Source organism: Peribacillus frigoritolerans (assembly GCF_004358755.1).
Lineage (GTDB): Bacteria > Bacillota > Bacilli > Bacillales > Bacillaceae > Bacillus_P.
In genome coordinates this window covers 798,962-914,304 of record NZ_SMZY01000001.1, presented here as the reverse complement: position 1 = coordinate 914,304, position 115,343 = coordinate 798,962, and the positions used below count along the sequence as shown (strand labels likewise).

The following is a 115,343-nucleotide window of genomic DNA, read 5'->3' as shown; positions in this document are numbered from 1 at the left end:
TGAAAAATCTGCATTCCCTCGAATTCCTTGCTGCTCAAATGCCAAATGAGCTTTTTGAATTTGTTTAAGCGTCTCACCAGTCGCAATATAAACACGCCATGGTTGTTAATTTGTCCATGAAGGTGTCATTTGAGCATCTTTAACTCATTAATGTTTCTTAATCAATTTGTTTATCCATAAGTAACGGATCTCCTACTCTTTTATTGCGATTGCTGAAAGTTACTTTCCCTTATAGAACATATAAATAGGCGCTCGATTACGTTAATGCTGGAAATAGAGGGACTACTTCTTCTGCTAATTCTTGTATTACCTCTTCCGCAGGACGACGACTATATTTGTTATTTATAAACACATGGTTAACTCCCGCTTCTTGTAATGCGTATAGAAATTCGATTAAGAATTTATGGCCACTTCTGAACCCTAAGTGAATAGATGTTGGCCCTTCATTCGGATTCTCAGTTAAATCAATATATAGCGATTGGGCAAATGGTTTAAATCCATCTGTTAATGAACGATAATCTCTAATGAGTCTCTCTTGTTGAACTGGATTACGTGGATAACCAAGTATTCCATCACTATTTTCCGCAATCCATTCCATCGATTGCCCAGAAAACCCTGTTACAAATACTGGGATATCACCTAAAACTGGTTTTGGCAGAAGATCTGTTCCTCCAGTCAGACTTACTCTACTAGAATTAATCGTTGGGAATGATTTTGCCCAAACTTCCTTCATCACATAAAAAGCTTCTTGATATAATTCAGTTCTTTTTTCTCGGTCAACGCCATAAGCTTTAAATTCAATCGGACGATCTCCCGTTGCAAGACCAAATAAAAGTCTTTCCCCTGAGATTTTGTCCAAGGATGCTGCTGACTTAGCAAGATTTAATGGATGTTGAAATGACGTTATCGCACTTGCTGTTCCTAAGGCAATTTTCTTTGTATGCGCTGCTATATGGCTAAGGAATACCCACGGATCATACATTTGTCCTACATCTCCGAATGACGGATCATTTAATGGAACATCTCGTACAAATAGAGAAGCAAAATTGGCTTTTTCAGCAACAGTTGCTAATTTTATTTGTTGTTCCAAATCCATTTCTGGAATGTTGCCTTGGTAGGCTTCAAGTGGAAAAAGCAAACCTAAAGTTAGTTTATTTTCTTGAAATGTTCTCGAATATCCATTATGTTTTTCAAATTTGTTCATGTTAATTATCTCCCTATTCATCTCTTAGAATTTCAGTATTTTATTAAACAACGGATTGTATTGGATCAATAGGAAACATAAGCGAATACTTCATCCTTATTCTTATGGACACCATTTCTAAATTCGTCTAAATTTCCTTACTATAATTATTAAATCAGCTCCTTAAATAAAGCTGAACTCATAGAAGCGTATATAATAAATTAATATATCGCGAATTAACGATTTATTTTAACAAAAAATATATATGACCTGACATATTTACATATTTTGAAATCTAGATATATAGTAATTAATTAAAGTGAATTGCTTCAAGCAATTCACTTTAATCCTCAAATCTCTTTCGCAATGTAATTGCTTATTTCCTTAATAACTTCTTCATTACGCTTATAGTATGTCCACTTCCCCTTACGCGTTGCTTCGAGTAGCCCAGCCCGATGTAACATAGTAAGATATTGAGAAACCGTTGATTGTGTGACATTTAACTTCTGATGCAGCTGTGATACGCATACACCCTCTTTCTCAAAGCTAACCCCTTCAGAAACAGGGAGGGTAAAATAGTTTTCAGGCTCTTTTAACCACTTCAAAATCTGCAAACGTTTTTCATTAGACAATGCTTTAAAGATTTCTATGATATCCATATGTTTATAATATCATCAATTTCCGATATGTCAATTTGTATTCCCGCTATAAGGATATCAATCGAAGTTAATACCTACTACCAAGCATGCCAGTTATCTAAATATAGTCAGAATACTATTTACGGACCCAATCAATCTGAACATAATTAGAGCCTCCTTATACAGCGTTTGTCATTATCATCCCGATTATGCCAAAGCATTCGCAGCAGTGAAAAATGCGGCAGATCAATAATCACTTTCTTGTTCAAATTTATTGATCTTCCACAATCGAGGCATTGTTTACAGTATGAAAAAAAGCCCAATTTCTCAATTTAATGACAAGGAGTGAAGTTATGAAACTTCTGCTCACATCTGCAGGCATCAATAACAAAAGCATACACGATACTCTGGTTGACATGCTGGGCAAGCCGATCGCCGACTCCAACGCCCTGTGCATCCCCACCGCGCAGTACGGACACCCCTGGGTCGGCCCCGGCGTCAAAGCCTGGCAGTTCATCAGCGGGAATTCCGAGAATCCCATGGTCGACCTGGGCTGGAAGTCCAAGTCCCTTTTCTCTTTTTAACCATTCACATTAAACAAAAACTAACTAAATAGGGTTTTGATGCGAGAACAATTCGATAAGGATATTAAATTTCCCCGATAAAAAACCTGTATGGAATACATTCCACACAGGTTTTTTGAAATTCCTATTAGATTGTCAGCAACTCCAACAAGAGTCCTTTTTTAAAGTGAGTTTTCAAATAATATCCAATGGCATTTTCCTAGTAGGTTTAGGAAACACTTGATCAAGTCTATTGAGATCTTCTTCAGTAAACTCAATTGTTGCCGCTTCAGCATTTGCTAAAACATGTTCTTCTTGAACCGCTTTTGGAATGGCGATGACGTTTTTCAAACGGATGGTCCAAGCAAGAGCAATTTGTAATGGTTGGACACTGTATTTGTCAGCAATATCATGAATAGTTGGATCATTTAAGAGCTGTTTTCTTAAAGAGCCTCCTTGGGCAAGGGGACTGTAGGCCATAATTGGCATGTTATGTTTACTCTGCCATGGTAAGAGATCGAAGTCAATTCCTCTTGATCCTAAGTGGTATAGTACTTGATTCGTCACGCTATTTTTTCCATTCTTAGTGTTCCATAGCTCTTCCATATCAGCTGTGTCAAAATTAGAGACGCCCCATCTTAAAATTTTCCCTTCTTTACGCAGTTTTTCCATTCCTTCAATTGTTTCCGCTAAAGGAACACGCCCTCTCCAGTGGAGAAGGTATAAATCTAAGTGGTCTGTTTCGAGTCGTTTTAAGCTGTTTTCACATGCTTTTGAAATCATATCTAAACCTGCATGATGGGGATACACTTTTGAGACTAAAAAGACTTCATTTCTGCGTCCTTTAATGGCCTCGCCAACTAAACGTTCAGAATCGCCATTTCCGTACATTTCAGCGGTGTCAATAAGTGTCATGCCCAATTCTATACCGAGCTGCAAGGCTTTTATTTCTTTGTCTCTCACTTGGGGATTTTCCCCCATGTACCATGTTCCTTGTCCTAAACTAGGTAAAGAAGTGCCGTCAGGTAGGGTTACCACGTGTTTGGCTAATGCATTTTTAATTTCCGCTCTTTTCATTTCATCCATTAGGCTCGACCCTTTCTTTTATGTATTTGGGTATCATAGAAGTTGAATATTAACGTCTCTTCGTATTAAGTACGCATATATTTAGAATTCCCGTAACCAACAAACCCATTCTTTATTGCATGATAATGGCCATTTCTGCTTCCGTCTGTGCAAAAAAACAAAGAAAGTGAGAATGACCTATAAGTGTCTGACACTTTGAGTTATCCTCACCCCTTCTATTCTAAATCAATTTATCAATCGACTTTGATATCAATGGATTAGATCAGATGAGCTCCTCCATCGATAAGAACCGATGTGCCAGTTGTAAACCCATTTTTCGCTAGGTAAACATAGGTTTCAGCTATATCTTGAGGTTGAGCAACACGTCCGACAGGTAATTGCTCAGCAATCCCATGGTACATATCTTGTCTTTGATCTTCTGGCATTCCGCCGTAAAGAGGAGTGTCAACGATACCAGGTGATACCACGTTTACTCTGATAGGTGCCAGGTCTACTGAAAGTCCTCGTACTAATCCATCGATTGCTGAATTAATGGAAGCTAGTGTCGTTGCACCTTGAGGAGGACGCACACCATATACACCAGAAGTTAATGTTATAGAACTTTCATGATTCAAGTATGGAAGAGCAGCACGAACCGAAATATACTGCCCCCAGAACTTACTATCAAAAGCCTCTCTTACGGTTGCAACAGGAAGTTCGCTAAAGTGACCCATTGCGCCTTCACCTGCAGTAACCACTAGGTGATCAAATTTTCCAACCTTCTTGAAAAAGTCAGCAACTTTTTCCTCGCTGCGAAAGTCGATTTCATAGCCCTCTACGTTACCGCCAAACTTCACTTTTGCGTCAGATAATTTTGAAGCAGAACGGCTGGCAATAATGACTTGAGCGGATTCATCGATAAACGCCTTAGCTGCGGCTAAACCAATACCAGATGTACCTCCTAAAACAACCACTCTTTTTCCTTTTAATGACAACGTCATAACCTCCCTTATTCATATATTTGTTTAACCAACTTGCGGATTCTGATTAAAGAATCCGCAAGTTAGAAATATTTAAGTTTTTACATCACCATTGTTATTTAGCTAAAAGTTTTAGTGATTCACGATTGAATGCTGGAATATCTTTTGGTTCTCGACTTGTTACAATATTTTTGCTGATGACAACTTCTTCGTCTTTATAATTTGCACCAGCATTTTTCAAATCGTTGCGAATGGATTTAAAGCCAGTGATGTCGACACCTTTTAAAAGGTCTGTATCGATTAACACTTGTGGTCCATGACAAATGGCAAAAACGGGTTTTTCATCTTGGATAAATGCTTTTGCAAATTCCCCAAAACGATCTTCTTCACGCAATAAATCGGGAGAGAATCCACCAGGGATAAACAGCGCATCAAAGTCTGCAGGATGAACTTCATCTATGGATTTATCAATTTTTACGGATGTGCCTTTTTTACCAGTTACTTCGTTACCTGATTGTTTGTCAATCGTGATAACTTCATGACCAGCTTCTTTAAAGGCTTGTACTGGTTCTGTGTACTCCACATCTTCAAATAGGTTTGTTATAAGTGTAGCGATTTTTTTGCTCATGTTCATTTACCTCCTTAAAATCATAGATCGAAGTAAAAATATTCATTTCCGTCCCATGTTCTGATTATCTTCATTAGAAGTTGATTTTATTCCCGTTATAAGCCGCAATATAGATTTTTTTCATATCCTCTACTGATACTTCTCTTGGATTCGATGGAGTACATGGATCTTCAACAGCTCCTGCTGCCATCTCGTTCAGATGTTTTTCGAATTCTGTTTTTTCAACACCAAATTCCTTTAGTGTTAATGGCAGATTCAAAGATTTATTTAAACCACGGAGGAGGTCTGTTAACGAATCAATCAATTCGTCATCTGTCGTTCCGTTTAAACCAAGCATCCTTGCGATATCAGCATATCTTGAGCTTTCAGCCTTTCTATTATAGTCAATAACATACGGCAGATAGAGGGCATTTGCTGTCCCGTGCGGAATTTTGAAGATCGCTCCGCTCTTATGAGCTAAGCTATGGACAATACCTAAAAATCCGTTTGAAAAGGCCATCCCGGCAATGGCCTGGGCATAATGCATTTCTGCTCTTGCGTTTTTATCACCCCCTGCTGATTTTTCAATATTGTTTACCACTTGATTGATGGACTGCATCGCCAGCGGATCGGTAAAAGAGTTGTGCATGGTGGACACATAAGCTTCAATACCATGTGTCAAGGCATCCATCCCCGTATAACCTACAATCGAAGCTGGCATAGAATACGCTAGCTCCGGATCAATAATCGCGATATCTGGCGTGATTTCATATCCAAAAACGGGATACTTTACTCCCTTATTATAGTCAGTAATAACGGAAAATGGTGATACATCTGTACCCGTACCGCTAGTAGTCGAAATGGCGATAAAGCGTGCTTTTTTCCTTAATGTTGGCAGCGCATTGGGAGCCTTGATTTGGTGAAACGGCAGATCCGGATTTTCATAAAAGATCCACATTAGCTTAGCTGCATCAATCGGAGATCCGCCGCCGGCAGAAATAATCCAATCGGGCTGAAATTCTTCCATTTTCTTGCCGCCGTTTTGAGCAGTTGTAATGGATGGATCGTTTTCAACGCCTTCGATTAGCTGAGTTTCAATACCAGCCTCATGTAAATAAGATTGGATTTTATCGAGATAACCTGATTTTTTAATTGATTGACCGCCAATAACGATGGTCGCTTTTTTCCCTTCAAGGGTTTTCAAAAATTCTAGGGATCCTTCCCCAAAATAAATATCTCTCGGAATCGTAAATCGGTTCATGTGTGTCAATTCTCCTTTTCTTCAGTTGTTTAGGGAAACCTCAACAACTTTAAGGCATGCATGGCCGTCATCATCAAAAGTTGCAGCATATGATTCTGGAACATATCCCGGATGGCTCCAGCTTGATCATAAGCCGTTTGGGCATGATATGGCTTCCGCCCAAGAATCCTTATGGAATAATCGGCACATAGCCAATGTACAAATAACGGCTAGTGAAACGGTTGGAGTAGAAGACAGAGCCGGCTATAACTCCCGTTCACGCCTCTGAACCAATGTAAGCAGTTCTTGATATCCCTCCACATTCGTTACATCTAATTGGCTGTAACGAAACGCTTCGATAAATTCTTTTAATTTAGCTTTATCTTCGATAAAACGTCTAGAAAATGTTCTTAATGAATGTTCTACATTTGTTTGAAATGTACCATCCGATAGTTCTCTCCTGCCTAAACCAATAATCGAAAATGACTTGGGCATCTTTTGATCTAAAAACAAATTAAAAAGGGCCGGATAAATTTTTCTTTTTGCTAAATCACCCGTTGCTCCAAACAAAACAAAGGTCATAGAATCCACTTTTCATTCCTCCATTCTTCAAAACATTTTTCAATAGAAAAATGTAGGTATCCACACTAATAATGGATAATTGTTGGTTATGAAAACCAAATAAGGCACATCGAATTTTTTGCGAATTAAATTATTGTAGACTTTCACTATCCTATATTTGCTTTATAAACTTAATTTTTTCTCCCAGCTTGCACCATGAAAATGAATTTTCGGAAATGGTCATAGCCACATTGAGGACATTTATCATTTGTAGTGATCGTTAAACATCTTTCGCAAACTTTTCGATGTTTTGCTTTTGTTCCTAACATAATCGTTTCATTCCTTTCTTTATTTATTAATTGACGATCTATATTAAATAAGGATCTATACCTTCCACCTAAAAACTGTATTTAATATTATTACAGTTTAGATAAAAAATTAGATTTATCTTAAATCCAATTTTATTTTCAAAATCCAAAGGAGAATCATTCATTTCCCCTCTTAACAGGTCTTATGGTATATGTGCCTTTTCATCTTAACAATTATCACTTCCAGAAAGATTGTTAGCGGCATGGATGTAAGTATAATATCTACAACAAATAATTAAAAGTACGAACTTTTTTATTACATAATGAAAAAAACTATACTTAGTATGCTTTTTTACACTATTGGCAGATATGAGATTTTCAATTAAAGGATTTAAACAAAAAGATCACCGTTCATTTACGAGGATCTTTAAAATTGCTTAGGAGTCATTATTTAATTAATAGTTTTATCGACTCATGATAAATAAAGGAACATCTTTGGGTTCAAGACTTGTTGTGATATTTTTTCTTAATGCCGACTCTTTGCCCCTGTCGTTTACACAGACATTTATCAAACCTTTGTGAATTGGTTTATAATTGGTAATATACACACTTTCTATTCTCTAGTATCAAACAGGATGCTAAATAATGTAAGTAACTATTACGATTTATTGTTAGAAGGGTTGGCTTTCGGAAATATAAGCGACCTATCTATACCAGATGTTTCACAAACATAGGATGCCTCCATAATAGCTGATGGATCTGCTGATAAAACGACACTTTTTAATTTGGAAAAAATAAACCTGTTCGTAATACAATAAATAACCTTCTTTTTTTCCCCTAAAAAACCGCCTTCTCCATATAAAAATGTGATGCTGATATTTAAATAATTGATAATACTATCTCCGACTTCATCCGGTTTTTCTGAAATGATCATGACTGATTTCCCACGATTTAATCCATCTAAAACATAATTAATCATTTTCGTCACTATATAAAAAACCGCCAGAGATAGCATGGCTTGTTCCAATGAATAGATAAACGCTGCAATCGTAAATATGAAAGCATTCACTGATAATAAAAATGAGGCAATCGGAAATCGATAGTGTTGGTTAAACCAAATTGCCAGCATTTCAGTGCCATCTATTGCACCGCCAAACTTTACAACAATACCAATCCCAACTCCTAAGATTACTCCACCGTATAAAACAATTAATACTTCAGATTGAGTAATAGGAGGAATCGATTTAAATAGTACTAAACCAACGGTAGTAATGATATTTGCATATAGAGTTCTAATGACAAAGGTTTTACCCACTTCTTTAGCTGTAAAAATTAAGATAGGTATATTTAAGCCCAAAAATACTACATAAATTGGAATTCCCCATAAAGCATTGGCCATAATCGATAAAGCTGTTACACCACCATCTACTAGCCCGTTTGGTGCTAACATCGTTTCTAATCCAATAGCAACGATTGACGCCCCCAAAGTTAAAAAAACATACTCTACAAACTTTTTCATCATCTCACCTTTAAATATGTCTTATTATTGATTCCTTGCTATAAAACAGTTCAGCTAAAATCCTTTACAACACAGGAATATTATTTACCTTTTTCCAGATTGTACTCCTTTATTTCCTTGATGCACTGGATCATTGCAAATAAAAAGACCACAAGTCTTAACCTATTAAAAGTCTACTTGTGGCGGTTACAGCAGGCTACACGTAATATGCAGACGACTCAATATTTAGCAGAAATCATAAAAGAGCTTTATCATTCATCTGACTTAATCGCTGATGAAGAAGCTGGAAAACTCGTCACCTGGAATAATTGAATCGAAAAAGGTTTTTGTCGCCGGTGCAAGAAGATCAGGATTCATGGCCATGCGGATGCAGGAATTGATTCTAATGTAGTCGGTGAAACGGTAACTCCCAACTTTGAAAAAGAGGATATCTTAATCATCGGATCCGGAGAAACAAAAAGCTTAGTCTCCATGGCTGAAAAAGCAAAAAGTATTGGTGCTGCTTTGAATTAAAGTTTGTTCGAAAATACCTTACAGGCCAGTATTCTACAAAAATAAGAAGAATCCATTTTGAAAAAAGATTGATCAGACACATTGATTTTCTTATGTATTTTCAACAATCCGTATTACAGAGTTTTACTACGAAACTTAACAACATACCAAATATTCTTTGCCATTTTCATTCTTCCCAAATGTATTTCTTTTTTAGGGAGTGATAATCGTAAGTTGGTAATACATCCTTAATTAAAAACCGACCTTTTCTCGTACGAAGGTCGGTTAATCTACATGATTAATTTTTGGAATTATCTATTTTAGTTTGATTGAGAGTTTGCATTTACAATGTGTGTAAGTGCCTCATTGATTGGAGTAACTGGGCGACCAAGAACTTTTTCAAAATCATTGCTTTCAATTTCAAGTGAACCATTTCGAATGCTTTCTTGAATTCCTACTACAATCGGAATGACAAATTCAGGTAAACCTAAGCCTTTCATTATTTCGGCATATTCTTCGTCACCAACTTGTTGTACAGGTATTTCTTTGCCTAATACAGCACCAATAGCCTTCACTAATTCTTCTTGAGTTAAAAGAGGGCCAGAAAGTTCATAAACTGTATTTTCGTTCCCTTCACCTAAAAGAACTGCTGCCGCCGCATCTGCATAATCTTGTTGTAGTGCCCAGCCAACTTTACCAGCTCCAGCAGAAGTTACCCATGGAGCTCCTGCCATAGCACCTTGAATGCTGCCAATTTCGTTTTCCAAATACCAATTATTACGCAAGAAAGAATATGGGATACCCGTCTTCATGATGGCTGCTTCTGTCGCAACATGAGGAGGAGCCATTAAATTTTTGCTTTCTGTTGCATTTGCGATACTCGTGTATGCAATAAATTTTATCCCTGCACGTTCAGCTGCTTGCACTGCATTTGTATGTTGACGAATTCTTGTATCATTATCACCATCTGCAGAAATAATTAATAAACGATCAATCCCTTTAAAAGCATCATCTAATGTTTCTGGATGGTCAAAATCACCTTTTCGAACCTCTACTCCATGAGCTCGAAGTCCTTCTGCTTTCTCAGGATCTCGAACACTCACTGCCAGCTCACCCGCAGGTATGGATGTTAATAATGACTCCACAACCTTAGATCCTAATTTTCCAGTTGCTCCTGTAACTAATATTTTCATTTATATTCCTCCAGTTTGGTTCCGCTTGTAACAAATTTGATTACATGTATTTATTTTAGTTACATGTAATCGTTTTGTCAACAGGTAAGATCCCATCTATTATTTTGTTCGAAATTTGGTATAATAAACTTGTAATCAAATTAATTACACTTATAAATTAGTAAACAGATTTGTTTCCAAGGTGGTGACTGAACATGTCCATCAGCAGCAGATTCGCTGTCGGCATTCATATATTAGCTTTAATTGAATTAAATAAAGAAGGGAAAACGTCTTCTGAATTTTTAGCATCCAGTGTGAACACAAACTCAGCAGTGATCAGAAAACTCATGGGAATGTTAAAAAATGCTGGTTTAATAGAGGTAAAACCAGGTGTTGCAGGGGCTAAACTCTCAAAAGAATTATATGATATTACACTGTTTGACGTTTATAAAGCAGTGAATGTAGTACAGGAAAAAGAGCTATTTAGCATCCATGAAAACCCAAATCCAAAATGTCCTGTAGGCAGGAACATCCAGAATACAATCGAACCATTGTTCACATCGGCTCAGTTAGCTATGGAGAAGATGTTGAGAAGCGTAACACTAGAGGATGTTGTGAAGGATATTGCTACGAATGAGAATAACTAGTAAAAAGGCATTCCAAAAATGGGATGTCTTTTTTAGCCGAGAGTTTGACCTGGATTTGAGCAAGAATACCTGAAATATTCCCCGCATCCACCAAGCCAAGTATCCATGTATCACTCTTTGATATATGATAAACTTCAACTAATACTTATTTTAGTACAATATAAAGCCCCACAAATAGCAGTGAAAAAACCGCCAGAAATTGATCCCTGACGGCCTTCGATGTGAAAACTTAATTTGTTTTTACAGGCAATTTTTCCAGATTAATCCACTGACCTTTTTCAGCTGATTCAAGAATCGCATCACTAATAACCGCAATTTGATATCCATCGTCAAAGTTAGGAGAAACTGTTGTGTCTTCCACAATAGATTTAATAAAGTCATACGCTTCAATAATTTTTGTTTCACCATATCCAATTCCTAATGCAGGAATTGGCCATAAGCCCTCACCGTATGGATGAGCTGGTCCAGTGTAAACGGTTCTGAAGCCTTTTGCATCTCCTGGATCATCTGAGAAGCATACTTGAAGCTCATCACGACGCTCATAGTTAAAATAGATTGAGCCCTTATCTCCGTGAATTTCAAATGTCAGGAAGTTATTGCGTCCCCATGCATTACGTGATGCTTCTATGCTTCCAACTGCACCATTTTCAAATTTGACTAATGTTGTGATTTCATCATCTACGTCTACTTTACCTTTAGGAACATCTCCTGCACTTTTTACAGTTCCTAATTTGTCTGCGCCTCCTGATTGAACTGGTCTTTCTGGAATCCACGTTTTTGATACGGCATTGACATCTGTGATTTCTCCAACTAAGTAGCGGGCAAAATCAATAACATGTGTACCAATGTCACCTAATGCACCTGATCCGGCAATTTCCTTTTGGAAGCGCCATGATAATGGTGAGTTAGGATCTGCAGACCAATCTTGAAGATAAGTTCCACGGAAGTTTAAAATATTTCCGATTCTACCTTCTTCAATATATTTTTTCGCAAGTGCAACAGCTGGTGTTCTTCTGTAGTTAAAAGCGACCATATGCTTTACACCTGCCGCTTCTACTGCATCCAACATTGTTTTTGTTTCGGCAGCATCTCTAGCTAAAGGTTTTTCACAGATTACATGTTTACCAGCTTTTGCTGCAGCAATGGCAATTTCAGCATGTGAATTATTTGGTGTCACTATATCAATAATATCAATATCCGGGTTTTCCACTACTTCTCTCCAGTTAGATGAGTAGTTTTCAAAACCTAATTTTGCTGCCGCTTCTTTTGCAATTTCATCTGTCACGTCAACAAGCGTGTGACGATGTGGTACAGCAGGTGCCGGCCAAAAAAACATTGGCATACCTGCGTAAGCAAGAGCATGTGCCTTTCCCATAAATCCTCCGCCAATCATTCCTACATTTAATTTTTTCATATTAATTCCCTCCAATTATTTTGTTTTCTATTATTTTATTTTGCAGCTTCTTGGATCGTATCGGGAGCTTCTTTTGAATAAACAAGTTTCCAAGAATCTAATACATTATCAGGTGTTACTTTTAATGCTGGAACTGCTACATATGCAGGTGCTTCTTTTCCAAGCAAACCATATCCAGCTAAGATCGCTTCTGAGATTCCTTGATCATATGGAAGCTGTGCGCCTAATCCTTTAATCATTCCATCTGATGCAATATCAATGGCAACTGTTGTTCCTAAGTCAATTGTTGTGATTACTAGGTCATTTCTTCCAGCTGTACGTGCTGAAGCTAATGCCCCTTCAGCAGGAACATCCCAAACGACAAACATACCATCAAGATTTGGGTTCTTTGTCAACATACCTGATGCGACTTTTTCTCCATCATTAGGTGCCACAATCCCCCCACGTTCTACGATTTTAATGTCTGGATATTTTTCAGTTATTGTTTTCTCAAATGCTTCAACACGTTGTTTTGTTACAAAGTAATCTGCATCATGATAAATAACCCCAATGTTACCCTTTCCGCCTAATTCTTCTGCCATTATTTCGGCTGCTTGTACCCCATTACCATAGTTATCAGCGGATACAACGCTTACATAATCCTTACCAGCATCTAAATTATTTGGCTTATTATCCATAAATACGATTTTTACTCCCGCATCTGCTGCTTTCTTAAATGCCGATGCTGTAGACACAGGGTCAACAGGGATTCCAACAATGATATCTGGATCTTTAGCTAATACTGTTTCAATATCAGATACTTGTTTTTCTGCTTTGAATTGCGCGTCTGTTACTGCTACTACCTCAATTCCCATTTTGGCAAATGTAGCTTTCAATCCTTCAATTTGTGCTGTAGCCCAGTCATTACCAGCATAGTGCATGACAATGGCTGCTTTAAAATTACCTTCTATAATCTTTTGAACTTCCTCTTCTGTTAATTCCAATGTTTTTGCCGACACAGCCGCCTCTCCATCAGGACCTTTACTTAAGATTTCTTGATCAGGAATTTCCTGGTTAATAACAATAGGACCAGATGCTTCAGTTGCGACTTCTACTGTTGAACCTTGATCTTGATCACTTGTTTTTGAGGTAGTAGAACTTCCTTGGCTGCATCCTGCAAGACCTAGCATTGTTGCTAACGAAACCATTGTTAAAATAGAAAATAACTTTTTCATAATGCCCCCCCTTTTTTGGACAACACTTAAATTGATTTAATAGATTCAAATTTTGTAAGGTACTTACGGCTAATTTCTGCTCCAGCTTTAGGATCATGGTAACTATCAAGCTCAACTGTTAACCAACCATCATATTGAGCTTCTTCTAACACTCTTACCATTTCATCAAATTCTTGGGTTCCTTCACCTAATGGTAAAAACTCTCCATTTTGATAATCTTTAAAATGAACATATTGAATACGATCAATATATTTTTTAATGACGCCTACCGGATCACCCCCACCTGCTTCAATGTGTGCAGTGTCAGGACACAAGTTAATGACAGTTAATGGCATTAATTTATCTAATTGTTCAGGTGACTGAACACAAGTACCTAAGTGTGGATGGTAGCTTGCAATAAGGCCATATTTTTCAGCAATATGACTGACCTTATTTAATGCTTCACCTAAATCTCTGTAATCGCTCTCTAAAATACCTTTAGCTCTAACGGCTCCTCCACCAACAACTAGGTGTTCTGCTCCTAGAGTAGATGCTAGAGCAGCAACTTCCTCAATTTTCACTAATTCATCTTCTAAAATGTCCGGAAAGATAAAGTTCCCACCAGTATAAACTCCGATAAAGTCTAGTGAATATTCATTCATTAATCTCTTAAATTCTTCTTCTCTTCCTTCATATTGCATCAAATTACCATCAAAAAGTTCAAAACCCTTGTAACCTGCTGCAGCAATATCTTTCAATGCTGCCTCCGTTGATCCATTTGCAAGATAGTATGAATCTTTTACTGACGTTACACCTGCAGGATGGCCAACTACGCCTCCCCAAGTGTTCGTTTGGTAGCCAAATTTCATCATTTTCCCTCAACTTTCTTATTATTTTTATTGATTCATCATTGAATTAATACAGAATCGACGCCTCGAACAACTCTGCCTGCAACTGTTCATATAAAAACTTGTCAACCTTGCTTACAAATCCTTTAAAATGGAACGTTTCTTCATGTATCTGAATAGCAGTTTGATCCTTCCACTGCTCTACAAAAACAAACGTATTTGGCTGTTCTGGATTTACATAGTACTATCCACCTCCCGAATTTCTACTTTTTATCTCCTGGGAAAAAACGGCCCTCATTGACATTGTTGTTCACCTCCATTGTTGAATTGTTTGCTTTAATTAAGCCCACCACATTTCAGTTAGCTCTTCTTTAAACATGGCTCTTTTTAATAGAGAGATTGCTTTTTTTAGACCTTCATCAGTCGAAGCCAGCATATCTTCATGCTCAATTGAGATCACGTAATCATAACCAACTGCTCGCAATGTACTAATCATGTCTTTCCATAATTTCTCATCATGTCCATATCCAACTGATCGGAATGTCCATGATCGATCTAAAATCTCACTGTAGTGCTTCGTATCTAATACACCGTTTACTTTTATGTTTTCTTTATCCAAATAGGTGTCCTTTGCATGGAAATGAAAGATCGCATTTTCTCGTCCAAGCTTTTTAATCGCTGCAATTGGATCGATTCCTTGCCAAACTAAATGACTTGGATCAAAATTTGCTCCGATGTTATCCCCTGCATGTTCTCGTAACTTTAGCAATGTTTCAGGGTTATAAACGACAAATCCAGGATGCATTTCAAAAGCAACTTGAATACCACGTGATCTGGCAAACTTCGCTTCTTCCTTCCAGTAAGGAATCACCACTTCATCCCACTGCCAGTTTAAAACCTCTGTAAATTCGGGCGGCCACGAGCATGTTACCCAGTTTGGATTTTTTGCTTCATTATGATCTCCAGGACATCCGGAAAATCCATTTACAACAGGTATTTCTAATTTTTCAGCTAGAAGAACTGTTTTTCTCCACACCTCATGAGAATCATTGGCTAACTTCTTATTAGGGTGCAAAGGATTCCCATGGAAACTAAGTCCACTAATGGATAATCCTCTGCTTTCAATCGCTCTCATGAACGACTTTGCTTTTTCAGGTGATTGAAGTAATTCATCTGGATCACAGTGATGGTTACCAGGATAATTTCCTGTTCCAAGCTCAACTGTTTCTAATCCCATTTCCTTCACTTTATCTAGCATCTTTTCAAACGGGAGGTTTTGATAAAGTGGTGTAAAAACACCTAGTTTCACGAGTAGACCTCCTTTTCTTGCTTGACCTTCACCCATTTCTGCTGTTGGTGACTTTCTAAGATAGCATCAGTAATACACATTGATAAGTGACCATCTTGAAATGTGGCAAAGTTAGGCTTATCTGTTTTAAGACTATTTTCTTCTCTAATAAACGTATAGAAGTTTAGCATCATATTTTTTAATGCATCAGGCCAGCCTTCATTATGTCCACCCGGATGATGAATGGCCGATTTTGCTTCTGCCGAGAATAAGCTCGGATCTGCTAATAGAATTTCGTTTGGTTTATCGCGGTGGCCAATCCACAATTTTTCCGGTTCCTCTTGATTCCAAAATACTGAACTCTTACTACCATCTATTTCAAAACTCAGTCTATTTTTTCTTCCCGCACTTACTTGTGAAACGGTGAAAACACCTCTTGAGCCATCCTCAAAACGAACAAGTACTGATGCATAATCCTCTGTATTGATGGCAACATCCTCATACTCCTGCTCCTCATGATTGACTGTGCTGAAAGTATTACTGCCAGACGTTGCTTTCTTTCTTACAGGGATAACCGTGGCAAGGTCAGCAAAAACTTCTACGATTTTTTTCCCTGTTACATATTGAACAGTGTCACACCAATGTGAGCCGATATCTGCAATAGCGCGGGATTCCCCCCCTACCTCTGGTGCTAGTCTCCAGTTAAAATCCGTTTCATATAATAACCAATCTTGTAGATAGCTTCCGTGCACCAAGTTGACTTTTCCTAGATCTCCGTTTGAAATCATCGCACGTAAATTTTGGACACTTGCATGCTGTCTATAATTGAAATTCACTCCATGAACAACATCTTTTGTTTTAGCTAGTGCCAACAATTCAGCTGACTCTTCGCTGTTCATTGCTAACGGCTTTTCAGATATCACATGTTTACCGGCTAAAATGATGTCCTTATTTATCGCAAAGTGAACATGATTTGGCGTACAATTATGCACAACATGGATCTCATCATTTTTAAGCATTACGCGGTAATCTCCATAAGCAAGTGGAATACCAAGTTCAGCAGCTTTTGTTTCCGCTTGCTCCTGGCTTGTTTCTGCTAAAGCTACCACTTCTACAAATCCAAGTCTTCTAATTGCTTCGATATGAGTTGGCCCAATAAAACCTGTACCAATAATCCCGACCTTTATTTTTTCCATGTTTCATCCTCCTGTTCTGTCATTTCTTCTTGATGATTTCTTTTCTCTATTTATCTCTTAATTGCTTTTTTACCGAAAGCTACAGCTAAAATGATGATGATTCCTTTTATAATCATTTGCTGACTAACATCCAGCCCCATAATGATAAGTCCATTATTAATTGTCCCAATCATTAAGGATCCTATGAGTGTTCCAATAATTGTCCCGACTCCACCAAAAAGACTTGTTCCCCCTAAAATGACAGCAGCAATAACAGAAAGCTCATCTCCTTCACCGAATGAAAATCTTCCTGCGTTCATACGGCCTGCATAAAGTAATCCAGCTAAACCAGCCATTGCACCTGTTCCTAAGAAAACGAGCAACTTAATTTTCATCGTCTTTACACCTGAGAAACGTGCAGCGCTTTCATTACCGCCAGTTGCTAATACTTGTCTTCCAAAAGACGTCTTACGCAGTAAAACATGAGCAATGATTGTAAAGACAACAGTCCATAAAAGTAATACCGGAATTGGCCCAATATCACCAGAACCAAAGATAAAGTTGAAGTTTGAGTTAACAATTGGAACTGGAGCTGTATCTGTTACCCACATCGCAACACCTTTTATCGCTCCCATTGTCCCTAGTGTTACTAGGAAGGATGGAATTGCTACTTTTGTAACGAGTAAACCGTTAATTAGGCCAACAACAATACCTGTACCAACACCACCGATTAATCCGCCAATGATACCGTAGCCTGCCTGTAGCGCTAATGCCCCAACTAATGAAGATAAAGCGGCTATCGAACCAACGGAAAGATCAATTTCACCTGTACTGATAACAAATGTCATTGCAAGTGCTATTAAAGAAATGGTTGCTGTTTGTCTCACAATGTTTAATAGATTGCTTGAAGATAAAAACCCTTCATCATATAAATTGATAGAAAAGTAGATTAACACTCCTACGAAGGCAAAATAGACGATATAGTTACGCCATTCAAATTTCTTAAACATAGGTATTGCTGGTTTTTCTACTTTAGAAACCTTGGATTGCATATTGTAAATCCTCCTCCGATTTAATCTCAGTTCGTTGTAGTTCCTTTTTTATCTTGCCTTGATGCATCACAAGAACACGATCACTCATAGCAAGAAGTTCAGGGATTTCTGATGAAATGACAAGTATGGCCTTGCCGCTAATAGCTAATTCTCTAATAATGTCGATAATTTCTGTTTTTGCTCCAATGTCTACACCAATTGTTGGTTCATCAAGCAATAAAACGGTTGGGTTATTTGCTAACCATTTTGCAAGAACAATTTTTTGCTGATTTCCACCTGACAATAGGCCAGATTTTTTAAAGATATCATCCGTTTTAACATTTAACTTTTTGACAAGTTGATTGCTTATTTCATTTGCTTTTTTGTTATCAATAAACAATCCTTTGTTCACTTTAGATAAGATTGGTAGAATCATATTGTCTTTCACACTATGTTCTAGAACCAATCCTTGCACACGTCGATCCTCGGGAATTAATGCAATCCCTGAGTCTATTGCATCCTTAGCCGAATTAATTGAACGTTTTTGACCATCAACGTAAATTTCACCACTGTCTATTGAGTCAATTCCAAATAAGCAACGAACTAATTCCGTTCGGCCACTACCCATCAATCCAGCAATTCCTACTATTTCTCCAGGTTGTATTTTAAGATTAATATTTTGAACCTTATCTCCAGCGCTTACATTTTTCACCTCAAAAATCGGCGGTGCATCTTTCGAGTATTCCCTCTCCTGATATTCAAAGGCTTGGTCAAATTCTTGTCCTACAATATGCTGAATAACTGTATCAAGATCAGTTTCACTGCAATCCTCGGTTGTAATATATTGACCATCACGCAAGATCGTGATGCGATCACAAATTTCGAAAATCTCATCCATTCTGTGAGAAATATAAATAATCGCATAACCCTTTGCTTTTAATTGATTGATGAATTTGAATAATACTTCCGTTTCCGTTTGAGTTAACGAAGAGGTCGGCTCATCCATAATCAATATTTTCGCTTCCTGAGATAGAGCTTTTGCAATCTCAGTCATTTGCCAATAGCCAACTCCTAGATTTTGAACAACATCAGATGGTCTGATATCAACCCCAAGTTCCTTTAATAGAACCTCTGTTTTCTTTTCACATTCCTTATCATTTAAAAGCCCAAGTGATGTCTTATCTTCTCTCGTTAAAAAGATATTTTGGGCAACTGTAAGGGTTGGTACTAAGCTAAACTCTTGGAAGATCATTGAGATCTTATTTGCCTTTGCGTCATCAAAGCTTTTAATGCTTACAGGTTTTCCTTCAATTAAAATGTCTCCACTATCTGCTGTATAAACGCCAGTAAGGATTTTCATTAATGTTGATTTTCCTGCACCATTCCCACCCATTAAGGCATGTACTTCTCCTTTTTTCACTGAAAAGTTGACCTGGTTTAGGACCGTAATACCATTAAACGCTTTATTTATATTCTTCATTTCAAGAATAGGTTGATCCATTGTTTGTTCACCTTCCTTTGGTTATAGAGGCTATAAGAAATTGATAGTCTCTATACACTTGTTACTAATCTGTTATTTCCATGCATCTTGCACTGAAGAAGGAGCTTCCGCTCCATAAATTAATTTCCAGGCATCAAGAACATTTTCTTTTGTTACTTCGATAGCAGGAGAAGCAACATAAGGCGGAGCTTCTTTACTTAATAGGGCATATCCTGAAAGAATGGCTTGTGCTACACCTTGATCATAAGGTAATTGAGCACCTAGTCCAGAACGATTCCATCAGATGCGATTGAAATCGCTACATTTGTACCTAAATCAACTGTTGTCACAACTAAGTCATCTCTTCCTGCTGTACGAGCCGCTGCCATAACACCCTCAGCTGGTATATCCCAAGGAGCGAAAATACCGTCGATGTCTGGGTTTCTTGTCAGCATCGTTGAAGCAACTTCTTCTCCTTTATTCGGGTCCGTTATTCCACCTTGTGCCACGATTTCAATGTCAGGGTATTTCTCTTTGATTGTTGCTTCAAATGCATCTGATCGATTTTTGGTTACAAAGAAGTTAACATCGTGATAAACGATACCAACTTTCCCTTTACCACCAATTTTTTCTGCCATAATGTCCGCTGCTAGAGCACCGTTTCCATAGTTGTCACCTGAAACAATACTGATGTAATCCTTCTCTGCTTCAAGACCTTCTGCTGCTCCATCCATGAAAACTAGCTTAACGGCTTGTTCTACTGCTTTTTTATAAGCTGGTGCAGTTGATACTGCATCAACAGGAACAGAAATCATGATATCTGGATCTTTCGCTAAAACTGTTTCAATATCGTTTACTTGTTTCTCAGCCTTAAATTGTGCATCTGTTACAGCTACAACTTCAATTCCCATCTTTTCAAATGTATCTTGCATCGCTCCAACTGCCGCATTCATATAATCTGTACCTGAATAGTGCATAACAATGGCTGCTTTATAATTACCATCCTTAATTTTTTGAAGCTCTTCTTCGGTTAACTGCAAAGACTTTGCAGAAACGGCTTGTTCTCCATTTGGTCCTTTATCTAGAACTTCTATATCTGGAATCTCAGGATTTATTGTTAGTGGACCTGATTCAGAGAGGTAGTTTTCATTTTTTTCTGTGCTTTCTTCCGTTGTCTGCGCTTCTTCCTTATTTCCACATCCGATTATCACGCTAAAAACTAGTAGCAATAATACGGAAAGTAATAAATTCTTTTTCATTTCATTAACCCCAAATTTTTCATGCAGTTTAATCTTTTGTATGGTACAACTAACGTTTTTTTACAACCACCTCCTTTAAAGTTCTTTTGGCAGAAGTTTGTAATCGTTTACAAATAAACCGCAATTCGAAGCTATATTTTAGCGCTTCTTAACTTATAGAGAAAATGAATGAAATCTAATTTTTTTCTTAATTTTGTAATCCATTACATTTTCTTTATAAAAACAGACTTTTCATCCCTTTTTACTGAGTTTAAAAGTTATGAGTGAACTGGTATTTGTAATCGATTACATTAAGGGTGTAAGGATTTATTGATCTTTGAGCACGATTCTCTTATGACAAGACTGTCATCTAAAATATATTGATTTTTCTCGATTTTCATTTTATCCATTAGCATGATTAATAGTTCCATCGCTTTAGAACCTATTTCAAAAGCTGGTTGTGAGATTGTGGTCAAAGCAGGCTCGAAAATAGACGAAAAATGAATATCATCGAATCCAATAACCGAGATGTCCTCAGGTACTCTAAGGTTCATTGTTCTTATGGCTCTAATGGCACCCAAAGCCATTTCATCATTCGCTGCAAATACTCCGGTTGGCATTCTATTGAGCGCTACAAACTTCTTCATTAAATTAAATCCGCTTTCATAATTAAAATGACCTTCTTGTACTAGTACTGGATCTATTGATAAGCTATGCCTTGCCATCGCCTGGTAAAAACCCTTTAATCGATCTTGTCCTAATACACTATCAAGCGGCCCAGAAATAGTTCCTATTCTTCGGTGTCCTAACTGAATTAAATAGTCTGTTGCCTTTCTTGCACTGCTGACATTGTCAATTGAAATGGTTGGAATAGAAGAGCCTTCAATATATTCACAGGCAAGTACTACAGGAAATTCATTTGCCATTTCTTCGACAATCTCTGCTTTCATCTTTGCTGTTAATAAGATCATACCGTCTGCTTTTTTCTGACGGAGCATATCTAAATACCGACTTTCCTGTTCACTATCATTCCCAGCATCACCAAGTAAAACTTGATATCCATTAGCTGATGCAAGATTTTCTATTCCTCGAAGAACCTTTGAAAAGAAAGGATTAGATATATCTGGAATCACTACAATCACTGTTTTTGTTTCTGATGTCCTTAGCTGACGAGCTAAAACATTTGGATGGTAGTTTAATTCTTTTATGGCTCTTAATACCTTGTTAATTGTTTCCTCTCTTACAGTATCCGGCTTACTTATGACTCTAGAGACTGTAGCAGTAGAAACATTTGCCTTCTTTGCAACATCTACGATTCTAACCATCTAAGACTCTCTTTTCTATTAACTTATTAATGTGAAATTGTAAACGCAATCATTTTTGTATTGAAGACAAGTATTGCTTGTTTACTTCTTAGTTATATCTTACCGGTTATTGAAAATTGAAAATACATGGTTAAATTAATTTTTCACCATGCATTTTTAGTGTAGTGTTTAACTTTCTCGGTTGGAAATGATAGGTTTGAAACAACAAAAACCCCTCAGAGATCTGAGGGTCAAGGAAATATTTTAGTTATCTCAACAAATTATTTACAGCTTCATCAGCCTTCGTTAAAGCTTCTTCAACTGACATTTCCCCAAGTTGGGCATCGTGTAAATAACCGGTTACAACACTCTCCCATTGTTCTTCCTGCGGGAAAAATGGACGGGCTTTTGCCGTCTTCATTGCTTCATTTACTGCTTCATATCGGCGAAATTTCTTAACATCAGTACCCGCAACTTCCACTTGCTTAAGAGTTGGAACTAAATAGGAAGAGAATCGGACTGGATCTCCCCCACCCATCTGAGCTTGTCTGACATCATTTTGTTTACTTTCTAACCAAACCATAAATTTAAACGCTTCTTCTGGATACTTTGACGTTCTAGGAATAACAATTGACCAGCCAGCAAGATGTGGAACAGATGCTTTCATTGCAGGCGTTTGGACAAATTCCCATTGGCCAACAGTACTAGAATAGGCACGATCGTCTACCTTGTAAGCTGCCCAAGACCAGTGAATAGCCATTGCAACGTTTCCTTCAGAAGCATCAGCTGATACTTCTGAAAAGGTATAATCATTTATACCTGGAGGAGAGAATTGCAGCAGGTCAATCCACGTTTTTGTCGCCTCTATAACTTCTGGAGTTGTTAATGATGAGGTCATCTTATTCCAATCAATGACATCTCCTCCGTTAGAATAGACAAATGTTAACCATGTATGCACATTGCCGAACCCTTCACTAGCTTGTCCAGCCCAGCCATAAATCTTTTTCCCGTTCACCATTTTTCCATTAAAAAATTTAGCCATATCACGAAATTGCTGCATTTTTTTGGGTGGAGATAAGTCATACCCATATATCTCTTTAAACTCTGATTTCAGTTTTTCATCCTCAAATAAATCGGATCGGTACCAAAGGATATGAGGGTGTATCGTCTGTGGCAATCCATAGATATTGCCGCCCTCACCATATCCACCGTTTTCTCCATTCCATTGTGTAAGAGCTAGTGCTCTTGGCAAAAAATCTTCCGTATCTACTTTGTTTTTTTCTATATATGTTTCTAAGGGCAGTAAGCTATTTGTAGAGACTAGTTCCGGCACCCAGTTGTAATCAACATTAAAAAGGTCATAATTAGCATGACCAGCGATCGAAAGAGCTAATTTTTGAAAAATCATGTCACGCCCAACTAACTCGATATTGACAGAAACTCCTGTTTCGTTCTCATATTCTTCCGCTAACTTTTGAGTTACCTCTCCCCATGTCGTATTAAGAAAAACACCATTTAAGGATATCTGTTCTTTCACTTCGACTTCTTTATTTTCTTCTATAGCCTCTTCTTGCTTTCTTAATTGTTGACTGCAAGCGGTTAAAATAATAGAATTCACAATAATAAAAATCAAGAGAGTATAATGCTTAGTCAAGTATCTCCCCCCTTTGCTTCCTCATGTACTGGATGCCGCACGATCACTCTAAAGCCTCCATGATGCTCTTCATCAACTTTTATTCCATACTCAGTTCCAAAATGTAGTGATAGTCGTTTATGAACATTTACTAATCCAATTCCATGATGCACATGATTTGAATTTTTTTTGTCCGATTTGTTACTATCCAATCCTGGTCCATTATCTTCAATCATAAAGATGATGTCCTGTTCAATGCGTTTAACTGTTAACAGAATTTTCCCCTTACCTTCTGGCAAGTTACTAATTCCATGCTTAATACAATTTTCTACAATTGGCTGAAGGATTAACTTAATTACTTTTAATTTTAAAATCGTTGGATCTACCTGAACAAATACCTTAAATGAACGATTACTTCTTAGCTTTACAATGTCTAAATAATTCTTAGCATGTTCAATTTCTCTTTCAACCGTTGTCCACTCGTTATTATTATTTAAACTGAATCGAAGTAAGTTAGCTAATTTCGTTACCATTAGTGCAATATTTTTTTCATCTGCCTTTTCTGCTCTCCACTTAATTGCATCTAATGTATTATAGAAAAAATGTGGATTTATTTGATGATGTAATGTTTGAAGCTCAAAATTCCGCTTATCTGATTCCATCTTTTTTGTTTGTACAATAAGTTCAGACATTCCAGTAATCATTTGGTTAAACCCGCCTACAAGCTGACCAATCTCATCTTTTCTGGACCTTTCCATTTTGAAATGCTTCAATACTCCACTTCGTACTTTTTCCATATGTGAAACGAGATCCTTAATGGGTAATGTAAAATTACGAACAATAATAACAAGATAGGTCGAAATAATGAATATACTGATCATTACAATCCACAAAGTAAAGTTTTTTATTTGTTCAATATTTCCAGTAATCTCTTTGTTTGGCAGGGCAGTGATTAGTTTCCATCCCTGTTTATTTAATTGAGTTTCAGCTGTATTCCAATCCTCTTCTGGTACAAATTTTTCATTATAAAGCATTGAGTTTTCATTTGAAATAATGTTATTATCTTGATCAACAATTAATGTTTTATAGTTTTTAAAAGAAGAAGGGAAGGTTAATTCCTCTCGAACAAATGAATCAGGAATTTTTAAAACAATCACACCAAGTGGTTCGTAATAATAGGATGAACGAACCGCTCTTATATAAGTAAGAACTGGCTTCTTTGAAGATTCATCCCAATAATGGTACCAAACCCCTTTTTCTTTCAAATCAAAGGCTTTTAACATCAATTCCGTACTTGGCTTAAAATCATTTCCATTTATTAGCTCCAAATAATTTGGATAATACTTCATTTGTTTTGGTAAGACATATACTCCGTACGTCCCTTTTAACTGGGCAATAAGTTGACTGATCCGATCGATAAAAACTTTTTCTTCTTCATAAGATCTTGGCGGATGACTTTGCAATAGCTTCTGTAACTGGATAGATGTCACCATTTTTTCTGATTCAACTTCTGCATCCTTTAATAAACGATTAACCTGTTTTTTATTTAATTCTATATTGTCTTGGAGAAGCTTAGAGGTAACCGTTTCTAATTGAGACTTAGATCGATCATATGATAAATAACCTAACATTGCTAACGGAATAATGATGGATAAGGCAATAAAGACAAACATTTTGTTAAATAAATTATCTTCTATTTTCACCCTTCTAAATTTCATTTTCCGTACCTATACTCTTTGGGTGTTTGACTTGTTCTTTTTTTAAAAATAGTACCGAAATGCTGTAGATTATGATAGCCTACAGATTCCGCAATCTCATATACTTTCATACTTGTTTCTCTTAGGAGTGTTTTCGCTTTGTTAATCCTCGTCTCTGTTAAAAAATCCATATATGTTTGTCCCGTTTCTTTTTTAAACAACTGACTTAGCCAAACTGGATGTAAGGATAGCTTGTCTGCGATTATTTGCAAGCTCAAATCCTCCATGTAACTAGCATGAATCATTTGAATGGCTCTTTCAATGATTGAATTGGCAGCATGTGTTGAAACCTCATGACCCACACTCGTTAAATACTCAGATAAAACCTCTTCATATTCTTCTAATGTGGAACATTCATCAACCTTTTCCCAAACACTCATTGGAATATCTTTAAGCTCCTTTGAGGTTTGTTCACTTATACTTGCAAGGATTTGTGACAAGTAATTTAATGTTTTTCGTGTGATATCGTCTCTTGATGAAAGACCATCAAGTAATATGACCTGTTGAAAGAAAACCTTTAACACTTGGCGAATGCTATCTTCATCCCTATTTATTACTAATGATGCTAAATGGCTGGCAGCGGTAAGATCTGTAGACATCAGATGATCAGTTTTTGCAAAGTCCTTTCGATTCGTTAAAGAGCTTATTTGAAATTCTTTTAGTGTAGAGCTGTAAGCTGCATGCATCTCCTCAAATGACGATACTTTTGTGCTAATGCCTATTGCTAACACGATATTTTGATATTCCTTTACCGTTTTGTGAATGGACCTAGCTATTTTCTCAGGATCTTCAATACTTGTTAATAATACCCATCTATTTTTAGGGTCTTTAAAAAGGAGTGAGTGCATGTGATCTCGGATAACATCTTGCATAATATTTCCTATCACAAAAGTATTTAAGTGATTTTCTTCTGTAAAAGGTTTCCCGTCAGGATAGCCCTTTACATCAAAAATAAGGAGTGAGAAGGATTTATTCGCTATCCAATCAAGATTCCATAAACACAGTCTATGGTAGAGATGTTCCTCAAGAGGTGTTCTTTTTAAACAAAATTCCACTAAATAGCTATCCCTCATAGAACGTGTTCCCATCTCTTCAAATGACTTCTGCTGCTCAGTATACTGAAGGTGTTCTTTTTCCTCTTTTATCATTGAAAGAGTCCTGTTTACTTTTTCTGTAAACTCCTTAGTGCTATATGGTTTTAATAAATAATCAACAGCACCGAACCGTATACTTCTCCGTGCATAATCAAAATCATCGAAACCGCTTACAATTATGACCTTTGGCTGGTAGTCACTATTTACAACCTCTTCAACTAAATCAAGACCAGATATACCAGGAAGCATAATATCAGTAATAATTAGTTCAGGATAATGTTTAAAAATCACCTCTCTTGCATCTTCCGCATTATTTGAAGTATGCAATTCTACTTCAACATTTTGAGAATCAATAGCCTTTTTCATTCCCATTAAGGAATCTGGCTCATCTTCAATTAATAACAGCCTCAATCTTTTACCCCTCCATTCAGTGGGAAATTACATATATATTAACTAGAACCATTTTAGTGGTCAATTAAAATAAAATCATGTTCTAGAATTGATGAATTTATGTGGAAATTTGGATGAAGCAATTCACTGATTTAAATGTGAAAAACACTGGGGTTTAGTCCTTATTAGAGAAGAACCAAGGCTTATTTATAAAGCCTTGGATTCCTACAGAATACTATTCCATTGTGGATCATTTTTAAGAAATGACCGCTGCCTGCTTCTCCAGCATTTAATACCCATTTTACCTGCCCCGATGAATCCCGCTTGCATCTTTTTTCCTCATTGAGTTTAACTTTGCAGAAAGGTCGATAAACCAGTCCTCATCACCAGTTGATAATGCCAAATCAATCAGAAAGAGAATTTGTTCCTTGTTTACCACTTTAGAAATCGACAATCTCTTAACATGTTTACTTGAAATGGATATTTTTTTACCAATTGTTTCAACAGCTTCACTTTTAATGACAGTTACCTTTACTGTTCCATTCTTTAAATCCAGTGCTTCGATATAACCAATGATTATTTCTCCATCCTGTAAATTTCCTTTAATCCAATCACCTGTTTTAAATATGGAATGATTATTTAATGACATGTTTTTTAACCTTCTTACATGATTTTAGATTTTTAAATATGAACATCCATCTCTTTTATAGATAAAGTATAAGAAGATAGATCAGTCGTATATAACTGTAATTATTTTTATTACATTTATATCAAAAAAAAAGAAGTCTGCGAAGATTAATCCTTTGCAGCCACTTATGATTCTTGATTAATTAGGTCCACAACTTCTTTTATCGTATAAGCCTTCAAAAACGTACCAAAATGTTCTTCTGCACCTGTAAAAATTGTAAAAAGGACATGTTGCATGTTTTTGCCGACAATACATTTCTTATTTGATTCAGGACATTTAGGCTGAAGGGCACCTTCAGAAGTAATCTTATATATATCCCAAAGATTCACTTCACTTACATCTAGTGCAAAAATAAACCCGCCGCCTGTTCCTTCTTTTGAATGAATAAATCCATGTTTTTTTAACAAGCTTAGCACTTTACGAATACGAACCGGGTGGACACCAGCACTATCAGAAATAGCATCACTTGTTGACATTCGGTCATGCTGTAAAGCAAGAAATGTTAAACTATGAACGGCAAGAGTAAAATCACTATTCATGGCCTGCCTCCTTGTAATTAGTCCTTGTATTAATTTTAAATGATGAATTAACGCACTGTAATACTAAATGTTACAGATAAAATTGTCAAGATTGATTAAAATGCCTACATACATTTCCTGTTGAGTTTGTGGTTCTACTCTCTTCTTCATGAAACCATTCTCTTTAATTAGATGTAGTTTTATTTATAGGTGTATCCATCACATTATCCATATCGTTTTTACCCCTTCAATACATGGAATCGATTACTGTTTCAGCTCACCAAATCGCTGCATTCCCTCTTTTCCTAAGTGTCACAACTTCAGTATTTTCCATTTACCGCCAATAACATAAAGGGTTAATTCATTTTCACAGTTAAACATTTTGTCCTGCATACGTGACATTTGTTTCATCTCCACTTCTATATTGAATAACAAATAGTATACTATTTAACACTATGTAAAAATAAAGTGCGTACTTATATAATTTTAATATACATACTATACTAACACTGTACCATTGTTAACAAGAGCATTGGTTACAGTTGCCATGTGAAATGAAAGTGAGCAATGGGCATTATTACTACTGTGCAACAAACTAAAAAATTGAGGAGTGAAACATAGATGGAGTTACAATTAGCATTAGATTTAGTCAACATTCCAGAAGCAATCGAATTGGTAAAAGAAGTAGAGGAGCATATTGATATAGTAGAAATCGGAACACCGGTTGTGATCAACGAAGGTCTTCATGCTGTAAAGGCAGTAAAAGAAGCATTCCCTAACTTAAAAGTATTAGCAGACCTGAAAATTATGGATGCTGCTGGATATGAAGTGATGAAAGCTTCCGAAGCAGGTGCTGATATCATCACTATTCTTGGAACGGCGGAAGATATGTCGATTAAAGGTGCTGTAGAAGAAGCGAAAAAACAAGGTAAAAAAATCCTTGTCGATATGATAGCGGTAAAAGACCTTGCTGGACGTGCTAAAGAAGTGGATGCTATGGGCGTGGATTATATTTGTGTTCACACGGGCTACGATCTTCAAGCAGTCGGAAAAAATTCTTTTGAAGATCTACAAACCATCAAAAGTGTGGTTAAAAACGCTAAAACGGCCATCGCTGGCGGCATTAAACTAGAAACACTTCCAGAAGTCATTAAAGTAAATCCAGACCTTGTCATTGTAGGAGGCGGGATTACTGGACAAGCAGATATAAAAGCTGCTGCTGCCAAAATGCAACAAATGATCAAAGAACAAACGGTTACAGCAGGTTAATCCTAAGATGTAGACGACACAATATTTAGTAGAAAACTTAAAAGAGCTTAATCATTCAGCTGACTTAATCGCAAATGAAGAAGCTGAAAAACTCGTCAACGGGATACTTGAATCGAAAAAGCTTTTTGTCGCCGGTGCAGGCAGATCAGGATTCATGGGCAAATCCTTCTCCATGCGGATGATGCATATGGGAATTGATTCTTATGTAATTGGTGAAACGGTAACTCCCAACTTTGAAAAAGAGGATATCTTAATCATCGGATCCGGGGAAACAAAAGCTTAGTCTCCATGGCTGAAAAAGCAAAAAGCATTGGTGGTAAAATTGCAACTGTCACGATATTCTCTGATTCCACTATTGGACAGTTAGCAGATGTCACCATTAATAAGTTGCCTGGATCACCGAAAGACCAATCAGAGGGCGATTATAAAACCATCCAGCCAATGGGCTCACTATTTGAGCAGACCCTATTACTTTTTTATGATGCCGTCATCTTGAGATTCATGGAGAAAAAGGAATTAGATACCAATAAGATGTATGGCAGACATGCCAATCTTGAATAAAAGATTTTCCTAAGAATGTAATAACCAAAAGACCGCAGAGATTCTAAAGAAACTTTGCGGTCTTTTGGTTAGTCTTTAAAACATCATTTTGTTATTATTAACTATTAATCTTATCCTTTAGTATAAAACATAAAGGCTTTGAGCCACCCGTCCCTCTCTCATTAAAAGACTCGCTGATCTTCCACTTTTTCACCCATACTTTTAATTGGCTTGAGTGAAGCATACTCAGTTTGTCTGAAACAGCCTGATAGATTTCCGAACTATTTACATACTCTAATACTGCTTTAACCTTAAATTCCTCTGGATATGCTCGAAATTTTTGTCCTTTTTTTGCCATGAAAAATCCCCTCCGTGTAAAAAAACCATTGAATGAATGAGGTGCTACACTATATGACATCTAGTAATCAGTTAAGTCCATCTCTATTCTTTGTAGTCCCGGTAAATTTCTCTTGAACCATTTTTTAACAGCTGTACTCAGAAAGTAATATAATTTGTCGGTCTAAATTTTGGTCATCTGTCGAAACTCGAATATAACCGATTATCATAATGAAAATTTTATAATCTAATTGTACAAGAGGCTTCATTTTGTTTTTTGGTAAAACTTTTGGTAACCTGTAAAATTTGTAATATCAAGCATCAGTCTCATAAACGTTGTTACAAAAAATATGGTTTTTGGTAACAATCTTTATATTAATACAAAACCAATCAGATATAATTATTTTGATAAACGCTCCATGAGAGTAGCTTTTTCAACTTCAAAACCAGGTTTGTCAAGTAAAGCAAACATATTCTTTTTGTATGCTTCTACTCCTGGCTGGTCAAATGGGTTAACTCCTAATAGATGGCCGCTAATTCCACATGCCTTCTCAAAAAAGTAAACCAACTCACCGTAAGTGTATTCATTCATTTCATCCAGTTCAATCACGAGATTAGGTACTTCTCCATCTATATGGGCAATAAGGGTACCCTGAAATGCCCTTTTGTTGACTTCATCCATCGTCTTACCAGCCAGGAAGTTTAATCCATCAATATTTTCTGGATCCTCCTGAATAGTCACTTCAATTCGAGGGTTCTTAATCTGTAAAACCGTTTCTAAAAGGTTTCGCCGACCTTCTTGTACATATTGTCCCATGGAATGCAAATCCGTTGAAAAATCGACGGACGCAGGGAAAAGCCCCTTTTGATCTTTTCCTTCACTTTCCCCAAACAGCTGCTTCCACCATTCCGATACGTAGTGAAGGGAGGGCTCATAGTTAACAAGCACTTCAATTGCTTTTCCCTTATTGTAAAGTACATTTCGGACCGCAGCATACTGATAGCTCTCATTTGTCAATAAATCAGGATTGTTGTATTTATGGGCTGCTGCTGCTGCCCCTTCCATCATACGATCAATATCAAGTCCTGCTACGGCAATTGGTAAGAGACCAACTGCTGTTAGCACAGAATACCTTCCACCTACATCATCTGGAATGACAAACGTTTCATATCCTTCTTTGTCTGCGAGCTTTTTTAATACGCCTTTTTCCTGATCTGTAGTGGCAAAAATACGTTTTCTCGCCTCTTCTTTTCCGTATTTTTTCTCCATATAGTCACGAAAAATACGGAAAGCAAGGGCTGGCTCTGTCGTTGTTCCTGATTTGGAAATGACGTTAACAGAGATATCTTTCCCCTCTAATAGTTCAAATAAATGAGATATATAAGTAGAACTGATATTGTGACCGGCAAAATACACTTTTGTCCTATCATTCATTTGGTTATGAAAGCTATGGGACAAAGCTTCTATAGCTGATCTTGCACCCAAATACGAACCGCCGATGCCAATCACAATCAAAGCATCTGATTGATTTTGAATTTTCTTTGCAGCTTGCTTAATGCGCACGAATTCATCTTTATCATAGTTTAAAGGTAAATCAACCCACCCAAGATAATTCGATCCGGGACCTTTCTTTTCATGAAGATAACCATGAGAAACTCGTACAAATTCACCTAAATGATTTACCTCACTCTCTTTCATGAAAGATAATGCGTTCGAAAAGTCAAATGAAATGGTCATATAAATTTCTCCTTTATATATGCTTCTATTCTTATTTTTTTTCCACAGCATGTCCACCAAATTCGTTTCGCAAAGCAGCAACCACTTTACCTGTAAAGGTATCATTGTCTAAGGAACGATAACGCATTAATAAAGACATAGCAATAACAGGGGTAGCAGCTTGAAGATCCAATGCTGTTTCTACTGTCCATTTCCCTTCACCAGATGAATGCATAATGCCTTTAATTTCATCTAATTTTGCATCTTTAGAAAACGCGTGTTCTGTTAAATCCATGAGCCAAGAACGAATAACCGAACCATTATTCCAAACTTTTGCTACCTTTTCATAATCAAAATCGAATTCACTTTTTTCTAATACTTCAAATCCTTCTCCAATCGCAGCCATCATTCCGTATTCAATTCCATTGTGAATCATTTTTAGGAAGTGACCACTGCCTGCTTTTCCAGCATATAAATACCCATTCTCTACAGCTGTATCTCTAAAAATCGGCTCGACAATGCTCCACGCTTCAGGATCTCCACCAATCATATAACAAGCACCATAGCGGGCACCTTCCATTCCCCCAGAAGTACCTGCATCCATATAGCTCACTCCAACTTTCTTCAACTGTTCGTAACGACGAATGGATTCCTTATAATGTGAATTACCAGCTTCAATGACGACATCTCCCTCACTTAGAAATGGCGTGATTTCGCTAATAACGGAATCAACGACGGAGTGTGGGACCATTATCCAAACAACTCGTGGCTTTTCTATGGATTGAACAAGATCTTGTAAGCTAGATGTACCTTCAGCCCCGTATTTCTTAATTTCTTCAACAGCATTTGTATTTAGATCAAATGCTACTACATCATGTTTATGGTCAATTAAGTTCTTTCCTAAGTTTAGACCCATTTTTCCTAATCCAATTAATCCGACCTTCATCATTACTCCTCCTTGAGTATTTCTATATTTTTTGAATTTTTCATCTATAGCGTAATGGATTCAAAGTATAATCATAATTCTTTTACCACCATCTATAACCATCCTCTTCCAATAATCGATGAGCAGCTTCTGGTCCCATCGAGCCAGATTGATATGAATGAAGTGGAACACTATTTTCCTCAAATGTCTCTAAAATAGGCTGAACCCATTTCCAAGATAATTTCACTTCGTTCCAATGAGCAAAGAAGGTAGAATCTCCACGCAGAGCATCAAATATTAAGAGTTCATATGCTTCGGGCACGTCTTTTTTATTCGCTGAAAAATCAACAACAATAGGTTCTAATTTTCCATTTATCGGGTTTTTACTATTTAACTGCAACGAAACACCTTCATTTGGACTTACATTAATAACCAATAGATTGGGTTCAGCATTTTGGATTTCATTGGTATACAAATTCTTTAATGGGTTTTTGAATTCAATCACAATCCGCGTTAATTTTTCCGTCATTCTTTTTCCTGTCCGGATATAGAATGGTACCCCGTCCCAAAAGGAATTATCAATCCATAGACGAGCAGCAATGAATGTATCGTTTTTAGAAGAAGCAGCAACGCCAGGTTCTTCTAAGTATCTGACTACTGGTGTACCGTTTATTTCACCTGATTCATATTGGCCACGAATGACGTGAATACCTACAGTATTTTTCTGTAATGGTCTCAGAGATTCCATAACTTTTCTTTTCTCATGAAGGATATCTTTTGCACTAATCTGTTTTGGGAGATGCATGGCTGTCATCATCAACAGCTGTAGCATATGATTTTGAACCATATCACGAATAGCGCCTGCTTGGTCATAATAACCTGCTCTCTCCTCTACACCAACCGTTTCACTAGCCGTAATTTGCACATTGGCAATAAACCGATTGTTCCAAAGTGATTGCAGTACAGGATTGGCAAATTCCAAGGCTTCAAGGTTTTGCACCATTGGTTTTCCGAGATAATGGTCAATCCGAAAAATTTCGTCTTCTTCAAAAGCTTTGCTTAATTTTCCGTTTAAATCTTCAGCAGATTTTAAGTCATATCCAAATGGTTTTTCGATAATCAATCGTTTCCATCCCTTTGTCGAACTTAAGCCACTCTTCTTTATGTTTAAAGCAATTACATCAAAGAATTCAGGAGCAACAGAAAGATAAAACATTCGATTCTCTTCAATACTCTGGTCTTTTTCATTTTGCTGAACGACATCAACTAACTTCTTATACCCTTCAGCATTCATGAAATCTAACTGACAATAACGAAATGCCTTTACAAACTCTTGTTTTTCGGATTTATCATTTATCAAGTGTCTAGAAAAAGTGTAAAGCGAGTCTGTTACATGGTTTTGAAAATCAACATCAGATATTTCGCCTATTCCTACACCAATGATCAAAAAAGAATCTGGTAATTTTTGATTCAAATATAAATTAAACAAGGCAGGGTAGATTTTTCGCTTAGCTAAATCCCCAGTTGCCCCAAATAGGACAAACGTCATAGAATCCACTTTTCATTCCTCCCCTTTTTCAAAGCATTATTAAATAGAAAAATGTCTGATTTTCTTCGTATTCTCTACAAAACAACAAGGATTTTCGCTATTGCGTTATCCTGCTTTTGGATGTAAGATTCGTTTATTTCTCCCAGCTTGTCCGGTAATAATGATCTCTCTTAATTGAGATTGTCCACATTTTGGACAGGTTTCATTATTTATGGTGATGGTTAGACATCTTTCACAAACTTTTCGCTGCTTATTTTTGAACTTTCCCATGCGGATCTCTCCTTTGGTAAAAAGCAACAACATGTATAAATTATTTAATGAAGTTTCACTTCATCTCACCATACTTGTAGTATTATTCTCTTAAGGTTTGGTAGTATTCTTTAAGCTCGCTATTACTTGAGCAAAATCAGTATATTACGTATGTTATCCTTTTGAAAGTACGCACTTTATTAACATATAGGTACATTGGTATAACATAGTGTTAAAAATAACACTATAAACTTGAATCCAATATCAAGAGTAAAAAGCCAAGGACAGCGACTATAGAAAATTCGCTGCCCTTGGCTTTTTAGTAACTGATTCTTTTATTAAATGTTGTGTTTTCAACCTTATAAATGCGTGGAGATAAAAAAACCACGGACAGTATCTTTATTAAGATAGCTAACCGTGGTTTGTTCAAACCCCTAGGAGACAGTCTTTTTTTTACTAAAAAGGCGATTTGTTTTCTGTTTCTTTTTCCAATACATTCTCAATATAACCTTTACCCCAGTCATACATAGCTTCTAGAATAGGCATCAGACTTTTTCCATACTCAGTGAGTGAATATTCAACTTTTGGCGGAACGACAGGATAGACTTCACGATGAACAATCAAATGGTCTTCAAGTTCACGCAATTGATTAACAAGCATTCTTTGAGTGATACCAGGCATGAGGGTCTTTAGTTCACCAAAACGTTTGGTTCCTTCTTTTCCCAGATGCCACAATACCAACATTTTCCATTTTCCGCCAATAATCGAAAGAGTCAATTCTTTTTCACAATTAAACACTTTTCCCCCAAGATTCGGCATTCATTTCACCTCCAATTCTTATTTTTCCCCGTAGTATACTTTTTGATACTATATGAAAAAAAAGTGCATACTTTTAATTTAGTAACTTAATCAGTATACTGAGTATCTTACCGTTAGTAAATAGCTATTAATTGTAAATACTAACACTGTACAAAAGAAAACTTACAGTACATTTATACTATTATTTAAGGAGCGAGTGATAAATGAAATTACAATTAGCATTAGATCTTGTAGATATTCCAGGAGCTATTGAATTAGTGAAAGAAGTGGAAAATCATATAGATGTTGTAGAAATCGGCACGCCGGTTGTGATTAATGAAGGCCTTAAAGCAGTAAAGGAAGTTAAAGCTGCCTTCCCTAACTTAACTGTGTTAGCTGATCTTAAAATCATGGATGCGGCTGGATATGAAGTTAGCCAAGCATCTGCAGCAGGCGCTGACATCATCACCATTCTTGGTACAGCTGAAGACGAGTCCATTAAAGGTGCTGTAGAAGAAGCAAAAAAACAAGGTAAACAAATCCTTGCTGATATGATCGCAGTTAAAGACATTAAAGGTCGTGCGAAAGAACTGGATGAACTAGGAGTAGATTATATCTGCGTTCACACAGGTTATGACCTTCAAGCTGTAGGAAAAAATTCTTTCGAAGACCTTGCAACCATTAAGAGCGTTGTAAAAAATGCGAAAACGGCTATTGCAGGCGGAATCAAATTAGAAACACTTCCAGATGTGATTAAAGTACAACCAGATCTTGTCATCGTAGGTGGCGGTATCACAAGCAAAGAAGATAAAAAAGCAGTTGCAGCTAAAATGCAAGAATTGATTAAACAAGGTTAATTATAGCTATGAAAACTACTCAATATTTAGCTGAAGTCGTTCAAGAATTAAGTCGGACCGTCGACTTAATCTCTGACGAAAAAGCAGAGAAGTTGGTTAATAAGATTATGGAATCCAAAAAAATCTTTGTTGCAGGTGCGGGCAGATCTGGATTTATGGGCAAATCTTTCGTGATGAGAATGATGCACATGGGGATCGATGCTTATGTAATCGGTGAAACTGTAACAGCAAATTTAGAAAAAGATGATTTGTTGATCATCGGTTCAGGTTCAGGTGAAACGAAAACCTTGGTTTCTATCGCTGAAAAAGCAAAAAGTTTAGGTGGGACGGTCGCAGCTGTAACGATTTCCCCTGACTCCACGATTGGAAAATTAGCTGATATTATCATTAAATTGCCTGGATCACCGAAAGATCAATCTGAAAGTGACTATAAGACCATACAACCAATGGGGTCCCTTTTTGAGCAAACGATGTTATTATTTTATGATGCATTGATCTTGCGTTTCATGGAAAAAAAAGGATTAGACTCTGCTAAAATGTATGGCAAACATGCCAATCTCGAATAGAGTACACTTTTAAAAATATGGAAACAACGTAAAGACCGCATTCATTTCTTTTATGAATTGCGGTCTTTACTGCATATTACAAATAACACAGTCCATACAAGTTCCTTTTTTACTATAATTACTTCATTTATTGCCAAAAATCGTTCTTGTTTTTGCAGGCAACAACCTTATTTATCGATATTATCTAACCATAAAATCCTTCTCCGCTTTTACCACACCATTCACTATAATCGACAGCGTATGTATTCCTTGATAATGCTTTCTTGTTGTTAAGTCCTTAAAATGATGAGTTTTTGAGATGATGTGGTTTTCTCCCTGCTTCAGGATGGCTGTTTTCAGCATAAAAACCTTTCTGTTACGCTGTCCTCTGGCTTTCACATAATCAATTGCGTATTCAACTCTCACAGAAATCGTGCTTTCCGATGAAAGTTCAAATGTCATTTGAATGCTGTCTCCAATCTGGATTGCATCAGGATGGAGAGTTAGGCAATCAATTGTTATTCGACTGTCATCGGCATATCCAAATAAGGCAAGGGCTTCTCGGTTTCCTTTTTTCATTAATGAGCGGCAGGCATGTTTGATGATCCAATCCGTCTTTTTATTCTTTCCGCTCCATTCTTTCGCAATTTTTAATACAATGTGAGCGTGGGTATAAGATATATCATTTAAATGATTGGCAACACTTTTGCGGACATACAGCGACTCATCATTTTTCAGGTTTTCTAAAATCGGCAATGTTTGCTGCGGATCTTCTTTTATTGAAGGAACCGCTGTTCCCCAAGGAAGTCTTGGTCTGCTCCCTTCGCTCGCAAGTCTTCTTATGTGCTCATTTGAATGAGTGGACCACGTCAGCATTTGGTCAAGCATGCGATTTGGATCTTTTAGTAAAAAGGGGCGGACTGCAAATTCTGATGTAGAAAATTCTGTGAAGTAAGCTAGCGCATGCATGGATTTTTCCCAATTCTGCAGACCATATTGTTCAACGTAATCGGGGAAAATGATGCCTCCAAGGCCGCTAAACTGCGGTGCAATTTTATATAATATCCGGAGAGCTTCTTCATAGTCATCAGGCAGAGAATGTTTCAAGACCACTGTAATCTTTCTCATCCGCTGCTTTAAAGCTAAATCCTCCCAGCCATCTTCAAAAAAAAGGACCCGGAACTGTTCGGAATCAAATAAAGGGTATTCCTGTTCTATAGCAAAAATTAACCTTTCAATAAAAGCTTCATTATAAATATTTTTAAGTGCTTCAGCCATCATTTCAACCTTCTTTTATGGGGAGTATTATCTAAATCCACTATACACGAACGTATATTCGTTTTCAATGTTTCTCTGTCATTTCTTGTTTCCTTTTCAAAGTGAAAAACGCTCGTGTATTTAGTGATTTTAATTCTTTCCCGGTTTTTGAGGTATCATTCCTCTCTCATGGAAACTGGATTTCAGTAACCCAACACCGGTCACATGGTTTTTATTCCTAAAATAAAAAGACAGGAAGACCCTGTCTTTTATCAATCATGAAAATTAGTTCCATCTGTTACAGCTTTTACTACTCCCGCTCGAACGACAAAGTCTCCGAAGTGCTCTTTTTCAGTCCGTTCTTTTGCGTAGCGTGTTAGAAGGACGCGAAGTTCACTTAAAATCTCTTCTTCCCCGATGTTTTCACGGTACATTTTGCTCAGGCGGCTGCCGTCAAAAGCTGCACCTAAATACATATTGTATTTTCCTGGCGCTTTGCCGATAAAACCAATCTCACCAAGAGCATGGCGTGCACAGCCGTTTGGACAGCCGGTCATGCGAATCGTGATTTCTTCGTTTCTGAGGCCGTTTTCATCGACAATTGCTTCAATTTTATCGATCAGCACCGGCAAGTAGCGTTCTGCTTCGGCCATTGCAAGACCGCATGTCGGCAGGGCTACACATGCAAGCGAGCTTCTGCGCAGGGCAGAGTAATGCTTTCCGTCAGTAAGACCATATCGATCAATCAAATCGCTGATCTTTTTCTTTTGATGGCTTGAAACATTGGAGATGATTAAGTTTTGATTGGCAGTCAGGCGGATATCACCTTTATGCACTTTTGCAATTTCACGAAGACCGGTCATCAGCTGGTAGCCATCAAAATCTGCTACACGTCCGCCTTCTACAAAAAGAGTAAAGTGCCATTTGCCATCCATTCCTTTTACCCAGCCATATCTGTCCCCGTTATTGTCAAAATGATAGCTCTTTGCTTCTTCAAGATTCCATCCCAGGCGGTTTTCAAGTTCTGCTTTCACCGCATCCAGCCCCAGGCGGTCAACTGTGTACTTGAAACGGGCATTTTTGCGTACAGAACGATTTCCATAATCCCGTTGAATGGTGATGATTTTTTCAGCAACATCAACGATTTGATGAGGTGAGCAGAAACCAATCACCTTTGCAAGCTGCGGATATGTTGCTTTGTCTCCGTGGGACATTCCCATCCCCCCGCCGATTGCTACATTGAAGCCTGTGAGCCTTCCTTCTTCAACGATCGCAATGAAGCCAAGGTCCTGTGAAAAGACATCGATGTCATTTGAAGGCGGGACTGCAATCCCGATTTTAAATTTCCGCGGCAAGTACAGCGCGCCATACATTGGCTCAACTTCTTCTGTGTCAGGGGTTCCTGCTACTTTTTCTTCATCAAGCCAAATTTCGTGATACGCTCTCGTGCGCGGAAGCAGATCATCACTCAATTTTTTGGACCATTCATACACCTCAGAATGAATGTGTGATTGATATGGAATCGAATTGCACATCACGTTCCGATTTACATCGCCGCAAGCCGCAATGGTATCGAGCATCGAAGCATGAATTTCCTGAATCGTCTGCTTCATGTTCCATTTTAAGATGCCATGCATCTGAAAGGTCTGGCGTGTAGTCAGCTTTAACGTGCCATTTCCGTATTTTTGGGCAAGATCGTCCATGACAAGCCATTGTTCAGGCTTTGCCACACCGCCCGCCATGCGGACGCGGAGCATAAATTGATAAGCAGGCTCAAGCTTTTGCTTTTGACGCTCATTTCGAAGATCACGGTCATCCTGCAAATAGCTGCCATGATGTTTCATCAGCCGGTTATCGTCATCAGGAATTCCGGCACTGATCCGGTCCTGCATGACCTCCTTCAGTGTGCCGCGCAAATAATTGCTTCTTTCCTTAATATCTTCTACATCACTAGGCGGGCCATCCGGCGCTGTTAATAGTTTGTTCACCATGCTGAAATACCCCTTTCCATCTAAAACTCAGTATACATCACGCTGATAGCGTTTTTGCTGCTGCATATCTGCAAGATACTCTTCTGCTTTTTCGCGGCTCATGCCGCCTTCATTTTCAATAATCTCAAGCAGAGTGTTATGGACATCATGCGCCATGTTTTTCTCATCGCCGCAAATGTAAACAACCGCTCCCTCTTGGATCCATTTAAACAATTCTTTGCTCTGTTCAAGCATACGGTGCTGCACATAAACTTTTTCATTCGTGTCGCGGGAAAACGCAACATCCATTCTTGTCAGTACTTCGTTTTCAAGCCATTTTTGCCATTCTGTCTGGTAAAGGAAGTCTGTTACGAAATGCTGATCACCAAAGAACAGCCACGATTTTCCGTCTGCCCCTGTTTCTTCTCTTTCCTGAATGAAAGAACGGAAAGGCGCGATCCCAGTTCCGGGTCCAACCATGATGATCGGTGTATCCGGATTTTGAGGGAGCTTAAAATTTTGGTTCCGCTGGATGTAAACCGGAAGGGTATCTCCTGGCTGAAGCCGCTCTGCACATAAAATCGAGCAGACGCCGCTTCGCTTACGCCCATGTGTTTCATAGCGAACTGCGCCAATTGTCAAATGGACTTCATCGGGATTTGCCGATAAGCTGCTTGCAATCGAATAAAGACGTGCCGGCATTTTTCTTAGAATTGAAACGAATTCTTCTGCGGATGCATTCCATGGTCCAAAATCTCTGACTAAATCAAGCAAATCGCGTCCTTCAATGTATGCTTTCATTTTTTCTTTTTGTTCAGGCAATGTCAGCTCTTGTAATTCCGCATTGGAAGTAAACTTGGCTGCCTGCTCAAGTAAAGGTTTTGTTAAAACCGTGAGTTCATAATGAGATATAAGTGCTTTTTTAAGCGGAAGGACATCCCCACTTTTATTTACGGTTATCTCTTGATCAGCATCCCAGTTCATTACCTGAATCAGCAAGTCTGCCAGTGCAGGATCATTTTCCGGAAATACGCCGAGACTGTCACCAGGCTCATATGAAAGACCGGATCCTTCAAGCGAGAGCTCCAAGTGGCGGGTTTCTTTATTTGAACCGCGTCCGTTTAAATTAAGATTCTCAAGCACTTCTGCATGAAACGGGTTTGTTCTGGAGTATACGGATTCTGTAACCTGTAAAGATGATGACTGTACAGATGATTCCAGACTTCCCCCCTGCTCAATCTTTAAGCTGTCAAGAACTCCCTGAAGCCATTCTGCCGCTTGTTCATCATAATCAAGATCACAGTCTGAGCGCGGATGAATCCGTGTGCCTCCAAGATCTTCAAACTTCTGATCAAAGTCCTTGCCTGTCTGGCAGAAAAACTCATACGAGCTGTCGCCAAGAGACAGAACGGAAAAGCTGAGGTCATCAAGCTTAGGCGCGCGTCTGCCATGCAGGAATTCGTGAAACGAAAGCGCATTATCCGGCGGTGTGCCTTCTCCATGTGTGCTTACTACGATAAGCAGGTTTTTAACCTTCTTCAGTTGATTCGGCTTAAAATCATTCATCGACGAGATCGTCACTTTCAAACCATGCTCTGAAAGGGTTTTGCCTGCATTCTCAGCAAGAGCTTGAGCATTGCCTGTTTGTGAACCGTATAAAATGGTCACTTCTTTAGAGACGGCTGCCTCACTGCTTTGTGCTGATGATTGAGCCTCGGGTGCTGTCTGAAGCGACTGCGACTGAGACTGGACTGCTGTCATATACCCTGTCAGCCAGATCTTCTGTGTTTCTGACAGCGTTGGCAGAAGGCGGTTAAGGAGCTCTGCCTGCTCCTGACTGAACGGACTGTTCGTTACCTGAAGTTGCAACGTTTCCCACCTCACAAAGAAATTTAACACTTTTTCCACATCATTTTTAAGTAAACATCCAGTTTTTTTTAGAAAGAATGAATCATTTCGATTATCCCTATAAATTAAGTTGGTTTTTAGGGTAAAATGATTCAGAACGATTTACCTTTTTCTCCAATAAAAAAATACTATTTCTACTTTACCCGAAAACAGAAAATTAGTAAAATACATTTAATTTATTGTTATCATTAAGATTACTAATCATAAGGTGGGCTTCTCTTGTATTATGACGCGTTAAAAACATTTGTGACCCTAGCAGAGATCAAGAACTTTACAAAGACGGCCGAAAATCTCCGCATGTCGCAGCCAAGCGTTAGCTTGCATATTAAAAATCTCGAAAAAGAATTTCAGACAACGTTATTTTTGCGTTCGCCAAAATTCCTGCAGATTACTCCGACAGGCGAGATTTTATATGATCGCGCAAAACGGATGATTACCCTTTACGAACAAACGAGACAGGATATTCTCGAGCATCAGAATTCAATAAAAGGAGAACTGAAAATTGGCGCGAGTTTTACCATCGGCGAGTATATCCTGCCTTCTTTACTCCTTGATCTTCAGACTGCATACCCGGAGCTCGAACTGCAGGTTCTCATTGGAAACACAGAAGAAATCATACAATCTGTCCGGATGCACCAAGTAGATATTGGGCTGATAGAAGGACAGACAAATGAGAAAGAGCTCTCTGTGCATCCGTTTATGCAGGATGAGCTATTTATCGTTTCCTCCAAAAATCATGAGCTCGCTTCAAAAGATGAGGTGACATTCGCTGATCTCCAAAATCAGCCTTGGGTCACAAGAGAGGTAGGTTCAGGCACACGCGAATTCCTCAACCATGTGATCCGGACTAACGGATTAAAAGTTAAATCGCTTCTCACAATAAGCAGCAATCAAGGAATCAAGGAAACTCTCATCAATGGCATGGGTCTCTCTTTTCTATCCCGAAGTGTCATTGAAAGAGACGTACAAAATCAAAACCTTTCTATTATAAAAATGAAAAACCAGAGCTTCACACGAACATTGTCCTATATTTATTCACCAGTCATTGAAGATAAAAAGATTGTTAAAACCTTTATAAATGCCCTGCAGCAAAAATGGCCAAATGAAAAGCAAAAAGGAATTAAATAAGAGCATGCGGTGCAGTGATTGATGAAAAACTCAGTTCTACGCGTATGAAATGAAGTATGCTTCTCTTTTTATTGACACGTTCAAAAGAGAAGCATGTTTCATGTTCAGTTAAGCAGGACAATCTCACTGGCGTCTACTGATCTGCTCTCCTTGCTCTTGCTTATTTTTTTCCGGTCGGCCAAAACAACTTTAATATCTAATCCTGTCGTGAAATGGCGGGCCTTCAGCTTCTTGCCATGATTGTCGGTAAAAATCGTTTGATCTGTCAGCTTGACTGTACATGGGTACCCCGCTGATTCCGCGTTCTTTTCATCCTTCAGCACCTCTTTAGAGCAATCCACTTCAAAATATCCCTTTTTAATATCACTGATACGTCCTTCAAAAGATTTTGTAGAGGAACAACTAACTAAGAAGATACTGATGGATGTCATAAGAAGAATCATTTTTCTCATTATGAAGCCCCCTTTGTTCAATCTATTAAGTTGTATAGTTCTCGATTTTACAGATAAATTCCTTTTGGATGCCATATTATTATCGAATTCAAGTAAACAGACACTTCTGCGAATGAAAGAAGTGCCTGTTCTATTTCCATATTTAATTTGTCTCTTTTTTCTTCACAAATAAAGCTGTGATCAAACTTGATACAGAACTGAGCATTAAAGTAAGTGTAATATAAAGTGTTAATAGAACAGTTTCTAACTCACGATCACTGCCGTTCATCCATTCAAGAATATATGGTGCAAGAAACACAGCAGCAGCAAGGATGGCGAGTGCAACTGGAGGAATCAGCCTTCTTGTGTAAGACATTTTCATTGTCCATAATATGGATGCTGCGATGACGATAATCGGCACGCCAATACGGATTATATTTGTAAGCAGTATGGAATCCAAAGGTTTTCCCTCCTTTTCAATTCAATTCGGTTCCACATGAACATGTACATTGTACACGTCATGTTTATTTATTAAAATGTTTTCAACTTTTGTTGAAATATCATGTGCATCCCTTATATCCAAATTGGAATTGACGAGGATGACAATGTCTACGACTGTATTGTTTCCATAGTTTCTTGCTTTAATTTCTTTTACACCTTTTACTCCGTAGAGCGAGAGAGTCGTTTCTTTAAACGCCTGAATTTCCTGCTCATCAAATCCGTCTGTTAAATGATGAGAGGCTTCTCTGAAAATATCCCAGGCTGTTTTACAGATCAGAAATCCTACAACTGCAGCAGCGAGAGGATCGAGCCAAGGAAGTGAAAATTGCGATCCAATTATGCCGACTGCGATCCCAATGCTGACCCATGCGTCTGAAAGGTTATCTTTTGCAGCCGCAATGACTGCCTGGCTTTTGATTTTCTCTCCGAGTTTTTTATTATAGCGGTATACGAAATACATAATGACTGCAGAGAAAACTCCTGTCCAAGCTGAAATGAGATCAGGAGATTCCTGTTTCCCTTCAAAAACAGACATGGCCGCACCATACAGAACTTGAAGCCCTACTGCCATCATAATGAATGAGGCCAGGAGAGAAGCCACCGTTTCCGCTTTCCAATGCCCATATGGATGATCCTGATCGGCCGGCTTTTGAGATAGTCTTAGACCTATTAAGACGGCGATTGAAGCAACGATATCTGTCGCATTATTTAATCCATCAGCCTTTAAGGCTTCTGAATCGGCTGTATATCCAATCATGAGTTTTAAAGCAGATAAACACAGGTATGCGATGATGCTTATGATGGCGCCGCGCTCTCCCAGTTTTAAATCCGCGTATTTTTGTTGTTCCATCCAAAAATCCTCCACTTTTTCATTCCTTGAACATCTTACCAAGTAAGGACTGAGTGGGTCTACAGCAACCTTTTTTCACAATTCAACAATAGTAACGGCAGTGAAAAAAAGTTTACTCCAGCTAAAACTTCTTCCTTCAGAAAACCTTTTATTTCGTGAGACGAAAGAACTTCTATTAACTAGGAAAATAGAATGGCAGAGATAAGAAACTTAAGAATCATGTAGAACTAATGCGTCATTTTTGTCACTATACAAAGGATTGGCGGATTTTTTGCAGAAAATTCTGATTGTAGTACAACTAATATGAATGAGGTGACTGGATTGAAAAAGAGTGCATTAACGAAGATTTTAGGTACCGCTGTTTTAGCTTCAGTTCTTGTCTTCCCGCAGGCAGGAAATATGGAAGCAGCCAAACCATCTGCAGGCGAAACACTTTCAACACAGGGGTTTATTGATTATGCGGAGCTTAAGAAAAGGCTGACTCAAATTGAGCAGAGCAGCAGCGGAAGAGTTTCAGTAGATGTGGCAGGCTATACAAATCAGGGTCGTGAAATCTACACGGCCAGAGTCGGTGAGGGAGATAAGGTACTCCTCGTTCAAAGTGAAATTCATGGAAATGAAAAGACAGGAACCGTTGCATTATTGAATACTCTCCAAAACATCGGTTCAAGCAATTCGGCTGAAGCTAAGAAAATCCGCGAAGAGATGACGATCGTCGCCATTCCAATGATGAATGCGGATGCATCTGAATTAGACAGAAGAGGGAATGATTTGAGCTGGTCAGAGGTCGTGGAAAGATACCCGCAATTAAGTTCAGCCACGCCTTCATGGAACTATTATACGAGACTGCTTCAAGGCGATGACTATGCGTCTAACCCTGGATTTGATGTCAACCGTGATTTTCACCCTGACTTAAACTACGTGCCAAATGCAGCTGATTTCCCTGGCGCTTCCAACAAACCGGGCTGGTACATAACACCTGAAGCTCAAACAGTTAGAAACGTGTATAAAGATCTGCAGGCAGAGTTCGGTAAAGTCGATGTATTCATGGATCTTCATCATCAAGGATTTCCATATGTAGGCGACACTGGTGAAATCGCAACAATGTCCATCTCTGCCCAGTTTGTTCCAGACCCAAGCTCGGCTGAAGGAGCAAAATATGCTCAATATGCAAATGACTACAACTATGATTTCTCAAGACAGCTGAATGTTGCCGCCTATGAAGCCCTTCAAGCCAAGGGAGATTCTGTCTTCACGAATATCTCACTGTACCAGCAAGGTCTTGATCTGCCGGGAACAGCTTTAGGCTCATTTGCTTTAAACGGAAGCGGAACTGTCCTATTTGAAGTAAAAGGACAAACCCAGAACTTTGGGCAAAAACAAAAAGGCATGCTTGTTAAAACAGTGGAAACTGGTTTAATGGGTATTATTGGCGGTGTAAGTGATGAAACTGTTTATACGCTTGATCCTGAAAAGTATGAAGCGATTCCAGAATCAACTTATTAATCGATTTGAATTAGCGAATTAGCGGGGTTTTGGAATTAATTAGCGGGGTTTTGGAATTAATTCGTGGGGTTTCGGAATTAATTCGTGGGGTTTCGGAATTAATTCATGGGGTTTCAAAATTAATTGGAGCTCTTTCCGATTTCATTGAGGCTATACCTAAACAATTCACCGTAATTGAGAAAAAAATGGTCCCTCCTCCATTTGGAAGGGACCATTTTTTTATACAGACAGCGCTTCATTTTCTTCAAAATCAAATTCTACTTCAAATCCTAAATCCTTCAGCATTTCATGGTCGCTTGTGCTTTCCTGGCCTTTAGTCGTTAAATAGTCTCCCACGAAAATCGAGTTCGCAGCATAAAGCCCAAGAGGCTGCAGGGATCGAAGGTTCACTTCACGTCCCCCTGAAATGCGGATTTCTTTTGTCGGATTAATAAAACGGAAGAGAGCAAGTACCTTCAGGCAATAACGCGGATCAAGGTCGTCCGTCCCCTCAAGCGGTGTGCCGTCAATCGCATGAAGGAAGTTGACAGGTATCGAGTCAGCATCTAATGCTTTTAAGCTGTAAGCCATATTGACGACATCTTTTTTCGTTTCTCTCATGCCGATAATGACACCTGAACATGGTGAGATGCCTGAAGCCTTGACGGCTTCGATCGTATCAACGCGGTTATCATATGTATGGGATGTAGTGATTGATTCGTGATGCTCTTTTGATGTGTTGATATTGTGATTGTAGCGGTCGACCCCCGCTTCTTTTAAGCGTGTTGCCTGATTGGGCTTTAATAGACCAAGGCAAGCACATACTTTAAGTCCAAATTGGTCTTTTATGTCTTTTACTGCAGATACAACTGTATCCAGTTCTTTTTCAGATGGTCCCCTTCCGCTTGCTACGATGCAGTATGTGCCAACCTTCAAATTATAAGCTCTCTCTGCACCTGCAAGAATGCTTTCTCTGTCCATCATGCGGTACTTTTCAATCGGCGCTGTTGAAATACTTGACTGTGAACAGTACCCGCAATTTTCCGGACAAAGACCTGACTTCGTATTGATGATCATATTCAGCTTTACTTTTTTCCCGTAATAATGCTTGCGGATCGTAAATGCACCTTGAAGCAAACTTAATAGTTCATCATCATCAGAGTTTAAGATTTTCAGTGCTTCTTCTTCAGTTAATTCTTCCCCATTCACTACGTCGTTTGCAAGTGTTTTCCAGTCCATGGTAATCCCTCCATCATTTCCTTCTCTTTAATGGTAAAGAATGCGGGGGATTTATGTCAACTTATTTTTATTTAAGTTAACAATGAATGTGAGTGAATGAATGCTTTACATAGAAGAAAGAGGAAAAACATCCCCTCTTTTCTTAGCTTTCCAGTGTATTTTTGATATCGTATTCCTCTTTTTTCTCCTGTAGCCAGGCTGTGTACGCCGTTTGCATCTTTTGATCAAATAATGTTTCTTTAATCTCTTCTTTCTTATCTTCAAACACTGCATCTGCGGCAGCTTTCTTATCTGCAAATTTGATTATGTGATAGCCGAATTCCGTTTTTACAGGCTCGCTGATTTCTCCTTCTTTCATCGCGAATGCGACTTCTTCAAATTCAGCAACCATTTCACCCTTTGCAAAGTAGCCCAAGTCACCGCCGTTTTCACTGTTGGACGTATCTGTTGAATACTCTTTTGCGAGCTCTATAAAGTCTGCTCCGCCATCAAGCTTTTCTTTCACTTCTTTCGCCTTGGCCTCGTCTTCTACTAAAATATGACTTGCTTTTACTTGCTCCGGCTCTGCAAAACTCTCTTTATTTCCATCAAAATAGGTCTTCATTTCGTCCTCTGAAATCTTAATTTCCGGCTCGAGAAGCTTTTCGATTTTCAAATTGGTTTCCAGATCTTTTTTTACATCTTGGGCGGTGCCGCCGCTTGTCTCAAGCTGCTGTATAAAAGCCTCTTCTCCTCCATAGGACGCAATCACCGTCTGATATTCTTCTTCTACAGCATCGTTTGAAATCGTAATGTCTTGTTTATCTGACTCCTGCTCAATAATTTTTTCAGTTATTAAGTAATCGACAAGCTGCCTCCCGCCCTGATCGATTAAGAGACTATATACCTCATCCTTGCTGATTTTTTCACCATTCACACTTGCGACTTCCTTCTCAGTGGCATAGGGAATGCCCCACCCGATTCCCACTCCTAAAAAGCCGGTCATCAGAAAAGCGTAAGTTAGCCTATTCTTCAAAACATTTTTCATGAACAAATCTCCTTTTAACCTAAAATTTCTCTTTTGCTGAACATGCTCCATGATATCGTCCAAATATGAATAAACTATGAACAAACCGAGAAGAAGCTATTAAATCAGGCTGGTTTTTCACTTTTATTTAGAACAAAGCGTTTTGTTTTTTAATGAAATAGTTTGTACGGTACATCCTCTTCTTCTCTGTTTATGTACCGTTCAATCCGTTCCCTAAGCGCCTGCACACTCTCTTTTTTGCCATCTTCCGGCTGATCTGTTTTTGGTTGCTGCAGCTGTTCTTTAAGCCAGTCTGGAACAGGTTCTTTCCGGATCATTTTCGGATGATTTTTGATGCCAGTCCTTTGCTGCTCTCTTACGTCATCGAATGTTTTTATGTTTTTAAGCTTCCAGTCTGACAAAACTTTCACTGCATATCTCCAGCTGGTCGCATTATAGGCTTTTGCTGTCTTTAAGGCCTCGATAATCATGCTGTCATCAAAATCGCTTTGCCACTTCAGCAAACTTTCAGCGATTTCCGGTTTACATTCTCCAAATCCATTCTCTTCAAAGAATTCAATGATCTTTTTCTCTTTTTCTTTTAAAATCTTTAAATTCTCTTTAAAGAAAGAGGTGCTCATTTTGTCATTTTCTTGTGCTCTTTTTGTTTCAATCAGCTGCTCATTTTGTTCACTGGAGGTGCTCATTTTGTCTTCATGTGTTCGTTTTGCTTCGACCAGCTGCTCATTTTGTTTACTGCAGGTGCTCATTTTGTCTTCTTCTGCTCTTTTCGTTTCAATCAGCTGCTCATTTTGTTCATTAATCAATTTGTTCAGTTCATCATACTGAATGGTATATTGTTTTGCCTTTGCTCCGCACCCATTTCCGCTTACATTCAGCAGCTTTAGATTTTCGAGTTTTTGAAGTGTTCGTCTGATTGTAATCAGCGATAAGAAAGGAAATTCTTTTTGCAGCTCTTCATATGTTTTGGTAAACCAGGCAGTACCATCGATTTTCTCCTCTGATCTGAGCAGCCAAAAATGAAACTGCTGCAGCAGGATACTTTCTTTTAATCCAAGTTGACAGGCTAAACTTGGCTGAATCATCAATACCTGATCATTTACTAGTAAAGTTGAACTCATACTGTCACCCCAAATGCAAAATTCTGCCTATTTCTTTATATAACTGAAATCAGTTTAAGTAGCATAAAAAAACTTATTCTTTAAAAGTAACGGGTTCCGTTTGAGGGGAAAAACAACAAAATGCAGGAGAAAACGGGCTTAAAAGCAGTCTTGTATACTATTTAGGAGTGCAAATTGCAAGGTGTTTTGCAGAGGTGGAAAAATTTTATATTCACTCTGCTAAATGTGCTGAAAAATGTTATGCAAATAACCTTGAAAATTTATCCCAGAGCAAATGCTTGAAAAACAAAAAGGGCTCAGAGTTAGTACTCCGAGCCAATAATAATAAATATCGAGCGCAATCCAATACTTTAGAATTGCGCCCTATAGCGGAATATACAAATTATTCCCGCTCCTTAGGCCAAGATCCTTGTTGTTTGCGAATTAATACAATTTGCCCTATATGGTATACGTTGTGCAAAATTTGGCGAGCCAGCATCCCAACATGATGCTCTTTCAACTGTCTGTCATTAATTCGCGCTAGTGATTTCCGCAAGTTTTCACATATTAGGCGAGTTTCTGCCAGGACTTCCTTCCATTTTTCAGAATCTGCCGGGTCCCCGCTATCTCCAAATGTATTCTCTGCCAAGATTGCCTTCCATTTAGAATCTGCTGGTTCCCCGATATCTCCAAATGTGGCCTTGTTATTAGATCCCTTTTTTCTAGGCGTTGTGTCATTGATTTGTCTAACAAGCAGGGCGTTGTAATAATTCAGATGGTTCATAGTTTGCCAAATTGTATTCCCTCCCCCGGGGGGCTGCCAGCTTGCATCTGTGGAATTTAAACCCTCAAGAGCAGATTCTAAGGGTAAAAACCAGGTCTCAGTATCCCAACTAAAGTCAAATTCCATGCGAAAAATATCCATCAGTTCTAGGTTCATTTGCATTCTCCCCTCACTTCAAAATATTAATATTCAGATATTGGAACTCACAGTCCCGGTCAGTTTCTAAAAATTCTCTATTCCTCCTTGTATTTTTTTATCTCTATTTAATATAATGATTGCAATAAAAAAGTATTAATAATAGTGTGTTCTTAATAACTACTAGTTTCATATCTATAAAATCTTATATTAATTTTTAACTAAAGGGGACGATTACTATTTGCAGCAATCGCCCCAAATTGTGATATAGGATTTTGAATCCAATTGTTCATTAATAGACAGAAAATATTTGAAGGGCTGCGGTGTTAGAAAAAGAAAATTTCACTTTATAATTGGTGGTTGAACTCCATTCACCCAATCTAAAATAAATGGAGATTGGTGCGGGTTTAAATTTTCAGGTAGTTCGTTCTGATGCAGAAAACTTAACTTTTTACTTTCATTGTTGGTTTTTAAAATTCCAGTATAGTCTGTTGTATAAAAGATGATCTGATCACTGAAAACTTGATCACCATTAGAGTATCTAGAAAACCCCTCTGATCCGGAATACAAACCAAAAAGCTTTAATTTATTCAGTGACAGTCCTGTTTCTTCGAAAACTTCTCTTAAAACAGCTTCTTCAAATGTTACTCCGAGTTCGAGTAATCCTCCGGGGATTCCCCAAATTCCATAATCTGTTCTTTGCTGCAACAGAATTCTTCCGAGTTCATCTTCAATGATGGCCCGCATCCTACAGTGAGTAAGGTTTCTTTACCAATAAATTTTCTCATTGTCTTTACGTAATCGTTCATAATTGCCCTCGTTGAAAGTTAGAATTTAGTTTTGTCTGGATTAAAGCCCTTTTCAAGATTAATTAAACAAATAGAGCGTCAATCCTTCATAGATTTATTGTCTGCAACTGATCCTTCATAGGTTTGAATGGTTTACGTTATAATCTTCATCAGGGTACTTTTGCCAGCGCCGTTTTTTCCAATCAGACCCACGATTTCTTCTTGATTTAAATCTAAAGAGAGATCTTTTAAAACTACAAAGCCACTATATATCTTAGTAATTGAAGCATTTCCCGTTCCTCCCGTTTTGTTCTTTAGTTTAAAAAATCTTTTTTATATCGGACAGCCAGATAGATTCCTGAAGCAAGGAATGCAAGAGAATATTTGAATAAGAAGAAAATTTGCCACATATATTCTTTCGGGAAAATCATGTCGCACAAAATTACTGCCCATAACATTATGAGGGCACTTTTTAAATATATGTGGATAGTTCTTTCGTCAGCTTTACCCATTTTCCTTTGAAATACGTAGGTTAGAATCCCCCCGACTAAAAGCAATACAAAACCGCTGCCAATGAGGATATTCCAATTTCCCGGAGAGTGTTCAGCCCAGGACCTTAAAGAATGAAAAATTGAGTCATGAATATCTGAGATAAAATTAATTTTCATTTTGATCATTTCCTTTCATATAAGTAAAAATATCGTTTACATCAACATTAAAAAATTCGGCAATTCGAAAAGCTAACAGCAGAGACGGAACATAATTTCCTTTTTCCATTACGAAAATGGTTTGTTTGGAAACCCCCACTTTCTCTGCTAATTCTTGCTGAGACATTCTGGCAAGTACACGATATTCATAAACCTTATTTGATATTGAATCACCAAAATCTTTCTTCACGACCATCACCTCTTGAATCAAATTATAAACTAATTTTTTACAAATATCAAAGTAAACTTATACAAAATTATAAAACAACTTTATTTTTGCTTAGATTAATTTGATTTAATAAGAGCCAGAATGCAGAAAGAACCTGACGAAATTCATGATTCCGTCAGGTTCACATATCAATCTGATGTAATTTATGGTTTTTGGTGGTGCATTTTATTTTTAGTTGAATATCTTATTTCCAAATTGTTGAACTTGTTTGAAGCTGCTTACTTTCAACCATATAAATAATTTTTGAAAGTTCTGATGAGAATTTTACTATTTCTATATCATTGATAAATCATTGATAGAGAGAATACCACTAACAGAATTTGCGAATAAAAGTAACCACGCCATTGATCATCTCCAAAAAAAGTCTCCATTGTAAATCTCAGTTAGATTATAAACATCTAATCCAATTTCCTCTTTTACTTCCCGTTTAGCAAATTTTGAAGACGTTTCACCTAATTCTTGTTTTCCGCCCGGGAAATTCTAAACATCCGCTTTGTCTTGAACAACTAAAATTTTATTACTTTTGTCTTTAATTAAATTAATACACAGAAAAAAATTCCCTGCAGAATCCATTCCCCTAATATAGCAATAGTTGATTAATTATTCTGTCCTTTACCTATATTAGACGAGGCGACACTTTGTTACGCAATCGCCCCGCTTGTTGAAGATCATTTATGTTGTATTGTGGAAGAATAGCGCCTTATTGTTGAAAATCGTCATTATATAGGCTCTAGTTTATTTAAAATGCTGGTGGAGTCACCGAAAATAGTATCACAGCATTTTCATCGAAGTTATTTTCCCATTTATGCTTCATATGAGATGGTATTTTAACACTATCACCAGTTTCTAATATATATTCTTCCTCATTTAAGAACACTTTAATTTTCCCCTCTAATATAAAAGCTACTTCTTCTCCTTTGTGTTCCAAAAGTTTATCAGAAGAGGAAGTATTCGGTGGAACAGTCAAAATAGCCGTTGCCAGCGTTCCAGTAAAATCAGGCGACAGTAACTCATATGATAGGTTTTCAACAACCATTTTTTTGCGGTTCTTTGATTTGACAACTAATTCTTCGGTATTTGTTTCCTCTAGTAATAAACTAAAGGTAGGAACATCAAGGGCTTTAGCTAAAACCTTTAGAGTCTGAATTGAAGGATTTGCCAAACCTCGTTCAATCTGACTTAACATTGAAGGTGTTATTTCAGCCATTTTTGCTAATTCTCTGCTACTATAACCTTTAGCTGTTCTATATCTTTCAATTTTTTTACCAATATCTATATTTTCCATTGTGCATACTCCTTAATAATAAAATTAAAAATAATTAAATTTAATTAAATTACACTTAACAATTAATCGAGTTTGTGTTAAATTTTACTTAACACTTGTTAAATTATATTTTACCAGGTGTTAGGTTAAAAGTCAGTGAGGAGTGAAGAAAGTGAATGATTTCTTTACATTTTTAGTCCTTTCATTATTTGTTGTAATGAGTCCAGGTATCGACACAGCACTTATAACAAAAAGAACCATTTCAGGCGGAAGAAATGATGGATATAAAATGGCAGCAGGATTATCAACTGGATCTTTGGTTCATACATTTGCTGCTGCTTTTGGGATATCAGCTATTTTAATGCAGTCTGCTGTTGCTTTTGAAATATGTTGGCGCAATCTACTTGATATATTTAGGATTATCTTCTTTCATCACGAAGAAAGAAAAGGAAGTTACTATTGAAGAACAGGAAAATCAATCTGAAATAAAGGATTCTGCTTTTAAACAAGGTCTACTCTCAAATGTATTAAATCCCAAAGTGGCAATGTTTTTCTTAACATTTTTACCCCAATTTGTGAAAACTGGAGAAAACGCTACGGGGCAACTTATTTTGATGGGTGTAATATATACAGTGCTATCTATTACTTGGTTCTTTATTTATGTGTTTTTAATTAACTATTTGCGTAAATGGCTTATGTCTGCAAAAGTGCAAAGGATAATGGATAAAACAACAGGACTTGTTCTAATTGGATTTGGAATAAAGTTAGCCTTAGATAAGCAATAATAAGAAAAAACATTGGGATTACAACCCAATGTTTTTCTTATTATTAGTTGAATCTACTACGTTACTTCGGGTGCATTCCAAACAATCTGGATTAGCTTAGTGTGCGAATATCTCTGCAATTTCATTTACATTTTTACTGCAAATTGACTATTTCTCCTCCAATAAAGCACCCGTTAACTTAATTTACTCGGGTGAAAAAAAATCGAATGACTTTTCTGATCACTAAAATGAATAAGAATATAGCAAATAGGTTGATCAACAGCCCCAGGATTCCTCCCAAAAAACCTAAATGGCCAAGCATACTTCCAAGAAGCAGCCCGGCGATTCCTCCATACAGCAAGCCTCTCATAATTCCTCCCCTGGCAGGATTGGTCCTGCGATTCCTAAAGTTTGAACGGGGAGCATCAGGCTGATTGTAATTGCTGTTAGGATTATAGCGGCGTTTTCCTCCCTTAAAAGATTTCGCGCTAACATAAGATGTATTCTTCTCCATCACGCTGTCTCCAACTGGTGTAAACACAAGAGATATCATTAAAACCAATGCAGTCAGACATTTAACCATTTTCCCGAGTCTCCTTCAATTTTGATCAAGTATATTGTTTCCTTTTAAACTCAATCAATTCGGGTAAGAAAATCGAGTATAGAGAGCAGCAAAAAATAAATCACAAATTGAAAATTAAACTCAATAGGACTTTTTATTCGTTCATACCGTTTCTCGTATTCAATTCTGCGGAATCCTGCTATAATTATTCAAAAATGAATAAATATTCAGATATGAATAAATTTTCTTATATTCATTCAATGAAAGGATGAATTTCAGATGACGGTTAGGGCGAACTGGAATGAAAATGAACAAATTCTCCACTCTCTGAAGGATGATATTCTCGTGACGAACTTGGAGGGTATTATTTTGAAAGTGAGTGAGTTTACCGGGAAAATCTACGGGGTTGAGTCTGATAGTTTAATTGGAAAATCCGTCTATGATCTGGAGGCACAAGGACTGTTCACGCCTATTTTGACTCCAATTGTTGTAAAAGAGAAGAAAAAAATTACGTTTGTTCAAACCACGAATAAAGGAAAAAAGCTATTGGTCACAGGCATCCCTGTCTACAACGAAGCAGGCGAACTCTACAGAGTAGTCAGCTATTCACACGATATTACGGAACTTGCCGACTATAAAAATTTTCTTATTACAATGGAAGAAGAAATGGAACGGGTAAAAACCGAGCTTGATCTTTTGCGGAGCAGACAGCTTTATGATGCGGGGATTATTGCAAAAAGTGAAGCGATGCAGAACGTGATCAGTACGTCCATTCAAGTTTCTGAAGTCGATGTAAATGTACTGATCCTTGGAGAATCGGGAGTAGGAAAATCCCTGCTTGCAAAATTTATACATAATAAAAGCGAACGAAAAAATGGACCATTCATTGAGGTCAATTGCGGCGCTATACCTGATACCCTGGTAGAAGCTGAACTGTTTGGCTATGAAGCCGGGTCTTTTACGGGTGCTAACCGGAAAGGCAAAATCGGTCTGATCGAACTATCTGATGGAGGAACTCTTTTTTTAGATGAAATTGGCGAGCTGCCTCTTGCACATCAGGTAAAAGTTTTGAAGGTCATTCAGGAAAAGCAGTTTTACCGAGTTGGCGGAACAAAGCCGATTCATGTTGATTTCAGGCTCATTTCCGCTACAAATAAAGATTTGCAGCAGGCTATCAAAGATAAATTATTCAGAGAGGATCTGTACTTTAGATTGAACGTTGTGCCGATCACCATTCCCCCGCTCAGACAGCGGACAGAAGATATTGTGCCGCTCATTCATTTACTTCTAAAACAATTAGAAGAAAAATACAAGAAGGAAAAGACGCTGGATGAAGCTGTCACACATCACCTTTTGCACTACGACTGGAAAGGCAATGTCCGTGAATTAATAAATATTCTGGAACGGCTGGTTGTGATTTCTCCTTCTTCTCTAATCACCGTTGACCATCTGCCGGAATACATAAAAGCTTCTGTTCCGCCTTCTCCCTTTCCTATAGATGACCATCAGACCTTATCAGAAATGATGGATGCAGTGGAAAGGCAAATTCTATTAAAAGCCAGGAAAAAATATAAAACCACAGTACGCATGGCAGAGGCTCTTGGCATCAGCCAGCCTTCAATTGTTAGAAAAATGAAAAAACATCAGATTCTTTAACTCTCTTGGCACGGTTCTTGCAAGTGTTTAAGTATAAGCAGATTACTTATTAAACATGATGCAGGATTGATCAAGGAGGATGAAGATGGAGAAGAATTGGAGTCATTTAGTTGCAGAAATGCCGGATTTATTAGCGCCGAGCATGGCAAAGGATCACCCGAATCTGCCAGTTGTAAAGGCGGAAGGCTGCTGCTACTACGGGCTGGACGGCAGAAAATATCTGGATTTCACATCCGGAATTGCTACAGCCAACACAGGACACAGACACCCGAAAGTAGTACAAGCCATCAAAGATGCCGCAGACCAGCTGATGCATGGACCGTCAGGCGTCATCATGTATGAATCAATTTTAAAGCTGGCAAAGGAATTAAAGCTCGTTCTTCCTGAAAATCTCGATTGTTTTTTCTTCGCCAACAGCGGAACGGAAGCAATTGAAGGCGCGATAAAACTAGCGAAGCATGTCACCAGAAGACCATACGTGGTTTCATTCATCGGCTGCTTCCATGGCCGTTCGCTTGGCGCATTAAGTGTAACAACATCTAAAAGCAAATACCGTAAATTTCTGCAGCCGAACGGACTCGCTTATCAAGTTCCTTATGCTGATGTATCAGGATGTCCAACAGGAGCTGATCCTGAGGTTTATTGTACGGAGAAACTAGAAAAGGATTTTGAAACCCTGTTTAATCATCAAGTAACACCGGAAGAAGTCGCCTGCATGATCGTGGAGCCTGTCCTTGGCGAAGGCGGATATATCGTCCCTCCCAAAAGCTGGCTGAAAAAAATACGGGAAATCTGCAGCAAACATGGTATCCTCCTTATTTTTGATGAAGTCCAAACAGGCTTTGGCAGAACCGGCGAATGGTTTGCCGCGCAGGCATTTGATGTTGTGCCGGATATTATGGCCATCGCCAAAGGCATTGCTTCAGGCCTTCCATTGAGCGCTACAGTGGCGTCTAAAGAGTTAATGCAGCAATGGCCGCTTGGCAGTCACGGCACAACGTTCGGAGGCAACCCGATTGCATGCGCAGCGGCACTTGCAACCTTAGAAGTGCTGAAAGAAGAGAAGCTCATTGAGAACTCCAAAAATATGGGCAAATATGCAGTGGAAAAGCTGAAATTTTTGCAAAGAACCTCCCCTGTAATCGGCAGTGTGCGCGCCATCGGTCTGATGATCGGGATTGAAATTGTTGACCCTGTAACAGGAAAACCGGACGGGGAAGCGCTTATGTCCATTTTAGACCGCTGCCTGGAAAAAGGAGTGCTGTTCTATTTATGCGGAAATCATGGCGAGGTCATACGGATGATCCCTCCGCTCACCATCAGCAAGGAAGAAATTGATCATGGACTAAGCGTATTAGAAGAAGCCGTTTATGAGTTCCAAAGCTCGCGTTCAACAAAAGCATTGCTGAACTCTTAACCATTCTTCCAGTTCAATTAAGAAAAGCGCAAGCGTCCGTTTAGCGCAGGCAGACAGATAAGGATCCGACAGTAAGGGTGCTTTTCGCCAATACTTTCGGAGCCGTTCTGGCCTAGGAGCCTGAGCGATTCCGCTTGCCATCGAAACGCAAAATTTTATACTAAGGAGGTTTTTCATATGCAGCTGATCGATACGCTCGTGGTTTTAGTGTATTTTGCTGTTTTAATAGGTGTAGGGGTCATCGGTTCCAAAAAAGCAAAAACATCGGAAGATTTTAACCTTGCCGGCCGGAATCTCGGAATGTTCATGTATCTCGGCTGTCTCTCTGCCGTTATTCTTGGAGGCGCTGCAACAATCGGAACAGCTAAACTTGGTTATATTTATGGAATCTCAGGAATCTGGTTTGTGACCATGATTGGTCTTGGCATCATCATTCTCGGTACTATTTTCATTAAAAAAATCGACTCATTAAAAATCACAACCATAAGTGAGCTTCTAGGCAAAAGATATACTTCTGAAACACGTCTTCTTAGTGCAATTGTAGCTGCCATTTATACTTTAATGGTGGCAGTCACACAAGTGATTGGAATGGGCGCGATCATCAACGTCCTTTTGGGCTGGAATATTACGACGTCCATGCTTGTTGGCGGCGGAATCGTCCTTTTCTACACCATCCTCGGCGGAATGTGGAGTGTAACAGTTACGGATATCATTCAATTTGTTGTGATGACCATCGGAATCTTTTTCATTATGCTGCCTATGAGCATTTCAAAAGCGGATGGATGGGGCAATCTCTTGACCCAGCTCCCTCAGACTCACTTCAGCTTTGCATCAATCGGCTATCAGCAAATCTTTCAATACTTCCTGCTTTATGCACTGGGCATGGTCGTATCACAGGATATTTGGCAGCGCGTATTTACAGCTAAATCAAATAAAATTGCCCGAAGCGGCTCCATCTTTGCAGGGTTCTACAGCATAGCCTATGCTCTTGCGGGGAGCATCATCGGGATGTGTGCATTCATCGTCATTCCGTCTATCAGCAATCCGCAAAACACCTTTGCGGAAATGGCGATTGCCATTCTTCCCGCCGGAATTTTAGGACTTGTTCTTGCAAGTGTCTGCTCAGCTCTTATGTCTACAGCGTCTGGAACGCTGCTGGCGTCAGCTACGCTTATTACAAATGATATTTTAAAGCAGTATTTCATGAAAAATATGACCGATAAACAGCTTTTGAGAGCATCCAGAATCACGACGCTGATCGTTGGCTTAATCGCCATTACCTTCTCGATTTGGATTCAGGATGTCCTAGTGGCTTTAGATGTCGCTTACGCTATTTTGTCAGGTGCTATCTTTATCCCGCTCGTCATGACCTTCTTCTGGAAAAAAGCGACGCCGAATGCTGGTTTTTATTCAATTTTGGTCAGCACAGTCGTTGTCCTTGCCGGCTTGTTTTTTGAAGGGCTCACATCGACAAACCCGATTATTTACGGAATGTCTTCAGGATTTATCGTATTAGTCGGAATTTCTTACATGACGAACTATAGAAAGAAAACAAACAATGTGGAGTATTTGAAAGAGACTAAGCAATTATAATTTAACGATTAATCAAAAGAAGATCAGCCCCTCGAAGGAGCTGATCTTCTTTTCTTTTTATTTGGCTGTCCGCACACTCATCTTCTTCTCCATCTGTCCTAAAACGATATCTGCAAGAATCGCCAGAATGGAAGCCGGAATGGCACCGACATAGATTCGAATGTCATTCCTGGAGTTGATTCCTGCGAAAATCTCACGTCCGAGCCCGTCACCGCCTACAAATGGCGCAAGGGTTGCAACCCCGATTGCGATGACTGCTGCAATTCTTAACCCAGCCATAATGAATGGCATAGCAAGCGGCAGCTGCACCTTTGTCAGAAGCTGCATGTAGGTCATGCCAATCCCGTGCCCGGCTTCGGTCAGAGATGAATCGACCTGCTCGAGCCCCACATAGGTATGCCGGATGATCGGCAGCAGGGAATAGAGAAACAATCCAATGACAACTGTATAAAACCCAAGTCCGAAATATAGCATCAGCAGCGCCAGCAGTGCCAGACTGGGAACGATTTGGATAATGTTCGCCACTGATAAAATAATGGGTGCAAGCTTCTTGTACCTGCTGCACACAATGCCAAGGAGCGTTCCCGCGATCAATGCAAGTGTTACCCCGATGATGACCATGAGCAGGTGCTGTCCGGTATAAAGAAGCACCAAATCTATATTTTCGCCCATATAAGTAAATAGTTCTTTAAGAAATGTCATTTCGTTCCCTCCGATTCGTTATTCAGGAGGCCTTTTTCCGTCAGGAATTCTCTTGCCACTTCCCGTTCGTTGCGGTTTTTTATATCAACCTCGTAGTTGAGCTTCGTGATGGTTTCCTCATCAATCTCTCCGACCAGTTCATTCATAATCGGCTTTAGCTCAGGATGTTTCTCCAATACCTCATTTCGTGCAACCATTGAGGCATCATAAGGAGGGAAAAATCGTTTGTCATCTTCTAATGTTTTTAAGTCATATTGAATCAGCCTAGGGTCAGTTGAATAAGCAAGAACAACGTCCACCCGGTCATTTGCAACGGCTTCATAGACTAAATTGATATCCATTGAATAAGATTGTTTGAAATCAAATCTGTAATGCTTGATAAAGGCAGGATAACCATCCTGTTTCCGTTCCATCCAAGAGGAATCGACGCCGAATTTCATCTGTTCCTGATTTTTTTTCAAATCTGATACCTTTTGAAGACCTTTTTCTTTTGCAGTCTGCTCCTGAACAGTGAGAGCATAAGTATTTTCCCATCCCAGCGGGTCAAACCAAGTAAAATCATAATGCTTATCAAAACCTTCCTGTGCCTGCTTCAGAACCTCTTTACGGTCTGTCGTTTGCTTTACAGGAAAAAAGTTGCTGAAGATGACCCCGGAATACATAAGCGCCATATCCAGGTCGTCTCTGCTCATCGATTTTAAAATCATGGGATTTGAAAGCAGATCAGGTGTAATATCTACGGTTAAATCTGTCCGATCCTCAATCAGTTCTTTATAAATCGCGGCCATAATCTTTGTTTCGGTATAGGTTGCTGCGCCGATTTTAATGGTTTCTTTTGAGCTGCACCCTGATAAAATCGAGGCACATGTCATGAATACTGTCAGTGCAGATATGATAATTGCTTTCCTCATTAAATGTCTCCTTGTGTTCCCTTATTTCTAAGCTGTAAGCCCGTTTCTTTTTTTACTGAAAAAGCCTAAAACGACATCAACAATAACAGCGAGAATGATGGCACTAACCGTTCCAGTAAAGATAAGAAAATTATCGTTGTTTGACATGCCCGCTATAATCAAATCGCCAAGTCCTCCTGCTCCGATCAGTGCAGCAAGGGTTGTCCAGCTGATAATATAAACAGTCGTTAAGCGGATTCCTGATAAAATGTATGGAAATGCAAGCGGAAGCTCTATTTTAAATAGGCGCTGAAACGTCCCATACCCCATACCTCTTGCTGCTTCAACAATGCTCGCGTCTACTTCTCTGATTCCTGAATAAGTATTGCGGAGAAGCGGAAGCAATGAATATAAAAAGAGAGCAAAGATTGCCGGCTTCATGCCGATGCCCATCAGCGGAATCAGCATGGCAAGCAGCGCTATGGTCGGAACCGTCTGAAATACATTCACAAGACCAAATACGAAGCTGTTTAACGGTCCTTCTTTTACTCTTGTCAGCAAAATACCCGTTGTTATGGCTACAAGGCAGCCAAATAAAACGGCAAGTCCAACGATTGTAAGATGTTCCCCTGACCTTGCCAGAATATCGGGGTACCGTTCCTGAAGAAAGGAAAAATAGTCCTGAATGAGTTTCATTTAAACCACCTCATCTGCATAAGGAAATACGTCAGCCATTAAACGGACCATGCTTCCTCTCGTAATCACCCCGACAAACTTGCCGTTATCTCCAACAACAGGTACATAAGGAAGGTTGTACTGGCTCATTAAGTCAAGTGCGATTGTAAAGGGGCTGTCAGATGGAACCGTATGTGCGAATGGAAGCATGACATCTTTCAGTGTTTTTGCTTCATCGCGATATTGGCCAAGCAAGTTCAGGATGGGTGCATATCCAAGCAAACTGCGTTCACGGTCAATCACAATCAGGGAGTCCACTCTTCTTTTCTCCATAATTTTAAGCGCAGCGGCAAGCCCTCTTTCCGGGTATGCTGTTGCAGGATTATCAATCATGACTTCATTAACAGTTGGAATGTCTTCAGGATCCATCGAAAAACTTGTTTCATTATGCTCTTTCAAACGTTTTTTTCCAATGAACTCTTTTACGAAATCATTTGCCGGATGGCGTAAGATCGAGTCTGGCGATCCGACCTGGATGACCTCACCATCCTTCATTAAAATGATGTTATCTGCAATTTTAATGGCTTCGTCCATATCATGAGTGACAAAGACGATGGTCTTTTTTAATTCATCCTGCAAATTCACCAGCTCAGCCTGAAGCTGATCACGGCTGATCGGATCAAGTGCGCTGAAGGGCTCGTCCATCAAAATGACATCCGGCTCTGCTGCCAGTGCCCGAATGACCCCTACCCGCTGCTGTTGGCCGCCGCTCAGCTCGCTTGGATAACGGCTGCTATATGTCTCAGGATCCAAATGAACCATCGAAAGCAGTTCATTCACTTTCCTTGCAGTCCGTTCCTCTTCCCATTTTAATAAACGCGGTACGACTGCGACATTGTCGGCTATGGTCATATGCGGAAAAAGCCCGATGCTTTGAATGACATAACCAATTTTTCTGCGAAGTTCTACCGGATTTATTTTGGAAATATCCTCATTATTTATGTATACAGTTCCTTCAGACGGTGTGATCAAACGATTGATGAGCTTCATGGTAGTTGATTTACCGCATCCGCTTGGACCGATCACCACATGAATTTTTCCTGCTTCAAGTTCAAGATTGATATCCTTTAATGCTTTAAAACCATCAGGATATTTTTTTGTAATATTTCTAAGCTGAATCATTACATGTCTCCTTCTCTGTTTAGACTCTAATTGTTTTTTTCCATTTATGTTTATTCCCTTATGTAAAATGCTTAAACATTCATTTTACTTTTTGTCAGTTCCGTTCATTCCATACATTTCCTTCTTTAAAATTCACTAATGAGTCAAACCCTAATTCATATCGATCTTTCGGGAGTTTTAACATGTTGAAGAAAATGATTTTCATCTTATTTCCAGTGATTTTGGTTGGGATTTGTTTCTTTTTGTATTTACAGTGGGACGTAAAAAGTGGTTATGAGGACTATACAAAATCGCATTCCCTAGTAGAATCACCCGTTTACCAAGGAGAACTTTCCCTTTATCCTGAAGGCAGCAAACTCTATCCTGCTCTTTTTAAAGATATTGAACGCGCTGAAAAGTATATTTACATACACTTTTTTATCATAAGAGAAGATCCTGTCAGCATGAAGTTTTTAGAGCTGCTTCAGAAAAAAGCGGAAAATGATACAATTGTCCTGCTTTCTGTCGATCGAATAGGCGGAAAAGAGATTACGAAGAAAACAATTGAAAAGCTTGAAAAAAGCGGTGTGAAATTTACATTCAGCCGAAAAGCAGGCATTCATCATTTTTTCTATACTATTAATCATCGAAATCATCGGAAGTTTGTTGTCATTGATGGGCTGGTTTCATACTTGGGCGGTTTCAATATAGGTGAGGAATATCTTGGTCAAGTTGATCGGTTTGGATATTGGCGGGACTATCATTTGCGAATTGCCGGAGAAGGAACTAGAGAGATTGAAAAACAATTTTTAAAAGACTGGGAAGAGGATACTGGTGAAAAGATCTCAGTTAAAAGACAAAGCTTTGCGGAAAAAGATGGTTCTTACTATCAGATGATTTTTTCGACCGGAGAAGAACTCGAGCATATGATGCTCTCTACCATAAAGCAGGCAAAAAAATCATTAGTCATAGCAACCCCCTACTTCATACCAAGCAATCAGCTGATGAATGCGCTGATTGCGGCTAAAAAGCAGGGGGTTGTCATTGACATTATTGTTCCTGATAACACAGACGCATGGTTTACGAAGCCCCCTAGTTATCCGAAAACAGAAGCACTTCTGAAAAACGGTGTGAATATTTATTTATATACGAAAGGCTTTTTTCACGGAAAAGTCATGATCATTGATGGCCGGATAGCCAATATCAGTACAGCAAACTGGGATCCGCGCAGCTTTTATTTAAATGATGAAGCAAGCTGCCTGATTTTTGATGCTGAATGGATTAAAACGATTCAGGCTGAAATTGATGAGGATAAGAAAAACAGCCGCAAGCTGACGAAAAAGATTGTAGACGATATTCCGCAATGGGAACGGTCTTTTATGAAAACGCCTGAATGGATCTACTATTACTTTTAAGCCGGAACACTTGATGTCTTCCTTTTGCCGAGGATGATGCCAAGTACAATTCCGATGACTGCCGGAATGAGCCAGCCAATTCCTTCTTGGTAAAAAGGCATTGAGCTTAGAACCGGACTCCATGCTTCAGCCAAAAATGTTTTATTTATCGTATCGAGAATGCTGAAAAGCCCAACGAACGCGACAGTTGTAACATAGATATAAGAACTGTTTTCAATATACTGATGGATAAGCGCCAGGAAAATCAGCACAATCGCAATCGGATAAATCATGCCCAGAATTGGTACGGACACAGTTAAAATTTGGGTTAAACCAAGATTTGCAACAGCTGTGCTAGTCAGACAAAGAATCAGTACCCATGCTTTATAAGGAACTTTCGGTATTGCACTTGCGAAAAACTGGCTGCATGAAATGACAAGTCCAATAGAAACGCAGAAACATGCAAGAGTAAAAACAATTCCCAAAATAAGTGTTCCGCTTTGCCCGAACAAATACCCCATTATGTTTGTTAAAATCTGTGCGCCGTTTTCTGATTGTCCTAAAGATGCACTAGTAGCACCCAGATATCCCAGGATGATATAGATGATAGTTAGTAAAATGCCTGCTCCTATTCCTGCAGAGATCATATAGCGCGAGAGCTTTTTATCATTTTCAACTCCCTGTGCGCGAATTGTATTTGCAATCACAATTCCAAAAGCAAGAGCTGCGAGGGCATCCATCGTTAAGTATCCATCCAAGAAGCCTTGGAAAACAGGACTATTTCCATAGTTTCCTGTTGGAAGCTCAAAAGAACCAATAGGAGTGATCAGGCTTTTCACTAAAATAATCACAATTAGCGCAAGCACAATCGGCGTCAGCAATTTACCGAACAAATCCACAAGCTTAGATGGCGACATGCTCAGCCAGTATACTAAGCCAAAAAAGACAAGCGTGTAAATGAATAACGCTGCAGGGCTGCCTGCAAAACCTTCAGGAAGAAATGGAGCTGCACCCATTTCATAGGCAAGACTTCCCGCTCTCGGTATGGCTAGTCCAGGCCCAATTGAAATATAAATGATGAATGGGAAGATAAGTGCAAATAGAGGGTGTACCCGGGAATTCAGCGCATGAAAGCTTCCTGCTTTCGCAATCGCCACAACTCCAAGGATCGGCAGACCTACTGCAGAAACGATAAACCCTGCAAGCGATGGCCACATGTTATCTCCCGCAGCCTGTCCGAGAAAGACCGGAAAAATTAAATTTCCTGCCCCAAAAAACATTGAAAAAAGCATTAAACTAATAAAAATAAGTTGTTTCCCAGTAAATTCCTTCGTCATGTTAAAACTCCTTTGATGTAATAGTTCCTATAAGGAAATAGTCTTAAAAAATAATAGTTCAAAGTATATCAGCTAATAAATTGATTGACTAGTTCATTTTTTCAGTACACTTTTCAGGATAATAAACAAAGCTTTATTTATCAGCGTTGTATGCGTTTACTTGACGCTGATAAAATTTCTTCCATTAGTGCACTTTATTTCTGTTCAGCGAAACATCCATCAGTGCTACTTTGCGAAACCGAAATTTTTAGTGGGAAAAACTTTCATCTTTACAGCCAATTTTGACTTTCATTTAGCCATTTAGGAGATTTTTTCGATTACATTATTTTACTTTTTCAAACAACCTTCAAATCAAATTTAATACCTTAAATTTTCCATAAGCAATTTGTTGGTTTGATGAAAATGTTGTGCGTTCCTTTCCTATCCTGTCAGTGTCTTAAATATCAATGGCGTCATTCTTCTTAGTACTACTACTTTTAACGCGTCAAAGCTTTTAAATTGGCGTCATTCTCCTTAGTGCTACCATTTTTAACGGTTCAAAGTTTTAAAAGTGGCGCCATTCTTCTTAGTGCTAGCACTTTTAACGGTTAAAAGCTTAAAAAGTGGCGACAGCCTCCTTAGTGCTGCCACTTTGATTGGGCAAGGTTTCAAAAGAAGGGGCTGACCATAAAGTCAGTAATAAATGACTTTATGGTCAGCCCCTTTAGGGATTATTTAAATTCAATGTTCAATTCCTGTGCTTCAGCTGCTACCTTTTGTTTATCGTTCAGAAGATCACTCGTCAAAATCTTAATACTTTTGACCTCTTTGACTGAATGATCCAGGATGAAACCGACATTCCCCTTCTTAGTGCTGTTTGCGGCAAGCTCGCCATTTAACTCTTCGAGATAAATATCAGATTCCCAGTCTTTGTGCTCGCCAGTATTTGTTTCAAGAACAGCGATTGGAGAAAAATAAACGGGCTGATCCGAAGTATTCTTGATTTCAATATTCGCCTTTACAATGTCAAACGTTTCTTCATGTGTAAACGTGTGAAAGAAATCGATCATGCTGTAATCCGGTGTATGCTCAAGGATTTTAACATCGCGGACAATCATTTCGACATCTCCGACTTTGTACGTTTTGTTGACATTCTTAATTGCCTTCAGTTTTGCTGCTCCTTTGTCGTCTTTATGAGACTGACCAACTTCAAGCAGCTTGCGGTCATCCGTAATTTGAGGATTTGGAACGTAGACATCATTTGAGGTTTGTTTATCTTTAGCGGTTTCAGAAACCTTTTCTTTCTCCTCTTTGGCTGCATCCTCAGGTGTTGAAGAAGCTTGAGCTGAGCACGCGGAAAGAATAAAGGTTAATGATAGGAGCATCCATAGTTGTTTCATTGGTAATCCCCTTTCTCCTGGAGTGAATGAATGGGAAGCAACAGATCTGACAAATACTTCTTTGTCAGATCTGCCTGTCCCTGAAAGAAAATCTTATTTCTTTTTGTTTTTCTCTAAAATGTCAAAGATAATTTCTGCATGGTCTGTGTTGTCTTTTTGGCCTGCAAACAATTCTGATCCTGGTCCGTATGCAAATACAGGAACATCTTCACCTGTGTGCCCGCCGGTAGTCCAGCCTGTGTTTGTACGTTTGTTAAAAATAGCTTCGATGGCATTGTCCACTCGTAAAATTCCTTTATCTTTATCTGCTTTTCCTTCTTCAACAGCCTTCTTAACAGAATTAATTTCTTCTGCCGTAAGCTCTAAATCAATGTTTTGCTTTAATGTTTTTTCTGCATCTGCACCTTTAGTGACAATTTCATTAGCCATGAAATCAGGTGTGCGCTTAGCTGCTTTAATCGGCTCGCCGAACCAGTTGTAAACACCGTCAGCTCCGATTGAATATCCGCCTGTTGAATGATCAGCTGTAGCTACTACTAGTGTATGCTTGTCCTTTTTGGCAAACTCGATTGCTGCTTTGTATGCTTTTTCGAAGTCCTGCATTTCACTCATGGCCGCAACGATATCATTGTCATGACCTGCCCAGTCTACCTGGCTTCCTTCAACCATAAGGAAGAATCCGTCTTTGTCCTTGCTTAATCTTGTCAATGCAGAGTTTGTCATGTCTTGCAGTGAAGGTGTTTCATTGTTGCGGTCGATCATTTTCGGCATACCGCCTTCTGCAAACAATCCTAGTACCTGCTCATTTTTATCCTTCAATAAATCTTCTTTATTAGTCACATAGCTGTATCCGTCTTTTTTAAATTCTTCTGTAAGATTGCGGTCACCGCGGATGAAGTTGCTTGAGCCGCCGCCAAGCATGACATCTACTTTGTGCTTGCCGTTAATCATCTCATCATAATAATCATCCGCTAATGAGTTCATGTTTTTGCGGCTCATATCATGTGCCCCAAACGATGCCGGAGTGGCATGTGTGATTTCAGAGGTTGCAACAAGGCCTGTTGCTTTCCCTTTTTCTTTAGCAGATTCTAAAACTGTTTTAAGTTCCGTTCCATCGTTGTCTACTGCAATTGCTGCATTGAACGTTTTGTAGCCTGTTGACATCGCCGTTGCTGCTGATGCTGAATCCGTTACATTTTCAGCTGGATCTTCCGGATATGTCATTTGATTGCCTACTAGATACTTATCAAATTCCGTACGTTCAGCCACCGGAGTTTTAGGATCATCCTGTAAATAGCGGTAAGCAGACGTATAAGATACACCCATTCCATCACCGATCAGAAAAATAACATTTTTAATTTCGCCCGGTTTTTTTGAAGCTGCTTCAGCATGATTCGTTTTCGCTTCAGGGAAATTTCCAATTAAGCTGCCAGCCACGACTGCAGAAAGAACTGCTACAGGAATTACTTTTTTACCTAGTTTTCTATTAAACAACGGAACAACCTCCTGATAGAATGGTATTTTTTACTCTCAATTACCAGTCTATTGGATTTTCATTAAGGAAGTTTGCAGCTAATGTAAAGTATGGATGTCCGTCATTTACGGAAAATTTACAATAAAGATAAAGAAAACGGCTTCTTTTTTTACATGGAACCTGTTTCCTGCTTAAGGACTCCTTTGAACCATGTTTCGTTTCTTCAAAAATGTAAGGATCAAAAGTCCCCCGCCTGATACCGTGCATATCAGCAGCCCTATAGATAAAAACAAAGCAGGAATCCCAAATTGCGAAGCACAAAAAGTACCGTACATGATCCCCAGCGGAGCTGCCGCTTTTGTTAACAAAAACCTGATAGACAGGACTTGTCCCAGAATTGAATCCGGAACCAGCCGCTGATAAAGCGTGGTGCTGTATATGTTCCAAAAAGGCATAACGGTCCCGGCAATGACTTCTATTAAAATAGCAATCCATAAAACGCTGGTGACACCCAATGCCAAATATGTGCACCCGCCAAGAAAAACGGCCGATGTCATGACTAGATATAATGAATGTTTTGGCTCACTTATTTTTGCAGCGGCAAAGCTCCCCAAAATGTAGCCTAATGGGAATGCAGCAGCGAAAAATCCATATTCAAGCGTTGAGCCGCCGATTGTTTCTACTATGTAAGGAATATACATCGTCTGCGTGGCAAACACTCCAAAACTGGTAACAGTGATAAAACATCCTAACACAAGGAGAATTAGATGCTTGCGGTAAATATGTATTCCTTCTTTAAATTGAATAAGCCATGAATTCTGTTTCACTCTTGCAATTGATGGCTCTTTTATTTTCATAATCATGAGATAAGAAATAAAAAACATCATTGAAATAAAGAATAGTGCCTCCAGAGTATGAACAGCAGTTAAGATCAAACCTGAAGCGGGAAGAGCAATAAATCTCATCAGCTGAACCCCGCCTGAGAGTTTCGCATTCACCTTAACGAATTCATCCTTTTTAACGAGCTTAGGCACGAGTGCTGCAGCAGCCGGGTCATAAACTGTGATGGAAGTTAAAAATGCAGTTAAATAAAGAAAACCTATCTCAGTATGATCTGTTAACAGCATCAGCCATAAAAGAAAAAATGCTGAGAATCTTATTGATTCTGAAGCCTTCATCATAGTTGTTCTTTGATAACGATCGATGTAGGGACCTGCTAAAAATTGAACCAGCAGCTGGCCGGCAATACTCACCAGCCAAAGTCCTCCCATCGCAAACTTCGAGCCTGTTTCCGCGAAGACAATCCATGAAATGCAAAAGGTTCCGAATGTGCTTGCGAATGTTGAAAGCAGCTGATTATAAAAGAGGACCGAAACATCCTTCATCCCTTCAGCTCCGTTCAAAAAAAGTGTCAATTTGAGTTTCAATACCTTGAAAAGCATTTTCTGGTATTGAATAATAAGCACCGGTTACTTTCACCATACCCGCTGTCCGCAATAGGGATAAATGGTGATGAACGGTAGTTTTACCCATTCCAAGTATAGCTGTTAGCTCCTTAAGCGTTCTCTCTTTTTCGGATAGGAGCTTCATGATCCTCAGGCGTTTTTCATCGCCAATCGCTTTAAGCCGCTTTACAAGCTGTGCAGGAGGCTCGTAAGGATCTGATGTTTCATTCAAACTCTCATCACTGACCGGATAATAGAAAACCTTAGTATCTTCTAAATTAGCCTGTATCGTCCAAGGTCGATAAATGTACTGCGGTATCAGCAATACTGTTATAATGCCCGCCTCAGGCTTGTAATCCACCCCTGTCGCATGAAGAACAATCCCTTTTGGACTCTGAATATTAATCCAATTTTCTTTTTCCTTTTGATCACGTTCAAGAATGCCGGAGATTTTTGATTCTTGTTTTTGTAAAAATTCTCTGTACCAGCCCTTTGTAACCTCTATAAAATGATTTCTAAGTTCTTTTAAGTCACAGCTGCCGATAAAATGAATCATTTGTGGAAAAAAGGCGTGCCCTTTACAGGCAAGAATCATCTCATTTTCAGAATCTCCATCTCCATGGGAAGCCTTGAAACGGTTTTCTTCTTGGGTTTGATCCAAGTATGGAAGGATCAAATATTTCAGCTGCTGATCAGAGAGATTCGTGATAAATCCATGAAACTCTTTTAAAGAATCGAAATTCTGCTCATGCAAAAGCTGAAGCAGCATTTTCCACGTATTGTGTTCCTGACAATATTGCAGCTCCGCGCTAAGAGGTTCAGATAGATTCATTCGAATGGAATCCAACTCCTGCTTAGACTTTTCCAGCTGGTCATGCAGCTTTGGATACGTAATCATGGCGATGCCAAGCACGCATTCAAATAAGATCGATTGCCGCAATTCAACTTCATATGATTTTCTCTCAAAGGATGTATTTAATAGGTTCATTTTTATCAACTCCTTTCTTTATTCTAAATATATAGAATGATAAATTCAATATATTTAGAATAAAATGGTTTCTCTAATCAGCAGTAAATCTCAACTGGAACGCAAAAAAAGCTCAGAGCAAATTTTGTTCTCTGAGCACCAAAATGCATTTGGAAAGTCATAGCATGCCGTTGATTCCCAAACCAGCTATTTCAGGATTTTGGATAATCATAGCTTACTGGTAATTTCACTAAATTTTTTCAGATATTAAGTCTCCCCATTAAAATCGTATTATAGTAATTTCCATCAGATAACAATTTATCTTTTTTTAAGATGCCTTCTACTTCAAAACCATAAGCTTCGTATATCTTTATTGCTTTTTTATTGGTTTCAAGAACATTTAATGTCATTTTCCTTATTTCATTTGAATCTGCCCAATGAATTGATTCTATTAAAAGGTTTTTTCCAATCCCATATCCCCAGTATTCTTTTAATACGCATACTCCAAATTCTGCTTTGTGGGAAAATCGTTTTAATTTATTCCCTTCACATCTAGAAAAACCGACAATTCGATGATCTGCGCAAGCAACTAAAAATAAGTTTCTGCTGCTTTCTGCATCATCGATAATGATTTGCTTAAATCCTGATTCATCTATGTAAGCCTCGCCTTTTTCTCTATCTAAATGTTCTGTTTCACCGTCTATCTGCAATCTTACAGCAGACAAATTTTCAGCATCTTCAACTGTTGCAGACCTTATAGAATATTGAAAATTATTACTGTAAAATTCTTTTTGATTCACTCTCAATTCAATGCCCTCCTAAACAAAAACTAAATCGATTTTTCTCCTCGATTCATAATCTGGTTTAACAATCATACCTTGAAAAAGCAGCCGTTAGTTTCATGCAGGTTCCAGATTCCCAGTATATAGCTGGTGATGTTCCATTTCATGAAAGGAATAGCCGTTTCCTGCAGCGGAAACCTTAATAAAATATTTTCTATTGCGTGAGTTTTTTACAACAATTGGCATTGGATAGCCTATTCTGAAAGCTTTTATAAACTTAGTCATCTATTCAGACAATACTGGGTCCCCTGTGATTACATTGAAAGTATGTTACAATTAAGTCAGGTCAAACTTGATCGGAGGAAATCATCATGCAAATCAGTGTCTTCTTAGATGATTACCGAACTTGCCCAAGTGGATATGTCTTGGCAGAAACAATAGATCAATGCATTAGCCTTTTGCGAAACAACTGTGTTGACCATCTTTCATTGGACCATGATCTTGTGAGCAAAACAAGAAATGGACTTATGCTCGTCGAATACATGGTTAAAAATCACCTTTATGCTAACCGCATCACGATTCATTCCGCAAATGCAGTCGGAAGCAAAGCGATGTACAGGCATCTAAAAAAAGCACAAGAAGATTTTGAAATGCCGAAATCTATTAAAGTCATCTTAAAACCAATGCCCCTACATTCAATTGCTGCCAGCCGCTAACAAGCGACTGGAAAAATATAGAACAATTTTGAGGTATTACTTAAAAACTGATGCCTCTTTTTAATGCCTTTAAAATCCTTTTTCTACTACAAATCCTCCATCCTTTGCATCAATAAAAGATAGATTCCCTTTAAACATTGGATAGACAGGCTTATAAACCAGCTGATAATAGCTTCCTGAATCATCCTTATATTCTTTGGTCCATTGCTGTTCAACTTGGAAGACTGATGAAAATAGTTCAATGGCGTTCTCCTTTGATATACCAGGAATCGGATTTACTGACAGGAGATGAGTGTGTGATCTTTCCAGTTGTTCGGTTCACATTGATTCTGGCCATCCCGTATCTAACATGTATACCATGGTGAATAAGATCAAATTGAAAAAAAGCTCTTTCCTCATCACTTTCTATTTCCTGATCCATCATGAAATAAAGATGAGCATTTGAATAAATGGCATTCAAAAACTGAACTGCTGTTCTTTCACATTCTTTTATGCTCAGTAATTGATTTCCAGAAGTTTCGTAAAAAGAAAAGAATCCTAATAATTTGCCTGTTTCTTTATCACGTTTTATTTTTATCGTATTTTCATTTCGTTTGTTAAAAAAAGTCATGAGGCTATCATCTGCCGCAGCTGGTTCGTCCCCACCTTTTCTATAAACAAGACCGATCGCATCCCCTAAATCCTGTTCACGAATTTTTGTAAAGCCGGCATCTAAATTTGTTAAAGCTTCCGGGGAGCCCAAGAATTCTAACTTAGACAAATTTTTATAAGCTGGTTCTGGTTCTGGTTCTGGTTCTATATGTTCGTGTTGGCCCCTTAAACCCTTTAGACCTCCATCTGCCGGCATCTCATAAAAACAAAATTCCGGCTCATACACTAATTGAGGAAGGTTATCTCCATTTTCATAGAGTTCCTCATTTAGGCTGACTATCATCAGATTCATTTTTATGTCTTTCAGGAATTCATCTCTGACTTTTTCTTCAGGCTGCAGGCATTCCGGAATAACAATGTGTTCAGCTGCCCCATCATAATGGAATTGCATAATTTCACCGTGTTCATTAACATCTATGTAAAAACCGGTAAATGGCAAAGGCAAATTCAATTCCATATGGATATACGAAACTCTAAGCTTTTCCTCTGTTTTTTGCACACGCTCTTCCTTAAACTTACTAATGACACCAGGATAATGAAGTTCAGTAAATTGTAAAGCTATCTTTATCAAGTCCTCTTGACTTAAGATAGCGTGATGCATTTCTTCAGTAGATTTGTCTTTTGTAAAATCAATCAGCTGCCCGTTTCCATCCAGCTCAATCCAGATCCCAATTTCTTCATCATCGGGATGCTTCCAAGCAAAAACTGCCCTGGCTCCATCCTCATAATAATCTTCTATCTCAAGCTTATATTCATTTGGAATCACACAAATCTGCCTTGCTTTCTTTATTAAAATATTCTTCTTATGCATTTCCTTCTCCTTTATAAGAGCGCCAGTTTTCTTCCTTTAATTACGAAGGGAAAACAGGAAAAGTTTCATAGAATGAATAGAATATCCCGTCTTTATAGCTTATTTTTTCAGCAGTGTGCAGAAAAAAGCCCTATCTCTAATTTAGAGCAGGACTTTAAAATTTCATTGTATTATTTGAACAATTTTTCGATTGTGCTGTCAGGAAGAGCTTTTTCTCCGCCGACGATGAAGTATTCTTCTGCTAAATCAGCATAATCCTGGATGGTTGACTTTGTTGCTGATGCTGGATTAGATGGATCTGTTAAAACAATTCCATTTCCCCATACTGCAGCCAATGCTGATGCTGAAAGTGCATCTGGGAAGTTTTTGCCTGTAGCGATGAATGGTGCATCCATCGCAAATAATTCAATGTCATAGCCGAAGTCAATAATTTCCCTGTTTGTTTCATATCGATCCGCTCCGCTTAATCGAAGTGGGTCAGGAAGTGAATGTAAGACTTTGTCTGAAACTGCTCCAGTTCCTCCTACTACAATTGCTCCCTCTGCATTTGAGGAATCAACAAAAGAACCGACAGATTTAGGAAGTTCTGTTTTCTTAGTCAGAAGAATCGGCCACTGTGCTTGAGCTGATAGAGGCGCGACTGAAAGAGCATCTGCAAAGTTTTCCCCTGAAGCAACTACCAAGCCATCTGTTATACCAACTTCTTGAGCAATTTTTACAGATGTTTCATAACGATCAATGCCGCTGATTCGCGTAACGGTTTGTATACCCATAGCTTTAAGCTCTTTTTCAACATTAGCTGAAATAACAGAAGCTCCGCCAATTAGGAATACTTTACTTACGCCTAAGCCCATCAATTCTTCTCTCACACTTTCTGGTAAAGAATCCTTTTCTGTTAACAGTAAAGGCGCTTCATATTTATAAGCAAGCGGTGTTGCACTTAAAGCATCAGGAAAAGCACTTCCGGTTGCAATTACTGCTACCTCTGACGACTCCCATCCCATATAAGAAATGTCAGCTGATGTTTCATATCGATCCAATCCATAAATACGAGTTGTTTCTGGAGCTGATGCAGCACTAGCTTGTCCAAATGGAAGGCTGAGTACTAATAATGCTGATAATGCAAGTGACTTTTTCATAAGATCCCCCTAAATTATATAATCTACCAAACTCCTAAATTATAATGAATTTAAGGTCATTTTGTAATCATTTTTTTACAAAATCCGGCATCAAAACAGGCTATTTTTTTCGTCAATTATCGACAGAAACAACTAATTATTTTTAAATAAATAATTTATGTATTCCACTATAATAAGAACGCTTAAATTCTTTTTGATTAAAGGACCAAAAATATAAAAGAGACTGCACGCGCAGCCTCTCGAATACTATCCTTCTTTAGATTGTCAGTCGTTCTTCTTCTGTCCGCTTTTCGCACGGTTTCTGTCTAATTCAGCCGCATATTCCTCTTGCGTTTTACCCTGTTTTTGACTTTCGGATTGAATTTTTTTGAATTTGTTATCATTTAAGTTTGGCATGTTTGCACCTCCTTATGACAAGAATATTTTGTACTGCTGCCATCAAATTTATTCCAGTCCTAGAAATCCCTATAAAGCTCACCGCAATCTTCTGAAGCTTACTCCTGCCATGGGATCATGAAACAAAGCTCAATATAATGCCAGCACATGCAAAAATAAAGATTTTCTCTTTCATGAAAATGTTTTATAGTAAACAACAGTCGTATCCAGTTTTCCTTCTGCTGATTCTGCAAAGTATGGGATTCTCCCGCATTCTATATAACCAAGTGAGAGGTAAAGCTGATTGGACACATCGCCTTCTCTTGTATCGAGAACTAACAAAGATCTCTTTTCCTGTTTAGCACGCTCTTCAGCTTTTTGCATTAATAATCGGGCGATTCCTTTTCTTCGAAAGTCCGGATGAGTGATGAGCTTTGCAATTTCTGCCCGATGGCGTCCATTTTGCTTTGTGCATAAATGCAGCTGCACACTGCCAGCAATTTCTTGATTCACTTTTGCGATTAGTAAAATGACACTGGGTTCTAATACCCTTTCCCAATATTCTTTTGCCTGAGAAAGGTTCATAGGCGGAAGAAACCCTATTGATGCACCTGCCGCAACTGTCTTCATTAAAAGATCAGAGAGCTGGTTTATACTCTCTTCTACCGTTTTTAATTGTGCAATTTCGACTTCGTATGACAGCTTAAACTCCTCCATTCTACTTTTATAAAAGAACCAATTCAAAAAGAATTGGTTCCAATCAGATTTAGATTATTAGACTTCTCTGCTCATCTTTTCTTTTTTAGATACCCTGTAAAAAAACAGCTCATATACCACAGGAACGACAATCAAAGTCAGCAATGTGGAGGAAGTCAGACCCCCAATAACGGTAACGGCTAATCCCTTTGAAATCAATGTTCCTGATGAAGTTGTTAAGGCAAGCGGTATGAGCGCTGCGATTGTTGCAAATGCTGTCATGAGGATCGGTCGCAGCCTCGTTTTTCCTGCTTCGATCAGCGATTGTCGGATTGTATATCCTCGGCCGCGATTTTGACCAATTCTGTCTACAAGGACAATCGCATTTGTTGTCACAATTCCAATCAGCATGAGGAATCCAATCATGACACTGACGGATAAAGGTTCTTTTATCAAGAAAAGCGAAAGCAGTGAGCCAACTGGAACAAATATGAGCGATGATAAAATGATAAATGGAATCCGCGCCTGGCCAAATGTCACAAGCATCGTTAAATAGACAAGACCAATTGCAACGACAATGGCGATTCCAAGCGACTGGAAGATTTCCACCGTATCGTCATTTCCCCCTCCGCTCGTCAGGGAAACGCCATCCGGCAGATTCAGTTTTTCCACTCCTGCTTTAACATCCGCAGATACTGTTTGAACATTATCCCCTTTTACCTGTCCTGAGACGCGCGCATATACTTTGCCGTCAAGTTTTTGGATCGATGTGAAAGCATCCACTTCTTCTACAGCGCCAATTTCAGATAGAGCAACAGGTCCTTTTTGAGAAAAAATCTGTACGTCTTCTAATTCTTCTTTTGATTGAAGTTCTTGATCAAAACTAAGCTGAACCTCTTGCTCTTTCTCGTTTAAATTTAATGTCCCAACCGTTACAGGCTTTGTTTGGTCGCTGACTGTACCAAGAATCTGGAAGCCTGATAATCCATACTCACTTGATTTTTCAGGATCGATTTTCACAAGAAATTGTTTTTGTTTTTCACTGAAGTTGTTCGTGACATATTTTAAATCATCATTATTCTTCATGTAGTCTTCGACTTGTTTAGATGCTTCCTGAAGGGCATTTAAATCATTTGAAAACAGGTCGACGTCAACATTGTTATTGGACGGCGGTCCGCCGGTTGAAAGCTCCTGAACGCTGATTTTCAGATCTGCCTTTTCCTCATCTGAAATAGCTTCCATTTGCTGTTCGAGCGTTTTAATTGTTTTTTCAACGCTTGCGTCTTCTGCTAAGTTAACAAAATAGCTTGCCTTATTTTCAAGGCGCAGTCCAGTCGCAAAATCTCTTGCACCCACTGCAGCTGTGACTTCAGCTATCTCTGGCTGCTCACCAAACATTTCTTCAATCTTCATTGAAATTTCATTTGTTATTTCCAAAGATGCCGATGACGGCAGTTCAATTGAGGCAGTAAGCGTTTTGGATTCCTCATTCGGAATAAAAGTAAATCCAAGAGAAGGCACCACGGTAAAGGAACCGGCAAGCATCACAACAGATATCAGCAGGATCATCAGCTTGTGATTCAGCGATTTTTCAATCAGGCTGCCATACCAGCGCTGCAAGGCGCCCTCTTTCTCTTCTGCTGGCACTTTCTTAAATGAAAATTTAGCTAAAATTGGAACAATGGTAATGGAAACAAGCAATGATGCCAGTAAGGAGAAAATAATCGTTAAGGCAAACGGCAAGAAGAACTTCCCAGTCACGCCTCCTACAAACCCAATCGGCAAGAACACGACTACTGTAGTAATGGTAGATGATGTAATGGCCTTTAAAATTTCCTTTGTGGATACAAGGATAACGTTATCCGACATTCCTTCATTTGACTTGCGCACACGTCTGAATATATTTTCAATTACAACGATACTATCATCAACGACACGTCCTACAGCTACAGCCATCCCTCCAAGTGTCATGATGTTAAGAGAAATATTAAGCTGATTCAGGAAAATCGCGGCAATTAATAAGGACAATGGGATGGAAACAACCGCTATAATTGTCGCACGGGCATTGCGTAAAAATACGAGCACAGCTATAGATGCAAACAACGCTCCTAAAAGACCTTCCTTGACCAGGGTTGAAACCGATTTTTCAATATCCTTTGCTGAATCAATTCCAATCGCATAATCAATTTGGCTGTCATACTTTTTAAGGACGTTCATGACTTTATCAGCCACTTCAACCGTATTTGCATCTTGTTTTTTTGTGATTGCCATAGAAAGGGAATCTTTCTCGTTAAAACGGGCCAGTTCACTTTTTTCTGTAATGGCCTCAACCGCTGCAACATCTTTCAGGCGAATTTCTGCTGGCTGAGCAGGTGGAGCTTCAGTGCCAGGCTGGGATTCAGCACCTGATTCAGGCGCCGGACCAGCAGGAGCACCTCCTCCTCCTGGTGTTAACACAAGATCTTCAAGCTTTGCAACGGAATCGAGGCTTTCTTCCACCCGAATCGGGATTTGCTCCTCATTTTGTGTTAATTCTCCTGCTGGGAAGGAAAGATATTTCTCATTAATCTGATCCTTGATGCTGCTTAAGGCAAGACCTGCTTCCTCAGCTTTCTCTTTATCCACTGTAATTTGAACGAGATTATCCGTCAGTCCTGCAACGGATACATTATTGATGCCCTGAATTTTATTAAGTTCTGGAATCACATCATCTTTTAATAAAGCTTCAATACTTTCCCCGTCCTTGCTGAACAGAGAGATATTATAAATCGGAAAAGATCCAAATGATAAACGGTTCAGATTCATTTCTGTCTCATCCGGAATTCCTGCTTCTTCTATCACCGAATTAACTTGCTGCTCTACTTTGTCAAGGTCAGTATCAAAGGGAAATTCGAGATTGATAATTCCGATGCTGTCATATGCAGAGCTTGTCAATTTCGTGACACCTTCAATAGAATCCAGCTGATCTTCAAGCTTTGAAATAACTTGTTCATTTACGTCATCCGGTGATGCACCGGGATAGACAGCTTCAATTGAAATTTGCGGAAATTCAATATCAGGAAACTGATCGACTTTTAATTTTGAAAAGGAATAGATCCCTCCAAGAATCAATAAAAACGAAATAATAAATACTGCAACAGCGTTCTTAAGGCTAAATTTCGTTAAAAAATTCATATGCCGGCTCCTTATCATAATTGAAATATATATATGTTGAGTGATATTACATCACTTATTTTCCCTATCACTTGATAGATTTTTGTTCGTAAAAATAAACCTTAACACTCTTGATCCCATTTGTTAAAGTTCATTTCGAGCCTCTTTAAAAGAGGGTGAGGCTAACCCATATAAGATAACTTTTGTGTAGAGCTTTGCCTGATCTTTAGCCATTTTTTCTTTATGCTGCTGCTCGGAATCATTCGTAGAAATCAAATTTAAGAGCAGATAAGCAGAAGCTGCCGGATAAGACCCAAATTCATCAGGGTTCCGGATCTCACCTTGCTTTACACCCCGTTCGAAAATCGAAGCAATTGGAACCTGATACGCATCGATCCACCATGTTTTGATTTTGCTGCGATGGCCGGCATCCAGTTCTTTTTCAATATCCCTGAACATTTGACTGATCGATGCAGGTTTATTTATCAGGATATAATACGTCACTTGATACAGGCATTCCTCCAAATCATCACAACGTTTAATAATTCGCTCCAGTGCTGTCTGCATGTCAAAAAGCTCCGAGCGGAGAACTTCTAAATAAAGAGCCTTCTTGTTTTTAAAATGATGATAGAGAGTTGGCTGTGTCAGTCCGCAGGCATCCGCAATATTCCTCGTCGAAACCGCTCTGAACCCATGTTCCATAAAGAGGTCATGTGCCACCCTGACAATTTTATGATGAGTATTCTTTTTTTGTTCTAAATCCTCTGCCATTCGCAAAATCCCTTTCCATTAAAACCTATCACTTGATAAAATCATAAGCGGATTATTCATTTACGTCCATTTTAAATGTGCAGCGATTTCATTTCGTTAATGACTTGCCCCACCAATGATTCATTTTGAGGCTTTCCAGGATCAGCATTGATCATGACCGCTATCCCGCTTTGCATCCTCGGATAAGCAATCAGCATACACTGAAACCCAACTCCCCATCCTTTCGAGACAAAATATGGTCCTCTTTCATCATTCAGAAGAAATACACCCAGGCCGGCAGCCTTCTCACTTCCAAAACCCGTTAACATCAAACGGGCCAAATTTTGTTCCAGAATTGAATTCTTTTCCCCGATCCAAGCATCCGTAACCGCGCGTGCTAATTTCGCCAAGTCAGTTGGTGTTGACCATAAACCTGAGCCTGCCAAATAAGGATAATAAGCGCGCTTTCCCCCGACTGTTTGTCCATACTTGCTATGTCCAGCTGCTGCATTTACATGAAGCTTCTTTGTTTGATCATAATAATTCCAATAAAATGTGTCCTTAAGTCCCAATGGAGACATAACCTGCTTCTCCATTACAGCGGTAAATGACTCTCCAGTCACATCTTCTACAACTTGCTCAATTACACAATAACCTGCATCTGAATAGGAAAAATCACTTTCAGGACAGTAAGAAACTTGAAGAGGCTGAGGATGATACCGGGTTTTCCCTTTAAATATATCAAGCATGGTTGGAAGTGGATCCTGCTCCTGATATATGTCAAAGCTGCTTTCTGGATCTATAAAGCCTCCTTGATGTGCAAGCAAATTTCTCAGCGTCACCTTTTTTTGTTTTGTAAAGTGATTTTCAGGAATGTGCCATGAAGTTAAATAGTTGTTTACATCTTCTTCTAAATCCAGCATCCCATCCTTAACTAAACGCAGGATACCCATGGCAGTGGTCATTTTGCTGATCGAACAGGCATGAAAAAGGGTGTTTGAAGTTACCATGTTTGAAGTGCCTGCTTCTACTACACCATACCCCTTGTTTACGGCTATTTTTCCTTCTTTGAAAACCGCCAGCGCCAATCCGGGGATATGCTCCTGATCCATTGTTGAATGTATATTCTGCAGGTTCAAACTCATTTTATCCCTCTTTTCTTATTCACTTTCATCCAATTGCAAATTATTAACTACCTGAATTTTTATATTGGTTTATATCTTTTATCAAACTCAGGATTGATCTTTGCCAAAATTCAGGTTGTGTGAGATCTAAATGAAAATGTTTTTTTATTAGCTGCTCGAGCGGCAGCATGCCAGTTTCACTTAAAAATCCTTGGAACTTTTTGCAGAAGCCTTCATTGCCTTTAGATATTTCCAAAAGACCAATACTTAATAAGAAACCGAAAGAGTACGGATAATTATAAAAAGGAACATCAGCTTGATAAAACTGTCCATATTTAATCCACACGTAGGGTTCATATTCACTCAACCCGTTGCCAAATGCTTTTTCCTGACTTTGCTGCGAAAGCTTTTCCACCTGCCATACATCTAACTGTCCATTTTTCCTGCACTCATAAAAGGCGTTTTCAAATAAGAAAGCTCCTCTAATAGACATTAGATAATTTAGACTTCGTTCAATTTTCCATCCAAGAATTGCTTTTTTGATTGACTCATCTTGTGTGTCTTCAATGACATAATTAATAAATGCCGTTTCAAAAAAGATAGAAGAAGTTTCCGCCATTGTCATTTCGAACGTTTCTTCTGAAAAACGCAGGGATGGAACTACTTTCATTTGCTGGAAGTGCCAAGCATGACCTAATTCGTGTGCAAGTCTTCTGGCACTGTCTATGCTATTATCATAGCTTAATGAAATTCTTGACTCTCCTTCTGCAAGAAAGGGAGCGCAGAAACCGCCAAATGGTTTTGTTTTACGTTGTTCTGCATCTACCCAGCCTTTTGTAATACCTTCTTTTATGTATTCAGAAATATTGCTGTCAATGGTTTGAAGAGACTTAATGATTCCTTCAATAGCTTGTGAGAACGTAAAATTAAGAGACACATCCTCAGGGGTACTCATCAATTCATGCCATGTAAGTTTGTCTTTCCCTGCTTCTTTGGCTTTTATTTTTAGGAACTCAGAAAGTTCTTTTGATTTGGAATCTACTGCATCCCACATGACATTGAGAGTTGTGCTGGATATCCCATTCCATTTTAGAGATTCATCAAGGTAATGAACATTTCTTATCCGGTTCTCATTAAGTCTTAGTCCAACCATTTGATTATAGATAGATGCAAACTCGTTTGCCTGTTTGCCCAGAGAACGGTTTAGTTCCTTAAATATAAGAAGTCTTTTTGATGAATCAGAGTGAGACATTGCTGAATGATTGGCTTCACTAAAAGTCAATTCTATTTCTTCATCAACAAGATTCATTCTAACTACTAAATTATTTCGTATTTGTTCATATACTTCTTGCATACAACTTAATGTTTCTCCGGCAAAACTTAATTTATTTACTTCCTCTTTCCTTATTCTTTTGCCTCTAAATACATCTGTTACTAACCGTTTTTCATTAATACCGCTAGCCCATTCATCAAATTCTTTTTCAGTCAACTCTAATAGCGTTTCTTGCAAATGAGACAAAATAGAACGAACTTGAGATTTTAAGGTTGAAATGCTGCCATTAATAGATGTTAAGAGGGCGGGTTCTACATTTTCTGTTGTTAAACAATAATAAAACGATTCAACTGATTCAATCTGTTTGATTATTTTTGAAAGAGTTAATAATTCGTTTTCTTTTAAGATTTTTGCTACAGAATATGTCTCCAAATCTGTTAATTTTTCTTTGATACTATTTATGTGTTTACTTAATTTTTCTAGATCGAATCCATACAATAGGTTATTTAAATTCCAGCGTGTCTGAGCTTTGATTGTTTCCATTTCACGAGCCCCCCATTTAAATCATTAGCTTACATCCAATTATTTCAAAACAAATCCTTAACCTCAATCATTATTTTCAAAAAGAAAGAGCCTATCTTTTTAAAGATAGGCTCCCTGATTGTTTAATAATGGAGAATCTTAATACTTCACTGCTTATAATAGTGATTTTTTTGTTTCTTCAAAGGTTTTTTATTCCTCAAAGAAGTCTTTATAGATAACTATTTCATCTTCAAAAAACTTATATTGTACAATTAATCACATCTCAGTGCTGAAACTAATACCCTTTAGGTAAAGAAATAATGATGGAAGTCCCTTTAAACGGTTCACTTTCAATTGTAATTCTGCCTTGATGCAGCTGAATAATCTCTTTAACAATGGAAAGGCCAAGTCCTGTCCCTTCTGTTTTTCGGGTTCTTGCTTTATCTGCACGATAGAATCTTTCAAACGCCTGTTTCTTCTCATCTTCAGACATCCCAATCCCCTCGTCGCCGATCATGATGGCAACCTGATCCTCACGGCTAATTGTTTCGATGTGGATGCTGCCGCCTTGTTCACTATATTTAACGGCATTACTAATAAGATTTTCCCAGACTGTTAAAAGCAAGGACGCATTTCCTTTTATTTTTTCTGCTTTTAAAGAGTGTGAGAGACTCATCTCTTTTTCTTCTAATTTCCACCTGTATCGGTTAATCGTGTCCAGCCATTGTTTATTGATTGAAACCATTTCCTGGTCTTGAAGGGCAAGCGATTCATCCAAAACGGTTAATGCCAGCAGCTGTTTGGTTAATTCAGACAGTCTGGATGTTTCTTGTTGAATGATGGTCTGATAGTCAATTTGTTCTTCTTTTGTCACATCGGGCTTCTTCAATAATGCAAGGTAGCTTTGAATGGTATGCAGCGGTGACTGAATATCGTGCGAAACATTATTGACGAACTCTTTCCTTTTTGTCATCAGCTGTTTCATTTGCAGGCGCATCGCATCAAAACTTTCAGCTAATTGACCAATCTCATCTCTGCGGGAAATGTTAATCGGTTCATCAAATGATTCAGCAGCCATTTTTTTCGTCACATTGGTCAAGTGGGAAATGGGATGGATTAATTTCCTGGCAGCGATCATCATGCCAAAAATGCTTAAGAGCAGAAGGCCGATCGCGAGACCGCCAAATAATAACCGAACCTCTCCAAACAGCATTCCGATGTTCGGCCGAATAAATAGAGCATATTTTGATCCATCCCCTTCCACCTGCACACCGACTGAATTTTTCAGCTCATTTGCAAAAAATCCAGTCACAAACGTTTCTCTCGGATAGTCTCGCATTCCATGATAAACTTCACCATCAAGAACGGATGAAATGACTTCTTTGGGCAATGTTTTATCTCGGTACTCTCCCCCATAAAAAGAACCGCTTCCGCTTTGATCCTCTATATAAAGCTGATAGCCTGCTGAACCGAGCATTTTTAAAGCATCACTCATCTGATCAGAAGTTAAACCCTCTAAGTATGCGGACATCTCAGATGCAATCGCTGCATTTTTCTTGTCATTTTCTTTTTTCAAAAACTGGTGATAATACGTATTCATCACAAAAAAGGATGTGAAGCTGCTGATGATCATTGTAATGAGAGTAAACCAAACGAATTTCAGGTAAAGTGAATGGGTCATGTCAGCTCCTCCAGCTTATACCCGACTCCGCGGACTGTTGTAATTCGAATGTCAGGTGCCTTGCTTGCAAGCCTGTTGCGGATTCTTTTAATATGAACATTGACGGTCTGGTCATCTCCTGCGTAGTCTATCCCCCACACGCTTTCAATAATTTGTTCGCGTGTAAACACATGATTTGGGTGTGATGCAAGTAGACGAAGGACTTCAAATTCTTTAAGCGGAAGCATCAGTGTCCCGCTTTCCGTCTGAACTTCATAGCTCCTGCGGTCAATTTTAATGGAACCAATGATCAGAATCTCATCCTGGGGTTTCTGATATCTTCTTAAAATAGCTTGTATTCTATATAATAATTCTTTGAATTCAAATGGTTTTACGACATAATCATCTGAACCTGACTGAAATCCTTTTTCTTTGTCTTCTATGTGATGTCTTGCTGTTAATAAGATAACCGGTACGTCGCAGAACCGCTTCATTTCTTTTGTTACTTCGAATCCATTCAAACCTGGCATCATAATGTCAATTACAGCTAAGTCAACCGCCGTTTTATTTATTAAGGAAAGAGCTTCCTTCCCTGAATAGGCAGGGATTGCGTCATACCCTGCACGGTTTAACTCAATCACGATATATTTCACCATATCCTGGTCATCGTCCACTACTAAAATTCGTTTCATGTTCTCTTCCCCTCATAATTAAACCTATTGCCTTTAATATCGGCAGCTCTTTTAAAAAATACTTATCTAATTAAAAACCATTCCGTCCCGCATTGTCACGACGTTGTCTGCATATACAAGCATTTCTTCGTCATGAGTAACCATCAGTGCAGCAATCTTCATTGTTTTTGTTAATTGTTTGATTAACTTCATGATATCGTTTGATCTTTTAGAATCAAGACTTGCCGTAGGTTCATCTGCAAATATGATTTTTGGTTTATGAATCAAAGCTCTCGCTACTGCTGCTCTCTGTTTTTCTCCTCCTGATAAAGATTGCGGATATGCATCCTTTCGATGATACAAATCTGTCAGTTTGAGAAACCGTTCTGCTTCGTTTCTCTGTTCCTGTTTCTTAAGCTTTGTTTCAGAGAGGCTCAGCATAAGCATAAGCTGTTCTTGGACCGTAAGAAAGGGGACCAGATGGGAGGACTGAAAGATATAGCCAAACTGATTGGCTCTCAATTTCCTGATCTGGTCCTGACTCATTTCCGTTACATTTTCTCCTTTAAAAAAGATACTGCCATGTGTAGCACGCTGCAGCCCGGCCGCAATTGTCAAAAGTGTACTCTTCCCTGATCCTGACGCTCCTACTAACGCCGTTATTTCACCTTCATTAAGTGATAAACTGATCCCTTTTAATACCTGTTCTTCCACTTCTCCATTCATGAACGCTTTCTTCACATTATTCAGCTGGAAAATTGTCATTTTACCCTTCCCCCTGTTGTATGGCTTTTAATGGTTCGACTTTTTTTATTTGAATACCCGATAAAGTAGCCCCTATGAACCCTACTGCGGCGAAAACGAGTGAAAGCTGAAGACTGGTTTCTGCCGGCAAATAAAACGGAAGGCCTTGAGGAGCAACGCTTTCTAAAGCTTGACTTAAAAGAACGGATATACTGAGAGAAATGAGTGTGATGATGATCATTTGACTCCACATCATGACAAATAAAGATTTCGTTTTCATGCCAATAGCTTTTAAGATTCCGTACAATCCAATTTTTTGAACGTTCATCATGTAGAAAAAAATGGTGAACAGCATGCCGCTTATAACAATTAAAAACCATGAAATCATAGTTAAGGAAAGCTGCTCGGCGCTGTAGCTTGGTATTGTGCTGAGAAACTCATCATTTGTAAATGACTGAAGTCCGGAAAGGGATTGTATCTCATCGTTCATTTGAAGAAAGATGAATTGCATCTCATTTTGCTTGAAGATTTCTTGATAATCTTCTTGATTAATAAAAGCTGCAGGTGCATGGCTGAATTTTTTATGATCGGCAAACCCCTTTACAATGAGTTCTCCTTCATATTGATTGTTTTTTACCTTATCTCCTATCTTCACTCCTTCTGCTTTTAAGGAACGATCTAAAATAACTTCTCCTTTTTTGACCTCGTCAAAAAATGGCGATTGAGCTGCTGTCACAAAAGCCACACTATGCTGCCTATCTTGATCATCGTTTATAAAACCCATTTGGATGGCAAGAGCAGCTGCATTTTTATTTTCCGCAAGGATCTTTTCCTCCATCTTTTTATCAATCTTAGACGCAAGATAATTTTCTTCCGCATCAGCATTCATGTAGAAATGACCATCAGGCAAATCTTTTATCAGTGAAGCATTGTCTTGGGACAATCCATTTGAAAGCCCAGAGATCATAAACGTCAGAAAACTCACTAAAAAAATAATGGATCCTAAGATGAGAAAACGAGCCTTGTTCTTTTTGATTTCCTTCCATGCCAGATTCATTTTCCTTCCTCCAATTCTTATTGATAAGAAGAGTATAGGAGAGCAAGGTGAACAAAAGATGAACGGGAGATTACAATGGTTCAAAATAAAAAACCTGCAACAGGTTCGAAGTCCTTTACAGGTTATTAGATGAAGTACTATTACTGCTTATTAATTATTTTATTCTTATTAATTGATTCTTTATAAGCAGTTATCTTGTCATCAAGCATTTTTTCTGTAGCTTCAAGCGTCTTCACTTGGTGATGTATTGATTTTCTGTGATTTTCAAGCAGCTTAAGGCGGGCATTAGCTGTGTGTTCACCTTCTAAAAAAAGATTAGTATATTCTCTTATTTGAGCAAGCGGCATCTGCGTTTGTTTGAGTTTGACAACAAACCGAAGCCACGCAAGCTGATTTTCAGTATAAATACGATCTCCGCCCGCAGTGCGGTCCGTTTCGATAATCTTCTCTTTTTCATAATAGCGCAATGTATGCGTGCTCAGTCCCAATAGTTCGGCTGCCTCACTAATTGTGTACATCCTATCCCTCCAGGTTTTTTCTCTAGTTCAAGTATAAATAATATTTGACTTAGAGTACACTCTAACTAATAGAATGAAACTGTAATTGAAATAAGGAGGAGATCAAATGAAATATACCGTTATAACAGGCGCAAGCTCGGGAATCGGGTATGAAGCTTCCCTTGCTTTTGCAGCACGGGGAAAAAATTTAGTTCTTGTTGCGCGCAGAGAAGATAAACTGCAGGAGTTAAAAGCAGAAATCGAAAAATTGAACAGAGAGCTTGATGTTGTCATCCGGGTCAGTGATTTATCGATTTCAGAAAATGCTTATTCGCTGTACGAGAGTCTTCAAGAATACGAACTTGAAACTTGGATTAACAATGCAGGGTTTGGAAACTTTGCTTCTATCGGCGAACAGAATTTAAATAAAATAGAGTCCATGCTTCATTTAAATATTGAAGCGCTGACGATTTTGTCTTCTCTCTTTGTAAGAGATTATTCCGATCATGATGGAACACAGATTATGAATATTTCATCTGGAGGCGGATATACGATTATCGCTGAAGCCGTCACGTACTGTGCAACGAAGTTTTATGTAAGTGCCTTTACTGAAGGTCTTGCCCGCGAGTTAAAAGCAAAAGGAGCTAAAATGCAGGCAAAAGTACTGGCACCCGCAGCAACCGAAACAGAATTTGCTAAACGCTCTTTTGATCTTGATGAATTTACTTATGAAGGCGCTATGCCAAAGTTTCATACAGCTAAAGAAATGGCAGCATTTATGCTGGACCTCTATGACAGCGAAAAAACGGTCGGAATTGTAGACGGGCTCACGTATGAGTTTAAACTCTCAGATCCAATTTTTAATTATGCCGAACGGTCTTCCCGATTAGACTCATAAAAAAAAGCTAGAGCTGAATCATCAGCTCTAGCTTTTCGCAGTTTTACTCTTTTCCTACAAGTCTGACAAGAAGATGTGCCAATTGATGGCGCTGCTCCTTATCGCCTGCTTTCCAAAGCTCCTGAAGCAATTTTTCCTCGCGGTTTCTCGGTTCCTCATTTTCAGCAAGGTAAGCGGCAACTTTTTCTGCTGTTTTGGCTAATTGTTCTTCACTTAATCCAAGTTTTTCGCCAAGAGCAACCCGCTTTCCCAGGTATTGTTTGAAACTTTCAAAACTGCCCAGAATATCTTCCATTTTTTCATCCGGAATTGTTGCAATGCGGCTTTCTACCTTTTCTGTTTCGAGACTTTCATTTTTATTAATAATATGATTTTTTTCTGACATTTAAATCCATTCCCTTCTATTCTAACGTCGTTCTATTAGTTTAAATACCCGCTTTTATCTTATCGAAACTCGCCAGCTCTTTTCTGCTTATCAAGGTTAAAAAAAAGGAAACCAACACCAAATTTTCGTATAAAACCCATTTTTTAACTAAATACTAACTTTTATTACTGACAATGGGGGAAAACATGCGTATTCAGCCGGGAATTGCTCCTATACATATTTATTTCTTGATAATCATGTCTTCCGGATTAGTCAATCATGTTCTGATCATACCGCTTATTCTTTCGGCTGCAGGCCGGGACTCATGGTTAAGTGTTGTTGTTTCAATTGTGCCTTATATCATCTGGATCTTGTTAATTGGAGCCGTTATCAAAAAGATCGGAAATCAAAACTTTTTAGAGTATCTGAAAACTCGTCTTGGACGTGTGCCTGTATTTTTATTTACAGTCATCTTGATTCTCTATTTTTATTTAAATGCAGCTGTAACCTTCAGAGATACAGTTACTTGGACAAAAACCAATTATTTAATGAATACCCCAATGCTTGTTCTATGTATTTTGTTAGGTTTGCTGTGTTTTTTTGGGACATATAAAGGGATTCAGGAATTAAGCATTGTGACAATGATTGCCTTGCCGATGGTCGTTGCCTTCGGCTGTTTCATTGCAATTGGAAATATCCAGCATAAGGATTACTCTATGCTGCTGCCCATCGCCGAACATGGACCTGGACCAATAATTAATGGCACAACCTACGTCTTTTCTGGCCTTACAGAATTAAGCACGCTTTTATTTTTGGTCCATTATACAAATAAGCCTTTGAAATGGAAGCATATTTTCCTGGTGGCTTTTATCTTAATGGGTCTCATGATTGGCCCGTTGATGGCAGCTATTGCTGAATTTGGCCCTTATGAGGCAAGCAAGCTCCGATATCCCGCCTTTGAGCAGTGGAAGCTTCTTACCCTCAGCAAAGAAATTACAAGAATGGATTTTCTTTCGATTTTCCAATGGATTTCAGGAGCGTTTATCCGCATCAGTTTATTGATGTATCTAGTAACCCATCTCATTAAAAAGACAAAATACAGAATTTGGATTGTAAGTCTTTTATATATAATAGCAATCGGCTATACACTGGCTCCTATATCTAATCTTGTTATTTTCAAGCATCTCTATCATTACTTTTTCCCCTACCAATTGTACGTTATCATTCCGCTGATCAGCGTCATCTGTCTTTACGTCCTATTTAAGAAATGAGGAAATGGTATGACCATAAATGAGACCGAGGCAAACTCGATAGAACTTAATGAATTTTTATCATCTTTTCAAAACAATATGGATGTGGTGATTAAGCAGCGCTTATTTTCTGACATATCCTCTCATAGTTTTACGATTTTGTTTTGCAAAGGGTTAACAGATGTTCAGATTATGGAGGAAACATTTCTTCCTTTCCTGCACTCCAATATTCAGAAAGGTGAAGCTTTGGATTGTAAAAGTTTTAGAAACCGTTTTGAAGTAAGTAAGCTTAAGCTGACTAATCAAAACTTGCAGATGATTGAACGAAATCTATTTTCCGGTAACGTTCTCCTAATAAATGAAAATAAAAGCTATATTTATTCAATTGAACTATCAAACACACCTAAAAGAACCCCTGAAGAATCCAACACGGAAATTTCGATCAGAGGTCCGAGAGATGGATTTATTGAGGATTTAGAAACGAATTTTGCCCTTATTAGAAAACGTTTTAAGTCTTCTTCCCTGCATAGTAAGTCATACACAATAGGAAGACGAAGCCAAACTTCTGTTTCTTTATTGTATGTTTACGATATTATCGATCAGGATCTAGTAAAACGGGTTGATCAACGTCTCGCAAATTTAGATATTGACGTTTTAGTGAGCAGCAGTGATTTAGAAGAATCCTTATCAGATAGTTATTTTTCGATTTTTCCTTTGCTTGATAATACAGGACGTCCTGATTATGCGGTTCAATCTTTAGTTCAGGGTCATTTCATCATCATTGTAGATGGATCCCCGACAGTCCTTATAGGACCAGCGTCTCTCAAGATCACTTTAAAATCACCTGAGGATGCAAATGCAAGTTTTTATATGGTTACTTTTGAGCGGTTTCTGCGTTTCACGGGCTTATTTACAACGATTTCACTCCCTGGTCTGTGGGTTGCGCTGACGACCTTTCACCAGGATCAGCTTCCTTACCCTTTGCTTGCGACTCTTACTCTCTCTCGAACCGGACTGCCATTATCCTTGCCGCTTGAGATGATGATTATGGTCATATTGTTCGAATTGTTCAAAGAAGCTGGTGCAAGGCTGCCGAAAGCCGTCGGTCAGACTGTTGCTGTACTTGGAGGATTAATCGTAGGGGATGCGGCCATTCGGGCTGGCCTGACATCACCTACTACACTAGTTGTAGTCGCAATTACAATGATTGCAAGCTATACATTCGTGAATCAGTCGTTAAGCGGGAATTTGCTTTTTTTACGTATTTACACCCTCTTGATGTGCGGGATGTTTGGATTGTTCGGCTTCTTTGTAGCAATGCTGAGTATCTTTTTACTTTTGGGGTCAATGCGTTCATTTGATTATCCTTACTTGACATCCTTTGCTGAACCAAATGTTCCAGATCTTCTAAAATCATTTCTCAAACTGCCTTTTCCGCTCATGAAACAAAGAGATAAATCGATGTTTACGCAGGACTCTTCCCGTCAAGGAGGCAACAATGATCAATAAACAGGTAAAACTTTTTATGCTGCTATCTTCGATTTGTTTAGTGCTGAGCGGATGCTGGGGAAGCCGGGGAATCAGCGATCAGCTTTATATTGAGGCATTAGGAGTCGATTATAAAGACGGCAAGTATATTGTATACACAGAATCTGCCATTTTTTCTTCCATTGCAAAGCAAGAAGGAGGAGGATCCCAGCCTTCTGAGTCCCCTGTACTTGTAGGGAAAGAGGAAGCTGAGAGCTTAACAATGGCATTCAGGAAATTGGAGAAGACATCACAATTTCCGCTTTATTACGGTCATATACAGGTAATTTTGCTCAGTGAGAGAGTTATTAATCAAAAATTAGAAGAAGTAATATCCCATATAGGCCATGATCCGTTGATCAGGTTTACCTCTTGGGTATTCGGAACTTCAGAGGAATTATCAGATGTCTTAAAAACGAAGTCTCTATTCAATCAGGCACCTACCTATAAAGTCCTGTTTCATCCTGACATCATGCTTAGCCGCAATCATGCTGTCAATCCTTTAAATATGCAGATGCTGTTAAGAGGAGGAAATGAGCCCTATGGTTCGATCCTGATTCCAAATGTTTCTATCACAGAGGGGCAGTGGCACGAAGATGAAAAAGAGCCCCCCACTCCGCATGTAAATGGAGGTTTCATTGTATCAAAGATGAAATCTAAGGGATTCATGCCTTACGAAGATCTACGTGGATTACAATGGTTAACAGAACAACAAAAAGAAAATAAGCTGGAAATCACTCATGAAGAAACAGTTGTTGAACTCTTGGTGAAGGGCTATAAAATCACGCTTCATGAACCTATAAAGGACGGATTGCACTATACGGTCCAGTTGAAAACCAAGGCTTTCATTGATGAAAGTGCAGATGAACCTTCCCTTGCCAGTTTAAAGAAAAAAATCCAACAGGAAATTAAAAACGATGTGCAGCGCACGTTTGAAAATGGACTGAAACTGGATGCAGATTTATACAATCTGACAGAGTCCACTTACCGAAAATCTCCGTCGCTTGTAAAAAAATATAAACTTCAGGGAGATTCTTTGTCTGACATTAAGGTAGAAGTTGTCATTGTTAATGCAGGAAGCCAGAAATACAAATAGTAAAAATCCAAGAAGGAAAATAGAATCCAGGACCTTTTGCTGTCCTGGATTCTTTCATTCCGTCTAATTACAACATCAGCTGCACATCTAAAGCCTATATTCCCAGAAGAACTATCTGGCGAATTGGAGCTTCTTGCAGCAACCCGATAGCGATTACAATAAGATTTATGACAAAGATAGGATCCGCCCCTCATTGATTTTGCCTGACCGACAGCAGGTCCTGAAGGATTATATGAGGAACTTTCAATGTGATAAGCTCGGCTGAACCAGTCTGCGCACCATTCCCACACATTCCCGCAGACATTATATAGCCCAAATCCGTTTGGATTGTATGCATGAACTGGACACGGTCTGTATTTTTTTCCGGAAACACTCCCTGCCAAATATTACATTGATGTTTGCCATTAATCAGCAATTCATCTCCCTATACATATCTTTTTTGATTTAAGTTTCCCCGAGCAGCATATTCCCACTCTGCTTCAGTTGGAAGCCTCTTACCTGCCCAAAAACAGTAAGATTGAGCATCTTTCCAAAAAACGTGTACTACAGGATGATCCAATCTGTTTTCAATGGATGATCCTGGTCCTTCCGGCTGTTTCCACGATGCCCCATAAACTGCAGCCCACCACGGAAGGCCTGGCACCCACTCAGGCTTGGCTGCCAGAGCTTCTTCTGATAGAAATTGATTGAAGACAAAGGACCAGCCGTACAACTCTGGCTCGGTTATATAACCTGTTTCTTGGACAAATTGTGTAAATTGTTTATTTGTGACTGCATAAATTTCGATATAAAAAGGAGATAAAACAACTTCTCTTGCAGGTCCTTCTCCATCTTTAGAAAACCCTTCTTTGCTGTTAGAACCCATAATGAAACTTCCCCCATCAAGCAAAACCATTCCCTCTTTAAAACTACTCTTGCTTTTGTTTATGACATTTAATTTAGTACCCAGTCGCTGCTTATGGCATCTTTCAGGCGTACAGCATTTCTTCATTTTTCTGTCCCTGTTTTCCGCGAGAAGTCAGAAAAGTGAGCAAGGACCGTATTGTCAGTTAATTTTTTCAGTATATAAATACCCAAACTCATTTGGTACCCCTTCTAGCTATATAAATGTGCTGAAATTTCTCATGTCTGCTTTCAAGCTTCATTGCTGCTTCATGCCGTCCATCTTGCCGCAGACTGATTAGATAATTTTCCAGATTTCCTCGTGTATGATAGGGACCGCCCTCCTGAATCACATTCCACATTGGATCTGTTGGAGAATCGGAAGAAGCCATTTGCTGAGCCACCCAGGCATCAAGTAGCTGCAAGCCCTTTCCAACGATCTCTGGATGATGTTCTATTACATTTTCTGTTTCATGAGGATCATTTTCCAAATCAAATAGCATCAATTCGAGAAAATCCTTCAAACCATCATGATAGGTGCGAATCAAGAGCCATTTATCAAATCGGACAGATCGCTTACAGCTCCAGGCAGCCTGACTAACAACGAGATAGGGGCGGCCAGAGGATTTCTTCTCCGTCAACGCAGGTAAGAAACAGGTTCCATCCCATTTCTCCCGCTGCTCACCGCCAGCCAGTTCAGTCAAAGTCGGCCCCAGATCAATTTGATAGTGAAAGTCCTCATCCATATGTCCCTGACTCACATTCGGGCCTGCCATGATAAGAGGAATGCGATTCGTGATATGATCTGCTGTTCGGTGATCACCATAAACATTGAGTTCACCTTGATTTTCGCCATGATCTGCTGAAATGATTATGAATATATCTTCAAGTATCCCTTCTTCTTTTAAAGCATCGAGGATGATTCCAACATGGTCATCTGCATACCGAATTGCTGTATCATATCCGTCAATCCATTTTTTAAAATCCGATCGGGAAGTTATTTCTTTTGGGAGATCAGGCCACTCCTGATCTGCAGGCAATTCCCGCGCACTCATTGGTCCAAAGCTTTCTCTGTGTCTATTAATCATTTCATCTGTCAGCCATTCAGGAGCCGGATCTTCCTTCTTTGAATGGATTTCCGTATGAGACCGGTGTCCGATAAGGAGTATGAGGATCCCAGAAATTAAGATATAAAAACCAATCCTCTTTTTCAGCGCCTCTTCCTTTTGTCCATCCATGATAAAACACTTTAAATAAAGTCTATTTTTCTTACTATTCATAATAAAAGATAAGTTCTATTTGAAAAATAAACAAAACTACTCTATTTGTACATTTCATCATTTTATTTAAAAGGAAGGTGATGTAGGGTTGTTAGATATTCAGGGGATTTATTATGATGTAGAACCTTCATGGAGAACGGAAAAATCGCGGGGCCATAATACCCTTGTCTATGCTGCAGAGGGGAAAGTCCTGTATTTTATTGATGATAAACAGCTGGAGTTAGATAAAGGCGAGGTTTTATTTATCCCAAAAAAACTTTATCGTTCATGGACAAATCATCCGCATGAATCTCATAAAAAATATACAGCTGTCTTTTCATAGGATCATCATACAGCAGAAATCCCGCCGCTTATTACTGATAGAAATAAACTGCTTAGGTTTAAGCCTAGAAATACAGCTTACTTTGAACAGCGTTTTTCTTTTTTATTTTTACAGTGGCTAGGAAAGAGAACATTCTTTGAACAATTATCCAGCAGCGTTTTGACGGAACTATTTCTCCTGATTTCGCAGGAGAAATCTGAAAGGAATCCTTCTGCAGTTAAAGAACCGCTTGTAAGGAAGATGCAGAAATACATATTAAACAATTACAGACGGAGCATTACCATTGAGGAGTTATCCATTATTGCAGGCGTTACTCCAAATTACGTTACCATTCTATTTAAGGAAGTCATCGGTAGTACACCCATTCAATATCTGCACCAAATCCGCATAAACACAGCCCTTGAATTTACTGTCGAAAACGGAAATGTCTGTTAAAGACGTTGCTGAGTATTTAGGTTACTGCGACCAATCATACTTTAACCGCATGATTAAAAAATGGATGGGGTCTGCTCCTTCGCAGATAAAATCTTGAGTGTTCTTTTTCGTCTTTAAGAAAAATGAGCTGCATCTAACTAACGGGTTCCGTTTTGGTAACATAATCAATCCTAGAGGAAGTTGCAAAAAAGAAAACCCCATTTATCATTTATACACGTTTTTATACAAGGCTGCTAGATCAATGTTTTCAGCTGCGGAAGAAACCAGTTGGCTGCATAAAAAAAGGGGTTTATGCATGTTACTTTAGAATAAAGTTTGATTGTTTCTATGATCCTTCTTCAATTAAAGCTCCCTTTAATTAAAGAACTACTTTTTATTTATCCCAACCCTTTAGCATCTCTTCTTCTTTAATTTCTTTATTCAAGAAGTAAAATACACACCAAATCGCACTTTCACGATGATATGACAATAGCTTAGCAAATGTGGGTTAATCCTTATTTATTCAGATCTAATCGAGCCACTTCTTTTTTTCCTTCATAGACAACGACGGTTGCATCTAAGGAGATTTTTAATAACTCTTCCATCGCTTCTTTTGAAGGAGCAACCTTAAATTCAGATTGTTTAGCATCCTGTACTCCCAATTCATAATAGATATCATACTTTCCCGTTTTTCCTTTTGGGATGACTCCATCGATTGACTCGCCGAAACCGACACCTGAATCCACATACTCATCAGAATTAAAAATATTGAACCCTACAATGTTCCTAGAAGCGTTAATCAACTTTTCACTTGGAATAATTTTAATCGTAACCTGATTCTTGGGATCTTCCTCACCAAGTTTATTCCAGCTGGTATTTTTAAGCCTAATGGAATAATAAAGAGCTGTTGGAATAACTTCTTCCCCTTTTCTTTCTCCAGTCATAATTGTCATTGAGCCAAGGTGAGACTTATCGTTTTTTAGTTCTACAGTGGAACGAATTAGTTCAACTGGCGGTTTAGAAGAGCAAGCCGCAAGTAAAATAAAAATGCTAATAAAGCTGAATAATAACAAACGCTTTTTCAAATTAACTCCCCCTTTGTTATCAATCATCTTTTTCACATAAATTGATTTCTGAATTTTTACCTTATTATCAATAGAACAGTGTTGCAATTAGTTTTCTTTAAATGAAGGATATTTTCAGAACAAAAATTATCAAACCACAAATTAACGTTACTCCCACAAAAGAACCTATGTATTTAACGGGTGAGACTTTTCTTCCAAACTCCACTTCGTTGGGAAGATTATTTACATTTTCCCACCCTCTTTCTATATCGGGGATATATCTTTTAGTCTTTATATAACCTATACCCATTGTGATTATATAGTAAATTAGATAAACAATAACGGAACCTATAATTGCCTGAACTATTGTATTCACCCTACTCACCACCCTTTTAAATTTATTCCGCCCAAATTTTCCTCCCTCTTTAAATGACTAACATAAACACTTGTCTGATATTAATACCATTTATTTCAAATGGTATTAAGAATAACAATTATTTCCATAAAAGAAGGCTTACCTTTTTCCAGATAAGACCCCGATTGCAGAATATCTTACATTTTCATTTTCCAATCATTATAAACCTCAATATCCGGATCAAATACACTTTCCTTTAACCACCTAAATGCTTTAAGAACTAGTGGAGATGCATTATTAATATTTGCTTCTTTTTCTGATAACCACAACGCACTCAGAGAGTCTTGACCTTCAAATTGATGAGGATCATTTATATTGCCACGGACTTTTTCAACCAAATAATAAGCTGTAATGTGATGGACAAATTCACAATCATTCCAATCCCAAGGTAACATAAAATCTGCAATACCTAAGTTCTTTTCTATTTTCACTTCAATACCAGTCTCTTCAAGAAATTCTCGTTTTAAAGCTCCTATCAGACTTTCACCGTCTTCTAAACTTCCTCCTGGAAGATCATAACGATTTATGTAAGGTCCTCTGTTCTTATTGATTACTAGTATTTTATTGCCATAGGTGTAAATGCCATAAACTCCAAAAGCTCGGTGAATCTTTTTATCAGTAATCATTAATTTCTCCTCGCTATATTCTGAACATCAAAGGGTGAAAACCGATATTACAAAATAGCCACCTATAATTGAACATAGTTTAATTATACTCAATGATATTTAGCCATTGACCATCGTGACCAATGGTTATATGGGGAATCCTATTCATTTCGAATATTTTATAAATATCAATGTTTTTCTTGTTTATCGTCTGTAAATGCTCAGATACATTTGCTTCGGAAAAAACGATGTAATCCATTGTTGTAGACCGCAAATAAAATTCATATAAAAATTCTTTTTGACTGTCCTTTATATAACCTAAATGTCCTGTATCCCAAGCAAAAATACGCGATAATGGAACGGATTTAACTGCAATGAATTTTTTAGAAAGTTCTTTCAGCAGCTCTTTTCATATTCTGGAATAATCGCATAGATGTAACATTCGTTCATCTCTTAACTCTCCTAATTTTGTAGGTTACATTATTTTTTGCTTCCACAATCCTGCCAATTGCTTAATATCAATTATTTCAGAATTTGTAAAAATTAACAATAACAAAAAGACACATTCACTTGAATGCGTCTTTCATTATTAAAAATATTTGCTATATAGTTCCTGCCTAAGTTTACCACTTAATTGGGCATAAATTTTAGTTGTTTCGCTTTTTTCGTGACCAAGTAAACTTTGTATAACTTCTATAGGAGCACCGTTATTTATCATATGAGTTGCATAGCTGTGTCTCAGCTGATGTGGATGTATATTCTTCTTTATCTCTGCTTTGCTTGATATTCGTTTAATAATGTATCTCATTAAATCTATGCTCATTCTTCTGTTAGGACGTCTTTCTGTAACAAATAAGCTATCTTCTTGATCACTTCTTTCCTCAAGGTATCTTTTCAGCCATAGTACACATCGTGTATTAAAATAAACTTCTCTTTCTTTATCTCCTTTGCCTTGGACAATGACAGAGTTTGTAAAGAAATTAATGTCATCTCTGTTTAGTTTCACTACTTCTCCGATCCTGCATCCGGTTGAATAGATAAATTCAAATAGTGTATTCTCTAAAGTGCTATGGCAACCCTCACGCAATTGCTCAATTTCTATTTCAGTAAGGAACTTTGGAATTCTTTTACCTAATTTAGGTTCTTTTAATTTGGCTGCCGGATTCTTTTTAATTATTCCTTCTTCATACGTCCATCTAAATAAAGATCGTATGCATCGAACTCTATGGCCAAGACTGGAAGGCTTTAAATGGTTTCCTCTATTGATGAGATAACCTTTGAGTTTATTCGTGGTTATATCGTTTACATCAACATTTCCAAAATAACGTACTAGCAAATTGAATTGAAAACAATAAGTCTTAATTGTAAGAACTGAATAACCTTCAATTGTTTTATCTAGCTGGTATTTTTCCCAGACTTCCGTTAATAGCATATAATCACACTCCTACACTATAAGCCAATTAATCTAATTATTAATATGGGCTATTCGTGTGAATTACAAACGTACTTATTCAACAATATGGGAAAAAGAGCATTTATATAAGGATTTAGTAAGGAATAGACCAATTTTGTTAAATTCAATTATTTATTATTCAGTTGAACCTGAGCTATCCAGGCTACATTATTAACTTTCCTTTCTTATTGTTACACCATTATGTAATAAAAAAATTAAACAAAAAGGACACTAACCTTTTATTGGATTAATAAGGTTGAAAAATAAACGAAATAATCATTTACATTTTTTTGCATAGATACTAAATTATAATTAAGTAAATTATTTTTTAGCAAAAAATAATTTATCAAAAAGAAGGAGAGTTTGAAAATGAGCCTATTAGATATTTATTTACAAAAGAACGGAAAAAAACGATACGATGTATACAAAGAAACTGGGATAAGTCAGCAAATGCTCTCGAGTGTTAACAAAAAAAATGTCAGCAGTTATTCAGTCAAAACAATTCAAGCAATAGCTAATACTGTAGAGAAAAGTGAAGGTACAGTGCTGGATGAGTTATTACAATTAGAGAACGAAAATACTTACTTCGAAGTTTTTAATGCTGAAGATTTACTATTAGCATTTAAAAATAAGGAACAGTATATTCTAATTAAAGGCGAATACAAAAAAGAAATAGAAGAATTTGCGAAGTCGCAACTTTCAGATACAGAAACATTAGGTTTGGAATTAGGTTCTGCTGGATTAGTAACTGTATTAGCAGAAGTTATTATTCAATTAGTAGATTTATTCAATAGTAAAGATGATGACAAAAAGAAAATTGAAAGCCAAATCCTTAAGTATAAGCTTAAAAAACTTAATGAAAATGCAATCCTATTGTATTTACGCCAATTAGAGTATTAAGAGCATAAGAAGAAGTGATACTGCTTGGGAATGGTAAGTAAAAGAATGGTAACTGGAGAAGAATACTACCTACCAAATAATGTTAAGGCAGAACCGAAAATACCAAATAAATCCACCTCTGGAGAAGCTCTCTTGGATGGATTTATTTGTTTTACTGCTATTGTAAAAAATATCTCTGTTCCTAAACTAATCTGGCCCGTTAGATCAATAAGAAAAAGCCGCCTGTTTAGGCAGCTGAACTTCAACATAAGCCCCCTTTAGCTGAATAAGATAATTTATTTTAACCAGTCCTTTAGTAAAACCTTCGCCCATTTGAGGTTTTTTTATTTGTCAGTTATAAATATGATCCTATATTCTAAACCCAATTCTTCTTTCACCTTTTCAGTAAGACTTTGCCCGATTGCATTATGTTCATTAATTGGGATTTTCTTATATTGTTCAGTCCATTGAAATAAATCATTGGTAAGATTATCTTTCAATGGAAACTCATCAATATCAAGGTTCCATCCACATAAGCTGCACCAAATCGGGTCAGCCCCAAAATCCGCTTCAAGTTTTAATGAATTGGTAAATTCGCAATTACAAACATTTTTTAACATCAAAAGCCAGCTCCCAAAAATAAAGTATTTTACCTACCATTTATGCAACTACCTGCCCAATTCCTCAATATGAAAATGCGATCACACAGTGCGGTAATCGCCCCTGATTGTTGAATAAAAGATTTTAAGATATCAGCTAGTCTACTTTTCAAATTCCTCTAAAATTTCTACAACTTCTATTTTCCCATTGACTAAAAGCTCTGGTAAATCGTTTTCTTCACCGTTTTGCCAATATTCTTTAGCTTGTTTTATTTTTTGTGAAAAAGGTACCCCATCTTCTTTTGGTAAGAGATTTCCGTTCCCTTCAAATGATTTTCCCTCGACACGCAGTTTAACAATCTGCAAAACTTTTCGATTATAAGACTCGAATATTTTTTTCCATTTCAAAACATCATTATAGGTTTTAGCTGCATACAAACAAGAAAGCCGTGAAGGATATTCAGGATAATCTTGTAGTCTAACCAATTCAACTATTACTTCTCTTACAGCTCTCATTGTTTGATCCATATACTTTACTGCTACTTCTGCATCTTCTTTATTCAACTTCAAGCCATTATCGGAGATACCACTTTTTAAAATTCGATCAAATGTTTCGCCTTTAGCATTTAATTGATTTGTTTCAAAAAAGAACCGGAACAAGGTATTGTATTCGTTATTGTCAAAGTTAATAATCTGACCAAGACTCATTTTATTCTTGGTAACTAGATGGTATACATTTAAGGCCTTGTTCATTGATTTGATTTCCTCCAATGATTTTCAATAATGTAGTTATATACCTGTTCAGATTTAATCATTATCCCTAATAATAACCTTGGCTAGTAGTCAACCGACAATAATTGTCAATCCAGCAAAAATCCCAGCATATATCCTTTTATCCTTTAGAAAATAGTTCCTTTAAATAAGAAGAAATCCTAGATAGCTCAATAAGTATCATATACAGAGTCCCTATATAAATACATCTGCTTTAATTCTTGTTTTGAACATTTCTTACCAGTGACCATTATTTGATGATAAAATCCATCAATTTCAACAATCATTATATTCACGATCGGTTGCTAGCCAACCTATATAGCACTATATAGTTAGAATTTTTCAATGAGGTGTGTGTAAATCTATCTTAAGTTAACACCCCCGTTTGTTGAAGATGCTCACCTTACGCCAACCGTTCGTAAAGTAAAACTTTTACGAAAGATCAACTTTTTGAAAGTGTTCAACTGTCGGGAATGGTTCATAAAAATGATGGAGTTGATTTTTCCATTCTTGATATTCGTCTGATTGTCTAAATCCAACTGTATGATCTTCTAAAGTTTCCCACCTTACTAATAACAAATATTTCCCCTCAGCTTCCATACAACGCTGTAGTTCGTGGGATATATAGCCCTTCATTGCTGAAATAATTTTAGATGCCTTACGAAAAGCTTCTTCATATTCCTGTTCCATACCTTTTTTAACTTGAAGCATAACAGCTTCTAATATCATCAAAGCTCCCCCTCTGTGTCCAATTATAGAATGAATATTTTCACTCTATATCTTCTTTTTATGATTAATAATCCCTTCAAAAAGAGCCCTTCTCTATTCAAAAAAGGAGCCCGATTGTTGAAGATCGTTCTGGAACATCCACGTTGCAAGGTTGTTCAAGAAAAGCACCCGTTTGTTGAATAATCAATGTTTGCTTCATAAACATAAAATCATATCTGATAGGAATTCTTATTGTCTGTTATCCCTTTTTTTACTGAGACCACATTCAACTATTAAAAGCAATTTATGAAAAGAATGTGCTCTAACAATTACTTAATGAATCTTTGTTATATAAAACATGCCTTTTTTCTTTATAGACATATTGACAGGAATTAATTTATATCATAAATTATACATATAATAACTATGCATAGATTTACTATGTATTTGGAAGGTGGACTGTTTATGAAGATAAGCAAAGAATTGCTAAAAGGTAGTACCGCTACTCTTATTTTGAGTTTGCTTAATTCTAAACCAATGTACGGCTATGAAATTATCAAAGAACTGGAATCGAAGTCTAATGGAATTTTTAGTTTTAAGGAAGGCACGATCTATCCCATCCTTCACAGCCTTGAGGAAAAAGAATTAATTGTATCTTACTGGGGCGAAGGGACCGGAAAGAGAAAGAGGAAATATTACAAGATTAATAACCAGGGCAAAGAATTTATTCAAGAAAAAAAAGAAGAGTGGTCCGTTTTCAAGAATGCTGTTGACGAAGTTTTAAGTGGGGAGAAAATCGTATGGGATTAGATAATAAGTTTGAAATGTATATTAGAGATTTGTGTAAACGGATAAAAAATAAGGATGTACATGCCCATATAAAACTGGAAATTAATGATCACCTTCATACGCTCAAAGAGGAGGCCATGAGTACAGGACTTTCAGAAGAAGAGGCTATAGATCAAGCATTAGCACGTATGGGAGATGCAGGAGTTTTGGGAAAGCAGCTTAACAAAACACACAAAGCCCCAATGGATGTGAAAACCTTGCTGCCAGTGCTGACAGCTTCTCTATTTGGGCTACTGGTTATGTATTATTTGCAATTCCATTCGGCTTTTACAGAGCTTCAAGAACTGAAAGTTTTCAATAAAAGTCTTGGCTTCTACTTGTTGGGTGTCGTGCTCATGCTAAGCATATTTATGTTTGATTACAGAAGATTGATGAAATACTCCAAGCACTTCTATGCGGCAACAATCCTCATCCTTTTATTGACCGTTCTCATTGGAGTTAGAGTTGATGATGTGCCATTTTTAAATGTAGGCTTTGCCACTATTAATTTCACCGAAATAACTCCATTCCTTTTGGTCATTGCCTTTGCTGGAATCTTTCATTCCTGGGATTGGAATGATAATCGAAAGTCTTGGTTTGGAATAGGTATGATGTCAATACCAATCATATTAATGGCGACTACAGGAGCCTTCGCAGCTACTATTATTAGCATCATTGTATGCGATGCAATCATGTTTACGTCAAGGTCCAGCCTTAAGCAAACAATAACATTCGCAGTTGTTGCTTCTATATGGCCCATCTGGAAATTGCTGTCTCTTTCTCAGATATACTCCATGGTAAGCTCCTATACAGATCTTAAAATAGGTGAGGCTTATTTTATAGGAAGTGCCCTTCAGGTGACCCCAAGTTTCATTTCTGAGGTCCATACAGATTTTATCTTGGCGTACATCATCTATTCGTTTGGGTGGCTAGCCGCAATCACGGCTATAACCCTGGTTATATTTTTTATTTATAGAATATCGATTACCGCCAAAAGTGTGAATTCACCTTATGGAAAATTGCTTATTACAGGATTGGCAGCAGTCTTTTCAGCTCAGTTTATACTAAGCCTACTGACGAATCTCGGTTTATCTCCACTCACTGGTGTTTCCGTGCCATTCATGAGTTATGGAGGTTCACATTTATTGCTGGAGATGATATCCGCAGGACTGATTCTAAGCGTATATAGAAGGCGAAAAACCAAAGAGACAGTTTTCTTGACTCACGGTCCGCAAAGTAATTAGAAGCAATACTAATGGATTCAATGCTGCAAGAAGCCATCACTAAAAATCTCAGACTATTTGCCAGTCTGAGATTTTTTAATGGACTACTTTATTAGTGATAAAAAAGTGCCAAATCCTTTATACTCAAACCGTTCTTACCGTTGTGGTCTTTCATTACCTTCTTCCACGAACCTGCTACATCTTTTAATAAATTCATTAAAAAATGCGTTTATCCTTCTTGAATTAACGCCACCAATAATGGAATAATCAATTACCCTAATATTTAGACCTATCCTTGCTCTGCTTCTTCCCAGTCTTCAAGTAATGACCAACTAATTTGAGGTTCACCTCTATTAGATTTCATTGCTCCAACAAATACTTTCTCAGTGGATCTACCTTTAAAGAGTCTATAGTGCATAACTATTTCTTTAGTTGTTGCAGAGACATTTTGATTTAAGATATCATCATTGTCAATCAAGGATAATGAGCCCTCTTCACTTTCAATTAAATTTGTTGCACGGTTTACGTCACCAAAAAATACATATTGAATTCTTATTTCCTGTACGTCTTTCATCCTCGTAACAACGTATCTAAGTTATAAATTAATTATGTCTGATCTATTCAATCCCGTTTCTTCTTTTACTTCTCTATAGCAGGCCACAATAGGATTATTCATTTCATTTTCTTCGATATGCCCACCAATAGGAAACAAGTGGCCTGCAAGAAATGAACTATTATCATCTTTTTGCAAGAATAAGATTTGGCCCATTTCATTAATCAGAAATGCTACTGCCATATGTCTAAATCTCAAAGAACTGCCTCCATATCTCTCTGAAAATTTCTTCATATTTAGAATTCAATAAAATAAGCGTCAATCCCTTTCTGGATTAACGCCCCCGTTACTTGAATAAATGCTCTTTGTTAGTTACTCAATACTAAACGATTGAATTCTTTTACTGTTTCAAAGTTATTTTTCGGTTCTAATTTCATCTGCTGCTTAATTTCAGGAATACCGTGTGACCAGCCAGCAGCGGCAAAATTTTTCAGTTGTAACTAATGATTAATTCGTTTGTTAACTTCAATCGTAATGAACTCCGGCAAATAATTGGGAGTACATCCTTTTGATACCATTTCATCTTTGTAAAGACCCGTTTTCTCACCAAGTTTAATACAACGTGCTCGATACTTTTCATCATAAACGCCTATCCAGCCTGCGGTGAAATTCATAGCCCATTGAACTTCCGGCTCTTCCTGCGTAATAGTAGCTTCAATTACAGATAGTAAGTCTGTGGTGTTATCAGGCGGTGTTTGTCCGGTCCATCTCAATCGGCCTTGAAAATACCAGAAAGCTCGCCTTTGAAGAGCAGAAGGACTATTACCCCATGACTCCATCAATGCAATGTTCTTCTTGTCTTTAGTGAGCTGATTAGCCATTAACCAATCCATTAAGTTATTTCGCTCATTAAATGTGTGAGTCTGCATATCCTTATCAAGCTTATTTAGTACATCTTGTGAAAGAAGTTTTTTGTCCATAATTAAGATTGCCAATAGTCTGGGCAAAAACTCTCCGGTTGACCAAAGTTCCATAGCTAATTCGTGATCTTTTTTAATGTCCTTCGCGATTTTTCGCAAGTCGCCTAGCTTAGTTTTACTATTGATCTGAGATAGAATGTTTTCTGCTTTTGATGAGCGTTTTATTTCTGTGCTTTTATTACTATTCATTTGACCAACTCCTTATTAAAGCACTGTTAGTCATTGGCAGGATATATCAATAACTAAATTTCGTTATAAGTCTTATTGCATACAATTGTACCATAACAATGTAAAAGGAGTGATTCATTTCGCCGTTATTTATGGTACGGTTCCCCACTACTAGTGCTAAACTACATCTTCAACAATCTGGCCCGGAGCCTTAAAATTTAATCCGGCCAAATTTTCCTCCCTCTTTAAATGACTAACATAAACACTTGTCTGATATTAATACCAATTATTTCAAAATGTTAGTAAGAATAACAATAACTATTTCATTAAAAGAAGACTTACCTTTTTCCAGATAAGCCCCCGATAGTTTAAGTGCAATACTTCACAATGGTTGAACTAACCTGCCCGTTAGCATAACAAAAAATGTAGCTGCACATTGCAACTACCACAAGAATTATTCTCGTATTTCTTAATAATTTTCTCCACTTTACTCTTTTTCCTTATGCCTAAGATTCTTTATAGCGGTTCTAATGTTTCGCAACATCCCCATATTTTCCCCTGTATATACCCATATTAAAGTGTAAATAATTTGTTGAACCCCTATAACTAAAAAGGCACCTAGTATTACTCCTAACAAAAATGGTGACATATATAATTTCCCCCTTATTTCTCAATTTCTTTCAATAATGCCAATGACAAACCCTAATGCCGTTCCCCTCTTCACTCCGTACACACTAATACGCTTATATAAAACAAAAGTTTCATTGTTTTCTATATCGGCTTTTCCTCTTACACTAACCTGCCTCGTTACTTTAAGTACATAATTTCACAATTTCCTTTAAAATTCAGCTTAGAAATCCAATTTTCTTTAAAGAAGTTGCTCCACAATCTGGTCCTTTTGTAGAAGAACTTCGGAATCCGCTTACTCCGTTAAACTGCCCGATTGCTGAATAACTGTTTTTTCCACTTTGTCATAATCGTTCAAATATGGATTTAAATTCCTTCATAAAACATCACAATAAATAGCACTTGAAATTCAATATATAATATCCATTAGACTTATTAAAGAACCTTGCTAATTTGTATGTTAATTCTTATGCTAATTCGATAAAATTCAGTTATATCAATGTGCTAAAATAGAACAATCGATTAACGATTGTTCTGCAATTTCAATTCCTAATTACAGATTTTGCACCACAATAAGAAACCCGTTAGCATCGTTTCTCAAATTCTTTTCACACTTATTCAACTTTAATCATTTTCCTCATAAATCCAGACAAATCATTTAGAACATAGATGCATTAGATTATCAGTTAACCGGATACCAAATCCTTTCTCCGATAAACACTTAAAACGATTCCAATTAATACAGCATTCAACAAAACCGGCATTAAACCGTAGCTGATAAAAGGCAGATTCATAGCTGTCATCGGGAAAAATCCGAGTACCATCCCAATATTTGAAAATACTTGAATGGAATAAAGAGAAACCGCTCCGATCAGCAGGAGTCTTCCATAAGAACCTTTAATAGTCGGAATGACTGCAGCTATTCTTACTGCAAAGAGCGAGAGCACGATTACAAGGAATCCTGAGAAAAGCCAGCCAAATTGAGAGGTTAAGGCGGCAAATACAAAATTAGTGGCAGCATCCGGCATGGATCGTTCAATTGAAGGGCTGCCGAACCATCCCGCTTCAGATAGAAACTTCCGTAAATGGAGAATCATAAAACCTGATGAATCGGAATACGTTTCTGGATTCAAGAAAGCAAACATTCTCTCTTTTAAGTATCCAGATTGATATCTAAATGATAAGAACATCGTGAAAGTGAGACCAACTGCTGCAGCACCATAAATTTTAAGAATCGTCCGCAGACTGAATTTACTATATCCCAGCATCGCAAATACCATAACCGAGTATAGATAGGCAGATGAAATACTGGGTAAAGTGAAAAATAAGTAAACTGGAAAAAGAAATAATAGTCCACAATGCCAAATTTTAAAATTCTCATGATTAAAAAATGTTGCCCAAGCGAGAAAAAAGAAAGGCAGCGCCGTCAGGCTTTCCAGAGAAAGAGCACCAACAGTTAAAGCAAAGTTCCCGTTTATTGTACTATTTGGAAAAGAATGAATCATCAGAAGGATAATGACCCCCGCAGCATAAAACATCCATCCGCGTTTCTCAAGCTTCCGGTAATCAACCAGCATAAGCGCAAACGCCGCTGCAGCCCCTATTAAAACCATAAACACTTTATTTTGAACGTTTACGAATTCCCCTGAAAATAAAGGCAAAAATCCCAATCCTAAACATACTGCCAATAAGATAACAAGCAGCCAGTCAACTCTAGGACGATGCAGTTTATTCATCTGCTGACCGAGTGATACCGAGCTTCCCATATGATGAACGGCTTTTTCTTCTGCTTTCTCGACTGACAGCCCTTTTTTGATCCATTCCATTTTTGATTTTTCGATGTGATCATTAAGTTCAGCTTGCACAAAATGTTTTGCTTCTTTAGATTTGATTTGAGATGTTACCTCTTCCAAAAATGATCTTTTCGTTTGTTTCACTTTCGATCACCCCTCTAACATTTCCTTTAAAACAAGCAATACATTTCCCTCTTTTGCTTCTGCTTTCTGCAAGAGTTTTTTCCCCTTGTTTTTAAGCTGATAGTGCTTTGAACCTGAATCATTCCACGCAGATCCGATCCATCCTTTTTGTTCCAGCTGATGCAGCAGAGTATATAGAGCACCTTCATTTCCTTCAAACCTTCGTACTCCCCTGCTTCTCAAAAATGCCGTCAATTCATGGCCTGTCTTTTCATAGACAAGCAGGTGAAGAACTGCAAGCAAAATGTCTTCATCTTTTTCTTTTTGCTTCTCTATTTTTTCCCTTACTTCATTCCGGTGCTTCTCTGTGAACGTTAATTCAGCAAATGCTGATTGATCCATCAATTTTTTTAACCTTTTCAGACGATCTTCCATTTATTTCTCCTCCAATCTCTCTTTAAGCAGAACTTTAGCCCGTCTTAATCTAGTCTTTACGGTATTCTCACTTACCCCAATAACAAGTGCGATTTCTTTGATTGGCAAATCTTCATAATAATAGAGGTAAATCACTTCACGATATTTTACAGGCATCATCATGATGACAGATATCAGCTTAGTATCTTCTTCTTTTTGAATGACCATCTGTTCAATCGATCCCTTTGCAGAACTGTTTGGTTCCAGTTCGCCGCCAGCCGTCTCGACATTCTTGTAATGCCAGCTTTTCAGAAAATCTTTGCATTGATTGATGGCAATACGCCAAAGCCAGGTTCTCAGCTTTGATTTTCCGCTGTATGTATGGAGAGATTTATAGCACTTTACAAATATATCCTGCGTTAAATCCTCCGCAGTCTCTTTATTTCTGACGTAAGAGTAGACAAGCTGCAGGATCTCCTGTCCGTAGCGAATCATAATTTCATCAATCAGTCCGTCTTTATCTTCAATTTCCAATGCTTGTGCAGCCCATTCTTCCACTTTTGCCCCTCCCTTTCATAGATTTAGACGATACTCCTGTATGAAAAGTTTGACAGATTGATATTTTTCATAAAAAAACGGCTGGGCCGCTGCCAAACCGGAATAATCTTTATTAATCATGACACATGTTCTTGCATTCATTTATCCATTCAAATGAGCTATGATATTGTGACCTTTACTAATAAATTTTAATAAGGGAGCATCAATAGCTCCCTCATTTTCACCTTATTCTTATCTGCCGTTTATCTCCTCAATCAGGATGCCAATTGCATCTTTTCGGTCAAGCGAGGTCATTTTCTGCTTCATATCATCTCTTTTGCTCTTTAAATCAGCCAGATGTTTCACCAGCGTTTCTGCAGATAAATGCTCTTCCTCAAGCATCATCGCATATCCTTTTTCCTGGAACGATTTTCCGTTTAATATCTGATCTCCCCGGCTTTGATTTTTCGTCAGAGGGATGATGAGCATTGGGATTCTTAGGGCAAGGAATTCGAAAATAGAATTCGATCCGCCTCTTGTAATCACAAAGTCTGTTGCGGCCAAAAAATGAGGGAGCTCATCATGAACATATTCGTATTGTTTGTAGTCCTTCTGATTCGCATAGTTCTCATCGACGTTTCCTTTTCCGCATAAGTGAATGATCTGATAGTCTTTCAGCTGCGGCAATGCCGCTCTAATTGTTTCATTAATTTTTTTTGCGCCGAGGCTTCCGCCCATCACTGTTAAAACCGGGCGCCTGCGGTCAAACCCAAGCAGCTCAATTCCTTTATACGGAGATCCCTTTAAGATTCCCCTGCGAATCGGTGAACCGATGGCAGCAGTCTTATCTTTTGGAAAATAGTTCAGCGTTTCTTCAAACGAAGTAAAAATTTTAGTAGCGAAACGCTGCGCGATTTTATTGGCAAGTCCCGGGGTCATATCGCTTTCATGGATCAGAACAGGAATTTTCAGTGATTTTGCTGCAATGATGACCGGTACGGAGACAAATCCGCCTTTTGAAAAAACCAAAGCAGGTTTCAATTTTCTGAGTACTCTTCTGGCATCTAAGCAGCCTTTTAATACACGAAAACCGTCTTTAACGTTTTCAAAATCGAGATATCTTCTCAGCTTTCCGCTTGAAATGCCATGATAGGGAATCGAGATTTTCTCAATCAGTTCCTTTTCGATTCCATTTTTCGAACCAATATACTGGACGTCCCAAACGTTTTGATCGAGTTCATCAATAATCGCAATATTAGGCGTGACATGCCCTGCTGAGCCGCCGCCTGTAAAAACAATCGTTTTTTTCATAAAAATGACCTCCTGCTAAATTCTGAACTGAGAAAGAAATGCTAAAAATTCTTTTTGCTTTTTATGTGTGTATTTCATGATGGCATATGTATGAGCCTCCGGCAACGGAATAGATGGACAATCGAGCTCCAGGAGCCTTCCTTCTAGCATTTCTCTTCTTACTGTTGAAGCAGGAAGGAACGAAACGCCTAGTCCTTCCACAATAAACCGTTTTGTAATATGAATCTGGGAAACCTCCATCATCCGAATGCCTGGATAATTCGCTTTTACTGCTCTGCATAGGGAGTCCCAGTACACAGGATGATTATGTGTAAGAAGGTAATTTGATGTTAACACCTCTTCTTCATCCATGGGCAGCGCTCTTTCAGAATCCATTCCATCGTGAGGGGCGACAAGTAAAACCTTGTCTTTGTACAGAAGCTGACAATTGATATCCGGATGAGTGCTTCCCAAACAGGACAAACCCAGATCCACCTTATCATTCCTCACAGCCTCTTCAATTTCACTTGATTCTATAATTTTAACGGAAATTTCTACCTGAGGATACTGATTGCAGTATTTTTTCAGCACATAAGGAAGAATGGTATCCGCAATCAGCGGGGAAATGGCTAGAGTAAACTGCGATGTAAAGCCCTGCTGAAAGGACTGCAGATTGACTAAACCGTTTTGATACACAGCCAGAAGCTCCTTTGCATGCTTCAAATAAACCCTTCCCTCTTCTGTCAGTCTAATCTTACGGCCATCTCGCTCAAATAATCGAACTCCAAGTTCTTTTTCCAGGAGTTTGATATGAACTGAAACAGAAGGCTGGGATATATAGAGAATCTCCGCTGTTCTTCTGAAATTTTCGCATTCTGCAGCCGTGACAAACGTTTGAAGCCAAGTGAATTCCATAGACTCCCTCCTTATTAAAATACTTAATCAATCCGTTTATATATATTTAATTTTCTTAATACTTATTATTTTATAAAATAGAACGTACAAAGGGAAGGAGAGATTTTTATGGTGATCAAAGGATTAAAGGGTGTTGCGGCTGCTGAAACAGCCATCAGCCATATCGATGGAGTAAATGGCCAACTGATATACAGGGGAATTGATGCAGGGGATTTGACGAAAAACCATTCATTTGAAGAAGTTTCATATTTACTGTGGCATGGTGAATGGCCTGACCAGCACCAGCTCATTCAGCTGAAAAATGAACTGAAGAAACAGCGCGGGCTTCCTGATTATATAGAAAATCTGCTGATCAGTCTTCCAGCAGAGATGGATTTTATGAGCGTTTTGAGAACAGCGGTTTCAGCAGCCGGTCCAGCAAATAAAGAAAAGCCGTCTTATTCAGATGCGATTCGTTTAACGGCGATGATGCCGACAATCATCGCATATAGAAAAAGTCATTTAGAAGGCAGAGCATTTGTCCGCCCTTCCGCAGAGCTTGATCATGTTGAAAATTATCTTTATATGCTTAATGGAAAAAGGCCTTCGGAGTCTCAGTGCAAGGCTCTGGAAACCTACATGATTTTAACAATGGAGCATGGAATGAATGCTTCAACTTTCTCAGCAAGAGTCACCGTTTCGACCGAGTCTGACATTTACTCCGCTGTGACCTCTGCTATTGGCACGATGAAAGGACCGCTTCATGGAGGAGCCCCTTCTGAAGTGATTGCGTTTTTAGATGAAGCGGCCAAAAGCGCCGATATTGAAAAACTGATTAGGGAAAAACTAAATCGCGGCGAACGATTAATGGGTTTTGGCCACCGCGTTTACAAAACGCATGACCCAAGAGCTGTGGCTTTGAAAACCGTTTTACTCGAAAATGCAGGAAAAGATGCATGGCTTGATCTATCCATGAAAGTGGAAACAACGGCTGTTAACTTGCTGCAAGAGCTAAAGCCGGGAAGATCGCTGTACACAAATGTTGAATTCTACGCTGCAGCCATCATGAAATCCATTCAAATGGAATCTGAGCTGTTCACCCCGACGTTTACAGCAAGCAGAGTTGTCGGATGGACGGCTCATGTTCTGGAACAAGTTGAAAATAATACGATTTTCAGGCCGGAGTCTGAATATATTGGGAGATTGCCTGTTAAATAAACTAGATGCAACAACCTTTACAAAAAAGCTGAATAAAGTCATCAAAGGCACCCGTTTATGGGTGCTTTTTGGAGTGCAAAAAAACTACACACTGCCACTTAATAATGAATTAGCGCTCCCAATAGCGTAAGAAAAATGTATTGAATGGAAAGTGAAACTTCCAATGCCAAGTTGCTTAATAAAATCAGCTGAATAACTGTCGATGAAATTATCAGATAAACCTCTACTTACAAGTTCGGCTTAAGAATTCCTGTACTACTTCTAAGTCCATATCTCTTCCCTCCGAACCCTAATTAAACACAACCCTAATTCAACATTCCTTCCTGTTCGCTCAAAACCATTTCGTTCAAAATCATGAAATTAACTCATTCTTTTATTTGTATATTTATTTTCAAAATATTGTTAATTTATGGAACAATTTTGAAATACACTTCGTTATATAGAGTGAAAACAGAGTGAAAAAGGGAGATGGTTACTGTGATAAAAAAAGTGTTTATTCTTTTTTTGTTATCTTTTCTTATGATGTTCAGTATGGAATTGAGTTCTGCATCTGCAGCAGGAAGCAAATTCATCATCATCAATAAGAGCAATAATCAGCTGGCCTATTATGAAAACAGTCAGCTGAAAAAAGTGTTTAAGGTGGGCACGGGAAGAAGTCAATCACTTACACCAGAAGGAAAATTCAAGATTGTGAATAAGATTGTGAACAGACCTTACTATAAGGACAACATTCCAGGCGGTGATCCGCGTAATCCCCTTGGAAACCGCTGGCTGGGATTAAATGCGAGGGGAACATGGGGTACGACGTATGCCATTCATGGCAATAACAATCCGGACTCAATTGGCGGATATGTCAGCAGCGGCTGTGTTCGAATGTACGACAATGAAGTAGAATGGCTGTTCAGCCAAGTGCCGACAAACACACCAGTAATCATTACTTCTTCAGGTAAGTCATTTGATTCTATTGCTGCCTCGTACGGATATAAAACGACTCCTGGTTCACCCTCTGTTCCTGCAATAAATAATGGCTCGATTCTGAAAAAAGGGAGCCGAGGTCCTGCAGTAGAAGAGCTGCAGCGCAAACTTACTTCTCTTGGCTTCTCCACCAAAGGTATTGATGGAGCGTTCGGAAATAATACAGATCAGGCAGTACGACAGTTCCAAAAATCCCGCCGCTTAACAGCAGATGGTATTGTCGGTCCAGCAACAAGAAAAGCATTATATGGTACAAAGCCATCGACTGCACCATCCGCTGGAACAGTCAGCGGCACTTTAAAAATAGGCAGCCGCGGAACCGGAGTAAAAACACTGCAAAGTGCACTTACTGCAAAAGGCTACAGCACTAAAGGTGTAGACGGAGTATTTGGTCCTAACACAGAAAAAGCAGTTCGTTCTTTCCAAAAATCCAAAAACCTGTCTGCAGACGGTATCGTTGGGCCTGTTACGAAAAAAGCATTAGGAATATAAAGATAGAAAACCTAGGTAGATGTTTAGATTACCTAGGTTTCTTTTCATTTTTCACCCGAATATACTAATCATTTAATCCCTTTCCATCAAGAATTTGCTGCATACATTTTTCAACCCTTGATTCTCGGGTTTTGGATTGTTTCGCTTGAGAAAAATAAAGAATGTAGGCTCTTTGACGTCCCGGCGTCAATGCTTCAAAAGCCGTTTTCAAGGCAGGGTTTTCATCAATTTTAGTTTGAAATTCTTCAGGAATAATGAGTTCTGTATTCTTTTTAAAATCCACAACCAAACCGGCTTTCTCAACTTCGATGGCTTCTTCAATATAGGCTTTCAAGGTGGTTTCCATTTCAGCTATTTCTTGAACATTGGTGAACCGAATCTGACGAGCCGCCTGTACATTCTCCGTTTGTTGGATGAGAATCCCCTGGGAATCCTTCATCAAGGAACCTTTGTGAAACAGAAGCGCACAATATTCTTTAAATCCATGAATTAAAACTATGTTTTTTTTCTCAAACGTATAACAAGGAACACCCCACTTCAATTCTTCAGTCAGCTGACAGTCAAGAATGATCATTCTTAATTTCTCAAATTCTTCCTTCCACTTTTTAGCTTTACTTAAAAATTCATCAACCTTAGGATTCATACTACTAATTGTCACAAATGAACACTCCTCTGAAATTTATCTGTCAGCTGATTCCCTTATCAAAATAGTAAACTCCTGTCATAATCAACCGAATCATTTATCTAAGCCAAAACTTCTACCGTTCGGGCACGAATTTACAGGTTATAATTATGTGCTATATATTCATGCAATAACTTCCCTGTTATTACCTTCTAAAATAAAGATTATGTCCTTCAGAGATATACCTCAAACTCATCCGCTGTAAAATTATTTACTTCTACAAATAAGATACAAACTCCTTCTGCCATAAAACCCCCTCTTCTCGAATAACTTACAATTTAATAAGCTACCTTTAAAATTTCTAGTGAGTAAGAAGGCATTAGAGAATTAGGCAGAAACTTGATAGTAATTGGATATGGGTTTCTTTA

Annotated in this window: 109 protein-coding genes and 11 pseudogenes; 28 read left to right on the top strand and 92 right to left on the bottom strand. The window is 38.2% G+C overall.

Annotated features, from left to right (window positions below; all coding sequences use genetic code 11):
- Positions 1–256: 256 nt before the first annotated feature.
- Complete coding sequence (locus E2R53_RS04835) at positions 257–1,204, bottom strand: LLM class oxidoreductase (RefSeq protein ID WP_133310640.1); 948 nt, start codon at positions 1,202–1,204, stop codon at positions 257–259.
- 329 nt (positions 1,205–1,533) lie between these two features.
- Entirely contained in the window at positions 1,534–1,842 is a 309-nt protein-coding gene (locus E2R53_RS04830; protein WP_133310639.1) for an ArsR/SmtB family transcription factor, read from the bottom strand.
- Between the two features lie 332 nt (positions 1,843–2,174).
- Here E2R53_RS04830 and E2R53_RS04825 point away from each other — a divergent pair.
- A pseudogene (locus tag E2R53_RS04825) lies at positions 2,175–2,384 on the top strand (peptidase E); the annotation flags it as partial.
- A 195-nt stretch (positions 2,385–2,579) separates the two neighbouring features.
- On the opposite strand, the gene E2R53_RS04820 reads toward E2R53_RS04825, so the two are convergent.
- The 5 genes from E2R53_RS04820 to E2R53_RS23835 form a co-directional block, all read right to left on the bottom strand.
- A complete protein-coding gene (locus E2R53_RS04820; RefSeq protein WP_133310638.1) occupies positions 2,580–3,470 on the bottom strand; it encodes an aldo/keto reductase in 891 nt (296 codons plus the stop codon).
- Between the two features lie 257 nt (positions 3,471–3,727).
- A complete protein-coding gene (locus E2R53_RS04815) occupies positions 3,728–4,450 on the bottom strand; it encodes an SDR family oxidoreductase (RefSeq protein WP_286166067.1) in 723 nt (240 codons plus the stop codon).
- A 94-nt stretch (positions 4,451–4,544) separates the two neighbouring features.
- Positions 4,545–5,057 (bottom strand): type 1 glutamine amidotransferase domain-containing protein, encoded by a 513-nt coding sequence (locus E2R53_RS04810; RefSeq protein ID WP_133310636.1) that lies wholly within the window; start codon positions 5,055–5,057, stop codon positions 4,545–4,547.
- 73 nt (positions 5,058–5,130) lie between these two features.
- Positions 5,131–6,297: an iron-containing alcohol dehydrogenase gene (locus E2R53_RS04805; RefSeq protein ID WP_133310635.1), complete on the bottom strand. Its 1,167-nt coding sequence runs from the start codon at positions 6,295–6,297 to the stop codon at positions 5,131–5,133.
- Positions 6,298–6,326: 29 nt separating this feature from the next.
- The gene (locus E2R53_RS23835) at positions 6,327–6,401 is read right to left on the bottom strand and encodes a hypothetical protein (RefSeq protein ID WP_435796776.1); all 75 of its coding nucleotides are present in this window, start codon (positions 6,399–6,401) and stop codon (positions 6,327–6,329) included.
- Positions 6,402–6,406: 5 nt separating this feature from the next.
- On the opposite strand from E2R53_RS23835, the pseudogene E2R53_RS04795 reads away from it, so the two are divergent.
- A pseudogene (locus E2R53_RS04795) lies at positions 6,407–6,544 on the top strand (glucose-6-phosphate dehydrogenase); the annotation flags it as partial.
- On the opposite strand, the pseudogene E2R53_RS04790 reads toward E2R53_RS04795, so the two are convergent.
- Both E2R53_RS04790 and E2R53_RS04785 read right to left on the bottom strand, forming a co-directional pair.
- Positions 6,544–6,867, bottom strand: a pseudogene (locus E2R53_RS04790) (glucose-6-phosphate dehydrogenase); the annotation flags it as partial. The pseudogenes E2R53_RS04795 and E2R53_RS04790 sit on opposite strands and share 1 nt — an antisense overlap.
- Before the next feature lie 936 nt (positions 6,868–7,803).
- Positions 7,804–8,664: a YitT family protein gene (locus tag E2R53_RS04785; protein ID WP_133310633.1), complete on the bottom strand. Its 861-nt coding sequence runs from the start codon at positions 8,662–8,664 to the stop codon at positions 7,804–7,806.
- Positions 8,665–8,871: 207 nt separating this feature from the next.
- Here E2R53_RS04785 and E2R53_RS04780 point away from each other — a divergent pair.
- Positions 8,872–9,171 (top strand): annotated as a pseudogene (locus E2R53_RS04780) (6-phospho-3-hexuloisomerase); the annotation flags it as partial.
- 305 nt (positions 9,172–9,476) lie between these two features.
- On the opposite strand, the gene E2R53_RS04775 reads toward E2R53_RS04780, so the two are convergent.
- Entirely contained in the window at positions 9,477–10,349 is an 873-nt protein-coding gene (locus tag E2R53_RS04775; RefSeq protein ID WP_133310632.1) for an SDR family oxidoreductase, read from the bottom strand.
- A gap of 194 nt (positions 10,350–10,543) precedes the next feature.
- Between E2R53_RS04775 and E2R53_RS04770 the strand changes: the two genes are divergently transcribed.
- On the top strand, positions 10,544–10,975 hold the full coding sequence (locus tag E2R53_RS04770) for an Rrf2 family transcriptional regulator (protein WP_133310631.1): 432 nt from the start codon (positions 10,544–10,546) through the stop codon (positions 10,973–10,975).
- A gap of 229 nt (positions 10,976–11,204) precedes the next feature.
- Here the strand turns inward: E2R53_RS04770 and E2R53_RS04765 are convergent, their stop codons facing one another.
- From E2R53_RS04765 to E2R53_RS04690, 16 genes and pseudogenes are all read right to left on the bottom strand, one after another.
- A complete protein-coding gene (locus E2R53_RS04765) occupies positions 11,205–12,389 on the bottom strand; it encodes a Gfo/Idh/MocA family protein (RefSeq protein WP_133310630.1) in 1,185 nt (394 codons plus the stop codon).
- A 35-nt stretch (positions 12,390–12,424) separates the two neighbouring features.
- A complete protein-coding gene (locus tag E2R53_RS04760; RefSeq protein ID WP_133310629.1) occupies positions 12,425–13,603 on the bottom strand; it encodes a substrate-binding domain-containing protein in 1,179 nt (392 codons plus the stop codon).
- A 26-nt stretch (positions 13,604–13,629) separates the two neighbouring features.
- On the bottom strand, positions 13,630–14,454 hold the full coding sequence (locus E2R53_RS04755) for a sugar phosphate isomerase/epimerase family protein (protein ID WP_286166066.1): 825 nt from the start codon (positions 14,452–14,454) through the stop codon (positions 13,630–13,632).
- A gap of 43 nt (positions 14,455–14,497) precedes the next feature.
- Positions 14,498–14,659, bottom strand: a pseudogene (locus E2R53_RS23750) (putative quinol monooxygenase); the annotation flags it as partial.
- A 111-nt stretch (positions 14,660–14,770) separates the two neighbouring features.
- On the bottom strand, positions 14,771–15,739 hold the full coding sequence (locus tag E2R53_RS04745; protein WP_133310628.1) for a sugar phosphate isomerase/epimerase family protein: 969 nt from the start codon (positions 15,737–15,739) through the stop codon (positions 14,771–14,773).
- On the bottom strand, positions 15,736–16,914 hold the full coding sequence (locus tag E2R53_RS04740; protein ID WP_133310627.1) for a Gfo/Idh/MocA family protein: 1,179 nt from the start codon (positions 16,912–16,914) through the stop codon (positions 15,736–15,738). The genes E2R53_RS04745 and E2R53_RS04740 overlap by 4 nt, the downstream gene beginning before the upstream one ends.
- Before the next feature lie 50 nt (positions 16,915–16,964).
- Complete coding sequence (locus E2R53_RS04735) at positions 16,965–17,945, bottom strand: ABC transporter permease (protein WP_133310626.1); 981 nt, start codon at positions 17,943–17,945, stop codon at positions 16,965–16,967.
- The gene (locus tag E2R53_RS04730; RefSeq protein ID WP_133310625.1) at positions 17,926–19,425 is read right to left on the bottom strand and encodes a sugar ABC transporter ATP-binding protein; all 1,500 of its coding nucleotides are present in this window, start codon (positions 19,423–19,425) and stop codon (positions 17,926–17,928) included. Before E2R53_RS04730 ends, E2R53_RS04735 begins: the two co-directional genes overlap by 20 nt.
- A 260-nt stretch (positions 19,426–19,685) precedes the next feature.
- Positions 19,686–20,663: a substrate-binding domain-containing protein gene (locus E2R53_RS04725; protein WP_353653473.1), complete on the bottom strand. Its 978-nt coding sequence runs from the start codon at positions 20,661–20,663 to the stop codon at positions 19,686–19,688.
- A gap of 290 nt (positions 20,664–20,953) precedes the next feature.
- Positions 20,954–21,967, bottom strand: coding sequence for a LacI family DNA-binding transcriptional regulator (locus E2R53_RS04720; RefSeq protein WP_133310624.1), 1,014 nt, complete (start codon positions 21,965–21,967; stop codon positions 20,954–20,956).
- A gap of 247 nt (positions 21,968–22,214) precedes the next feature.
- Entirely contained in the window at positions 22,215–23,600 is a 1,386-nt protein-coding gene (locus E2R53_RS04715) for an ABC transporter substrate-binding protein (protein WP_133310623.1), read from the bottom strand.
- Complete coding sequence (locus E2R53_RS04710; RefSeq protein WP_165970892.1) at positions 23,597–25,282, bottom strand: sensor histidine kinase; 1,686 nt, start codon at positions 25,280–25,282, stop codon at positions 23,597–23,599. The genes E2R53_RS04715 and E2R53_RS04710 overlap by 4 nt, the downstream gene beginning before the upstream one ends.
- An 11-nt stretch (positions 25,283–25,293) precedes the next feature.
- Positions 25,294–26,841 (bottom strand): response regulator transcription factor, encoded by a 1,548-nt coding sequence (locus E2R53_RS04705; RefSeq protein WP_133310621.1) that lies wholly within the window; start codon positions 26,839–26,841, stop codon positions 25,294–25,296.
- A gap of 280 nt (positions 26,842–27,121) precedes the next feature.
- Positions 27,122–27,469 carry an IDEAL domain-containing protein gene (locus E2R53_RS04700; RefSeq protein WP_133310620.1) on the bottom strand — a complete coding sequence of 116 codons (348 nt, stop codon included), beginning with the start codon at positions 27,467–27,469 and terminating at the stop codon, positions 27,122–27,124.
- Positions 27,470–27,633: 164 nt separating this feature from the next.
- On the bottom strand, positions 27,634–28,047 hold the full coding sequence (locus E2R53_RS04695) for an RrF2 family transcriptional regulator (protein WP_133310619.1): 414 nt from the start codon (positions 28,045–28,047) through the stop codon (positions 27,634–27,636).
- 294 nt (positions 28,048–28,341) lie between these two features.
- A pseudogene (locus E2R53_RS04690) lies at positions 28,342–28,428 on the bottom strand (HxlR family transcriptional regulator); the annotation flags it as partial.
- Positions 28,429–28,647: 219 nt separating this feature from the next.
- On the opposite strand from E2R53_RS04690, the gene hxlA (E2R53_RS04685) reads away from it, so the two are divergent.
- Positions 28,648–29,295 carry a 3-hexulose-6-phosphate synthase gene (gene hxlA / locus E2R53_RS04685; RefSeq protein ID WP_070875631.1) on the top strand — a complete coding sequence of 216 codons (648 nt, stop codon included), beginning with the start codon at positions 28,648–28,650 and terminating at the stop codon, positions 29,293–29,295.
- Between the two features lie 67 nt (positions 29,296–29,362).
- A pseudogene (gene hxlB / locus E2R53_RS04680) lies at positions 29,363–29,856 on the top strand (6-phospho-3-hexuloisomerase).
- A 97-nt stretch (positions 29,857–29,953) separates the two neighbouring features.
- Here hxlB (E2R53_RS04680) and E2R53_RS04675 read toward each other — a convergent pair.
- The 7 genes and pseudogenes from E2R53_RS04675 to E2R53_RS04650 form a co-directional block, all read right to left on the bottom strand.
- Entirely contained in the window at positions 29,954–30,193 is a 240-nt protein-coding gene (locus E2R53_RS04675; protein WP_133310618.1) for a transposase, read from the bottom strand.
- 127 nt (positions 30,194–30,320) lie between these two features.
- Positions 30,321–30,401 (bottom strand): annotated as a pseudogene (locus tag E2R53_RS23830) (recombinase family protein); the annotation flags it as partial.
- A 170-nt stretch (positions 30,402–30,571) separates the two neighbouring features.
- The gene (locus tag E2R53_RS04665) at positions 30,572–31,909 is read right to left on the bottom strand and encodes a glucose-6-phosphate isomerase (RefSeq protein WP_133310617.1); all 1,338 of its coding nucleotides are present in this window, start codon (positions 31,907–31,909) and stop codon (positions 30,572–30,574) included.
- A gap of 31 nt (positions 31,910–31,940) precedes the next feature.
- Positions 31,941–32,834, bottom strand: coding sequence for a phosphogluconate dehydrogenase (NAD(+)-dependent, decarboxylating) (gnd, locus tag E2R53_RS04660; RefSeq protein WP_133311152.1), 894 nt, complete (start codon positions 32,832–32,834; stop codon positions 31,941–31,943).
- Between the two features lie 82 nt (positions 32,835–32,916).
- Positions 32,917–34,371, bottom strand: coding sequence for a glucose-6-phosphate dehydrogenase (gene zwf / locus E2R53_RS04655; protein WP_133310616.1), 1,455 nt, complete (start codon positions 34,369–34,371; stop codon positions 32,917–32,919).
- Between the two features lie 96 nt (positions 34,372–34,467).
- Positions 34,468–34,632 (bottom strand): hypothetical protein, encoded by a 165-nt coding sequence (locus tag E2R53_RS23110; protein WP_165970891.1) that lies wholly within the window; start codon positions 34,630–34,632, stop codon positions 34,468–34,470.
- A 435-nt stretch (positions 34,633–35,067) separates the two neighbouring features.
- Positions 35,068–35,430: a winged helix-turn-helix transcriptional regulator gene (locus E2R53_RS04650; RefSeq protein WP_133310615.1), complete on the bottom strand. Its 363-nt coding sequence runs from the start codon at positions 35,428–35,430 to the stop codon at positions 35,068–35,070.
- A 203-nt stretch (positions 35,431–35,633) separates the two neighbouring features.
- On the opposite strand from E2R53_RS04650, the gene hxlA (E2R53_RS04645) reads away from it, so the two are divergent.
- Both hxlA (E2R53_RS04645) and hxlB (E2R53_RS04640) read left to right on the top strand, forming a co-directional pair.
- Positions 35,634–36,266 (top strand): 3-hexulose-6-phosphate synthase, encoded by a 633-nt coding sequence (gene hxlA / locus E2R53_RS04645; RefSeq protein WP_133310614.1) that lies wholly within the window; start codon positions 35,634–35,636, stop codon positions 36,264–36,266.
- A gap of 8 nt (positions 36,267–36,274) precedes the next feature.
- On the top strand, positions 36,275–36,832 hold the full coding sequence (gene hxlB, locus E2R53_RS04640; protein WP_133310613.1) for a 6-phospho-3-hexuloisomerase: 558 nt from the start codon (positions 36,275–36,277) through the stop codon (positions 36,830–36,832).
- Between the two features lie 180 nt (positions 36,833–37,012).
- On the opposite strand, the gene E2R53_RS04635 is transcribed toward hxlB (E2R53_RS04640), so the two are convergent.
- The 3 genes from E2R53_RS04635 to E2R53_RS04625 form a co-directional block, all read right to left on the bottom strand.
- Positions 37,013–38,089 carry a DNA alkylation repair protein gene (locus E2R53_RS04635; RefSeq protein ID WP_133311151.1) on the bottom strand — a complete coding sequence of 359 codons (1,077 nt, stop codon included), beginning with the start codon at positions 38,087–38,089 and terminating at the stop codon, positions 37,013–37,015.
- 251 nt (positions 38,090–38,340) lie between these two features.
- Positions 38,341–40,059, bottom strand: a complete 1,719-nt coding sequence (gene cysI / locus E2R53_RS04630; protein WP_133310612.1) for an assimilatory sulfite reductase (NADPH) hemoprotein subunit — start codon at positions 40,057–40,059, stop codon at positions 38,341–38,343.
- A 27-nt stretch (positions 40,060–40,086) separates the two neighbouring features.
- Positions 40,087–41,907: an assimilatory sulfite reductase (NADPH) flavoprotein subunit gene (locus E2R53_RS04625; RefSeq protein WP_133310611.1), complete on the bottom strand. Its 1,821-nt coding sequence runs from the start codon at positions 41,905–41,907 to the stop codon at positions 40,087–40,089.
- A 258-nt stretch (positions 41,908–42,165) separates the two neighbouring features.
- Here E2R53_RS04625 and E2R53_RS04620 point away from each other — a divergent pair, with 258 nt between their 5' ends.
- A complete protein-coding gene (locus tag E2R53_RS04620; protein WP_133310610.1) occupies positions 42,166–43,074 on the top strand; it encodes a LysR family transcriptional regulator in 909 nt (302 codons plus the stop codon).
- Positions 43,075–43,178: 104 nt separating this feature from the next.
- Here the strand turns inward: E2R53_RS04620 and E2R53_RS04615 are convergent, their stop codons facing one another.
- The 3 genes from E2R53_RS04615 to E2R53_RS04605 all read right to left on the bottom strand — a co-directional run bounded on the left by E2R53_RS04615 (position 43,179) and on the right by E2R53_RS04605 (position 44,856).
- Entirely contained in the window at positions 43,179–43,526 is a 348-nt protein-coding gene (locus E2R53_RS04615; RefSeq protein ID WP_133310609.1) for a hypothetical protein, read from the bottom strand.
- Between the two features lie 142 nt (positions 43,527–43,668).
- Positions 43,669–43,965 (bottom strand): hypothetical protein, encoded by a 297-nt coding sequence (locus E2R53_RS04610; RefSeq protein ID WP_133310608.1) that lies wholly within the window; start codon positions 43,963–43,965, stop codon positions 43,669–43,671.
- A 21-nt stretch (positions 43,966–43,986) separates the two neighbouring features.
- A complete protein-coding gene (locus E2R53_RS04605; RefSeq protein WP_133310607.1) occupies positions 43,987–44,856 on the bottom strand; it encodes a cation diffusion facilitator family transporter in 870 nt (289 codons plus the stop codon).
- 321 nt (positions 44,857–45,177) lie between these two features.
- Between E2R53_RS04605 and E2R53_RS04600 the strand changes: the two genes are divergently transcribed.
- A complete protein-coding gene (locus E2R53_RS04600; RefSeq protein ID WP_133310606.1) occupies positions 45,178–46,362 on the top strand; it encodes a M14 family zinc carboxypeptidase in 1,185 nt (394 codons plus the stop codon).
- A gap of 219 nt (positions 46,363–46,581) precedes the next feature.
- On the opposite strand, the gene bioB is transcribed toward E2R53_RS04600, so the two are convergent.
- The 10 genes and pseudogenes from bioB to E2R53_RS04550 form a co-directional block, all read right to left on the bottom strand.
- Positions 46,582–47,580, bottom strand: a complete 999-nt coding sequence (bioB, locus tag E2R53_RS04595; protein WP_133310605.1) for a biotin synthase BioB — start codon at positions 47,578–47,580, stop codon at positions 46,582–46,584.
- 142 nt (positions 47,581–47,722) lie between these two features.
- Entirely contained in the window at positions 47,723–48,607 is an 885-nt protein-coding gene (locus tag E2R53_RS04590; protein ID WP_286166065.1) for a peptidylprolyl isomerase, read from the bottom strand.
- Between the two features lie 149 nt (positions 48,608–48,756).
- Positions 48,757–49,728, bottom strand: coding sequence for a DnaD domain-containing protein (locus E2R53_RS04585; RefSeq protein WP_133310604.1), 972 nt, complete (start codon positions 49,726–49,728; stop codon positions 48,757–48,759).
- Between the two features lie 382 nt (positions 49,729–50,110).
- The gene (locus E2R53_RS04580; protein WP_165970890.1) at positions 50,111–50,647 is read right to left on the bottom strand and encodes a DinB family protein; all 537 of its coding nucleotides are present in this window, start codon (positions 50,645–50,647) and stop codon (positions 50,111–50,113) included.
- A 321-nt stretch (positions 50,648–50,968) separates the two neighbouring features.
- Positions 50,969–51,334: an NUDIX domain-containing protein gene (locus tag E2R53_RS04575; protein ID WP_353653472.1), complete on the bottom strand. Its 366-nt coding sequence runs from the start codon at positions 51,332–51,334 to the stop codon at positions 50,969–50,971.
- 233 nt (positions 51,335–51,567) lie between these two features.
- Complete coding sequence (locus tag E2R53_RS04570; RefSeq protein WP_286166106.1) at positions 51,568–51,687, bottom strand: ATP-binding cassette domain-containing protein; 120 nt, start codon at positions 51,685–51,687, stop codon at positions 51,568–51,570.
- 41 nt (positions 51,688–51,728) lie between these two features.
- Positions 51,729–52,082, bottom strand: a complete 354-nt coding sequence (locus E2R53_RS04565) for a DUF2178 domain-containing protein (RefSeq protein ID WP_133310602.1) — start codon at positions 52,080–52,082, stop codon at positions 51,729–51,731.
- The gene (locus tag E2R53_RS04560; RefSeq protein WP_133310601.1) at positions 52,072–52,317 is read right to left on the bottom strand and encodes a helix-turn-helix transcriptional regulator; all 246 of its coding nucleotides are present in this window, start codon (positions 52,315–52,317) and stop codon (positions 52,072–52,074) included. The genes E2R53_RS04565 and E2R53_RS04560 overlap by 11 nt, the downstream gene beginning before the upstream one ends.
- Before the next feature lie 381 nt (positions 52,318–52,698).
- A pseudogene (locus tag E2R53_RS23500) lies at positions 52,699–52,815 on the bottom strand (NUDIX hydrolase); the annotation flags it as partial.
- A gap of 274 nt (positions 52,816–53,089) precedes the next feature.
- Positions 53,090–53,635 (bottom strand): helix-turn-helix domain-containing protein, encoded by a 546-nt coding sequence (locus E2R53_RS04550; protein WP_133310600.1) that lies wholly within the window; start codon positions 53,633–53,635, stop codon positions 53,090–53,092.
- A gap of 151 nt (positions 53,636–53,786) precedes the next feature.
- Between E2R53_RS04550 and E2R53_RS04545 the strand changes: the two are divergent.
- A pseudogene (locus E2R53_RS04545) lies at positions 53,787–54,399 on the top strand (LysE family translocator).
- A 178-nt stretch (positions 54,400–54,577) separates the two neighbouring features.
- Here the strand turns inward: E2R53_RS04545 and E2R53_RS04540 are convergent.
- On the bottom strand, positions 54,578–54,961 hold the full coding sequence (locus tag E2R53_RS04540) for a hypothetical protein (RefSeq protein WP_133310599.1): 384 nt from the start codon (positions 54,959–54,961) through the stop codon (positions 54,578–54,580).
- A gap of 258 nt (positions 54,962–55,219) precedes the next feature.
- Here E2R53_RS04540 and E2R53_RS04535 point away from each other — a divergent pair, with 258 nt between their 5' ends.
- The 3 genes from E2R53_RS04535 to E2R53_RS04525 all read left to right on the top strand — a co-directional run bounded on the left by E2R53_RS04535 (position 55,220) and on the right by E2R53_RS04525 (position 59,606).
- On the top strand, positions 55,220–56,596 hold the full coding sequence (locus E2R53_RS04535; protein WP_133310598.1) for a sigma-54 interaction domain-containing protein: 1,377 nt from the start codon (positions 55,220–55,222) through the stop codon (positions 56,594–56,596).
- Positions 56,597–56,681: 85 nt separating this feature from the next.
- Complete coding sequence (locus E2R53_RS04530; protein ID WP_133310597.1) at positions 56,682–58,013, top strand: aspartate aminotransferase family protein; 1,332 nt, start codon at positions 56,682–56,684, stop codon at positions 58,011–58,013.
- A gap of 177 nt (positions 58,014–58,190) precedes the next feature.
- A complete protein-coding gene (locus E2R53_RS04525) occupies positions 58,191–59,606 on the top strand; it encodes a sodium:solute symporter (protein ID WP_133310596.1) in 1,416 nt (471 codons plus the stop codon).
- Positions 59,607–59,663: 57 nt separating this feature from the next.
- Here E2R53_RS04525 and E2R53_RS04520 read toward each other — a convergent pair whose 3' ends face one another.
- The 4 genes from E2R53_RS04520 to E2R53_RS04505 are packed head-to-tail and all read right to left on the bottom strand — an operon-like array spanning position 59,664 to position 63,055.
- Entirely contained in the window at positions 59,664–60,308 is a 645-nt protein-coding gene (locus E2R53_RS04520) for an ABC transporter permease (protein ID WP_133310595.1), read from the bottom strand.
- Positions 60,305–61,219: a glycine betaine ABC transporter substrate-binding protein gene (locus E2R53_RS04515; protein ID WP_133310594.1), complete on the bottom strand. Its 915-nt coding sequence runs from the start codon at positions 61,217–61,219 to the stop codon at positions 60,305–60,307. The genes E2R53_RS04520 and E2R53_RS04515 overlap by 4 nt, the downstream gene beginning before the upstream one ends.
- A 27-nt stretch (positions 61,220–61,246) precedes the next feature.
- Positions 61,247–61,894, bottom strand: a complete 648-nt coding sequence (locus tag E2R53_RS04510; RefSeq protein ID WP_133310593.1) for an ABC transporter permease — start codon at positions 61,892–61,894, stop codon at positions 61,247–61,249.
- A complete protein-coding gene (locus tag E2R53_RS04505; RefSeq protein ID WP_133310592.1) occupies positions 61,895–63,055 on the bottom strand; it encodes an ABC transporter ATP-binding protein in 1,161 nt (386 codons plus the stop codon).
- A 182-nt stretch (positions 63,056–63,237) separates the two neighbouring features.
- Between E2R53_RS04505 and E2R53_RS04500 the strand changes: the two genes are divergently transcribed.
- The gene (locus tag E2R53_RS04500) at positions 63,238–64,449 is read left to right on the top strand and encodes a phospholipase D-like domain-containing protein (protein ID WP_133310591.1); all 1,212 of its coding nucleotides are present in this window, start codon (positions 63,238–63,240) and stop codon (positions 64,447–64,449) included.
- Here E2R53_RS04500 and brnQ read toward each other — a convergent pair.
- From brnQ to E2R53_RS04470, 6 genes are all read right to left on the bottom strand, one after another.
- Positions 64,446–65,765 carry a branched-chain amino acid transport system II carrier protein gene (gene brnQ, locus E2R53_RS04495; protein WP_133310590.1) on the bottom strand — a complete coding sequence of 440 codons (1,320 nt, stop codon included), beginning with the start codon at positions 65,763–65,765 and terminating at the stop codon, positions 64,446–64,448. The genes E2R53_RS04500 and brnQ overlap by 4 nt on opposite strands.
- A gap of 710 nt (positions 65,766–66,475) precedes the next feature.
- Positions 66,476–67,144 (bottom strand): DUF4352 domain-containing protein, encoded by a 669-nt coding sequence (locus E2R53_RS04490; RefSeq protein WP_133310589.1) that lies wholly within the window; start codon positions 67,142–67,144, stop codon positions 66,476–66,478.
- A 93-nt stretch (positions 67,145–67,237) separates the two neighbouring features.
- Positions 67,238–68,638, bottom strand: a complete 1,401-nt coding sequence (locus E2R53_RS04485) for an alkaline phosphatase (RefSeq protein ID WP_133310588.1) — start codon at positions 68,636–68,638, stop codon at positions 67,238–67,240.
- Positions 68,639–68,809: 171 nt separating this feature from the next.
- Entirely contained in the window at positions 68,810–70,003 is a 1,194-nt protein-coding gene (locus tag E2R53_RS04480; protein WP_165970889.1) for an MFS transporter, read from the bottom strand.
- A 4-nt stretch (positions 70,004–70,007) separates the two neighbouring features.
- Positions 70,008–71,051: an ArsR/SmtB family transcription factor gene (locus tag E2R53_RS04475; protein ID WP_133310586.1), complete on the bottom strand. Its 1,044-nt coding sequence runs from the start codon at positions 71,049–71,051 to the stop codon at positions 70,008–70,010.
- Positions 71,052–71,290: 239 nt separating this feature from the next.
- Positions 71,291–71,836 (bottom strand): GNAT family N-acetyltransferase, encoded by a 546-nt coding sequence (locus E2R53_RS04470; protein WP_133310585.1) that lies wholly within the window; start codon positions 71,834–71,836, stop codon positions 71,291–71,293.
- 347 nt (positions 71,837–72,183) lie between these two features.
- Here E2R53_RS04470 and E2R53_RS04465 point away from each other — a divergent pair, with 347 nt between their 5' ends.
- On the top strand, positions 72,184–72,528 hold the full coding sequence (locus E2R53_RS04465; RefSeq protein ID WP_206197351.1) for a cyclic-phosphate processing receiver domain-containing protein: 345 nt from the start codon (positions 72,184–72,186) through the stop codon (positions 72,526–72,528).
- Between the two features lie 238 nt (positions 72,529–72,766).
- Here the strand turns inward: E2R53_RS04465 and E2R53_RS04460 are convergent, their stop codons facing one another.
- The 13 genes from E2R53_RS04460 to E2R53_RS04405 form a co-directional block, all read right to left on the bottom strand.
- The gene (locus E2R53_RS04460) at positions 72,767–73,990 is read right to left on the bottom strand and encodes a YcdB/YcdC domain-containing protein (protein ID WP_133310583.1); all 1,224 of its coding nucleotides are present in this window, start codon (positions 73,988–73,990) and stop codon (positions 72,767–72,769) included.
- A 170-nt stretch (positions 73,991–74,160) separates the two neighbouring features.
- Positions 74,161–75,129 carry a cell wall-binding repeat-containing protein gene (locus E2R53_RS04455; RefSeq protein ID WP_133310582.1) on the bottom strand — a complete coding sequence of 323 codons (969 nt, stop codon included), beginning with the start codon at positions 75,127–75,129 and terminating at the stop codon, positions 74,161–74,163.
- A 264-nt stretch (positions 75,130–75,393) separates the two neighbouring features.
- A complete protein-coding gene (locus tag E2R53_RS23495) occupies positions 75,394–75,525 on the bottom strand; it encodes a hypothetical protein (RefSeq protein WP_286166064.1) in 132 nt (43 codons plus the stop codon).
- Between the two features lie 171 nt (positions 75,526–75,696).
- Positions 75,697–76,221, bottom strand: coding sequence for a GNAT family N-acetyltransferase (locus E2R53_RS04450; RefSeq protein ID WP_133311148.1), 525 nt, complete (start codon positions 76,219–76,221; stop codon positions 75,697–75,699).
- 57 nt (positions 76,222–76,278) lie between these two features.
- Entirely contained in the window at positions 76,279–79,374 is a 3,096-nt protein-coding gene (locus E2R53_RS04445; protein ID WP_133310581.1) for an efflux RND transporter permease subunit, read from the bottom strand.
- Between the two features lie 123 nt (positions 79,375–79,497).
- Positions 79,498–80,124, bottom strand: coding sequence for a TetR/AcrR family transcriptional regulator (locus tag E2R53_RS04440; RefSeq protein ID WP_133310580.1), 627 nt, complete (start codon positions 80,122–80,124; stop codon positions 79,498–79,500).
- Positions 80,125–80,195: 71 nt separating this feature from the next.
- Positions 80,196–81,248, bottom strand: a complete 1,053-nt coding sequence (locus E2R53_RS04435; protein ID WP_133310579.1) for a serine hydrolase domain-containing protein — start codon at positions 81,246–81,248, stop codon at positions 80,196–80,198.
- Positions 81,249–81,291: 43 nt separating this feature from the next.
- Positions 81,292–83,043: a M3 family metallopeptidase gene (locus E2R53_RS04430; protein ID WP_133310578.1), complete on the bottom strand. Its 1,752-nt coding sequence runs from the start codon at positions 83,041–83,043 to the stop codon at positions 81,292–81,294.
- A 274-nt stretch (positions 83,044–83,317) separates the two neighbouring features.
- Positions 83,318–84,703 (bottom strand): HAMP domain-containing sensor histidine kinase, encoded by a 1,386-nt coding sequence (locus E2R53_RS04425; RefSeq protein ID WP_133310577.1) that lies wholly within the window; start codon positions 84,701–84,703, stop codon positions 83,318–83,320.
- Complete coding sequence (locus tag E2R53_RS04420; protein ID WP_133310576.1) at positions 84,700–85,374, bottom strand: response regulator transcription factor; 675 nt, start codon at positions 85,372–85,374, stop codon at positions 84,700–84,702. The genes E2R53_RS04425 and E2R53_RS04420 overlap by 4 nt, the downstream gene beginning before the upstream one ends.
- Positions 85,375–85,440: 66 nt before the next feature.
- Positions 85,441–86,118 carry an ABC transporter ATP-binding protein gene (locus E2R53_RS04415; RefSeq protein WP_133310575.1) on the bottom strand — a complete coding sequence of 226 codons (678 nt, stop codon included), beginning with the start codon at positions 86,116–86,118 and terminating at the stop codon, positions 85,441–85,443.
- A gap of 1 nt (position 86,119) precedes the next feature.
- On the bottom strand, positions 86,120–87,154 hold the full coding sequence (locus E2R53_RS04410; RefSeq protein ID WP_133310574.1) for an FtsX-like permease family protein: 1,035 nt from the start codon (positions 87,152–87,154) through the stop codon (positions 86,120–86,122).
- A gap of 140 nt (positions 87,155–87,294) precedes the next feature.
- Positions 87,295–87,672 carry a MerR family transcriptional regulator gene (locus E2R53_RS04405; protein ID WP_133310573.1) on the bottom strand — a complete coding sequence of 126 codons (378 nt, stop codon included), beginning with the start codon at positions 87,670–87,672 and terminating at the stop codon, positions 87,295–87,297.
- Between the two features lie 106 nt (positions 87,673–87,778).
- Here E2R53_RS04405 and E2R53_RS04400 point away from each other — a divergent pair, with 106 nt between their 5' ends.
- Positions 87,779–88,549, top strand: coding sequence for an SDR family NAD(P)-dependent oxidoreductase (locus tag E2R53_RS04400; RefSeq protein ID WP_133310572.1), 771 nt, complete (start codon positions 87,779–87,781; stop codon positions 88,547–88,549).
- 43 nt (positions 88,550–88,592) lie between these two features.
- On the opposite strand, the gene E2R53_RS04395 is transcribed toward E2R53_RS04400, so the two are convergent.
- Positions 88,593–88,934: a DUF3243 family protein gene (locus tag E2R53_RS04395; protein WP_133310571.1), complete on the bottom strand. Its 342-nt coding sequence runs from the start codon at positions 88,932–88,934 to the stop codon at positions 88,593–88,595.
- A gap of 185 nt (positions 88,935–89,119) precedes the next feature.
- Between E2R53_RS04395 and E2R53_RS04390 the strand changes: the two genes are divergently transcribed.
- Genes E2R53_RS04390 through E2R53_RS04380 form a run of 3 tightly spaced genes read left to right on the top strand, consistent with a single transcriptional unit; the run spans position 89,120 to position 92,786 of the window.
- The gene (locus E2R53_RS04390) at positions 89,120–90,184 is read left to right on the top strand and encodes a GerAB/ArcD/ProY family transporter (RefSeq protein ID WP_165970888.1); all 1,065 of its coding nucleotides are present in this window, start codon (positions 89,120–89,122) and stop codon (positions 90,182–90,184) included.
- 9 nt (positions 90,185–90,193) lie between these two features.
- Positions 90,194–91,672 carry a spore germination protein gene (locus E2R53_RS04385; protein WP_133310569.1) on the top strand — a complete coding sequence of 493 codons (1,479 nt, stop codon included), beginning with the start codon at positions 90,194–90,196 and terminating at the stop codon, positions 91,670–91,672.
- Positions 91,662–92,786 (top strand): Ger(x)C family spore germination protein, encoded by a 1,125-nt coding sequence (locus E2R53_RS04380; protein ID WP_133310568.1) that lies wholly within the window; start codon positions 91,662–91,664, stop codon positions 92,784–92,786. Before E2R53_RS04385 ends, E2R53_RS04380 begins: the two co-directional genes overlap by 11 nt.
- Before the next feature lie 71 nt (positions 92,787–92,857).
- Here E2R53_RS04380 and E2R53_RS04375 read toward each other — a convergent pair.
- Positions 92,858–93,777, bottom strand: a pseudogene (locus E2R53_RS04375) (formylglycine-generating enzyme family protein); the annotation flags it as partial.
- An 88-nt stretch (positions 93,778–93,865) separates the two neighbouring features.
- Positions 93,866–94,906, bottom strand: a complete 1,041-nt coding sequence (locus tag E2R53_RS04370; RefSeq protein WP_206197350.1) for a sulfatase family protein — start codon at positions 94,904–94,906, stop codon at positions 93,866–93,868.
- Positions 94,907–95,036: 130 nt separating this feature from the next.
- Between E2R53_RS04370 and E2R53_RS04365 the strand changes: the two genes are divergently transcribed.
- The 3 genes from E2R53_RS04365 (at position 95,037) to E2R53_RS23740 (ending at position 95,802) form a co-directional block, all read left to right on the top strand.
- Positions 95,037–95,270 (top strand): hypothetical protein, encoded by a 234-nt coding sequence (locus E2R53_RS04365; protein ID WP_133310567.1) that lies wholly within the window; start codon positions 95,037–95,039, stop codon positions 95,268–95,270.
- A 159-nt stretch (positions 95,271–95,429) separates the two neighbouring features.
- Positions 95,430–95,705, top strand: coding sequence for an AraC family transcriptional regulator (locus tag E2R53_RS04360; protein WP_133310566.1), 276 nt, complete (start codon positions 95,430–95,432; stop codon positions 95,703–95,705).
- The gene (locus E2R53_RS23740; RefSeq protein WP_133310565.1) at positions 95,695–95,802 is read left to right on the top strand and encodes a helix-turn-helix domain-containing protein; all 108 of its coding nucleotides are present in this window, start codon (positions 95,695–95,697) and stop codon (positions 95,800–95,802) included. The genes E2R53_RS04360 and E2R53_RS23740 overlap by 11 nt, the downstream gene beginning before the upstream one ends.
- 397 nt (positions 95,803–96,199) lie before the next feature.
- On the opposite strand, the gene E2R53_RS04350 is transcribed toward E2R53_RS23740, so the two are convergent.
- The 4 genes from E2R53_RS04350 to E2R53_RS04335 form a co-directional block, all read right to left on the bottom strand.
- A complete protein-coding gene (locus E2R53_RS04350; protein WP_133310564.1) occupies positions 96,200–96,769 on the bottom strand; it encodes a hypothetical protein in 570 nt (189 codons plus the stop codon).
- Between the two features lie 97 nt (positions 96,770–96,866).
- Positions 96,867–97,124 carry a hypothetical protein gene (locus E2R53_RS04345; RefSeq protein ID WP_133310563.1) on the bottom strand — a complete coding sequence of 86 codons (258 nt, stop codon included), beginning with the start codon at positions 97,122–97,124 and terminating at the stop codon, positions 96,867–96,869.
- Positions 97,125–97,300: 176 nt separating this feature from the next.
- A complete protein-coding gene (locus tag E2R53_RS04340) occupies positions 97,301–97,789 on the bottom strand; it encodes an NUDIX hydrolase (RefSeq protein WP_133310562.1) in 489 nt (162 codons plus the stop codon).
- A 568-nt stretch (positions 97,790–98,357) separates the two neighbouring features.
- Complete coding sequence (locus E2R53_RS04335; RefSeq protein ID WP_133310561.1) at positions 98,358–99,200, bottom strand: tyrosine-type recombinase/integrase; 843 nt, start codon at positions 99,198–99,200, stop codon at positions 98,358–98,360.
- Positions 99,201–99,590: 390 nt separating this feature from the next.
- Between E2R53_RS04335 and E2R53_RS04330 the strand changes: the two genes are divergently transcribed.
- Positions 99,591–100,121, top strand: a complete 531-nt coding sequence (locus E2R53_RS04330; RefSeq protein WP_206197349.1) for a hypothetical protein — start codon at positions 99,591–99,593, stop codon at positions 100,119–100,121.
- 323 nt (positions 100,122–100,444) lie between these two features.
- On the opposite strand, the gene E2R53_RS04325 is transcribed toward E2R53_RS04330, so the two are convergent.
- From E2R53_RS04325 to E2R53_RS04315, 3 genes are all read right to left on the bottom strand, one after another.
- A complete protein-coding gene (locus E2R53_RS04325) occupies positions 100,445–100,720 on the bottom strand; it encodes a hypothetical protein (protein ID WP_133310560.1) in 276 nt (91 codons plus the stop codon).
- 141 nt (positions 100,721–100,861) lie between these two features.
- The gene (locus E2R53_RS04320; RefSeq protein ID WP_133310559.1) at positions 100,862–101,452 is read right to left on the bottom strand and encodes a DUF2441 domain-containing protein; all 591 of its coding nucleotides are present in this window, start codon (positions 101,450–101,452) and stop codon (positions 100,862–100,864) included.
- Positions 101,453–101,902: 450 nt separating this feature from the next.
- A complete protein-coding gene (locus E2R53_RS04315) occupies positions 101,903–102,199 on the bottom strand; it encodes an antibiotic biosynthesis monooxygenase family protein (protein ID WP_133310558.1) in 297 nt (98 codons plus the stop codon).
- 444 nt (positions 102,200–102,643) lie between these two features.
- Between E2R53_RS04315 and E2R53_RS04310 the strand changes: the two genes are divergently transcribed.
- Positions 102,644–102,988: a PadR family transcriptional regulator gene (locus E2R53_RS04310; RefSeq protein WP_133310557.1), complete on the top strand. Its 345-nt coding sequence runs from the start codon at positions 102,644–102,646 to the stop codon at positions 102,986–102,988.
- Positions 102,979–104,250: an FtsW/RodA/SpoVE family cell cycle protein gene (locus tag E2R53_RS04305; RefSeq protein WP_133310556.1), complete on the top strand. Its 1,272-nt coding sequence runs from the start codon at positions 102,979–102,981 to the stop codon at positions 104,248–104,250. Before E2R53_RS04310 ends, E2R53_RS04305 begins: the two co-directional genes overlap by 10 nt.
- A 268-nt stretch (positions 104,251–104,518) precedes the next feature.
- On the opposite strand, the gene E2R53_RS04300 is transcribed toward E2R53_RS04305, so the two are convergent.
- From E2R53_RS04300 to E2R53_RS04265, 8 genes are all read right to left on the bottom strand, one after another.
- Positions 104,519–104,803, bottom strand: a complete 285-nt coding sequence (locus E2R53_RS04300; RefSeq protein WP_133310555.1) for a hypothetical protein — start codon at positions 104,801–104,803, stop codon at positions 104,519–104,521.
- A gap of 21 nt (positions 104,804–104,824) precedes the next feature.
- A complete protein-coding gene (locus tag E2R53_RS04295) occupies positions 104,825–105,040 on the bottom strand; it encodes an NUDIX hydrolase (protein WP_165970887.1) in 216 nt (71 codons plus the stop codon).
- A 242-nt stretch (positions 105,041–105,282) separates the two neighbouring features.
- Entirely contained in the window at positions 105,283–105,951 is a 669-nt protein-coding gene (locus E2R53_RS04290) for a DNA alkylation repair protein (RefSeq protein ID WP_133310553.1), read from the bottom strand.
- 1,292 nt (positions 105,952–107,243) lie between these two features.
- Entirely contained in the window at positions 107,244–108,494 is a 1,251-nt protein-coding gene (locus tag E2R53_RS04285; protein WP_286166063.1) for an FtsW/RodA/SpoVE family cell cycle protein, read from the bottom strand.
- Between the two features lie 6 nt (positions 108,495–108,500).
- The gene (locus E2R53_RS04280) at positions 108,501–108,908 is read right to left on the bottom strand and encodes a PadR family transcriptional regulator (RefSeq protein WP_133310552.1); all 408 of its coding nucleotides are present in this window, start codon (positions 108,906–108,908) and stop codon (positions 108,501–108,503) included.
- Positions 108,909–109,445 (bottom strand): sigma-70 family RNA polymerase sigma factor, encoded by a 537-nt coding sequence (locus E2R53_RS04275; protein ID WP_133310551.1) that lies wholly within the window; start codon positions 109,443–109,445, stop codon positions 108,909–108,911.
- A gap of 231 nt (positions 109,446–109,676) precedes the next feature.
- Positions 109,677–110,735 carry an undecaprenyldiphospho-muramoylpentapeptide beta-N-acetylglucosaminyltransferase gene (locus E2R53_RS04270; protein ID WP_133310550.1) on the bottom strand — a complete coding sequence of 353 codons (1,059 nt, stop codon included), beginning with the start codon at positions 110,733–110,735 and terminating at the stop codon, positions 109,677–109,679.
- Positions 110,736–110,750: 15 nt separating this feature from the next.
- Entirely contained in the window at positions 110,751–111,629 is an 879-nt protein-coding gene (locus E2R53_RS04265; protein WP_133310549.1) for a LysR family transcriptional regulator, read from the bottom strand.
- Positions 111,630–111,737: 108 nt separating this feature from the next.
- Between E2R53_RS04265 and E2R53_RS04260 the strand changes: the two genes are divergently transcribed.
- Positions 111,738–112,826 (top strand): citrate synthase/methylcitrate synthase, encoded by a 1,089-nt coding sequence (locus E2R53_RS04260; protein WP_133310548.1) that lies wholly within the window; start codon positions 111,738–111,740, stop codon positions 112,824–112,826.
- Between the two features lie 468 nt (positions 112,827–113,294).
- On the top strand, positions 113,295–114,293 hold the full coding sequence (locus E2R53_RS04255; RefSeq protein ID WP_165970886.1) for a L,D-transpeptidase family protein: 999 nt from the start codon (positions 113,295–113,297) through the stop codon (positions 114,291–114,293).
- Positions 114,294–114,357: 64 nt separating this feature from the next.
- On the opposite strand, the gene E2R53_RS04250 is transcribed toward E2R53_RS04255, so the two are convergent.
- A complete protein-coding gene (locus E2R53_RS04250; RefSeq protein WP_133310547.1) occupies positions 114,358–114,951 on the bottom strand; it encodes a YdeI/OmpD-associated family protein in 594 nt (197 codons plus the stop codon).
- Positions 114,952–115,343: the final 392 nt, after the last annotated feature.

Excerpts from the sequence above, each read along its gene's own strand:
- E2R53_RS04835 (WP_133310640.1), bottom strand. The coding sequence starts at position 1,204 with ATGAACAAATTTGAAAAACATAATGGATATTCGAGAACATTTCAAGAA.
- E2R53_RS04830 (WP_133310639.1), bottom strand. The coding sequence starts at position 1,842 with ATGGATATCATAGAAATCTTTAAAGCATTGTCTAATGAAAAACGTTTG.
- E2R53_RS04820 (WP_133310638.1), bottom strand. The coding sequence starts at position 3,470 with ATGGATGAAATGAAAAGAGCGGAAATTAAAAATGCATTAGCCAAACAC.
- E2R53_RS04815 (WP_286166067.1), bottom strand. The coding sequence starts at position 4,450 with ATGACGTTGTCATTAAAAGGAAAAAGAGTGGTTGTTTTAGGAGGTACA.
- E2R53_RS04810 (WP_133310636.1), bottom strand. The coding sequence starts at position 5,057 with ATGAGCAAAAAAATCGCTACACTTATAACAAACCTATTTGAAGATGTG.
- E2R53_RS04805 (WP_133310635.1), bottom strand. The coding sequence starts at position 6,297 with ATGAACCGATTTACGATTCCGAGAGATATTTATTTTGGGGAAGGATCC.
- E2R53_RS04785 (WP_133310633.1), bottom strand. The coding sequence starts at position 8,664 with ATGAAAAAGTTTGTAGAGTATGTTTTTTTAACTTTGGGGGCGTCAATC.
- E2R53_RS04775 (WP_133310632.1), bottom strand. The coding sequence starts at position 10,349 with ATGAAAATATTAGTTACAGGAGCAACTGGAAAATTAGGATCTAAGGTT.
- E2R53_RS04770 (WP_133310631.1), top strand. The coding sequence starts at position 10,544 with ATGTCCATCAGCAGCAGATTCGCTGTCGGCATTCATATATTAGCTTTA.
- E2R53_RS04765 (WP_133310630.1), bottom strand. The coding sequence starts at position 12,389 with ATGAAAAAATTAAATGTAGGAATGATTGGCGGAGGATTTATGGGAAAG.
- E2R53_RS04760 (WP_133310629.1), bottom strand. The coding sequence starts at position 13,603 with ATGAAAAAGTTATTTTCTATTTTAACAATGGTTTCGTTAGCAACAATG.
- E2R53_RS04755 (WP_286166066.1), bottom strand. The coding sequence starts at position 14,454 with ATGATGAAATTTGGCTACCAAACGAACACTTGGGGAGGCGTAGTTGGC.
- E2R53_RS04740 (WP_133310627.1), bottom strand. The coding sequence starts at position 16,914 with ATGGAAAAAATAAAGGTCGGGATTATTGGTACAGGTTTTATTGGGCCA.
- E2R53_RS04735 (WP_133310626.1), bottom strand. The coding sequence starts at position 17,945 with ATGCAATCCAAGGTTTCTAAAGTAGAAAAACCAGCAATACCTATGTTT.
- E2R53_RS04730 (WP_133310625.1), bottom strand. The coding sequence starts at position 19,425 with ATGGATCAACCTATTCTTGAAATGAAGAATATAAATAAAGCGTTTAAT.
- E2R53_RS04725 (WP_353653473.1), bottom strand. The coding sequence starts at position 20,663 with ATGAAAAAGAATTTATTACTTTCCGTATTATTGCTACTAGTTTTTAGC.
- E2R53_RS04720 (WP_133310624.1), bottom strand. The coding sequence starts at position 21,967 with ATGGTTAGAATCGTAGATGTTGCAAAGAAGGCAAATGTTTCTACTGCT.
- E2R53_RS04700 (WP_133310620.1), bottom strand. The coding sequence starts at position 27,469 with ATGTCATTAAATAATCATTCCATATTTAAAACAGGTGATTGGATTAAA.
- E2R53_RS04695 (WP_133310619.1), bottom strand. The coding sequence starts at position 28,047 with ATGAATAGTGATTTTACTCTTGCCGTTCATAGTTTAACATTTCTTGCT.
- hxlA (WP_070875631.1), top strand. The coding sequence starts at position 28,648 with ATGGAGTTACAATTAGCATTAGATTTAGTCAACATTCCAGAAGCAATC.
- E2R53_RS04675 (WP_133310618.1), bottom strand. The coding sequence starts at position 30,193 with ATGGCAAAAAAAGGACAAAAATTTCGAGCATATCCAGAGGAATTTAAG.
- E2R53_RS04665 (WP_133310617.1), bottom strand. The coding sequence starts at position 31,909 with ATGACCATTTCATTTGACTTTTCGAACGCATTATCTTTCATGAAAGAG.
- gnd (WP_133311152.1), bottom strand. The coding sequence starts at position 32,834 with ATGAAGGTCGGATTAATTGGATTAGGAAAAATGGGTCTAAACTTAGGA.
- E2R53_RS23110 (WP_165970891.1), bottom strand. The coding sequence starts at position 34,632 with ATGGGAAAGTTCAAAAATAAGCAGCGAAAAGTTTGTGAAAGATGTCTA.
- E2R53_RS04650 (WP_133310615.1), bottom strand. The coding sequence starts at position 35,430 with ATGCCGAATCTTGGGGGAAAAGTGTTTAATTGTGAAAAAGAATTGACT.
- hxlA (WP_133310614.1), top strand. The coding sequence starts at position 35,634 with ATGAAATTACAATTAGCATTAGATCTTGTAGATATTCCAGGAGCTATT.
- hxlB (WP_133310613.1), top strand. The coding sequence starts at position 36,275 with ATGAAAACTACTCAATATTTAGCTGAAGTCGTTCAAGAATTAAGTCGG.
- E2R53_RS04635 (WP_133311151.1), bottom strand. The coding sequence starts at position 38,089 with ATGGCTGAAGCACTTAAAAATATTTATAATGAAGCTTTTATTGAAAGG.
- cysI (WP_133310612.1), bottom strand. The coding sequence starts at position 40,059 with ATGGTGAACAAACTATTAACAGCGCCGGATGGCCCGCCTAGTGATGTA.
- E2R53_RS04615 (WP_133310609.1), bottom strand. The coding sequence starts at position 43,526 with ATGAGAAAAATGATTCTTCTTATGACATCCATCAGTATCTTCTTAGTT.
- E2R53_RS04605 (WP_133310607.1), bottom strand. The coding sequence starts at position 44,856 with ATGGAACAACAAAAATACGCGGATTTAAAACTGGGAGAGCGCGGCGCC.
- bioB (WP_133310605.1), bottom strand. The coding sequence starts at position 47,580 with ATGGACTGGAAAACACTTGCAAACGACGTAGTGAATGGGGAAGAATTA.
- E2R53_RS04590 (WP_286166065.1), bottom strand. The coding sequence starts at position 48,607 with ATGAAAAATGTTTTGAAGAATAGGCTAACTTACGCTTTTCTGATGACC.
- E2R53_RS04585 (WP_133310604.1), bottom strand. The coding sequence starts at position 49,728 with ATGAGTTCAACTTTACTAGTAAATGATCAGGTATTGATGATTCAGCCA.
- E2R53_RS04580 (WP_165970890.1), bottom strand. The coding sequence starts at position 50,647 with ATGAACCTAGAACTGATGGATATTTTTCGCATGGAATTTGACTTTAGT.
- E2R53_RS04565 (WP_133310602.1), bottom strand. The coding sequence starts at position 52,082 with ATGAAAATTAATTTTATCTCAGATATTCATGACTCAATTTTTCATTCT.
- E2R53_RS04560 (WP_133310601.1), bottom strand. The coding sequence starts at position 52,317 with ATGGTCGTGAAGAAAGATTTTGGTGATTCAATATCAAATAAGGTTTAT.
- E2R53_RS04550 (WP_133310600.1), bottom strand. The coding sequence starts at position 53,635 with ATGGAAAATATAGATATTGGTAAAAAAATTGAAAGATATAGAACAGCT.
- E2R53_RS04540 (WP_133310599.1), bottom strand. The coding sequence starts at position 54,961 with ATGGTTAAATGTCTGACTGCATTGGTTTTAATGATATCTCTTGTGTTT.
- E2R53_RS04535 (WP_133310598.1), top strand. The coding sequence starts at position 55,220 with ATGACGGTTAGGGCGAACTGGAATGAAAATGAACAAATTCTCCACTCT.
- E2R53_RS04530 (WP_133310597.1), top strand. The coding sequence starts at position 56,682 with ATGGAGAAGAATTGGAGTCATTTAGTTGCAGAAATGCCGGATTTATTA.
- E2R53_RS04525 (WP_133310596.1), top strand. The coding sequence starts at position 58,191 with ATGCAGCTGATCGATACGCTCGTGGTTTTAGTGTATTTTGCTGTTTTA.
- E2R53_RS04520 (WP_133310595.1), bottom strand. The coding sequence starts at position 60,308 with ATGACATTTCTTAAAGAACTATTTACTTATATGGGCGAAAATATAGAT.
- E2R53_RS04515 (WP_133310594.1), bottom strand. The coding sequence starts at position 61,219 with ATGAGGAAAGCAATTATCATATCTGCACTGACAGTATTCATGACATGT.
- E2R53_RS04510 (WP_133310593.1), bottom strand. The coding sequence starts at position 61,894 with ATGAAACTCATTCAGGACTATTTTTCCTTTCTTCAGGAACGGTACCCC.
- E2R53_RS04505 (WP_133310592.1), bottom strand. The coding sequence starts at position 63,055 with ATGATTCAGCTTAGAAATATTACAAAAAAATATCCTGATGGTTTTAAA.
- E2R53_RS04500 (WP_133310591.1), top strand. The coding sequence starts at position 63,238 with ATGTTGAAGAAAATGATTTTCATCTTATTTCCAGTGATTTTGGTTGGG.
- brnQ (WP_133310590.1), bottom strand. The coding sequence starts at position 65,765 with ATGACGAAGGAATTTACTGGGAAACAACTTATTTTTATTAGTTTAATG.
- E2R53_RS04490 (WP_133310589.1), bottom strand. The coding sequence starts at position 67,144 with ATGAAACAACTATGGATGCTCCTATCATTAACCTTTATTCTTTCCGCG.
- E2R53_RS04480 (WP_165970889.1), bottom strand. The coding sequence starts at position 70,003 with ATGAAGGATGTTTCGGTCCTCTTTTATAATCAGCTGCTTTCAACATTC.
- E2R53_RS04475 (WP_133310586.1), bottom strand. The coding sequence starts at position 71,051 with ATGAACCTATTAAATACATCCTTTGAGAGAAAATCATATGAAGTTGAA.
- E2R53_RS04465 (WP_206197351.1), top strand. The coding sequence starts at position 72,184 with ATGCAAATCAGTGTCTTCTTAGATGATTACCGAACTTGCCCAAGTGGA.
- E2R53_RS04460 (WP_133310583.1), bottom strand. The coding sequence starts at position 73,990 with ATGCATAAGAAGAATATTTTAATAAAGAAAGCAAGGCAGATTTGTGTG.
- E2R53_RS04455 (WP_133310582.1), bottom strand. The coding sequence starts at position 75,129 with ATGAAAAAGTCACTTGCATTATCAGCATTATTAGTACTCAGCCTTCCA.
- E2R53_RS23495 (WP_286166064.1), bottom strand. The coding sequence starts at position 75,525 with ATGCCAAACTTAAATGATAACAAATTCAAAAAAATTCAATCCGAAAGT.
- E2R53_RS04450 (WP_133311148.1), bottom strand. The coding sequence starts at position 76,221 with ATGGAGGAGTTTAAGCTGTCATACGAAGTCGAAATTGCACAATTAAAA.
- E2R53_RS04445 (WP_133310581.1), bottom strand. The coding sequence starts at position 79,374 with ATGAATTTTTTAACGAAATTTAGCCTTAAGAACGCTGTTGCAGTATTT.
- E2R53_RS04440 (WP_133310580.1), bottom strand. The coding sequence starts at position 80,124 with ATGGCAGAGGATTTAGAACAAAAAAAGAATACTCATCATAAAATTGTC.
- E2R53_RS04435 (WP_133310579.1), bottom strand. The coding sequence starts at position 81,248 with ATGAGTTTGAACCTGCAGAATATACATTCAACAATGGATCAGGAGCAT.
- E2R53_RS04430 (WP_133310578.1), bottom strand. The coding sequence starts at position 83,043 with ATGGAAACAATCAAAGCTCAGACACGCTGGAATTTAAATAACCTATTG.
- E2R53_RS04425 (WP_133310577.1), bottom strand. The coding sequence starts at position 84,703 with ATGACCCATTCACTTTACCTGAAATTCGTTTGGTTTACTCTCATTACA.
- E2R53_RS04420 (WP_133310576.1), bottom strand. The coding sequence starts at position 85,374 with ATGAAACGAATTTTAGTAGTGGACGATGACCAGGATATGGTGAAATAT.
- E2R53_RS04415 (WP_133310575.1), bottom strand. The coding sequence starts at position 86,118 with ATGACAATTTTCCAGCTGAATAATGTGAAGAAAGCGTTCATGAATGGA.
- E2R53_RS04410 (WP_133310574.1), bottom strand. The coding sequence starts at position 87,154 with ATGAATCTGGCATGGAAGGAAATCAAAAAGAACAAGGCTCGTTTTCTC.
- E2R53_RS04405 (WP_133310573.1), bottom strand. The coding sequence starts at position 87,672 with ATGTACACAATTAGTGAGGCAGCCGAACTATTGGGACTGAGCACGCAT.
- E2R53_RS04400 (WP_133310572.1), top strand. The coding sequence starts at position 87,779 with ATGAAATATACCGTTATAACAGGCGCAAGCTCGGGAATCGGGTATGAA.
- E2R53_RS04395 (WP_133310571.1), bottom strand. The coding sequence starts at position 88,934 with ATGTCAGAAAAAAATCATATTATTAATAAAAATGAAAGTCTCGAAACA.
- E2R53_RS04390 (WP_165970888.1), top strand. The coding sequence starts at position 89,120 with ATGCGTATTCAGCCGGGAATTGCTCCTATACATATTTATTTCTTGATA.
- E2R53_RS04385 (WP_133310569.1), top strand. The coding sequence starts at position 90,194 with ATGACCATAAATGAGACCGAGGCAAACTCGATAGAACTTAATGAATTT.
- E2R53_RS04380 (WP_133310568.1), top strand. The coding sequence starts at position 91,662 with ATGATCAATAAACAGGTAAAACTTTTTATGCTGCTATCTTCGATTTGT.
- E2R53_RS04370 (WP_206197350.1), bottom strand. The coding sequence starts at position 94,906 with ATGGATGGACAAAAGGAAGAGGCGCTGAAAAAGAGGATTGGTTTTTAT.
- E2R53_RS23740 (WP_133310565.1), top strand. The coding sequence starts at position 95,695 with ATGTCTGTTAAAGACGTTGCTGAGTATTTAGGTTACTGCGACCAATCA.
- E2R53_RS04340 (WP_133310562.1), bottom strand. The coding sequence starts at position 97,789 with ATGATTACTGATAAAAAGATTCACCGAGCTTTTGGAGTTTATGGCATT.
- E2R53_RS04335 (WP_133310561.1), bottom strand. The coding sequence starts at position 99,200 with ATGCTATTAACGGAAGTCTGGGAAAAATACCAGCTAGATAAAACAATT.
- E2R53_RS04330 (WP_206197349.1), top strand. The coding sequence starts at position 99,591 with ATGAGCCTATTAGATATTTATTTACAAAAGAACGGAAAAAAACGATAC.
- E2R53_RS04325 (WP_133310560.1), bottom strand. The coding sequence starts at position 100,720 with ATGTTAAAAAATGTTTGTAATTGCGAATTTACCAATTCATTAAAACTT.
- E2R53_RS04320 (WP_133310559.1), bottom strand. The coding sequence starts at position 101,452 with ATGAACAAGGCCTTAAATGTATACCATCTAGTTACCAAGAATAAAATG.
- E2R53_RS04315 (WP_133310558.1), bottom strand. The coding sequence starts at position 102,199 with ATGATATTAGAAGCTGTTATGCTTCAAGTTAAAAAAGGTATGGAACAG.
- E2R53_RS04310 (WP_133310557.1), top strand. The coding sequence starts at position 102,644 with ATGAAGATAAGCAAAGAATTGCTAAAAGGTAGTACCGCTACTCTTATT.
- E2R53_RS04305 (WP_133310556.1), top strand. The coding sequence starts at position 102,979 with ATGGGATTAGATAATAAGTTTGAAATGTATATTAGAGATTTGTGTAAA.
- E2R53_RS04300 (WP_133310555.1), bottom strand. The coding sequence starts at position 104,803 with ATGAAAGACGTACAGGAAATAAGAATTCAATATGTATTTTTTGGTGAC.
- E2R53_RS04290 (WP_133310553.1), bottom strand. The coding sequence starts at position 105,951 with ATGAATAGTAATAAAAGCACAGAAATAAAACGCTCATCAAAAGCAGAA.
- E2R53_RS04280 (WP_133310552.1), bottom strand. The coding sequence starts at position 108,908 with ATGGAAGATCGTCTGAAAAGGTTAAAAAAATTGATGGATCAATCAGCA.
- E2R53_RS04270 (WP_133310550.1), bottom strand. The coding sequence starts at position 110,735 with ATGAAAAAAACGATTGTTTTTACAGGCGGCGGCTCAGCAGGGCATGTC.
- E2R53_RS04265 (WP_133310549.1), bottom strand. The coding sequence starts at position 111,629 with ATGGAATTCACTTGGCTTCAAACGTTTGTCACGGCTGCAGAATGCGAA.
- E2R53_RS04260 (WP_133310548.1), top strand. The coding sequence starts at position 111,738 with ATGGTGATCAAAGGATTAAAGGGTGTTGCGGCTGCTGAAACAGCCATC.
- E2R53_RS04255 (WP_165970886.1), top strand. The coding sequence starts at position 113,295 with ATGGTTACTGTGATAAAAAAAGTGTTTATTCTTTTTTTGTTATCTTTT.